We start from the raw sequence: 115343 nt of genomic DNA on the forward strand, positions 1-115343 counted from the left end.
GTTCGGGCGACCAGAAGGGTTCGTGCGGGTCGAAACATTCCAGATGGCAGAACCAGCCATCCTTGTCGGCGTTGGTGTCCAGAAACTCGAAGGCCGAGGCCATGCATTTGGCCAGTGGCATATCGGCCTCGGTCGGCTGATGGGCACGGCTGATCATGTAGGGGACGTATTTTTCGTCCATCCCGTCGATCTGCTGCGGATGATACATCTCGCGCCAGCGGTCCAGCGGCGGTTGCACCATGGCTTTCCAGCGATCCTTTTCCTGCCCGCGGATGAAGTCGAAACTGGAGTATTGCGTGTGATAGGTAGCCCCGCCCTCCATCCAGTAATGGGCATGATCGGTGATCATATGCGTCCAGATGCCCGAGGATTTCAGCTCGCGGATCATGGAATTGTCAAAAGGCTCTAGCGGTCCCCAACTGCGATGCATGAAGTTCAGCCGCCCGGTGTGCAGGTCGCGGCGTGCGGGCATGCAGGGCATCGAGCCGACATAGTGATTGTCAAACCGCACCGATTTTGCCGCGAAGCGGTCGAAATTAGGCGTGGCCATGCGGGTGCCGCCATAGGCCCCCAGCGCATTGCGGTTCAGACTGTCGAACAGGACAAAGAGAACTTTCATTGGACCCTCACTGTTATTTCAGACTGCCGGACAGCAGGCCGCGGATGATGTATTTCTGACCGACCAGAACAAAGACCAGCGCCGGAATGACTGAAAGGACTGAACCCGCCGCCATTTCGCCAAACCGGATGTCATATTCCTGCGCATAGCTTGAGATGGTGACCGGGATGGTTTGCGTTGCGCTTGAGGTCAGGTTCACGGCGACGATGAAATCGTTCCAGATGAAAATGAACACCAGCACCCCGGCCGCAATCATCGCCGGGCGCAACAGCGGCAGAACGATCTGGCGGAACAGGTCCGCATCGCGACACCCGTCCAGACGACCGGATTCCAGCAGTTCCTCGGGTACTTCGTGGATGAAGCTGAACATCAGCCACAGCGCCAGCGGCAGGTGCAGCACGGTTTCAGCCAGGATCAGCCCGGTCAGCGTGTCCAGCAGGCCCACGGACAGAAGCTGCACGAACCAGATGCCGATAAAGGTGATGGGCGGCAGGATGTGAAAGATCATCGCCCAGGTGAACAGGGCAAACCGCACCCAGCGCCCGACCTTCAGACGGAACAGTGTGAACACCGCCATGGTCGAGATCGCCAGCACAAGGGCGGTCGAGATCACCGACACGATGATCGAGTTCTTCAGGCTCGTCAGATATTGCGAGGATTTTCCAAACAGCAATTCATCGAAATTGGTCCAGACCGGGGTAAAGACAACCTGCCCCAACAGGATCGAGATCTGCGTTTTGAACGCAATGGTGACGATCCAGACGAACGGGATCAGCACCAGAATTCCGTAGATCACCACAAGGGCGAGTGCGGGCAGGCCAGAGGATCGGTGCGATTGCGGCATGGCTCAACCCTCGGTCTTTTGCACGAAACGACGCTGTAGCCACAGCGTCACCAGCGCCAGCGATGCAACGACGACCAGCGTGAACAGCGACATGACCGAGCCCAGCCCGATATCGTCCTGCGTGAAATAGGCGCGCTGGATCGACAGGCTGACCACCTCGGTCGAGGTGCCCGGCCCGCCGGATGTCAGCAGGTAAATTTCATCAAACACCTTGAAAGACAGGATCATGCGCAGGATCAGGGTTGAAATGATAACCGGCATCATCAGCGGCAGCGTGATATAGCGCAGCACCTGCCAGCGGCTGCGGGCGTCCAGTTCGGCGGCCTCGTAGACCTCTTCCGGCAAGCCCTCGCGCCCGGTCAGCATCAGCAGGAACACAAAAGGTGTCCAATGCCAAATGTCGACGATGATCACCGCCCAGAGCGCCGCCGATTGGCTGGCCAGCCAGTTCTGTTTCGGCAGCCCCAGCGTGGTCAGCGCCAGGTTGATCGCCCCGAAATCGGCGTTGTAAAGCAGGTTCCAGACCGCGCCGATTACGATGGGCGGCGTCACAACCGGCAGCAGCATCACAAAGATCGCCGCGACCCGCACCCAGCCCTTCATCCCCGACACCGCAAGCGCCAGCGACAAGCCGATGGCAAACTGGATCACCACAGCGAAAAAGGCGAAATACAGCGTGTTCCACAGGCCGGGCCAATAGAACAGATCGGCCTGAAACCGGCGAATATTGTCGAGGCCAACAAAGGTGGTCACGGCCTCGCCATCGACCCACTCAAGCTGATGAAACACCATCCAGACGATCTGCAGGATCGGCAGCATGGTAAACACCACCAGCAAGGTTGCCAACGGGCCCAGAGACAGCAGTTTCCAGCTTCGGTCGCCGATCATTTGATCCGTCCTTCAAGGGGATGACCCCGGCACGCGCGCGCCGGGGCCGCGCAGCTTATTGCAGGTCCGGTAGCTTGCCGGTGGCGTAGCCTTCCCGCTCCATCACGGCGTGGATTTCCGCTGCGGCTTTGTTCAGTGCCTCGGCTGCCGTCATGTCGCCGATCACCGCAAGGTTCAGATGCAGGTCGATGATCGAGTTGATCTCGTTCCGTTCGGGCACTGCCGCGTAGAACAGCGCGTTGCCCGCGTTCTGCGCAGTGGCGTCCAGGAACCGGTACTTCTCGGGGTCATCGAAATCTGCGGCCCCCAACCCGATGGAGACCGGAACCGAGCCGTTCTCGATCATCGCGCGCTGCCCTTCGGGCGTGTTGAGCCACTTCATGAACGCAAGCGCGGCCTGTTTCTTGTCATCGGGAATATTCTTGGGAATACCGCCAATGAAATGGCCGGTAGAACTATAGTTATCGCCGCCTTCGATTGATGGAATCTCGGCCACGCCGACCTTGCCCGCAACGATGGATTTGGCCGGGTCCTCCAACCCTGCCCAGGCCGCGTTGACCATGATCGTATGGGCGGAACGTCCGGTGGCCATGAACTGTATCATCTCGGCCTGACCGGTCGCGCCCGGATCGTCGGGGCCCACGTCATGCGCAAAACTCAGAAAGGTTTCCAGCGCGGCCAGCGCCTCGGGGCTGTTGAAGGTGACCGAGTAATCGCCACCGGCTTCGTCAGCAAAGATTGTTCCGCCGTGGCTGTAGATATAGGGCATCGCGTTCCAACCCACATTCTGACGTGAACCACGCACGGTGAACCCAACGCGCTCGGGCGGATTGTGCAGCGCCTTGGCATTGGCCATCAGGTCTGCCCATGTGGTCGGAACCTCCAGCCCGGCTTCCTCATAGAGGTCGGCGCGGTAATAGAGCAGTTGGATCACCCCAGCCATGGGCAGGGCCATCAGCTTGCCGCTGCCAATTGATTTGTTGGCCTCGTCCCAATAAACAGAGCCACCGAAATCCGAGATATCGTCACGCAGCTTGTAATCGGGGTCGATATCCGAGACCGCCTCAAGGAACCCACCCTCGTACATTTCGATTATGCCGAGCGCGTTGATGGTCAGCAGATCATAGATACCGTCATCCGCACGAACCGAGTTGCGGGATTTTTCCAGCAGCACCGGGAACGGCACCGCTTCGATATTTACCGTATTGCCGGAGGCTTCTTCATAAGCTTCGACCGTGGCTTCAAAGCCGGGGTACCAAGGTGACTGGTTGATAATCATCTGGATGTCGGCCTCGGCCCATGCCCCTGCGGGCAGCCCGGTCAGAAGCGCGGCGGCAGCCGTGTTTCTTAGTGTCTTCAGCATTGTCATCTCCTCCGCTGTCAGCCGTTCAGGCGCTGTCCTGTCTTGGCGCTGAACAGATGGAATTGCCCCGGTCGGGGCGTAATGGTGACGGGTGTATCCAGTGTCAGCGCCGCGTCTTGCGCGCGGTCGATCAAGGCGGCCACCCGCCCCAAAGCCCCATCACAATGAATGATCGTCTGATGCCCCAGCGACTCGGTCGCCACGACGGTCTCAGATCCGTCGCCACCGGGCGCAATATCCAGATGCTCGGGGCGGAACCCGCAAATCACGGGGTCCCGGGTCGGCGCGTCCAACGGGCCAAGCGCAACCTGACCGCCATGTTCAGGTTGCAGCATCAGACCTTCAGGCGTTTGCACCAACAGGCCTGGCACAAGGTTCATCTGTGGCGCACCGATGAATTCGGCCACAAACAAGTTCTCGGGTCGGTCATACAGGTCCGTCGGTTTGCCGACCTGCTGGATTATGCCGTCATTCATCAACACGATCCGGTCCGCCATCGTCATCGCCTCAACCTGATCATGCGTGACAAAGACCGAGGTCGCACCCAGGCGGCGGTGCAATTGCTCGATCTCCACCCGCATCCTGGCGCGCAGTTTGGCATCGAGGTTTGACAGCGGCTCATCGAACAGAAAGACTTTGGGATCACGCACAATCGCGCGCCCCATCGCCACGCGTTGCCGCTGACCGCCAGACAATGCCCGGGGTTTTCGCGCGAGCAGATCTTGCAGCCCCAGAATTTCTGCGGCCTCATCCACGCGCCGCGCAATCTCGGCCGCGTCGGTGTCGCGCATCTTCAGGGCAAAGCCCATATTCTCGGCCACACTCATATGCGGGTAGAGAGCATAGTTCTGAAATACCATCGCCACATCCCGGTCCCGCGCCGGGATATCGTTGACCACTGCACCGCCGATCAAGATGTCGCCGCCCGAGATTTCTTCGAGCCCGGCAATCATCCGCAGCAACGTTGACTTCCCGCAGCCTGACGGGCCTAGTAGCACGATGAACTCACCATCGCGGATCGCCAGCGACAGGTCCGAGATCACTTCGACCGCGCCATAACGTTTCTCGATACTTCTGAATTCCACCGAATTCACTGGGTTGGTCCTGACGTTGTTGGTCTTCCCATCTTGTTTTGTCCCCTGTCTCGCAGCTAGAATCAAATTCATAAAATTCAGCAGGGGATGAATATGAGGAATACACCTGACCTCCTGCCGCGCAAGCTGCGCGTCTTTGCTGCCGTCTACGACACAGCCAGCACCACTGCTGCCGCCGAGGCGATTGGCATCACTCAATCAGCCGTGTCCAAGAGCATTGCGCAGCTCGAGGCGGATTTCGGCGTGCAACTCTTCGACCGAACGCCGCAGGGCCTGCGCCCAATGCCAACTGCTGATGCACTGCGTAAACGCACCCGATGGCTGACCCGCGAAGTTGATTTTGCGAACTCCGAAATCCAGAACACGGCCTCGCTGGCGGATGTCGAGCTGCGCATCGGGTCAGGGCCAGTCTGGAACGTGAAGCTGCTGCCCGAGATTCTACCGGGCTTCTGCGCCGATCATCCACAAATCCGTCTGGATATTGCTACAGGGTCAGGGGACTATCTGGTGCCGCGGATGATCGACGGTCACTTTGACATTTACTTCGGCGTTTTGTCCGAGGATTTCGACGGACCAGGCGTTCACTGCGAACCCCTACTTGAAATGGAGCTGCAAGTCTTTGTAAGGCAGGGGCATCCTTTGCTTTCGGCGGGCACACCCCAAGCTGAGCTGTTGGCCGACTATCCCTGGATCGGTTTTTCCAGTGACGACCAACTTGAGGGAAACGTTCAAAACTGGGCGCAGCGCATGGCTGTCCTCTCGCGGCAATTCTCGCTCCGGATCATGTCGCTCACGGCGATGATGGCCGTTGCCCGCGCCAGCGACCATGTCGTCTTCGCCGTTGATGCGCTTGACCAGGAGCTTTCGAGAAACGGCTTGGTCAAACTGCATTTCTCCAAAAGGCCTGGACGTGTCATCAGCGGATATGCCGTCCGATCAAGTATATTGGAACTGCCACCAATCAGGGACTTGATCTCACGCGCGCGTTCTTGCTGCGCGGATAAGTAGCTGCGGATGTGACCCGCCCGACCTTGGTGGTCCAGCATGAATGTTAGGGTCAGGCTTCGCAAACAGTCGTTGACGGTTGCCGCGACAGCGATTGCCGAGAGAAAAACCTTTGGGCATCTGTCGAAACATGTCGCCAAATGCCTCCAATCCTTAAGCCAGCCAAACATGATCTCGATGTGGTTTCACCGCTTGTATCTTGGCTTGTCGAAGTTGACCCGCGTCTTGCGCTGCTTTCGGTCGGGAAGCATAAGCCGATCCCTTTTTCTTTCACTGCATCTTGAAACCAGTCGGCGTCATGTACCAGCCCTGCTCGCCATCCATCTCGGGTCGGTCCTGACATTCTTTCTACTGACGCCCAACCCAAAATGGCCCACGGGTTTTATCGGCTTGCAGTGTTTGTCATGGATGCGCAGCGTCAACTGGTCTGACATGCAGTTCTGACTGGGTATGCGCTGGCCGGGTTCTGCCGCAAAGTCTTAGGTGGCGGAAGAAAACACACCGGACTGATGGGCTAAGAAGCCAGTTCCGCGGATTGGTGAAACGGGCAGAATCTTGGCGCGAAGCAAATGCCGGAACTGGTTGTCCCGTCAATCTGAACCTACTGCCAGCGTCACAGCTCCAGTCTGTTTTCTCATTCGCCTCAAGTAAATCGGTATCTCCTACACACTAAGCGGGCATTCGAAATACGAAATTCTCCTACCGACCCTCGGCTCGGGAAAACCGCGGACAAGAAAGCCGGCACCTCAATGCCCCTGTCGATTGCTCAAAGTCTGAGCAAGTTCGCCCGACCCGTTTCGACAAAACATGAGTCTCAGGTTCGAAACTATTGACTCGTTGGGTCAAGTTATACATTCTCTATATCAATACAAATGTGCTGAAATACAGAACAACAGTGGAGTTGGAAAAATGCAAATCAAAGGTTTGGCGGCAGGTTTGGCTGTGGTGGCAGGGATGGCGCTTCCTGACCTGGCACTGGCGGAAAGCCCTACGATCAAGGCAATCCAGGAGCGTGGCACCATGTTGTGCTCGGGCCATAACGGGTCGTATTTCGGTTTTGTCGAAGTGAACGACAAGAACGAGTGGAAGGGGCTGGATATCGATCTCTGCCGCGCGATGACCACCGCGCTGCTCGGCGATCCGAGCAAAGCCCAGATCGTACCGCTGAGCTGGGCGCAGCGGTTCCCGGCGCTGCAATCGGGCGATGTCGATGTCATCATCAAGGCGACCGGCTGGACCATGGGCCGCGACACCGAACTGGGTCTGCAGTTTTCGATCCCCTACTTCTTCGGAGGCGCACAGTTCATGGCGCATGGCGACCTGGGCATCACCGAAGCGAAAGATCTGGAAGGCGGCACCATCTGCGTCGAGGCAGGTACCACCATTGAACGGATTGCCGCGAACTATCTGCAAAGCATTGCCGTCGAACACACCATGGTCAGCTATGAAAAGGCATCCGAACTGCGTGCCGCCTATCTGGCCAACCGGTGTGACAGCTTTGTGGCATGGGGCCCGTTCCTGGCCGTTCTGCGTGCCACTGAAATGGAAAACCCGGAAGCGCATGTCATCCTGAACGACCAACTGTCGAACGAACCGATCTCGGCTGCAATGCGTCAGGGGGATGAGGGCTTTGTCGATTTCACCAACTGGATGCTGGCCGCGCTTCTGATTGCCGAAGAAGAGGGTATCACGTCCGAGAATGTGGAAGACATGGCGGCCAACCCGCCCAACCCGAAAATCGCACGTCTGCTGGGCGCCGAACCGGGCATGGGTGAACGTCTGGGTCTGCGCGACACATGGGCGAAAGAGATGATCGCGGCTATGGGCAACTATGGTGAGATTTACCACCGCAATCTGGGCGACAACAGCCCGTACAAACTGGAACGCGGTTTGAACAACCTCTGGAGCCACGGCGGTGTTCTGTACGCTCCCCAGCTTGACTAAGAGCTAACTTAGACGCGGGGCCGCGTGGTATTGCGGCTCCGCATTCTCCCCAAAATCAGAAGATTAAAAGCCATGGACGCATCCGAGTTGAAGGCGCGCGCCAACAGGCGCAAATTGATCATCCAAAGCGCGCTGATCGTTTTTTCCGCGCTGATCGTTATCGGTGCCATCCAAAGTGCCAGGGTCAACCTGAGTGCTTTGGGTCTTGCCAGCGGCTTTGGGTTCCTCGAGCGGTCTACCGGCTGGTCCTACTCTTTCTCGCTGATCGACCGGGATATCAACGACAGCTATGCCCGGACCCTGACGATCGGGTTCATGAACACGGTTTTTCTGGGTTTCCTAACCATCGTGCTGTCCACTGTTTTCGGCTTTCTTATCGGGACGTTCCGTGACGCGCGCAACCCGGCGCTGAAAACCGCAGCCACCGTCTATATCCAGACGTTTCGGAACATTCCGCTGATCCTTCAGGGCATCTTCTGGTACGCCATCGTGATCCACCTGCCGGGACCCAGACAGGCGATGTCATTGGGTGAGGCGATCTTTCTTTCCAATCGCGGGCTGATGATCCCGTTGCTGAACGTGTCGCTGACTGTTGCGCTTATTATGGTGCTGGCCATGATCGCTGCGGCGTTCTTCATGGCGCGGATGAAAATCAGCGTTTTCAAGATTGCGCTTGCCCTGGTCGGTCTGGGGTTCTTCATGGTACTGATCGCAACCGGCCTGTCGGTTCCCGCGGGTGAGGGCGCGATCTCGTGGCCTGAACTCAAAGGTCTGCGCTTTTTCGGTGGTCTGACCATTTCTCCTGAACTGCTGGTCATGATCATTGCCATCACGCTCTATGGCTCGGCCTATATTGCCGAGGTTGTGCGCGGTGGCCTTGCCGAAGTGCCCAAGGGACTGATCGAGGCTGGCGAGGCGCTTGGGCTGACCCGGCGCGCGATCTGGGCGCGGATCAAGATGCCGATGGCACTGCGAACGATCATTCCGCCGCTTGGCAACCAGTGGATTTTCATCATGAAAGCCACAACCATCGGCGTCGCCATCGGGTTTTCGGACCTGTTCTACATCGTCTCAACCTCGATTACGCAATCCGGGCAGACGCTGGAGCTGATCGCCATCCTTATGGGCGCGTTTCTACTGGTCAACTTCTCGATTGCTCAATTGGTCAACTGGCTGAACGAAAGCCTCAAACTGAAGGCGCATTGATATGGCTGACGCAGTCCTCTCTGGGAAATTCGACTGGCAGCATTTCCGCCGCCGGTCTTTTGCCACGCCGATGGACTCGGTTATCACCGTTGTTGTCTTTGCCGGTCTCGCATGGTTGATCTGGCAGGCGTTGAACTGGGGTATCCTCAACGCGGTGTGGAGTGCTGATGACGTAGAGCAATGTGGCCATGGCGGAGCCTGCTGGTCCGTTATCGACGCACGACACCGTCTGATCCTGTTCGGCCTTTACCCTTATGAAGAACACTGGCGATCCACGCTGGCATGCCTGTCGATCATAGGCACCGTAGTGATTTCCTGTTTTCCGTGGACATGGACTGCCAAGCGTCTGTCGACCATCTGGATCGCCGGTTTCGCCATCTACTACCTTCTGATGGAAGGAAGCCTGCTGGGGCTGCCGCAGGTCACGACCGACCAGTGGGGCGGGCTGGCGCTGACGCTGTTCCTGTTTTCCAGCGTAGTGCTGATCGGGATGCCGATGGGGCTGGGTCTGGCATTGATGCGCCGCTCGGAAATGCCGGTGGTGCGTGGCTTTGCCTCGCTGGTGATCGACCTGATCCGGTCTTTGCCGCTGTTGACAACCCTGTTCACCGCGGCTGTTGTGATTCCGATCCTGCTGCCCAGCTGGCTGGAAGGGGACAAGATCTGGCGGGTGATCATTGCGTTTGGTCTGTTCTTCGCCTGCTATCAGGCCGAGGTTCTGCGCGGCGGGTTTCAGGCCATCCCCAAGGGCCAGTTCGAGGCCGGCAAAGCGCTGGGTCTGACCTATTGGCAAATCCTCGGACGTATCGTGCTGCCGCAGGTTTTCCGCCATGCGCTGCCAGCGACGGTCAACAATGTAGTTGTGACCTTCAAGGAAACCGCCATCGTCATCATCATCGGGTTCTTCGATATCCTCGCCTCGGCCAATGCGGCCTTCGGCACGGGCGAATGGGCACCCTATTACATCGAGGTTCTGGCCTTTGTCGCGGCAATCTACTGGGTCTTCCTGTTCGGGCTTGGCCAGTATGGTGAATACCTCAAACGGCGCATGAAAGTCGCAGAACGGTAATCTCACCAACTTCTCTGGGGGCCCCTGCGAAAGCAACCGCGCCGCCAGCAGAGGCGGTGTCGCGCATGACATGAGTGATCGTATTGGATACCCGACCACCCGGCTTTTAGCTCAGGTCGACCGAAGGGACCGTCATGCGGCCCCCCGTTTAATCCAGCGTTACAGTCCCGTTTGGGCTATCCAGAACAAATGACAGCGCGGCCGGACCCTCGGATATGTCGGCCAGATGCGAGATCTGCAATTTCGCAAACAGGTCCTTCAGGCGGTCAACATTCGGTGTCTGAACCTGAACTTTGGCTAAGGTGACACCCAGATTCTGCTGCCCCGTGGACGGGTGCGGACCCGGAGACCATTCAATGAACGCCGGAAGCAGCCCGTTTTCCGGCAGATGCCCGTCTTTGGGAACGGTCAGACGCCAGGTTCGATCGCCGCGCTGGAAATTGACGACCTCGCCCAGATCGACAGGGCTTGCAGCAATAACGCCGTCCAGATCGTCGGTATTCACAACCCAGCACAAAGCACGCGGGCGGTTTTTCAGGCGGGTCTGTGTGACGGGATCGTCCAGAGTAAACCACCGGACCCGGTCCGGATCAGGGGCCGTGGGGTCGATTGCGATCAGTTCAAAAAAGCTGTCATTCCCGGCTTGCATGACACAGTTATGCGTACCCATGGCGTCGTGTTTTGAGCCGTGAGGCACGTCAACGCCCAGGGCCTGCTTCATCGCTGCGACGCCTTGTTCAAGTGTGTCCGCCCCAATCGCGAAATGGTCAATTTTATTGAGCATTCTGGTTCCCTATTCGTCAAGCAAAGGAAGCGCCCGGGCGAGGTCCGATTTCAGGCTCTCAAGGTCCTCCAAGCCGATATTAAAGCGGACAAACTGGCCGGTTTCCGACCAGTCTGTTGCCGTGCGCACGGGCGTGACGGGCAAGGCAAGGCTTTCGTATCCTCCCCAGCTGACGCCAATTCCGAAATGGTGCAGTGCATCAACAAAGGCGTGAACGGCGCTTTCGCTGGTTGTGTGGAAGATGACGCCGAACAGACCCGCTGCCCCGGTAAAGTTACGCGCCCAGTTCTCGTGGCCCGGGCAGGAGGGCAGCGCGGGGTGCAGAACAGTTTTGACCTGCGGCTGCGCAGCAAACCAAAGCGCCATCTCGCGCCCGGCCTTGTCGAAATACTCCATCCGCAGCTTCAGGGTTCTGAGGCCACGCAGAGCCAGCAGTATCTCCTGGCCACCGGTTTTGTCACCGATCTGCATAACCGCTTTTCGAATAACCTGCGCATATGCCGCGTTGCTTGCAGTGATGCCCAGCATGCAATCCGAATGGCCCGAGATGTATTTGCTGCCGGAATACACCACAATGTCGACACCCCAGGACAGGGGTTGGCTGAAAACAGGCGTCCCCCATGTGTTGTCGAGGATGGTCGGCACATTTGCCGATTTTGCGGCCGCCGCAATGCCCCGGATATCGGGCATCTCGAACGTTCCCGAACCTGGGCTTTCAAACATGATTGCCGCTGTTTCCGAACGAATCAGATCGCCGATCTTGCTGCCAATCAGAGGATCGAAGTATTCGACCATTACCCCCTGTTGTGTCAGCAACCCGTCGCAAAAGGCCCGTGTATTGCCATATACGTTGTCGGCGACCAGAACATGGCCACCGGGCCGGGTCAGGGCCATCAGTGCGGTTGTGATGGCCGCCACGCCCGAAGAGGTCAGAGTGATCGCCTCCGCACCCTCAAGCTTTGCCAGCATCAGCTCCAGCTTGTGCGTTGCCGCGTTTCCGTAGCGCCCATAATAGAGCGTACCGCTCTCGTATCGGGCGTCGCGGGCGGCATCGAACGCTTCAAAGGTGTCAAACACCATTGTTGAGCCAAGCTCGATTGGCATATTCACGTGCCGGCCCTCTTCGCGATCGGGTCGACCATCCTGCACCAGGCAGTCTGCTAAACTGAATGGGGTGTCCTGCACTTTTGCGCCCTCTGAAGCCGTTCGGAATGATGACAGCCTGCCAATTTTGTGTCAATATTCAGAAAGACAGTTTATTATATCGGAACAGCAACGTGACCGAAGAAACCTCCCGGACCCTGACAGGGAACCACTGGGGTGCGGGTATCTCTGAAACCAGAAATGGCAAACTGGTGGCGGTGCATGCGCACCCGGATGATCCGAATCCCTCTGAGATCAACCGCAATATCGCTTCAAGTCTGAATGGCAAAGCGCGCGTTCTGCGCCCCGCGGTTCGTCGCGGCTGGCTGGACGGGAAGGGGGTGCGAGGACGCGACAGCTTTGTCGAGTTCAGTTGGGACGATGCGCTGGATCTGATTGCCACCGACCTGACCCGGGTGCGCAGCGCGCATGGCAATCAGGCGATTTTTGCCGGGTCCTATGGCTGGTCAAGCGCGGGGCGCTTTCACCATGCCCAAAGCCAGCTCAAGCGTTTCCTGAACGGGCAGGGCGGTTTTGTTCGCTCTGAGGGCAATTACAGCTACAACGCGGCCCTTGTGCTGATGCCTTATATTGCTGGCCCGTTCAGAGCGCATGTTGCGCAGGCCACCCGATGGCCGGTGATTGCCAAACACTCTGATCTGGTGGTGATGTTTGGCGGTATGGCCACACGCAACACACAGGTCAGCGATGGCGGCGTGGCGCGCCACAGAATGGTGGACAACCTGAAAGCCTGCGCTGCATCCGGCGTGAAATTCGTAAACTTCAGCCCGTTGAAAACGGATGCCGATGCCGGGATCGGGGCAGAGTGGGTGCCGCCCAAGCCCGGCACCGATACCGCCGTTATGATGGGGCTGGCGCACACGCTGCTGACAGAAGGCCTGCACGACGCGGAATTCCTTGACCGGTATACGGTCGGATTTAACAAGTTTGCCGCCTACCTTCTGGGCGATTCCGATGGGATCGCCAAATCCGCCCGGTGGGCGGCGTCGGTCTCGGGCGTTCCTGCGGATCGCATCGTTTCGCTGGCGCGGGAAATGGCGGCAGGCCGTACAATGATCACCTGCGCCGCTGCACTTCAGCGGGCCGACTATGGCGAGCAGCCGTTGTGGATGACGGTCACGCTGGCGGCGATGCTTGGGCAAATCGGGTTGCCCGGTGGCGGTTACACGATCGGCTACGGTGTGAACGCCAATATCGGCAATATCGAGCGTCCGTTCCGCTGGGGGACATTGCCGCAAGGCAAAAACCCGGTGTCTGACTTCATCCCGGTGGCAATGATATCGGACATGCTTCTCCACCCCGGCGGCAGCTACACCTACAAGGGCGAGGATCGGATTTTCCCGGATATTCGCCTGATCTGGTGGGCCGGAGGGAATCCGTTCCACCATCATCAGGACCTGCGGCGCCTGCACGCGGCCTTTCAGCGCCCGGAAACCATCATCGTGAACGAATTGAACTGGACCGCGACGGCGCGTCACGCCGATATCGTTCTGCCTGTTGCAGCCCCGCAAGAACGGACGGATTTTGGTGGGGGCAAGTCAGACAACGCTCTGGTCCCGATGCCCGCCAGCGCCGAACCGCGCGCAGAGGCGCGGGTCGAATTTGACATCTACACCGAACTTGCCAGGCGGATGGGCAATGCCGAGCTGTTCTCGGACGGGTTGGACTGCGACGGCTGGTTGCGTCGGATTTGGACCCAAACGCAAGACGCGGCGTTGGCAAGCGGTGAAAGCTTACCTGACTGGGATACCTTCATTCAGGGCGACATAGTCGAATTGCGCGATCCGTCTCCGGCTCAGGTGTTCATGGCAGAGTTCCGCCAGGACCCCGACGCCCATCCATTGCCGACGCCAAGCGGGCGCATTGAAATTTTCTCGGATCAGATATCGGGGTTTCAGTTGGGCGATTGCCCCGGCCATCCGACATGGTTTGAGCCGCGCGATGCCGCAGCAGGCACACGGCCGTTTTATCTGCTTTCAGGTCAACCAGGCACGCGTTTGCATTCGCAACTGGACAATGGCGACTATAGCCTCAGCCACAAAGTGCAGGGGCGGGAACCAGTTCTGATCCACCCGGACGACGCAGCGGCCAAAGGGATCGCGGATGGCGATGTCGTGGAGCTTCTTAGCGATCGCGGGCGGTGTCTGGCCGGGGCCCGCGTGACGCCTGACATTCTGAAAGGCTGCGTCTTCCTGTGGACCGGTGCCTGGTACGACCCAGACTATGATGCCCCCCAGGAACGGGATAGGCACGGCAATCCCAATGCCCTGACTCATGATCTGCGTACATCAAGCCTGACCCAAAGCCCGGCGTCACATTCGACCATGGTGGACATACGCCGTTTCGAAGGGGAAGTGCCTGACCTGACGGTTCATGATCAACCATCATTTGAAGCCGTTTCCCGTTCTGCTATACAGAACAGACTGCGCAGAAAGGACGAACAGTGAGTGAAGTACCCAAAGCTCCAAAGGTGGATTCGACCCTATCCAAAGGCCTTGCGATTCTGGAGAATCTCGCCGCGCATCAAGGCAGCAAAGGAGTGACCGAGCTGTCGCGCGAACTGGAATTGACGAAATCGAACACGTTTCGGCTGTTGCAGACCCTGATCACGCTTGGGTATGTGAAACACCTTGATGACAAGACTTATGCGGCCACGCTGAAGACATGGCAGGTCGGGCGCAGTTCGGTCGAAAACCTCAACCTGCGAGCTGCCGCAGCGCCTGAGATGGCCTATCTGAGTCAGGAAACCGGTGAGGCCATTTATCTGGCGGTGCCGGAAGGATTAAGTGTCATCTATATAGACAAGGTTGAAAGCCTGAAGCCGATCAGGTCCTGGAATCCCGTCGGTGGCAGCGCCCCAATTCATTGCGTAGGAACGGGCAAGGCCATTCTGTCGAGAAATTTTGATCAATTGCGCGACAAGCTCGACGGCCAGTTGGCGCGGTATACAGACAAAACCATGACGACACTGGAGCAAGTCGCCGAGGACATGCAGGAAACGCTAAAACGCGGTTATGCGTTTGACCGCGGAGAGTTCCGCGACCGCATCCTGAGCTTCGGAGCCCCCATCCTGTTGCCCGACGGCGAAGCAATCGCCGCGCTTGGCATCTCACTGCCTGATATAAACATGAGCGACGGCGGCGAGGACCGGTTAGGGATGTTGGTGCATCACGCCGCAGAAGGCGTGACCCAGAAACTGCGCCAACTCTGAGGCGCAGCTTCCGGTTGGGTTTAGTCGGCTTTCTCAACGGGGCCGCCGGATTTTTCCCAGGAACCGAATCCTTCCTTCAGATGTGCTGCTTCAAAGCCCATGTCTTGCAGGGTTGCGACCGTCAGGGCCGACCGCCAGCCCGAAGCACAGTGAAAGACATATTTCTTGCCTTCCTGCGCGAAAATATCCTTGTGATACGGGCTATCGGGATCGACCCAGAATTCGATCATGCCACGCGGCGCATGGAAGCTGCCCGGGATGAACCCGGTGCGCTGACGCTCGCGCACATCGCGGATGTCAACAATCACCACATTGGGATCATCGACCGCTTTGATCAGGTCTGCTGTTTCGATCTCTTCGATGCGATCGCGCGAGTCCTGCACCATCTGGGCTGCTGTTTTCTTGAGTCTAGTCATGGTTACTGTTCCGATATATAAAACACATTTTTCATATATTGACACAATGACAAGATCGTTGCAACGTAAGTTAACAGGAATCGCCTGACTGCCCAGCATGATCATAGATAAAAAAAGAGGGTCCGCTCGCATGAATACAGACAGCCCGATCTCTCTTTGGGATATGTCGGCAGAGGAGCCGGATTTTCGCAATCCGTTGGCTGGCGATGCGGAAGCGGATGTCGCAATTGTCGGCGGGGGGTTCACCGGTCTTTCAACGGCGCTTTATTGTGCAGAGCAGGGGCTGAGCGCGCATGTGCTTGAGGCCAGGCATATTGGTTTCGGTGGCTCGGGCCGCAATGTTGGTCTGGTCAACGCCGGTGTCTGGCATCCGCCCGCCGCCGTTCGGAAAAAGCTGGGCGACACCTATGGGCCGCGTTTTGTAAAACGGTTTGGTGAAGGTCCTTCGCAGGTTTTCGACCTGATCGAAAAACATCAGATCCGCTGTGAAGTCACCAAAACGGGAACCATTCACGCCGCCCACGCTCCTTCAGGTTTCGAGGATCTAAAGGCGCGCCATGCAGAGTGGACACGTCTGGGTGAACCGGTCGATCTTCTGTCGGCTGAAGACATGGTGGAAAAAACCGGAACAAGCGCTTTTCACGGGGGATTGTTGGATCACCGGGCCGGAACCATCAATCCGATGGGTTATTGCCGGGGTCTGGCGCGTGCAGCAAGGGGGGCAGGTGCCGAGATCAGCACGGGTGTGTGCGCAACCAATCTGCGGCGCGACGCCGGGAAATGGGTCGTGGAAACCGACAAGGGTACGGTCCGGGCCAAGTATGTTGTGCTGGGCACAAATGCCTACAGCGACACCCTGTGGCCAAACCTGAACCGCGTGTTCACCATGATCAACTACTTCCAGCTGGCCACACAGCCGCTACAGGCAGACATGTCGCATATTCTTCCGGGCCGCCAGGGTATCTGGGACACGGGGCAGATCATGTTCAGCATCCGGCGCGATGCCCATGATCGCCTTGTCATCGGCTCTATGGGAACTGTTGTCGGGTCCGTCGGTCGCGGGTTGTCGCATCGTTGGGCCAGGAAACAGCTTGCGCGCCTCTATCCGGAACTGGGCCCGGTTGAATTCGAAGAGGCATGGCATGGTCGGATCGCCATGACACCGGACCATCTGCCGCGTATCTACCAACTGGCCCCCAATCTGCTGACCCCGATCGGCTATAACGGGCGCGGCATCACAACCGGCACGATCTTTGGCGAGTGCATGGCCCAGCTGATCTCGGGCATGGATCCGGCTGATCTGCCGTTGCCGATGACGGAACTGTCAACTGTCCCGTCGGCCCCGATCATGTCCCGCTTGTATCAGACAGCCTTCACCGCCAACCAAGTCCTCAGGAGCCTTTGATATCCTCATGAGCAAGATTGATGTTCGCGTCGGCGTCGATATCGGTGGAACCTTTACGGATGTGGCGTTGCAGCACCCGAGCGGCTTGTCCACCTGCAAGGTACTGACCAACTATCATCAGCCGGAACAGGCCATTCTGGACGGAATAACCAAAGCCGCAGAACAGGCCGGGCTTGCCTTGGGCGATATTGGTCAGGTCATTCATGGAACGACGCTGGTCACCAACGCGCTGATCGAACGCCGCGGTGCCAGGACCGCCTTCATCACCACCGAAGGGTTTCGGGACGTGATCGAGATGCGCTCGGAAAACCGGTTTGAGCAATACGACCTGAACCTGAACCTGCCCAAGCCGTTGGTGCCGCGTCAGGACCGGTTCACCCTGAACGAACGCACGGGCCCTGACGGAGAGGTCCTGCTGGCGCTGGACCTGTCCGAGGTCAACGCCATGGTGGACACGATCAGGGCAGGCGGGTTCGAGGCCGTTGCCATCGGTCTGATGCACGCCTATGCCAATGACGCGCATGAGGTCGCGATGGGCGACGCGTTGCGCAAGGCAATGCCGGACCTGTCGATTTCGCTGTCTTCGGTAATCTCGCCGCAGATGCGTGAACTGCCCCGTTTCAACACCGTGATCGCCAACGCGTATGTGCAGCCGCAGGTCGCCGACTACCTTGGCCGTCTGGTGGGTCGCCTGCGAGAGATGGGTGTGGCCGCTCCGGTTTTCATGTTGCATTCCGGCGGCGGTCTGATTTCGGTCGAAACCGCGGCAGAACAGCCGGTGCGTCTGCTGGAATCCGGTCCGGCCGGTGGCGCGATTTTTGCGGCTGATTTTGCGCGGGCATATGGGCTGGACAAAGTGCTCAGCTTTGACATGGGCGGAACCACCGCCAAGATCTGCCTGATTGAAGACGGCGCGCCGAAGACCGCCAACACCTTCGAGGTTGCCCGGACTTATCGCTTCAAGAAGGGCTCGGGCATGACCGTGTCGACGCCCGTTGTCGAGATGGTTGAGATCGGAGCGGGGGGCGGCTCGATTGCCTCGGTCGACAGTATGGGACGGCTTCAGGTCGGGCCACGGTCGGCGGCATCGGAACCCGGACCTGCCTGCTACGGGCGCGGCGGCACCGAGCCAACCGTGACCGATGCCAACCTGTTGCTCGGGCGTCTTGACCCTGACAATTTCGCTGGCGGTGCGATCCCGTTGCAAACGGCAGAATCCGAAAAAGCGGTGACCAGGCTGAACCTGTCTGCCGGCGATGCCGCCTTTGGCATCACCGAACTGGTGGACGAGAATATGGCGAATGCGGCGCGGGTGCATACGGTCGAGAACGGGCGCGATATCGAACATTTCACCATGATCGCCTTTGGCGGGGGTGCGCCGCTGCACGCCTGCCGTCAGTGCGAAAAGCTTGGCATCAAGGCGCTGATCATTCCGCCGGGTGCGGGTGTCGGCTCGGCCATCGGGTTCCTCAAGGCACCGTTCAGCTTTGAGGCCACGCGCGGGCTGTTCCAGCGCATGGACGATTTTGATGCCGGTGCCGTGAATGCCGCCCTGATCGACATGGAGGCCGAGGCCCGCGCCTTTGTCGAAGAAGGGGCCAAAGGGGCAGATACCGAGATTCGCCTGACCGCGCAGATGCGCTATTCCGGGCAGGGTTGGGAAATCCCGGTGCCGCTGCCGCACAAACAGTTTGAAGACTGCGATGTATCGCTGATCCTCAAAGCGTTTGAACAGGCCTATCGCACGCTGTTTGGCCGGGTGATCGACGGGTTGGCCGTTGAGATCACGAACTGGCTATTGACCGTATCGACCGTGCTGCCGGACACCTATCCGGTGGTCGGTCATAGCAGCGGCACGGACGCGACCGTTTCATGGACGCGGCGGTTTTTCGACGCCGCCCTGCGCAAATCGGTCGAAGCGCGCGAGGTTGAACGGTCCGGCATGACCCCCGGAAAGGCCGTCGAAGGTCCTGCGATCATCGTGGAATCCGAGACCTCGACCGTCGTTACCTCGGGCTATCGCGCGGTGGGGCAGGGCGACGGCAGTTTGCTGTTGCTGGCGAAGGAGGCATAGGCCATGGCAACGTCAGATATTGATCATCAGATCATGTGGAACCGTCTGATCGCGGTTGTTGAGGAACAGGCCACAACGCTGATCCGCACGGCCTTTTCAACCTCGGTCCGCGAGGCGGGCGACCTGTCGGCGGGTCTTTTTGACCGCGAGGGGCGGATGATCGCCCAAGCCGTGACCGGCACCCCGGGTCACGTCAACGCGATGGCCGAAAGCGTCACGCATTTTGCCGCGCAGATCGGGCCGCAGAACACGTTTGATGGAGATGTGTTCATCACCAACGATCCCTGGCTGGGCACAGGGCACCTGCACGACATCACCGTTGTCACGCCCGTGTTCCGCAAGGGCGCGCATATCGGCTATTTCGCCTGCACCGCGCATGTGGTGGACATCGGCGGACGTGGCTTTGGTCCGGATGGCAACGAGGTTTACGAAGAGGGTCTGCTGATCCCGATCACCAAGTTTGCCGAGCGTGGTCAGGTGCAGCCCCTGCTGATCCAGATGATCCGCGCCAATGTGCGGACCCCGGATCAGACTGTGGGCGACATGTACTCGCTGGCCGCCTGTAACGAGGCGGGCGATCGCCGGCTGCAGGCGATGATGGATGAGTTCGGCATTGATGACCTGGAATCCCTGTCGGATTTCGTGATCGAGACCAGCCGCAAGGCGACGTTGGAGGCCATCGCCAAAGTGCCCTCGGGCACCTATCACGAGACCATGCAGGTCGATGGTTATGACGCCCCGGTGCATATGGAGGTGACGCTCAGCGTCGATGGCGATCAACTGCTGGCGGATTTCGCGGGCACATCAGGTATGAGCCGGTTCGGCGTGAACTGCCCCGAGGTCTATACCCGCGCCTATGCCTGCTACGCGCTGAAATGCGCGATTGCGCCGGACGTCCCAAACAACACAGGCTCGCTTGAACCGTTCCGGATCACCGCGCCCGAGGGCTGCATCCTCGCGGCCAAGCGTCCCGCACCGGTTTCGGTGCGCCATGTGATGGGTCATCTGGTGCCAGACGTGGTGCTGGGTGCGCTGCACAAGGCGCTGCCGGATACTGTTCCGGCCGAAGGGGCAAGTGCGCTCTGGAACATTCAGATTTCAGCGCGTGCATCCGACCCCGAAAGCGGCCTGCCGAACCGTGAGGTGTTGATGTTCAACTCGGGCGGCACCGGTGCGCGCCCCGCCTTTGACGGGCTAAGCGCCACGGCCTTCCCCTCGGGCGTGTCGACAATGAGCGTTGAGGCGACCGAGCATGTCGGGCCAATCACTGTCTGGCGCAAGGACCTGCGCGAAGGCTCTGGCGGGGCTGGTGCCCTGCGTGGCGGTCTGGGCCAGACCATCGAGATCGAACCGCGTGCGGGATATGATTTCTACTTCAACGCCATGTTCGACCGGGTGGAAAACCCCGCGCGCGGGCGCAATGGCGGGCTGGCCGGTGGCGCGGGTGCTGTCGAGTTGTCTGACGGGACAAAACTTCGCGCCAAGGGTCGCCAACTGGTCAGGAACGGCCAGCGGCTGAGGCTCAGCCTGCCGGGCGGCGGTGGTTATGGCGCGCCGGAACACAGGGATCGTGACGCCGTGGCCGGTGATCTGGCCGCCGGGTTCATCACCGCCGAACAGGCAAAGAATGACTATGGGTTCGAAGGGTAAAAGCAGATGGCTGACACTCCGATTGCAGTTGTGACAGGTGCTGCGCAGGGCATTGGACTGGCCTGCGCCGAGGCGCTGAGCGAGGATGGCTACAAGGTCATTCTAGTCGACATTCAGGACAGCGTGCACGAGGCCGCCGCCACCGTTGGGGGGATCGGAATGGTTTGTGACATGGGCGACGTGGATGCCATCGGCGCGATGTTTGACAGGGTTGAGGGTGATCACGGCCCGGTCTCGGCATTGGTAAACAATGCGGGCGTCGCGATGCCGGGGAATTTTCTGGACTATGATCTCGCCGCCTTTGATCGTGTGATGGACATCAATCTGCGGGGTGTCTTTGTGGCAATGCAGCGGGTGGCGGCCAGCATGGTGGACAACGGCATCGAAGGCGCGATCGTAAACATGTCTTCGGTTAACGCGCAGGTCGCAATCCCGGCGATCCCGGCTTATTGCGCCTCGAAAGGTGGGGTCATGCAACTGACCAAGGTTGCGGCACTGGCGCTGGCTCCGAAAAACATCCGTGTGAACGCGGTCGGCCCCGGCTCGATTGATACCGAGATGATGGCTGGCGTGAATGCCAACCCCGAAGCCTACAAGATGGCGATGTCACGCACTCCGATGGGCCGTGCAGGCACCGCGCGGGAAATCGGCGACGTGGTGGCGTTCCTGTGCTCGAAGAAGGCAAGTTATGTCACCGGTGAAACGATCTATGTCGATGGCGGCCGCCTTGGTCTGAACTACGTGATGTCATGAGCTACGCGGAGGCATACAAAAGCTGGCAAGCGGAGCCCGAGGCGTTCTGGGGCAAAGCCGCTGAACAGATAGACTGGTTCAAACCAGCCGATAAGGTGTTCGACCCTGAAATGGGGGTTTATGGCCGCTGGTTCGCGGGTGCCACATGCAACACCTGCTGGAACTGCGTCGACCGCCATGTCGAGGCCGGGCATGGCGACCGCACAGCGCTGATCTATGACAGCCCGGTCACTGAAACGGCCCAGACCTTCAGCTTTGCCGAATTACAGGCCGAAGTCGGCGCGCTTGCATCCGTCATGCGCGCGCATGGCGTTGGCAAGGGCGACCGCGTTGTCATCTACATGCCAATGGTGCCGCAGGCGGTGTTCGCGATGCTGGCCTGCGCTCGTTTGGGGGCGATCCATTCGGTTGTGTTTGGCGGTTTTGCGCCACATGAACTGGCAACGCGGATCAATGATGCCGAACCTCGGATGATCATCTCGGCCTCCTGCGGGATCGAACCGGGACGGATCGTACATTACAAACCCCTGCTGGATGCGGCCATCGAGGAAGCCACGTCCAAGCCCGAGCATTGCCTGATCCTGCAGCGCGACATGGAACTGGCCGAACTGATCCCGGGCCGCGATCTGGACTACGCCGAACTGATCGGTGCGGCAAAGGCGGCAGGAGAGACGACAGAATGCGTGCCGGTTGCGGCGACCGACCCGCTCTATATCCTCTACACCTCGGGCACCACCGGCCAGCCGAAAGGCGTTGTGCGCGACAATGGCGGGCACATGGTGGCGCTGAAATGGACGATGGAACATCATTACGCAATAAACCCCGGTGAGGTGTTCTGGGCCGCCTCCGATGTGGGCTGGGTCGTCGGGCATTCCTACATTTGCTACGGGCCGCTGCTGCATGGCTGCGCCACCGTGGTTTACGAGGGGAAACCGGTGGGCACCCCCGATGCAGGCGCTTTTTGGCGGGTTATTCAGGACCATCAGGTCGCGGCGCTTTTTACGGCCCCCACAGCGTTTCGCGCGATCAAGAAAGAAGACCCGAAGGGCCAGTTGATCGAACAGTATGACCTGTCGAAATTCCGCACGCTGTTTCTAGCCGGCGAACGCTCGGACCCGGCAACGATCCAATGGGCTGAGGAAAAGCTGCAGCGCCCGGTGATCGACCACTGGTGGCAGACCGAAACCGGATGGGCCATGTCCGGCAACCCGGTCGGGTTGGGACAGTTCCCGGTCAAATACGGCTCGCCGGGCAAACCGATGCCGGGATACGACATCCGCGTTCTGGACGACGAAGGGCATGAGATTGAACCCGGCACGCTGGGCAACATCGTTTGCAAGCTTCCGCTACCACCCTCGGGTTTCCCGACGCTCTGGAACGCGCCCGAGCGGTTCCTGACCTCGTATATGAATGAATTCCCCGGTCACTACGCCACCTCGGATGCCGGGATCATTGATGAGGATGGCTACGTCTTCATCATGGCCCGCACGGATGACATCATCAACGTGGCCGGTCACCGCCTGTCTACCGGCGCGATGGAGGAGGTGATCGGAGCGCATCCCGACATCGCGGAATGCGCGGTGGTCGGCGCGGCGGATGCGGTGAAAGGTCAAATGCCGCTGGGTTTTTACGTCACCAACGATGGCGCGAACCGCGAGGCGTCAGAGCTGGAAAAAGAGCTGATCGCGCTGATGCGAGAGCAAATCGGAGCCGTTGCCGCTTTCAAAACAGCCGTTCCGGTCAAACGCCTGCCCAAGACACGTTCGGGCAAGGTGCTACGCGGCACGATGCAGAAGATCGCTGATCGCGCCGAATTCAAGATGCCCGCTGCCATCGACGATCCGGCCATTTTGGACGAGATATCCGATGCGCTGAAGGACAGGGGGCTTCTGTCATGATAGAACGCCTGCATACCGGCACAAGGATGTCGAAGATCGTGAAACACAACGGTGTTGTTTACCTGTGTGGTCAGGTCGGAGCCGGTGACAGCGTCACCGCGCAGACGCAAGACTGCCTGTCGCGCATTGATGCCCTGCTGACTGAGGCGGGTTCTGACCGTGAGCATATTCTGCAGGCCATTGTCTGGCTGCGCGATATGGCGGATTTCGCCGAAATGAACGCCGTCTGGGATGCCTGGATCCCCGAGGGCCACGCACCCGCCCGCGCCTGTGGCGAAGCCCGGTTGGCGCGGGATGTTCTGAAAGTCGAGATCATCGTCACTGCCGCCATAAAAACCTGAAGGGGAGATCGCCCATGTCCGAAGTTCCGGCCGTCAGACTCAGCCACGTGGAAAAATACTACGGCAGTTTTCACGCTCTCAAGAACGTCAATCTGACCGTAGGCAAGGGTGAAAAGATCGTTGTCTGCGGCCCTTCGGGCTCTGGCAAGTCGACCATGATCCGCACGATCAACCAGCTCGAGGAACATCAATCCGGTCTGATTGAGATCAATGGCCACGCCATCAGCGCCGACGATCCCAATATCGACAAGCTGCGGCAGGATGTTGGCATGGTGTTTCAGCACTTCAATCTGTTTCCCCACATGACGATCCTTGAGAACTGCACCCTGGCCCCGATGCTGGCGCGCAAAATCTCTCAGGCTGAGGCGGAAGAGACCGCGATGACGTATCTGGAAAAGGTGCAGATCGCCAATCAGGCGCCGAAATACCCCGGTCAGCTTTCAGGCGGTCAACAACAGCGTGTCGCCATCGCGCGGGCGCTGTGCATGAAGCCCGATATTCTGCTGTTCGACGAGCCGACCTCGGCGCTGGACCCCGAGATGATCGGCGAGGTTCTGGATGTTATGGTGACGCTGGCCGAGGAAGGCATGACCATGATTTGCGTCACCCATGAGATGGGGTTTGCCCGCAAAGTGGCGGATCGGGTGATCTTCATGGACGCTGGTGAGATCATCGAAGAGGATGACCCGGAAAACTTCTTTGACAGCCCCAAGAGTGAGCGGACGCGGAATTTTTTGGAACAAGTTCTAACGCACTGAAAAGATCGGCCACCGCATGTTTGCCCCAAAGAAGTGAGAGAAATGTGCCCAGAACTTTTGAGAACCGTTTTTCAAAAGGAAGGCCACTCTCGGCGAACAAGTCCGGGCTTTCCAAACATAGATGTTGCGGGCGGCCTACGATAGTTATCTGGATTAGAAATGGTTGCTTCTTATTCAACCACTGCAGGGCTTCTTATTCCGTCTTACAGCGTGATGGATTTGGTCCCCTTCTGTTTACAAACTGAGTCCTTGCCGCATGTGAATTGCTTGTAAATTTCGGATCAGTTTGTGTCGTTTGTCGCAGTCGGTAGGTCTGACAGTCTATAGGTTCTGGCGTGAACTTTTCTGTCGGTAACATCATTGGAGTGGGTTGGCCGTTTTGTCCCGCCAGTCAGCCGAACGGTTGAAACGGCGAGGGTCCAAGCGTGAATTAGCCTTTGCTGATCACGAAGGCTTCTGAAAATCTACTCGGCTCCATTGAACTTTGATGCAAATCCGCAATAGCAGATTGAGGCACGCGTCGGCGTCTGCACTCTCAGAACCCGATAGTGTCATTGGCTGCGGCGCGGAGGGTCGGAAGCGTCCATTCCGCTTCGAAGAAACTGCGGCGGGCCCCCAAAAGAACCGCCGCAACGTTGTCGGTTACATGCGCTGACGCAGAGTAGCGCCCAGATAAGCGCCGTTGAATTCCTTTGCCTTGGACAGGAACGCGTCATAGCTTTCGCGCACTGTCGCAAAATCAGGGTTCGCCGCTGCGTTTTCGTCCATGACCTCGACTGCGGCAACTTTAAGGGCCTGGACAATGTCATCGGGGTATTCCGCAAAGATCACGCCATCGGCTTTCAGTTTTTCAAAGGCCTGAGAGTCGAAATAGTTGAACTGGCTTACCGTCTCGACCGACACCGCCTCGGCTGCGTTGGCGATGATCGCTTGCAGGTCCGCAGGCAGTTCGGCCCAGGCGTCTTTGTTCACCACGATCTCAAGCCCTGCGCTGGGTTCCTGGAACGAGGGGAAATAGCAGTAGTTGGCAACCTTGCTCAGCCCAAAGCCCTGATCCAGAAACGGGCCGACCCATTCCGCCGCATCCAGTGCGCCCGAGTTGAAGGCCGGGAAGATTTCGGGCGGTGGCATTAGTACGGCGTTCACGCCCAGTTTGCGCATCACCTCGCCGCCCATACCGCCGATGCGGAAGTTCAGGCCCGATAGGTCTTCGATGGACGTGACTGGCTTTTTGAACCAACCCGCGGACTGAACCCCCGAATTGCCCGAGAAGAAGGGCACCAGATTGCGTTGCCCGTAGAGGTCATTCCAAAGCTCCTGACCGCCGCCATAGCGGAGCCAGGCTGTTAGTTCGGTGCCGATCATGCCAAAGGGTATTGCTCCGAAGAAGTGGTTGGCCGAGTTTTTGGAGGCCGCATAAAACGGGGTCGAGTGGCCAATTTCTGCCGTTCCCTGCTGCACCGCGTCTTCGACGCCAAACGGGGGGACAAGTTCGCCGCTTGAGAAGATTTTGAACGTAAGCCGCCCCCCGGACATATCCGCGACCCGTTGGGCAAACGAGGCTGAATTGGTGCCGACGCCGGGCGCCTTGGCGGGAAACGAGGTTGGCAGTTTCCATTCGATATTCCCCTGAGCAACCGCTGGCGCGGCAAGTGCCGTGGCGGGCGCAGCAATGGCTGCCGCCTTGATAAAGCTCCGTCTTTTCATGGTGTTCTCCCTGTCGAGTGGTGGTTCTAGTTGAATAGTAACGCCGGCAGCCAGGTTGCGATGCCCGGAACAGCTATGACGATACCGATTGCGATAAGCTGTAGCAGCACAAACGGGGCAACTGAAAGATAGATGTCTGTCGTTGTGATACTGGGCGGTGCGACCGAGCGGAAGTAGAACAGCGAAAACCCAAACGGCGGCGTCAGGAATGAAGTCTGGATGTTCAGCGCAATCAGGATCGCGAACCATATCGGGTTGATGTCGGACTGAAACAGGATCGGCCCGACGATGGGGATCACGATAAAGATGATCTCGACGAATTCCAGAACAAAACCCAGCAGGAAGATCACCAGCATGGTCACGGCCAGCATCGTCCAGACCCCACCCGGAAGATCGGTGAAGAACGAATGAACATAGTCATCCCCTTCGAACGCCCGAAAGACCAGAGACAACATGCTGGCTGCGATGATGATGCCAAAGACCATCGCGGTGACTTCTACGGTCTTGGTTAGGGCCACACGTCCGATGCCAGACTTAAACAGCCAGTAGCAGAAATAGATCAGGCACAGGCAGACCACGGCCAATATGGCCGCAGCGATTAGTGAACCGGTATCGAACACTAGCTCGCCGCTGGTGAAATCAATCCGCGTCAGCCCGGCGCGTTGCATCAGGAAGAGGGCGAAGACCAAAACAACCGTGAGCAGGCAAAGCGGGGACAGATGGCGTGGTGCGTTTTCTAGGCTGCTGGCCGCAATCAGAATGGTCCCGGCGACACCGATTGCCGCGGATTCCGTGGGCGTGGCGACCCCGAACAGGATCGAGCCCAGAACGGCCACGATCAGAAGCAAAGGCGGCAGTGTGTTCACCAACAGTGCGGTAATGGACCCTTCGGCCCTAGGGGTCGGCGAGGTTGCGGGGGCATCGCTCGGGGATGCCGTGACATAAAGGACAACCAGCATGTACAGGCCGTACAGGCCGACCAGCAACAGACCCGGCAACAGTGCTCCGGCGAACAGATGGCCTACGCTGACCGGGTCCGGGGCAAAGTTGCCTATGGTTTGCTGGGCTTCGATATAGGCGTTGGAAATCTGATCGCCCAGCAGGATCAAAACGATCGAAGGCGGGATGATCTGCCCCAGTGTGCCGGCCGCACATAGAAGGCCGCTGGTCACGCGTTTCGATACACCCGCATTCAGCAAGGCGGGCAGGCTGATCAACCCTAGCATCACAATCGTCGCGCCGATTATACCGGTCGAGGCGGCCACCAGGGTGCTGACAAAAAGAACCGCCAGAACCAGGCTCGATTTGGTTTGCCCAAACAGCGCCGAGATATTCATCAGCATTTTTTCGGCCTGGCGCGATTGCTCGAGCAATATGCCCATCAGAACGAACAGTGGGATGGCGATCAGCAGGCTGTTGTTCATGATGCCGAACACACGCTGTGGGAACGCCGCGATAAACCCCAGGTCGAAATGCCCAAACAGCGCGGCAATCAGCGCCACGCACAGCGGAACCCCGGCCAGAACCCAGACAACGGCGATGCCCGACAAGATGCCCGCCATCAGACCGGCAACCATCACCAAAAGCCAAATTTGCGATACGTCCATCTAGTCGCTCTCTTTGCCGTGGATCAGCGTTCCATCCAGCAAAAGCGCCACGATCTGGACCATCAGCAGCACGCATACAACCGGAAGGCCCGTCATGATCAGGAAGTATCCGCCCAGCCCGCCGGTTTCGCGCGCGCCCTCTTTGATCGACCAGGAATAGCTCACCAGTGGCGCAGCGTAGTAGAGCGTCGCGATACAAAGCGGCAAAACCAGAACGACGAATGCGACCTGATCAACACGCCGCGCCAATCGCGTGTCTCCGGTTCTTCGGAAAATGTCGACGCGCACATGCTTGTCCAGCCTCAACGCAACAGGAAGGCCAAAGATCGACAGCCAGGCGAAGCAATATAGCACGAAGTCCTGAAGCTCGATAAAGCCGACGGCAAACAGATACCGCAGCACGACAACCGCCAGCTGGGTTGCAAACAAAACCGCCAAAAGCCCGATGCACAGCCAAAGAGACACCCGGTGAAGACGATCCGCCACGTGCAGGAAAACAGATGTGTAAGGGGCGATCGTCATGAGTGTTTTTTCTGGGCTCGTTTTGGTCATTTAAGCGAGGCCGAACCGGCTGAACAAGCCAATTTGTCACCGCAGTTCAACAGGACGGGCCGTTTTTGACATTCGCCCGATCATCACGCCAAGTGCGGTGGATATAACCAGGTATTGATTGGTGTTACACCGCACGATCCCGCATTGTATTGCGAATTGCCGGGCATGATCCGGCAGCGGGCGCGGCAAGTGAAGGTGAATGTGTGACACCGCTCAGAGTATCAGTTTTGGGATTTTGGCTGGCCGTTGTTTCGGTGTTGAACGCACAGCCTGCAGCGGCGCAGCCCGACGTTCTGATCTTGGGGGATAGCCAGATTTCCTTCGGTGCAGGCAAAGAATACCTGCGGTTCTTCGGTGAACTGGCCGAGCGGTGCAAGATGACGCCTCAACGCAAAAAGACACTGGGCAAGCTGGGCAACCGCGAGGCTGCCGCAATCGGCGTCCGCTCGACCTCGTTGCAATCCTGGACAACACCCAATGGGGCCGCAAAAGGCGCGATTTGCGATGTCGACAAGAAATTCGGGGTCAATGCCGGGGCCTATGGAATTGATGGCAACCCCGACCGGGTGTTCATTCAGATCGGCAAGGGCAACGCCTATCAGTTCTGCAAACCTAAACAGACCGCGTTTGAGGCGATGTTTGAAGGCGGGTATTACAGCCCCGAATTGCTGGTCCTGACCTTTCTGGGCAATTCAGCCGACCGCTGGGCCAATTCGCCCGAGTTGGCCCAACAGGATGCCCGCCGCACGCTGGACCAAATCCCGGACGATATTCCGTGCGTCTTCATCTCGAGCGTGCCGGTCTATCTGAAAAAGACCAACGACAAACGGATGAAGGCCCAGACCACAATCGCCCGCGCCTTGCGGCAGGCGGGCACGCAATGTGCCGTGGTCGAAGGGTTCAACCGCAAGACACGCGCCGCGATCGAAGGCAAACCTGCCTATTTCCGGCGCAACGATGCGGGCAAGGTCAAGGACCCGCATCATCCAAGCCGGGCTGCGGTTCGGGAATTCCTTGACATCAACACGGCCGAAATCTGCGACGCGGTATTTTCGGCTCTGAAGTAGACGCAATAACTGCAGGGGGGATATGCAGGTGTTCAAAAAGATGGTCGCAACTGTGTGCGCCTTGGCCTTCACCACTCCGGGGGCCAGCGCAGAGGAATTTACCTCGCCCGAGATTCTGATTATCGGGGACAGCCAGATATCCTTTGGGTCGGGCCCGGCTTTTCTGGAGTTTTTCAGCGATATCAAGGATCACTGCCACCCTGACGCTCGGCAGAAAAAGCACCTTGAACGCCTTGGGGAAATGCGGGTCGGGGTGATTGGTGTCCGGTCCAGCTCCATCGACTCGTGGACCGCGCGGTCCGGGCGGTCAAAGGACACGATCTGCAAGGTAGACCCGAAGTGGAACGTGAACGCGGGCACGTATGGATTCGTAAACACGACTGGCAACAAGTATGTGCAGATCGGCAAGGGGAAGGAATATCAGTTCTGCGCGGCGAAAACCTCACCGCTGGAAGAAATGCTGAGGGACGGGTACTATGATCCCAAACTGATCTTGATGTCCTTTCTTGGAAATTCGGCCAAGCGGTGGGCCAACAACCCCGAAGCCGCTATCCGGGATGTTGAGCGCTTGCAGGCGCAACTGCCCCCCGATCTGCCCTGCATTTTCATGACCACCGCACCTGCCTACAAGAAAAAGATCGTCGATCTGCGCCTGCGGGCACAAAAGAACCTGATGGACGCGTTCAAGGTCACGGGATTGCGGTGCACTTTCGTACCGGGTGCCACGCCTGAAACGGTTGCGGCCAACCAAGGCAACAAGCATTACTTCCGCGTGAACAAGAAGGGCATGGTCAAGGACCCCTACCATCCGAACGAGGCGGCTGCCAAAAACTTCTTTGCGCTGGAAATGGACCAGATATGTTCGGCCATTTTCGACCAGATCGAACCGACCGAGGAACAGAGCTAGCCCCCTGATAAACCTGCTCGCCTGCGCGGCAGGACGGCGGCCAGAATGACCGCCCACCCAAGGATGCCTTGGCCGTGGGCGCTCAGGTTCTGTTCATACGAGAATAACAGCATCTCCAGTGGTCTAAGTGGGTCGCGGGGCGGCCAGACCACCCATTGCAGAGGCAGGTCGGGAATGACCATCCGGTAGTACATGTAATAGATTTGCGGCGACAGCCACACAAACAGCCAGAACAGCGCCAGCGCCCCTGAAAACTGTGCCCAGAGCGGGAAACGGCGCAAGGCGCGCCGTGCCAGAAGTACCATCAGCAGAAACAGGACGGCGCTCAGCAACGCCAGCCCGACCTGTCCCCAACCTGACAGATCAAAGAAAGAATCCTGACGGTACAAATCTGCCCTCCTCACGTGCTGGGTAAAACGACGAAAACCGCCCACATCAGCGGGCGGTTTTCCAAAGTGTGTAAGCGGGCGCTTAACTCAGCGGGGCCACCGCCAGGATCACGGTGAACTTTTCGCAGTAGATATAAAGCTCGTTGTACTTGCTTGTGTCGATCCCGGCCGGGATTTTGAACGAGGCCTCGCCTTTCTTGACGGTCAGCTTGTCGTGAATCTTCGAGCCCTTGGCATAGGTCTCACCATTGCCGAAACCGATCTTGATGTCCGGCGGGTTCTTGCCGGGATCAAAGACGTAGTCGCTTTTGAGCGTGACGGTATCGCCAGTGACCGAGACCGTTCCCTTCACGTTATAACCGCGACGCCCGGACAGACTGCCGGTGCGTGCCTTGTCCCCGGCAAATGCAGCGGGTGCTCCGACCGAGAATGCGGCTACCGAAGCAAGCCCCAGCTTTACGAATTGGCGGCGTTTGATCATCATGGCGAATGTCCTATCCAAGTCTGAGATGGAAAGATGCTGAACAGACTATGGGCGCGCTGCCAACTCACATCGCGTCGAGGGAATTTGAGACTCTGAAACAAATTGGTTCTGTTACAAACTCTTCCACTATCCATCGGGTGGACCATGGCTTTGGTAGCTGCACGCGGGCCGATCTCGGTCGAATGCTCGCATTTTCCTAATGAAGTGATCCCGTACGCAGTCCGTTTCTACCTGAGGTATGGTGTTTCGCGCTGGTATCGGGAGGAAGTTAAGATCGGGCGCGACGTTGCCCCGGATCACGCGATATTGAACCGTTGGCCAAGCTGGTTTTGCGGCTAAAGCTGCGATGCTGCAGATCGCCGGTGGCGCAGGGTCGAGACCGATTTGAAAGGGAAGGGTTACCCTTCAACGCACCGTAGGTCGCGAGGTGTTTCAGTTCAGTTGGGGCCGCTCAATCCCTGCTACTTCAAAACTCTGGATCACTCGGGGACATCGCTGCAAGAGCGTCCAGAAGTGCGACACCGGTTGTGTTTCTGCCCAGGAAGCGAACCGGTTACCTGTCCGCCAGAACCAGATCGCTGGCCTTTTCTCCGATCATGATGGCGGGGGCGTTGGTGTTGCCGCTGACGATCTCGGGCATGATCGAGCAATCGGCCACCCGCAGGCCTGCGATGCCTTTGACCTTCAGCTGGGGGTCGACAACAGCGTTTTCCGCGTTCCCCATCGCACAGGTTCCGGTCGGGTGGTAGATCGACACAGAGTTGGACCGGGCCCAGTCCAATGTTCCGGCGTAGTCATCCGGTGACAGGGTCGCGTCTGGCCGGAACTCCTCGGATATCTTCGATGCCAAGGGGTTATGGCGGGCGATTTTGCGCGCGATGTTCACGCCGTCGACAAGGGTTCTGCAGTCGGTTTCCGTCGACAGGTAATTTGGCACGATGCTGACATATTGCGCCGGGTCGGGGCCGTTCAGGCGCAGTTCGCCGCGGCTTTCGGGGCGCAACTGGCAGACCGACATGGTGAACGCGGAAAACGGGTGCACGCCCTCGCCGGGGCTGTCGGCGGACCATGGCTGAACGTGGAACTGGATGTCGGGGGTCTGAACCTCGGGGCGGGTTTTCAGGAAACCGGTCGCAAGGCTGGCGGCCATTGTCATGGGGCCCGCGCGGAACAGGGCGTATTTCAGCGCGATGCGCGCCTGATTGAACAGGCTGCGCACCTCGTCATTCAGGGTTGGCTCGTTGCATTTGAAAACCAGTCTGGCCTGCAGATGATCCTGCAACCCCTTGCCGACACCCGGTAAAGCATGCAGGGGCGCAATGCCGTTTTCCGTCAGGTGATCGGGGTCGCCAATGCCCGACAGCATCAGAATTTGAGGCGAATTGATCGCGCCACCCGACAGAATGACCTCCCGCCGCACCGTGATCGTTTTCAGAGTGCCGGACCGGTCGCGGTATTCCAGCCCGGTGGCCTTTTTGCCATCCAGAGTGATGCGCGTGACCAGAGCGTGGGTGATGATGTTCAGATTGTCCCGGTTGCGGATCGGTTTGAGATAGGCAACCGCAGCGCTGCAGCGGCGGCCGTTGCGGGTGGTGAGTTGGAAATACCCCACGCCCTCCTGATCGGCCCCGTTATAGTCGGGGTTGAACGGGTAGCCCGCAGCCTGCGCGGCGGCGACCCAGGCGTCGCAGATCGGGCGCTGGATGCGCATGTTGGACACGGACAGAGGGCCGCCGGTGCCGTGGAATGCATCCTCACCCCGCTCCTGATCTTCGCTGCGCTTGAACAGCGGCAGCACGTCGTCCCAGCCCCAGCCGACATTGCCCATCTGACGCCAGCGGTCGTAATCCTCTTTCTGGCCGCGCACGTACAAAAGACCGTTCAGCGAGGATGACCCGCCCAGCACCTTGCCGCGCGGCCAGTCAATGGACCGCCCGTTCAGCCCCGGATCGGGCTCGGTCCGATAGCACCAGTCGATAGACGGGTTGTGCATGGTCTTGAAATACCCGACGGGGATGTGAATCCACGGATTAGTGTCCGGTCCCCCGGCCTCCAGAAGTGCGACTTTGGTGTTGGGATCAGCGCTCAGCCGATTGGCGATGACACAGCCCGAGGAACCGGCGCCGACGATCGCATAATCAACTTCCATAATCGCCTCCTCCCAAGGTCGCTGAAAAAAACTCTATGCAAGATGCAGGAATTAAGCTAGCATTTTTTGATACAAAATGTCTCAATAATTGCGATATGGGAGGATGGCAATGGAGATCGGTCGGAAGTTAAGTGGCATTTCGCGGAGGGATTTCTTCCGCGTGGCCGGACGGTATGGCATGAGTTCCACTCTGCTGGCTGCAGGAGGTTTTGGCGGCGCGATGAGCCTTGCCAACCTCGCGCAAGCGGCGGAATCAACATATGAAAAACGGTTCTCGAAAGAGCCCAAGCACACGCTGAAATTTGGCGCGGCGGGTTTCAACACCCGCAACCTGTTAATCGAACGCGCAGGTGCGATTGAATTCGCCCGCGATCTTGAAGAACGCACCGACGGAGAGATTCGTATCGAGTTCATCGGCGACAACCAGATCTGCGGTCAGCTGAGCTGTGTCGAGAAAACCCAGCAGGGGATCGTCGACATTTACGCCGCCTCGACCCAGAACTCGGCCGGTGGCGCGCCGTATCTGAACGTGCTGGACTATGCCTATATGTTCCCAAGCCGGGCGGCGCAGTATCATTTCTTCTACAGCCCGGCCAGCCAGCGCATTCTGCGCGAACCGCTGGAAAAACGGCATGGGCTGAAATTCCTGTTTACCCATTGCGAATTGCGCGGGCTGCAGATGGGCTCGACCTTTGCAGACAAGCCGACCGTCACCAAGCTGGAGGAACTGTTTGGCACCAAGAACCGTGTGACGGGCACCCAGCTGGGCCGGATAGCGATGCAGCTCTTGAACCTGAACCCGGTGCCTGTGGCGTGGGAAGAGACACTGGACGCGCTGAAAACCGGGCTGATTGACGGGGCCGAAACCTGGGCCTCGGCCGTGGCCTATGCCAATATGGCACCGGTGGTATCGCAGTCGGTGAACCTCAAGTTCTTCTGTGGGACCGAGCATACCTCGATGTCGGCCAAGGTCTTTGATGAGCTTGGCGGTGAACTACAGGACGCAGTGATGGAATCGTCCTACTTCACGCAGGCGCTGATTCAGGGCGCGAATGAGGCCGCTTTGCTCAACACCGTCGGTTTCTCGGACCCGCAACTGCCTGATACGATCTTTGCCGAAAACGGCGTGCGCCCGGCGTTCCTGGCCGACGATCAGATCAAACTGGCGGAAGAGATGTGTGCCCCCAACTACAACCCCGAACCCTGGGCGCAGTGGCGCGAGCGGCTGAACAAATGGGCCGGTGGCATCGACACCTATCAGGAGATCTACGATATCGCGCGCGAGATCCCGGCAGACACCCTGCCAGAGAATGTCGAGCCCCGCCGCTGGTGGATGGGCACCGCCTGACAAAACTTCGAACCGGCGCGATCATCGGGCCGGTTCCCTAATCACCGACTGGGAGGACGGGGTTCATGTCATTTTGGGCAGACATCGGCGCGATCTTCAGCGCGCTCGCCAGCCAGGATTCGTTCGAGATTCAATCGGCATTGCGATCCGACGCCGCCTGGACGGTCGGCGCGGTTGCCGCGGCACTTGGCGGGCTTTTGATCATGTTCATCTACCGCAAGGTGCCCTTTGTCGAACGTCACCTTGAACGCTCGGTGATGGTCTATTCCTATCTCGCGATTGCGCTGATCATCTTCTGGGGCGTCATCGACCGTTTCGTGTTCAACGACCAAGAGCCGTGGTCGACCACCATTCCCCCGCTTCTGTTCATGGTGATGGCGTGGTTCGGCGCGTCCTACAACGTCCGCCTGCGCACCCATCTGAGTTTCAGTGAGTTTCGCAGCGCAATGCCGCGGGGCGGGCAACTGGCCTGCCTGATACTGGATGCTGTGCTGTGGTTCATCTTCGCGGTGATCGTCATCGTGACAACCTCCCGTCTGGTGGCCCTGTCCGCGTCGAATTTTCAGATCGTGTTGGGTACGGACAACATCATGCAGTGGTGGTTCCTGCTGGCCGCGCCGCTGTCATTCTTCCTCATGGTCGGGCGGGTGTTTCAAAACCTGGCTGATGATTTTCACAACTGGAAAACAGGGCAGCCGCTGTTGCAGCAGGCTGTGATCGGGTCAGACTGATGGCGGACGGAACCTGGGTCACACTGATCTCGCTCGGCGTCACGTTTCTGTTCATGCTGGGCGTGCCGGTTCTGTTGGTGATCAGCTATTGGGTGATCGGCTGCTCGTTTGTGCTGGGGCTGACGCTGGACAATATGGGGGCCGAGCTTCTGAACGTCTTCAACAAGGGGTTCGCGCTGTTGGCGATGCCGCTGTTCATCCTGACCGGAGACCTGATCAACAAATCCGGCATCGCGCGACGTCTCAGCGATTTTGCCTATGCCTGTCTGGGCTGGATACGGGGCGGTCTGGCCATGGCCTCGCTTGGGGCCTGCGGGCTGTTCGCGGCGATCTCGGGGTCTAACTCGGCCACCACGGCGACGATCGGGTCCATGCTGCACCCCGAGATGGTCAAGGGCGGCTATGACGAACGTTTCAGCGCCGCCACCGCTGCGGCGGGCGGTACGGTCGGGATCATCATCCCGCCCTCGATCATCTTCATCGTCTACGGGTTCCTGATGAACCTGCCAATTTCCGAGCTGTTCGTGGCTGGTATTCTGCCGGGCGCGCTGATGGTCATGGGAATGCAACTGGCCTGCTGGATCATCTGCCGCCTCAACGGTTGGGGCCACCTGATCCCGCTGCAACTGAACCGCATCCTGAAAACCGCCTTTGGGGCGTGGCTGGGATTCTTTGCCATCGGCCTTGTTCTGTGGGGGATATACACGGGCAAGTTTTCCCCGACCGAAGCGGCGGGCGTTACCGTTGGCTTCTGCGTGATCGCCGGGCTGGTCAGCTATCCGATCAACCGCATCATGGGCGCCCGCAACAACATCCCCCCGACCGAAAAAACCTATGCCGAGATGTTGGTGGTTCAGGGCTTCACCATCCCGGAAATCCCCTCCATCGTGATAAGGTCGGCACAGATCACCGGCATTCTAGCCCCCTTGATCGCGGTATCGGTTGTGATGCAGCAAATCCTTTCGCTGTTGGGCGCGCAACAGACCATCGGTGACTTCGTGACGTCCATGGGTGGGTATTATGCGGTGCTGTTCACCTCGATGGTGATCGTGTTCTTTTCCGGCATGGTGCTGGAAAGCCTGCCGGTCACGATCATCCTTGCGCCGATTCTGGCCCCCATTGCGACTTCAGTCGGAGTTGATCCGATCCACTTTTCGGTGATCTTTCTGGTGGGCGCGTCCATCGGGTTCATCACCCCGCCTTACGGGCTGAATCTGTATGTGGCTTCCGGCGTGACCGGCGTGCCCTATTTCCGATTGCTGCGCTACACGGTGCCGTATCTGGCGGCGCTGCTGTCGGTGTGGATATTGGTGTCGCTGGTGCCTGATCTGGCCTTGATCCTGCTGCCAAACAACTAGAATGTAGCGGGATGGCCGACACAGATGCACCAGAAAGAGACACCCAGATACCGACAAACCTGCGCCTGCTGCTGATCCTGGAAGAGGTCGCCCGGCGCGGGGTCGCGGTAAAACCGTCGGATCTGATCGACACGCTGGGTCTGGCGAAACCCACGATCCACCGCCTGCTGCAAACCGCCGAGGCCGAGGGGTTTCTGCAGCGCGATCTGGATGGCCGCTCGTTCGGCCCCGGCCCGCGACTGCGTCAGCTGTCGGTCAATACGATGTCCTCGGAACATCTGCGCACCGCCCGTCTGGCGATTTTGCGCGGGGTTGCGGATGAAATCGGCGAAACCTGCAACCTCGCCGTGCCGGATCGCGAAGGGATGATCTATCTGGACCGGATCGAAACCAAATGGCCGCTGCGTATTCAGTTGCCAATCGGAACTCAGGTTCCGTTTCATTGTACCGCAAGCGGCAAGATGTATCTGTCCACGCTGCGCAGGAACACGCTGGATGGGTTTCTTACCGCCCGGAGCCTGAGTCAGAACACCGAAAAAACAATAGTAGACCCCGACGCGCTGCGCGATGAGATCAAACGCATTTCCCACGACGGATACTCGACGGATAATGAAGAGTTCATGCCGGGTATGGTTGCCGTCGCCGTTCCCGTGCTTGATGAAAATGCCAGACTCGTTGCGACTTTGTCCGTTCACGCCCCATCCCAACGGCATGATTTGGACAGCTTAACGCAGTTTCTGACCTTGCTTAAAGCGGGATCGGGTAAACTTTCGAACCTGCTGTCCTCTTGACCTCAGCAACGGTGAGCCTCGGTCAGCCAACCTAAACTTTGGCACGGAACCCTGCACAGACAATCACACACTGTGCGACTGAACTCTGGGCAACCAATCACCGAACTCTTTTTCCGCCGCGGCTATCGCTTCGATATTCAAAATCTGCGCGCGTATGGCCTTGGACACTGCCCTGACACGCTTGTTGATTGTAACATCGGTTCCCGCCAGCGGCAGATCGTTTACATCCAGCTTCTCGTAGATCGACAACAATCGGTTCTGCACCGTGCGCAACGCCAGTTTCCGTCGCTGCGCGATCGTTTTGTCCGACAGCCCCAAAGCCAGATCGGACAGGATGGCAAGTTCGACCTCGGTCAGGGCCTCTCCCGCGCGGTTCTGATCGCGCTGGATCTGATGTATTTCGCGGTCGACAACGATCTGGGCCTCGACCAAAACGGCGCGCAGGGCCAGATGCATGCGGGACGGGCTGGCGGTTTTTAGGACATAGCCATAGGCGGCCTCTTTCGGGACGATGCGGGTGATGCCGCGAAGATAGGCCTCGTCGGAGTAGTTGGACCAGAACAGAATGCGCGTGGCGGGCCGTTCCGCCCAAATCGTTCTGGCGGCCTCGATCCCATTGCGCTCTTTCATGCGCAGATCCATGACGACCGCTTCGACCGCGTCCTGGCGGGCCTGCACCTCGCCATCGCGCCCGTTGGTCGCCACGCTGACTTCGGTGGCTTCGGGCAGGGCTTCGGACACGATCTCCTTCAGGTAGGTCGCGTGCATAGCGTCATCTTCGACCAACAGAACTTTCATTCCACACCCTCAGAGTTTGCACATTCGGATACCGGCAAGCTGACTGCAATTTCGGTGCCGCTGGATTGGTCTATTGAAAACTGCGCCCCGATCAGTTGGGCCCGCGTCCGCATATGGGTGAGGCCGCCAGACACCCTTTGATCAATATCTCGGGTCGCACCGATTCCGTCATCCCTGATGCGCAGATACAGGCCGCCGTTACACTGGATTTCAACCGTGATCTCGCTCGCTTGCGCATGGCGGACGGCGTTGTTTATGGCCTCTTGCGTGATGCGGAACAGGGCAATGCGCCTGGCCTCGGACAGTCTATCTACTAGTCCGTCGGACAAATCCCGCACATCGATCTCGATCTGCTGGTCCGCGCCGACAGCGCGTTCCAAATGTGTCCGGACCGCGTGTTGAAACCCGAACAGTTCGAGCAGTGACGGGATCGACATGTCGATAATGCCGCGCAGATCCTGAATGCAGCTTTGCATGCTGGCCTGCAGGGCGTCGATATCCTGAAGCGACTTGCAGCGTTCCAGATCGCGACTGATCCGGGTCAGATCGGCAAGCGTCTGATCGTGCAGGTCCATTCCGATACGTTGACGTTCCAGTTCCAGAGCGTCGGTCAGGCTGGATGCGCCCTGCCGCAATCCCTCCTCGCGGGCCTGCACCTCGGCGCGCATGATGGCTTCGCGTTTGGCCTGTTCCGTGGCGCGCAGTGCGTAGAAATAAGGGGCCAGGATATCCGCGATGTTGCGCACCTGTTCAACCGCGTGTTCGTCATAGAAATCGGGCTTCTTGGAGGAACAGTTCAGCGCGCCAATCGTGCGCCCCAGCACTTTCATCGCCACATTGACCCGGCTGCGCATCTTGTGGCGAATGATCGGCCCGGCATCGGCCCCTTCAAACACGTATCTTGGGTCTTCCAACGCATTCCCGGTCAGCAGACTGTCGCATTTTCCCAGCAGAATGTCCCGCACCGGGGATACTGCAGCCGGGGCGCGGGTGCGGCTCCAGCTTGTGTGCAAGCCGACCTCGTAACTGGTGTTCAGGGCCCCGTTTTCGTCGATCAGGCAGACATCCAGATGATCCACTTCCAGAATTCGGTCGATCTCGGATTTGACCGAGCGCAGCGCGGATTTGATGTCCAGATTACCCGCCAGATGATTGGAAATCCGCAGGTAATAAGCAAGGTCTGCCATGTGCGCGCCCTTCTTGAAACCGGCCTCAGGCGTCCGGCACACGTGACTATATCGCCTGCCCGGGAACATGTCATGCGGACTTCCGCCGCGAATTTGCGGGAACCCGCAAGCTTTGCGCGTGTCTTACTCTTACGCAATCGGCGCGGGCGGTGAATCCTTTTGCTGCCGGCTGGAGGAGGCGGGCACAGTTTGCGCGGCGGTTGGGCCGCTCAGGGAGGATAAGATGACACTGAAGGCCATATTGCTCGGCGCGGTTGCCGGGACCACCTTAGTTGCTGCTGCATCCAGCGTTGCGGCGGATACGTCTGACAAACGCATTGCACTGTCGAACAACTATGCCGGAAACTCGTGGCGTCAGGCGATGCTGGAAAGCTGGAAAAAGAACGGGGACGCCGCTGTTGCCGAAGGCGTTGTCGCTGCAGCAGACGCGTTCACAACCTCGGAAAACCAGGCCACCGAGCAGGCGGCGCAGATTCAGAACATGATCCTGCAGGGCTATGACGCCATCGTCATCAACGCGGCCTCACCCACGGCAATTAACGGGGCGGTCAAGGCGGCCTGTGACGCGGGGATCACCGTTGTGTCCTTTGACGGTATCGTGCAGGAACCTTGCGCGTGGCGCATCGCGGTCGACTTTCAGCAGATGGGCCGCGAACAGGTGAAGTACCTCGCGGAACGCTATCCTGATGGCGGCAACCTGCTCGAAATTCGTGGTCTGGCTGGCGTGTTCGTCGATGACGAGATCAGCGCTGGCATTCATGACGAGGTTAAGAACTCCAACTTCGAAATTGTCGGTTCGGTGCATGGCGATTGGGCGCAGGACGTGGCGCAAAAGGCCGTTGCCGGTGTCCTTCCCAGCCTGCCCGAGATTGTGGGTGTCGTGACCCAGGGCGGTGATGGCTATGGCGCGGCGCAGGCGATTGGGGCCACGGATCGCCCGATGCCGACTATCGTCATGGGCAACCGTCAGGACGAGATGCAGTGGTGGGCCGATGAAAAGGCGGCAAACGGGTACGAGACGACCTCGCTGTCGATCGCTCCGGGTGTCAGCACGCTGGCCTTTTGGGTTGCGCAGCAGGTTCTGGATGGGGCGGATGTGCCCAAGGATCTGACCGTTCCCTTCCTGACCATCACGCAGGACGATTTGGAAGAAGCCCTGAAAACCACGCCCAAGGGCTCGGTCGCCAATGTTGAATACACATTGGATGAGGCTAAGGCTGTCATCGCCGACTCCAAGTAATCCATGACGGAAAACCAAAAGAGACCCGGCGCATCCGATGCGCCGGTTGTCACGCTGGAGGGGGCCGATATGTCCTTTGGCCCGGTCCACGCGCTGCGCGCCGCGTCGATCACCGTCGGCGCGGGCGAATGCGTTGGGCTTGTGGGCCATAACGGGGCCGGAAAGTCGACGCTGGCGAATGTGATCAACGGGCGGCTGACCCAGACCGGCGGGACCGTTCTGTATCGCGGCGGAGACGTGGCGCTGAGAAACAGCCAGAACGCGCAAAACGCCGGAGTGCGCAGCGTGTTTCAGGAACTGTCGCTATGTCCGAACCTGACCGTTCTCGAAAACCTGCGCATCCCCTACCGCAATATGCCCCGCAAGGGGTGGCGTCGTCTGGCGCAGCAGAAGATCACCGACGCGCTGGACCTTGTCTTTCCGGGCCATGGTATCCGCGCGCATGCGACCGTGGGCGATCTGACCATTGCCGAACGTCAGATGGTCGAGATCGCGATTGCCTTTGCCGAACGCGACCGCGCGGCCCGCCTTGTTATTCTGGATGAACCGACATCCTCGCTGGACGCGGCCATCGCCCAGCAATTGCTGGATCATATCAAACGATTCTGTGCCTCGGGCGGGGCAGTTCTGTTCATTTCGCACATGATGGGTGAGGTGTTCGAGGTTGCGACACGGATCGTCATCATGAAAGACGGCAAGATCGTCGATGACCAACCAGCCCAGTCCTTTACCCGCAGCAGCATCGTGGATGCGATGGGCCATGTCGCCCCCGACCATGAAGATGCGGAAGACGCAGGTTCAACCCGCGACCTCGGGGCCGAGGTGATCCGGTCCGAGAACGGTCTGAACGCCCGCAGGGGCGAGATTGTCGGGCTGGCCGGGCTGGCCGGGCACGGGCAGGCCGAGGCTTTGGCGCAAATCTTCTTCGACCATTCCTCAGTCTGGAAAACCCAGAAACGGCCCGAAGTGGTCTTTGTCGCGGGGGATCGGTCGCGCGACGGGGTGATGCCGCTCTGGTCGATCCTGCGCAACCTGTCCCTGACCACGCTGCCCGAATTCAGCCGCAAGATCATGGTGGATCGCGGGGCCGAGGCCACGCTGGTCCAAAGCTGGAAAGAGCGGATCGGCATTCGTACCGACAACCTGCTGAACCCGATCCTGTCGCTGTCGGGCGGCAATCAGCAAAAGGTTCTGTTTGCCCGTGCGCTGGCCTCGGGCGCGCCGATTGTGGTGATGGATGACCCGATGCGCGGCGTGGATGTGGGAACCAAGAAAGAAGTTTACCAGATGATTCAGGATGAGGCTGCCAAGGGCCGCAGCTTTCTTTGGTATTCGACCGAGACGGATGAAATCCTTGAATGCGACCGGGTCTTTGTATTCCGCGCAGGCGCAATCGCTGCGGAACTGAGCGGCGACGACATTTCCGAGGAAAACATCCTGCGCGCCTCGTTCGAAATGCAGGAGGCCGCGGAATGACCGCCGACCGCATGCGCCTGTTGCTGCCGGTTCTGTCCCTGGCCGTCCTGCTGGGGGCGGTGTTCTATCTGCAGCCCCGCGCGATGAGCTATTTTGGCCTGAACCTACTGTTCAATCTGGCTATCCCAGTGGCGCTGGCGACGATTGCTCAGATGATGATCATCATGGTCAACGATATCGACCTGTCGATTGGCACCTTCGTCAGTTTCTGCGCCTGCGTGACGGCGACCTTTGTGCATGACACGCCGCTGCTGGGATATGTCATTCTGGCGGCTGCCATTCTGGCCTATGCGGGGCTGGGTGCCCTGATCCAACTGCGTGGTCTGCCCGCCATTGTGGTGACGCTGGGTATGTCTTTCGTTTGGGGCGGGCTCGCGGTGTTGATCCTGCCCTCGCCCGGTGGGGCCGCGCCCCAGTGGCTGAAAACGCTGATGAGCCTCAAGACGCCGCTGGTGCCCATTGCCGTGATTGCGCCGCTGGTCATTGCCTTTGCGGTTCATCTGCTGATCAAGCGGTCGTGGGTCGGCGTCATCCTGCAAGGTGTCGGCGGTAATGAGCGCGCGATGGAGCGGGCAGGGTGGTCCGTGGTCAAGCTGCGTGCCGGGGCCTACGGGCTGGCCGGGTTGTTCGGCGTTCTGGCAGGGATGTGTCTGGTCGGGCTGACGACCGCCGCAGATGCCAATATCGCGCTGCGTTACACGCTGTTGTCGATTGCCGGAGTGATCCTTGGCGGTGGCGAGTTCGTGGGCGGCCGCATCTCGCCCTTCGGCGCGGTGATCGGAGCGCTGACGCTGACACTGGCCGCAAGTTTCCTGTCCTTTCTGCGACTGTCCCCGGATTGGCAGATCGGCGCGCAAGGCGCGATCCTGATCCTGGTACTGGCGGTGCGGCTTCTGTTCGTGCGCAGGGGGGCGACCGCATGACGGATGAGGCAACACCCATGGCCGCGCCCCGCAGCCCTTTGCGCAATCTGCTGCGTAAACCCTGGCTCTGGGCCTATGTGGCGGCTGCGCTGACCTTCGGCGCGACCAGCATGATTGCCGGATCGGGGGCGGGGTCGTTGCTGTATGCGGCGCTGACCTTTGCCTCATTCTCGGCCATTGTCGGGATCGGGCAGATGCTGGTGATCACGCTGGGCCCGGGAAATGTCGATTTGTCGATACCGGCCTCGATGACATTGGCTGCCACGCTTGCGCTCAAGTTCATGGACACGCAGACAGGGCTGATCTTGCCGGGATTGCTGGTCGCCATCGGCGTCGGCATCGGCTGCGGGGTTCTGAACTTCACGCTGATCCTGCTGCTGCGCATTCCGCCGATTATTGCCACCCTGTCGGCGTCTTTCCTCTATCAATCGCTGGCGATCTGGTCGAACCGGGGCCTGCGGATCAAACCGCCCGAGCCTCTGGCCGATTTCGCCACTGGCGGCACATTGGGCGTGCCCAACGTGGCGCTTGTGGGGATCGGGCTGGCGGCGTTCGTATGGCTTTTGCTGGAGCGCGCCATTGCCGGGCGCTGGATTTCCGCCATCGGCCAGAACCTGCGCGCCGCTCGGCTAAGTGGCGTTCCCGTCAACGCGGTGCGGTTCGCGGTCTATGTGAACTCCGCCGTTTGCGCGGCATTGGCCGGGTTTCTGCTGGCCAGCTTCTCGGGCGGTGCGAACCTGAACATGGGCACGGAATACATGCTGATGTCCATCGCCGTGGTCGTGATCGGAGGGTCCTCGATCGGCGGGGGCAATTCCAACGTGCCGGGCATCTGGGGTGCTGCTCTGTTCATGTTCCTCATCGTTTCGATGCTGAACTCTTATGGGTTGGGGGCCGGTATTCGGCTTGTTTTGACCGGTCTGGTGATCGTCGGCGTCGTCACTCTGGCCAATCGGAAAGGATATGACGCATGACCAGCACACAGCTATACGATGTCGTCCGTCCCGAATTCAGCGATCTGATCCATGCCAATCTGGCGCTGTCGCGCATATCGACCGGGCATACCTGGACCGAAGGACCGGTCTGGTTTCCCGCGCATAACACGTTGCTGTTCTCGGATATTCCCAATGAACGTATCCTGCGCTGGACGCCGGATGCGGGCACAAGCGTTTTTCGCACCGCATCCAACTATGCCAATGGCAACACCCGTGACCCGCAGGGCCGTCTGGTGACCTGCCAGCACGGGACCCGATCTGTCGTGCGCACCGAGCATGACGGCAGCAGGACCGTTCTGGCCGATGCGTATCAGGGCAAACGTCTGAATTCACCAAATGACGTGGTGGTGCATTCGGACGAGTCCATCTGGTTTTCCGATCCCACCTACGGAATCCTGTCCGATCTCGAGGGGCACAAAGCTGATCCCGAACAGGACGGAAACTATGTGTACCGGGTGGACCCCGAGGATTTCTCGCTAACGCCCGTCGCGGATGGATTTGTTCAACCCAACGGGCTGGCCTTTTCCAAGGATGAAACGCGGCTGTACATCGCCGAGTCCGGCAGCAGCCACGATGCCTCGGTCCCGTCGATCCTGAAAGCCTTTGATGTCTTGCCAGACGGCACTCTGACCAACGGGCGGCACTTTGCCGAGATCGACAACGGTCTGCCCGATGGGCTGCGGGTGGATCGCCATGACAACGTCTGGTGCTCTGCCGGGGATGGCGTGCATGTGTTTTCCCCGTCAGGAGACTTGCTGGGCAAGATTCTGGTGCCCGAACGGGTCGCCAACCTGACCTTTGGCGGTGAGCGCGGCAATGTGCTGTTCATCACCGCGACCACCTCGGTCTATTCGGTTTTTGTGAATACGGCGGAACGCTAGGGTTACTTGCCCCTGTCCAGACCGTTCATCTGCGCGATGAAATCCGCCAGCATCGGCAGGTACCGCTCACCCTGACCTGCGGCGTCCATCGCCGCAAACGCGTTCCGCACATCCGCCTGCACCGGGTTGAGGGCCCCAACGCTGTTGGCCAGGTTGGTCAGATACCGCATGTCCTTATGGGCATTGGTGACAGAAAACCGGTGCGCGTTTTCGTCCCGCTCCAACGTCCATTTCATGAAGGTCTCATAGAACCCGTTCGACAGACGGCCAGGTCGGATAATGGAATCCACCTGCTCAACAGTCAGGCCGGATTTCTCAGCAATCGCCAGCGCCTCGGAATAAAGCGCTGCATAGCCAAGTGAGATGAAGTTGTTGATCAGCTTCATCTTGTGCCCCAGACCAACCTCGCCCAGATGCACGGCCAATCCGGACCAGCAGTCCAGAACCGGTTTGATCTTTTCAAACGTCTCGGGCGTTGCGCCGACCATCGTGTCCAGCGTGCCCGCCTCGGCCTCGACCGGAGTTTTGGCCAAAGGGGCGTCGGCCATGTCCATACCTGCCGCGCGTAGTTCGGCTGCCAGTTGCAGGGTCGAGACAGGATCAGAGGTCGAGCAATCAACAACGATCAGGCCCTTTTTGCCCGAGGCCAAAATCCCCTCGGGGCCGCGCACGATCTGTTCTACTTGCGGGCTGCCGGAGACGCACAGGTGGATGATATCGCACCGATCGGCCATGTCTTTTGCGGTTTTGACCTCGGACGCGCCCCGCTGCAGCAGATCTTCGACAGGCGCTCGGTTGCGGTGGCCCATCACGACCAGCGGGTAGCCTTTCTCGACAATATTCTTGGCCATGCCGTGCCCCATCAGGCCGACGCCGATAAAACCAATAACAGGTTTGCTCATACTTAGTTCCTTATTCAAATCGGATTAAGCGTTAGAGGACTGCGACCACAGGTTGACCTCGCCATTGGCGGAATAAAGGTCAATCTCGGCCAGTTCATCGGATGTAAACTCGATGTTTTTCAGGGCCCCGACGCAATCGGTTATCTGCTCTGATCTGGATGCGCCGATCAGCGCCGTTGTGATCCCGCCATCGCGCAGCACCCAGGCCAGTGCCATCTGCGCCAGCGTCTGCCCCCGGCGTTTGGCGATGGCATCCAGGTTGCGTAGGTTTTTGATGGTCTTTTCGGTCAGCAGGCCGGGATTCAACGATTTGTCATCCGCCGCCCGGCTGTCTTGCGGAACGCCGCTCAAGTATTTCCCGGTCAGCATCCCCTGCGCCAGCGGCGTGAAGGCAATCGAGCCGATACCAAGCTCTTTCAGAGTATCCTTCAACCCGTCCGTCTCAACCCAGCGGTTGATCATGTTGTAGCTGGGCTGATGGATGATGCAGGGCGTGCCCAGATCTTTCAGGATGGCAGCAGCCTCGCGCGTGCGCTGCGAGTTGTAGGATGATATCCCGACATATAGCGCCTTACCGGACCGCACGATCTGATCCAACGCGCCCATGGTTTCTTCCAGCGGGGTGTCGGGATCGAACCGGTGCGAATAGAAGATATCGACATAGTCCAGCCCCATGCGTTTGAGACTCTGATCACAGGACGCGATCAGATACTTGCGGCTGCCCCATTCGCCATAAGGACCGGGCCACATGTCGTAGCCGGCCTTGGATGAGATGACCAACTCATCCCGATACCCGGCAAAATCCGTTTTCAGGATTTGCCCAAAGGCTTCCTCGGCACTGCCCGGAGGGGGGCCGTAATTGTTGGCCAGATCAAAATGTGTGATGCCGAGGTCAAAAGCCGTCCGGCACAAGGCTTGTTTAAGGCTATGTGGTCTGTCCGCGCCGAAATTGTGCCAAAGCCCCAGCGAAATTGCGGGCAGTTTCAAGCCGCTGTGCCCGCAGTGATTATAGATCATATCGTCGTATCGGCCCGCGCGGGGCACGTAGGAACTTCCTGCCATGGTATGCTGTCCTTTAAGATGAGCTGGCGAGGCATTGGCGAACCCCTGAATGGTGGGGCATGTCCCGCGTTGCCTGAAATCTATACTGCACTGGGGTGTCAAATTAACATCTTTCCCCGGTCGGATAACGATGTCTTGAACACCCGTCGACACCCGAATACCGCACTTGACCCATCGGCTAATTTGGCTCCTGTAATTTTGTCGCGGTGCTGACTTCTGTGAACTGTTCGGCTGCCGCACAGGTGATCGCTGCTGAAGTCACGGATGAAGAATTGTCCGCATTTGAAAAAGTCGATGGGGTCGCCTCGGGGCAGCGCAGTAAATCTGAAGCGCGGGGTTTGGGCGGCCATGTCCTCTGTTCCCCGTGCCCGCGCGGTTTTCTACAAAGAACGCGCATAGGGGTAATCCAGACCTGCGTTTTCCTGTTTGAACCGCTCAAGTCGTTCCTGTGTCTTTTGCGATGAGCTCTCCAGATGCCGGACCAGTGCTGACTGGGCCCCCTGCAGGTTCCCCGCAAGGGCTGCGGTAAACACCTCGGTATGTTCGTCCGCAAATAGGTGGCGCGAACTGTAGCGGGGGAAATAGAAGCTGTTGAAGACATGCACCAACCGACTGCGCCGTAAGACCGCCATCAGGAAGTCGTTGCCGCAGTAGGACAGCAGGTGATCATGCAGATCAGCCTCGAGCTGTTCCAGCCGTTGTGACGTCAGCGAAGCGCTTTGCTGGTTCGCGGATTCCAGGCGGGCAATGCAATCCTTTAGAAATCCCTGATCGATCCGGTCGAAGCCTTCGCTCAGCGCATGTGGTTCGAGTAGGATTCTGACCTGAAATTGCTCTGCGATGGCGCGCGCGTCAAAGCGGTTCAGCACCCATTTCTGCCCGTCCAGGCGCATAATGTTATCCTCGACCAACCGCACCTGAATGTCGCGCAATACGGTGCGGCTGATGTCATGGCATTCGGCCAGTTTTGACGGCACGATCCGGCGCTCTCCGGCGCTGGCAAGGGCCAGAAGTTCGAACTTGATAGCGTCGTAACGTTCGATCCATTTGATCGTAGGCGGTAGCTTTTCAATTCCCGCCAGTGGGTTACCGGCCCGGTCGGGGCTGTTAGGCGGCGTGTCTAGCGGCGCGGCGACGGTAAAGCCGCGTTTGCCTGCCCGGGCAATGATTTGCCCGTTGCCCTGCAACGTTTGCAACGCGTTGCGGGCGGTCTGGCGGCTGACTTCGAAGTGATCGGCAATGATGGATTCCGTCAGCACGGTGCCATCCGGCACAAGGCCGGTGCGGATCGCATCGCCAAGCCGATCGCTGATTTGCGCATACATCGGATGGGTGCGCCCGTCGCTCACTCCGCTGTCTCCTGTTCCGGTCGGTTGCCGCGTTGAATTCCGGTCTACAATCACACATCACGTCAAACTTGAAGAAACTACTTTTGTGTGCAAAAGTCAAAAAGCATTGGACATCGGTTGTCAAAACCGAGGCAGACCCAGGAGGTAAAAGATGAAACACACCGATATTAAGCGCATGATGGCCGCCGCCGCACTGAGCATTGGCATCGCAAGCCCCGCATTTGCCGAAGACATGACGATCATGTCCTCGATGCCGTCGCTGCAATTCCCGTTCTTTGTCCACATGCAAAGCAGCATCAATGACGAGGCCGAGAAGATCGGGAGCATCTCGGTGATCGAGGCGGATGGCCGCAATGAATCTCCCAAGCAGGTGGCCGATGTTGAAAATGCCATCGTGCAGGGTGTCGATGGCATCATCATCAGCCCCAATGACGTGAACGCGCTGGCGGGTGCGATCGAGGATGCGGTGAACGAAGGGATCCCGGTTGTGACGATCGACCGCCGTGTCGATGGTGTTGATGGCCTGCTTGCGCATGTCGGTGCGGATAACGTCGCCGGGGGCGAGGCACAGGGGCAATGGGTGGTCGAGCAGTTCCCGGATGGCGCAAGGGTCGTGAACCTTCAGGGTCAGCCCGGAGCTAGCCCCGCTATCGACCGCAATCAGGGCCTGCACAATGTGCTCGACCCGCTGAGTGACAAGTACGAAATCGTGGCCGAGCAGACCGCGAACTGGAGCCGCGATCAGGGGTTGAGCGTGACTAACGCCATCCTGACTGGTCTATCTGAGATGCCCGACGTGATCGTCGCCGCCAATGACGAAATGGGTCTGGGCGCGCTCGAGGCACTTCGGTCGCTGGGGGCCGAAGATCAGGTCAAGATCATTGCCTTTGACGCAGGTCCCGAGGCGCTGTTGGCTGTGCGCGAAGGTGGTCTGGCAGGCGCGGTCGATCAATTTCCGGGCCTGCAATCGCGCACCGCGGTGCAGATCGTCAACGCCTTTGTCACCAGCGGCGAACGGCCCAAGGAGGTTGTGAACCTGATCATCCCGCGCATGATCAGCGCTGACAATCTGGAAGAGGCTGAACGGTTCGGCGAAATCAAGTAAGATCGCGCCGGGATGCGGGCGTTTTGCCCGCATCATCCCGTAAGACATCCGGGGGCCGCACCGTGCACACGACTGCTTCACAGCCACTTCTGATGGTCCAAGGGTTGACCAAGACCTTCCCCGGCGTGGTTGCTCTGGACAAGGTCGATTTTGAGGTCGGCCCCGCGGAAGTCCACGCCCTGCTTGGTGAAAACGGGGCGGGAAAATCAACGCTTCTGAAAATCCTCAGCGGTGCGCAGCTTGCAGATCAGGGCACAATGTCCCTGAACGGCAGGCCGCTGAACGCCTCTACGCCGCTTGAAGCGCGGGAGGCAGGTGTTGTCACGATTTATCAGGAATTTAGCCTGATCCCGCCGCTTTCGGTGGCCGAGAACATCTTTCTGGGCCGCGAACCACGCGGCATGCTGGGAATCCGCCACAAGCAGATGCATCGCGAAGCCCGTGTCGCGCTTGATCGGATTGGCCTGGACATCTCACCCACACGGCTGGTCAGCAGCCTGAGCGTTGCCGAACAGCAAATGGTCGAAATCGCCCGGGCACTGTCGATTGATTCCAAGCTGATCATCATGGACGAACCCACCGCCGCACTCAGCGGGTCCGAGGTGGACCGGCTGCTCGAGATCGTGCGGGAGCTGAAACGGCAAGGCCTCAGCGTTGTCTATGTCACCCATCGCCTGCAAGAGGTGTTCCGCGTCTGCGACCGCTACTCGGTGCTGCGTGATGGCTGCATGGTGGGGTCGGGCGCAGTTGCGGATACCGACGAAGATGGCCTGATACATGCGATGGTCGGGCGCGAGTTTTCCCATATCTTCGCCCGGCGGGACACCGCCCAAACCGGTAAAACCGCGCTGGAAATTCGCGATTTTTGCAGCGTGCCCAACCTGCGCGATCCCAACGCCACAACCGTCCATAACGTGTCTTTCAAGGCCCAATTCGGAGAGGTTCTGGGCATTGCCGGTCTGGTCGGGGCCGGGCGGACGGAAACGGTGCGCATGATTTTCGGAGCTGATGACAGGCTGACCGGAGAGATTTTGATCGAAGGCAGACCCGCGCAAATCACCTCGCCCCGGCAGGCGATCAAGGCGGGCATCGGTTTGGTGACGGAAGATCGCAAGAAGCAGGGCTGCTTTCTGGATTTGCCGGTCAACCAGAACATCTCGATGGCCTCGCTCGAACAATTGTCGGGCCGTCTGGGCATATTGGACCTGGGGGCCGAAGCCCGCCTGTTCGAGGACAGCCGCGACAAGCTGGATATCAAGGTGGCCGGCGCGCGACAGGCCATTGGTAAGCTGTCGGGTGGCAATCAGCAAAAAGCGCTGATTGCGCGCTGGCTGGCGAAAGCGCCGAAAATCCTGATCGTGGATGAGCCGACGCGCGGGATCGATGTCCGCTCTAAGGCGCAGGTCCATGACATCCTGTTCAGCCTTGCCGATCAGGGCGCGGCGGTCATCGTGATCTCATCTGAACTGCCCGAAATCCTGACCGTCTCGGACCGCATCCTGACCATGTCCGAGGGCCGGATCACCGGCGAATTCACCCGAAAAATCGCATCCGAGGAATCTCTGATGCAAAGCATGACACCCGCCCAGACACAGGCAAGCCCCGCACCCGGCCTTGCAGAGGAACAGATATGAGCAGCGATGGAAAAAGTCCGGCCCGTGCAAGACCCCAAGGCAAGGACAGCCCCACAGGCCAGAGCTTTGACTGGGCCGGGATGCTGGCCAAGCTGGCCCCGTTGATCTTTCTGGTGCTGCTGGTGGTGGTCTTCACCTCGTATAACGAACGGTTCCTGTCGACCCGCAACATCTTCAACATCCTGACCGAAGTGTCGATCTTTGGCCTTTTGGCCATAGGCATGACCTTCGTGATCCTGACTGCCGGGATCGACCTGTCTGTCGGCTCGACCCTGGCGGCGGCGGGTATTGTCGGGGCGGCGATTGTGACCGGAGGGCAGACCGAGTCCTTCTCGCTGGGCGGCGGAGACAAGGAAACCGTCTGGTGGTTCTGGGCGCTTGTGGCCTCGATCACCGTCGGGACGCTTGCCGGGGCTTTGCAGGGCGTGACCACAACCGTGTTCAAGGTGCCGCCCTTTGTGGTGACGCTGGGCGGGATGTCGCTGTTCCGCGGCATCACCTTGCTGGTTGGTGATGGCGGCCCGATCAGCGGCTTTGACGCGGGCTACCGCTGGTGGGGCAGGGGCGACATTGCGGGCATTCCAGTACCAGTCTTCCTGTTCGTCACCGGCACTGCGCTGGCGTGGTATGTGCTGAACTACACCCGCTATGGCCGCAGCGTCTATGCCGTTGGCGCCAATCCTGAAGCAGCGCGCCTGTCGGGGATCAATGTCGGCTTTGTCGTCGCCAGCGTCTATACGATCACCGGTTTCTGCGCTGGCCTGGCGGGTTTTGTCCTGTCGGCGCGGTTGAACTCGGCCGAGGCGGTGGCCGGGGTCGGGTTCGAGCTGCGTGTAATCGCATCCGTTGTCATCGGTGGTACCAGCCTGTTCGGCGGCATCGGCTCGGTTCTGGGCACCGCGGCTGGCGCGCTGTTGATCGGGGTTCTGCTAAACGGTCTGGTCATGCTGAACGTCAAGCCGTTCTGGCAGCAGATCGTGATCGGCATCATCATCGTCGCAGCTGTGGCCTTCGACACCTACATCAAATCGCGCAGCCGCAGCGCGTGATCTGCTCTGCCCGGATCGGAGGCTGACATGAAATACAAGACCGACCTCGTGGGCGTTATCGGCCAGCCGGTCTGGGACAACCCCAGCGAGCCGATGGTGCAAGCCGCCTTTGACCATCACAACCTGCGCTGGCGCTACCTGACGCTAGAGGTCACGCCCGAAGGCCTGGAGGACGCTGTTCTAGGCTTGCGCGCGCTAGGATTTGCCGGGTTCAACTGCACGATGCCGCACAAGATCGCCGTCATGCAGCACCTGGACGAAATCGCCCCGTCAGCGGCCCTGATCGGCGCGGTAAACTGCGTTGTGCGGCGCGGCACCCGAATGATCGGAGAAAACACCGACGGGCGGGGTCTGGTCCGGGCGTTGCAAGATGTGACTTCGCCCCAGGGCCAGCGTGTTGTTCTTCTGGGCGCAGGTGGTGCTGCCCGCGCGATTGCGGTTGAACTGGCCTTGGCAGGTGTCAGCGAGATCACCGTGGTCAACCGGGATAAAAGCCGAGGCGAAGATCTGGCCGCGACCCTGCTGTCGGATGCGGTTCAGCAGCAGGCGGGCGGGCTGATCGCGCGCTTCATGTCGCTGGACGGGCAGGTTCGGTTGCCCGAGGGCACTGACATATTCATCAATGCGACCTCCATCGGTATGTACCCGGATGCAGACGCGATGGTGCCGCTGGATACCGGTACGTTGACGCCGTCTACTCTTGTGATTGATGTCATCCCCAACCCGCCGCTGACGCCGTTGCTGCAGCAGGCGCAAGGCGTCGGCTGCCAGATTATCGACGGGCTTGACATGCTGATCGAACAGGGACGGATCGGGGTCGAGCTTTGGACCGGGCAGAACCCGGACAAACACGCTATGCGCCGGGCACTGGAACGGGACTTTCTGGATTAGATTTCCGAAAGCCAACGTCAGGCAGTGTTGCCTCGCTTCAGTATGATCGCCGTAAAGCCGCCAATCTCTGGTTTGGACATCGGTACAGGTGGAGCTGTGGGTCTTTTGGCCGTTGGCTTCAAACGTTCAGGCGCAGAGCGTCAATTCTCAAAAACTTGCAACTGAACCTTCCGCAATTTTCAGCCCTCCATGCTGCGCCAACAAGCTGACAATCGCATCAACGCCTTTTCGGTGGCGTAGGGCCGAAAACACGAACGGGCGGCCCTTTCGCATCCGTGTGGCGTCGCGCTCCATCACGTCGAGCGATGCACCGACATGGGGGGCGAGGTCGGTTTTGTTGATGATCAGGATGTCCGATTTCGTGATCGCCGGGCCGCCCTTGCGTGGGATTTCCTCGCCTGCGGCGACGTCGATGACATATATCGTCAGGTCAGCCAGCTCGGGGCTGAACGTGGCCGACAGGTTGTCGCCGCCGCTTTCGATCAGCACCACATCCAGATCGGGGTGGCGGGCCTGCATCTCTGCCACGGCGGCCAGATTGATCGAGGCATCCTCGCGGATCGCCGTGTGCGGGCAGCCGCCGGTTTCGACGCCGATGATCCGGTCCTGCGGCAGGATCTGCATCCGCATCAGCGCCTCGGCGTCCTCTTGTGTGTAGATGTCGTTGGTGATGACACCCACGGAACAGACGTCGCGCAGCGCTTCCGAGAGGGCGGCGGTGAGGGTGGTCTTGCCTGCTCCGACCGGGCCGCCGATGCCCACGCGCAGGGGGCCGTTCATATTGCTCATGTTCGAAAGATCCTTGAATATTGTGTTTCATGCTGCATTGCAGCGATATCGGGCAGGAAGGCGGTCGAGCTCAACTCGTCCAGACCCGTCTGCTGCGCTGTTTCGGCGATATGGGCGCAAAGCGGCGTCAGGTCGCGGATCAACCGTTGCGCCTCGGTCTGACCCAGAGGCACAAGGCGGGTGGCGCAGGCGACCAGATTGCTGGTGAAGGCCTGCAGGAACATCTGTGTCACCAGCAGGCGGGGCAGGTTCTGCATCCGCGCGGCGCGGCCCACCGCGACCGGGTAGGTCAGGCGTTGCAGGTCCAGACCCCAGATATCTCCGGTCACGGACCCGAAGGCCTGACCCAGAAGCTCGGTTTCCATCAGCCGTTCGGACCCGGCGCAAAAGGCGCGGGCGGTGGCATCGATCTGAGTCAAAGCAGCCCTGTCATCGGCATCATAGGCGGCCACAAGAAACAGCGCGTCATTCCAGCCCGAGCCATGTTGCAGCACGGTCGCGACCCAGTCGCCTGTCTGGTCAACGCTGACGACCCGGCCCTGTTCGATGGCGGCCTCCAGCCCGTGGGAATAGGCGAAACCGCCCACCGGATAGGCCGGGGACAACCACTGCGTTAGCGTCAGGATGTCGGCGTTAATGGGTGTGTCCATGGGTCCTGCCATGACCATATGCGCCGCCTTCGGGGGTAAAGGGTTCGACGACCTCGCGGATGTTGGCCCCCAGCTTCGTCAGCATGTCGCGGATGACGTGATCGCGCTGGATTAGCAGCCTGCCCGCTTCGATCTGGCAGGGCGTGTGCCGGTTGCCGATATGCCATGCTAGGTGCAAAAGGTGGCCGCCGGTGATTTCCAGAAGGTCTTCGGGGGCGGCGATGATCTCGATTTCGCGCCCGTCTTCAAGCACCAGAACCCCGCCATGATCCAGCGATTTGGTCTGGGCCAGATCAACCAGAAAGGCCTCACCGTCATCGGTTGCCAGCATCTTGCGGCGCAGGAAGCGCCCGTCATAGTCCAGCGACACCTGTGCATAGGCCGGGGTGTGGGGGTGATCGTGATAGATACGGGCGGTCTTGATCGCGGTGGTCATCTTGGCCTTCTTCCTGTCTCAGAACATGAAATAGCGCTGCGCCATGGGCAGCACGTCGGCGGGTTGGCAGGTGAGCAATTCGCCGTCGGCGCGGACCTCATAGGTTTCGGGGTCGACGTCGATTTGCGGCATTGCATCGTTCAGCAGCAAATCCTGTTTGCCGATGTCGCGGGTATTGCGCACGGCGACGGTCTGTTTCGCCAGCCCGAGCGTATCGCCGATCCCATCGGCCTGTGCGGCGGCCGAGACAAAGGTGATCGCCGAGTGTTCCACCGACCGCCCATAGGCCCCGAACATCGGCCGGCTATAGACCGGCTGCGGTGTCGGGATCGAGGCATTCGGATCGCCCATCTGCGCGCAGGCGATCGTTCCGCCAAGCAGGACCATCTCGGGCTTTACGCCAAAGAACGCCGGGTTCCACAGGACCAGATCGGCGCGTTTGCCTTCTTCGATGCTGCCAATCTCATGGTTCAGGCCATGCGCAATCGCCGGGTTGATGGTGTATTTGGCGATATAGCGGCGGACGCGCAGGTTGTCGTTGTCGCCGGTTTCCTCGGGCAGGCGACCGCGTTGTTTCTTCATCTTGTCAGCGGTTTGCCATGTGCGGATCAGAACTTCTCCAACCCGGCCCATGGCCTGACTGTCCGAGGCGATGATGCTGAACGCGCCCATGTCGTGCAGGATGTCCTCGGCTGCGATGGTCTCGCGCCGGATGCGGCTTTCGGCAAAGGCCACGTCCTCGGGGATGGATTTGTCGAGGTGATGGCAGACCATCAGCATGTCCAGATGCTCTTCAACCGTATTCACGGTGAAGGGGCGCGTGGGGTTGGTCGAGGACGGCAGAACGTGGTTCTCACCACAGATCTTGATGATATCCGGGGCGTGGCCGCCGCCTGCGCCCTCGGTGTGGAAGGCATGGATCGTCCGGCCTTTCATGGCCGCCACGGTGTTTTCGACGAAACCGGATTCGTTCAACGTGTCGGTGTGGATCATCACCTGCACGTCCATCGCGTCGGCTACCGAGAGGCAGCAGTCGATGGCCGCAGGCGTGGTGCCCCAGTCTTCGTGCAGTTTCAACGCGCAAGCTCCGGCCTTGATCTGTTCCTCAAGTGCAGCGGGCAGCGAGGCGTTGCCCTTGCCCGCAAAGGCAAGATTCATCGGGAAGGCATCCGCCGCCTGCAGCATCCGCCCAATATGCCAGGGGCCCGGAGTGCAGGTTGTGGCCAGCGTGCCATGGGCGGGGCCGGTGCCGCCGCCCAGCATTGTGGTCAGGCCGGAATGCAGCGCGTCCTCGATCTGTTGCGGGCAGATGAAATGGATATGGCTGTCAAAGCCGCCTGCGGTCAGGATGCGCCCTTCGCCCGCGATGGCCTCGGTGCCGGGGCCGATGATGATGTCGACGCCGGGTTGCGTATCGGGGTTTCCGGCCTTTCCGATTTTGGCGATGCGCCCGTCCTTCAGGCCCACATCGGCCTTGTAGATGCCCGAGTGATCCACGATCAGCGCATTGGTGATGACCGTATCCACGGCCCCCTCGGCGCGCGTGACCTGAGATTGCCCCATCCCGTCGCGGATCACCTTGCCGCCGCCGAATTTGACCTCTTCACCGTAAAGCAGCGCATTGTCTCCGGTCCCGCCTGTCGCTGCGGCCCCAGCGCGTTCGGCTGTCAGGTCGCGTTCCACCTCGATCACCAGATCGGTATCGGCCAGCCGCAGCTTATCGCCGGTCGTGGGGCCGAACATGGCGGCGTAATCAGAGCGTTTGATTTGTGCTGGCATCAGAGCGGCCCCATGACCTTTTGATTGAACCCATAGACCTTGCGCGCACCGCTGATCGGGATCAGCGAAACCTCGCGTTCCTGTCCCGGTTCGAACCGCACAGCAGTACCGGGGGCGATGTCCAGCCGCAGGCCGTGTGCGGCCACACGGTCGAAATCCAGCGCCGGGTTGGTTTCGGCGAAATGGTAATGCGAGCCGACCTGAACCGGGCGGTCGCCGGTATTGGCCACCATCAGCGTCACCGGCTCAGCGCCCGGGTTGAGCGTGATTTCGCCCGCGGCAGGAAAAAGCTCGCCGGGGATCATTTGTTCAGCTTCACCATCAGGGCAACGGCGGCCAGCGCGACTACCGCCAGACCCACGGCCAGAGCGGCATAGTCCGTGCCATGTGCGTGGATATGCGTGCCGTTATGGGCGGCGGCGGGGCCGGCCAGGATCAGGGCAGGGAAGAGCATACGGGTCATATCAGTGTTCCTTTGTCAGCGAATGGGGTTGTGAACGGTCACCAGCTTGGTGCCGTCGGGGAAAGTGGCCTCGACCTGAACTTCGTGGATCATCTCAGGCACGCCTTCCATGCATTGTGCGCGGGTGATCACCTCGGCCCCGGCCTGCATCATGTCGGCAACCGACCGCCCGTCGCGAGCACCTTCGACCACGGCGTCAGTGATCAGGGCAATCGCCTCGGGGTGGTTCAGCTTGACGCCACGGGCCAGCCGCTTGCGGGCGACCTCGGCGGCCATGGCGACCAGAAGTTTATCTTTTTCTCGGGGCGTCAGGTTCATGTCAGAGCATCCAGCATCGGGGGAGGGTATTGCTGTTTAGCCGCTGCAATATCGGCATAAGTGCGCGGCGCAGGGCAAAGCTGTTTTCGGCAAGCAGCCGGATCACCAGAAGATCATCGTGCAGCAGGCTGGCCCCTCCGGCATCCGGCAGCAGGTCACGGACCGGCGTCAGCTGGCCCCCGGCGGTGTCCGAAGCAAATACGACCAGGGCCATCGCACCCGCGCCGTTGGCGATTGCAGGTTTGGCGAGTTGGGCGTTCAGATCGCCCGAAGTGTTCACGGCATCAAGGAATACGGGCATCCCTGCGCGGCGCAATTCGATCCGGTCCCGAAGCTGAATATCGGTCAGGACCTCGCCCATCGCAGGGCGTCCAAAAACCAGCGGCTCAACCATCAGCGCCGAGGCTTCTGGTGCTAGGTCGATCGTCAAACGCCGGTCAAGGGCGCTACCGTTAAACAGAATCGTTTCCTGCGGCAGCCAGTTCACGCGCGCCTGCGGGGCAACCGTCAAGGCATTCCTGACCGTGCCAATCTGTCCCGGTTGCGCCTTGTAGGCCCGCTCGCAGGCCTGCGTGGTCAGCGTCATCGTCGTGCCCGAGGCCACCTTGCCCGAGAACAGAAACCGGTCGCCCCCTGTCACGCCCCCTGCCGTATTCAGCAATACAGCATCCAGAGGGGTACCGGCGCCGCGCGGAAACAGGCATTTGAACGATCCGGACTGCCGGAACCCGTCAATAACACTGCGTTTCCCCAGAGGCTTGGAGCTAAGCGCGATTCTCCCCTCGGCACGTGGCGGTAAGGCCGCTTTTGCGGGCGTTATCGAGGACAGGTGTGTGATCGCAGCAACTTTCGGGTGTTCAACATCTGGCGCTTTTTTCACCGCTGCGATGTCGAATCTCTATGGCGCATTGCCGGTTTTGAACAATGCGCGGTCCCGTTAGTTCATTTTTTAATCACGCATCCAGCATGTAGGTTAAAAATTGGGCAGTGCGGGTGGGTCTGGCGAATTCCTGCGCCCCCGGATTTGCTTAATTCGCTGCGATGCAGAAACCGTATGGATGCCCATTACGGGGACAACCCCGAAGGGTGTGTGACGGCTGCGCGAATTGGACCTCGGACACAACCGCCACACGAAACGCAACAACAGTTGCGGGGATCAGGTAGAAGAGAAACGCGCATCTGCGCAAGCCCTCTCTCCCGGCCCCGCCCAGGAGGATTACATGAAATCTCTCAAATCCACGCTCGCCGGATCGGTTTTCTTTGCTGCCATGGCCACGACCGCGCTGTCGGCTGAAGACACGATTAAGGTCGGTGTATTGCATTCGCTGTCGGGGACTATGGCGATCTCGGAAACCACGTTGAAAGACACCATGCTGATGCTGATCGACCAGCAAAACGCCAAGGGCGGCCTGCTGGGTAAGCAGCTTGAGGCGGTTGTGGTCGACCCTGCATCCGACTGGCCGCTGTTTGCCGAAAAAGCGCGTGAGCTGCTGACCGTGCATGAGGTGGATGTGATCTTTGGCAACTGGACATCCGTCAGCCGCAAGTCGGTTCTTCCGGTGATCGAGGAACTGAACGGTCTGCTGTTCTATCCGGTTCAGTATGAGGGTGAAGAATCGTCGAAAAACGTCTTCTACACAGGTGCCGCGCCGAACCAGCAGGCGATCCCTGCGACTGACTATTTCCTCGACGAGCTGGGCGTTGAGAAATTCGCGCTGCTGGGCACCGACTATGTCTATCCCCGCACCACAAACAACATTCTGGAAAGCTATCTGAAGCAGAAGGGCATCGCGGACTCGGATATCTTTGTCAACTACACTCCGTTTGGCCATTCCGACTGGTCCAAGATCGTGGCAGACGTTGTTGCGCTGGGTGCGGATGGCAAGAAGGTCGGTGTGATCTCGACCATCAATGGCGACGCTAACATTGGTTTCTACAAGGAACTCGCTGCGGCGGGCGTCTCGGCAGACGATATTCCGGTCGTTGCCTTCTCGGTGGGTGAGGAAGAATTGTCGGGTCTGGATACCACCAACCTCGTAGGCCATCTGGCGGCATGGAACTATTTCCAGTCGGCCGATACCGATGCGAACGCCGAATTCGTTGAAACATGGAAAGCCACCATGGGCGATGAGCGCGTGACCAACGACCCGATGGAGGCGCACTACATCGGCTTCAACATGTGGGTGAACGCCGCGACCGCTGCCGGTTCGACCGAGGTCGACGATGTGCGCGCCGCGATGTACGGGCAGGAATTCCCGAACCTGACCGGCGGCACCGCGGTCATGCTGCCGAACCACCATTTGGCCAAGCCGGTGCTTATCGGTGAGATTCAGGAAGACGGCCAGTTCGACATCATCAGCGAAACCGACGTTGTGCCGGGCGACGCTTGGACCGACTTCCTGCCGGAATCGGCGGTTCTGATCTCGGATTGGAAAGAACTGGGTTGCGGTATGTACAACACCGAGACCAAGACCTGCGTTCAGACCCTGTCGAACTATTAAACGACACGCAAGGTGGGCGATCACGCCCGCCTTGCCCTCAAGACATCTCGGGTTTCACCAAATGTTACGACTTTTCCTTGCGGGCCTCGCAATCCTGTGCGCCTGCCTGACTGCCAACGCGCAAGAGGCCGGCCTGCAACCGATCCTGCAAGAGCATCAGGAGATCATCGCCAAAAGCTCTCGCAAGACCATCGGGCCTGCGATTGATGCGATTGCCAGCAGCGGGTTGCCGCAGGCGCAGGTGATGCTTGAGACATGGGCCGCCAAGAACGTGTGGATGCGCAAGTCGGATGGTCTGTTCTTTGCTGGCAAGAAGGGCGAAGGGCGGTCGTATGAGCTGACCGATTTCGACACCGGCGCGGTGGTCGGGACCTTTGAGAAATCCGACCTGAAACAGTTGAAACCCAACAGCGGCATCCGCGCGATGATCGGCACGGCGCTGGTGCAATTCCAACTGACCGACCCGGATCGCGGCAAACGACTGGCCGCTTTGACATCTATCCAACGTGATCCCGAGGGGGCCTTGCTGGAACCGCTGCGCGCGTCGATTGACGACGAACCCGACGCGGACTTAAAGGCGCAGAAACAGCGCTTGGAGCGGTTGCTGACGATTGGTTATGACGCGGACACCGCGGCCCGAGTGGCTGCGATTGAAGAGATGTCCGACGATCTGGGCGTCGATGTCCGCGCAGCGTTGAACCCGCTGGTCGTGACCAAACGCCAAGCCGCGATAGACCTGCCTTCAGAGGCGAATATCGCCACTGTGCTGCAGCCCGGCTCGGATGACCTGTCGCGGGATGCGGCTTATGACCTGCTGGTTGCCAACGATCTGGCCGCGCCGCGTGTTTCGGCAGCCGACATTCGCGCCGCGCTGGCCGCCAATATCGACGGAGGCCGCGTAGGTGGCGTTCCGGTTGCGCAACTGAATTCGGACGCCGCCCGCGCGCAGGCGTATGAGGCGTTGGCCGAGGCCGGGGCCGTTCCGGCCTTGATCACGCAGGCCGATATCGATGCAGCACTTGCCGCGCATGTTTTCTTTGATACCTACGCAGAGCCTTCGCCCGCTGTGACCGCGGCCGCCGAAAAGGCGTTGGAACAGATCGAGTTGAAGGTCGGCCTGAACCAGACCCTCGACCTGACGTTGGACGCGATTTCTCTGGCCTCGATCTATTTCCTCGCCGCTATCGGTCTGGCCATCACCTTTGGCGTTATGGGCGTGATCAACATGGCCCATGGAGAGTTCATCATGATGGGCGCCTATACTGGCTACGTGGTGCAGCAGTTCATCCCCGACCACACGCTGTCGATCATCGTCGCGATCCCGATGGCCTTCGCCGTCACCTTCGCCATGGGCGTCGCGATGGAGCGGCTGGTGATCCGCTGGCTGTATTCTCGCCCGTTAGAGACGCTGCTGGCGACCTTCGGTATCTCAATCGCCCTGCAGCAACTGGCCAAGAACATCTTCGGCACGCAGGCCCGGCCGCTGACCGCGCCCGGCTGGCTGGACGGAGCATGGGTGCTGAACGATGTGGTCTCGATCAGCTACATCCGCATCGCGATCTTCGTTCTGGCGATGATTTTTCTGGGGCTGTTTCTATACATCATGAAGCGCACCCGGTTGGGGCTTGAGATGCGCGCGGTGACGCTAAACCCGCGCATGGCGGGGTCAATGGGCATCAATCCGGGGCGGGTGAACATGCTGACCTTCGGCCTTGGTTCCGGCATCGCCGGGATTGCGGGCGTTGCGATTGGTCTGTTCGCCAAGGTCACGTCAGATCTGGGCAGCGATTACATCGTGCAAAGCTTCATGACCGTGGTTGTTGGCGGTGTCGGCAACATCTGGGGCGCGCTGGCGGGCGCAGGCATGATCGGTTTCCTGCAAAAAGGGATCGAGTGGATGAACCCGTCGAACACTCTGGCCGCGCAAACCTACATGATCATTTTCATCATCATTTTCATCCAGTTCCGGCCAAGGGGGATCATCGCCCTGCGCGGCCGCGCGGCGGGGGATTGAGCCATGGAACGAAGCTTTGTCGCCAAGAACCCATCCGTTTTGGTCTTTCTAGCCATCCTGTCTCTGTTCACTTTGGGTGTCACCGTCCTGTCCGAAGGGTTCGGGATCGGCGTGATCTCGACCAGTTTCGTCAAAACGCTGGGCAAGACCCTGTGCCTGTGCCTGATTGCCGTGGCGATGGATCTGGTCTGGGGCTTTACGGGCATCCTGTCGCTGGGTCATTTCGCATTCTTCGGGCTGGGCGGCTACATGATCGGCATGTGGCTGATGTATGAACGCATCCGCCTGATCGTCGTCGAGTCATTGTCCCAAGCCGATATCCCGCCAACCCCGTCCGAGGTCGTGGATGCCATCGGCACACAAATCTTCGGCGTCGTCGGATCGTCGGACTTCCCGCTGATCTGGGCCTTCTCGGACAGCCTGTTCCTGCAACTGGCACTGGTCGTACTGGTGCCGGGCCTTCTGGCGCTGATCTTCGGATGGCTGGCCTTCCGCAGCCGGGTCACGGGTGTTTACCTGTCGATCCTGACCCAAGCCATGACGCTGGCGCTGGCGTTGTACCTGTTCCAGAACGACAGCGGATTGCGCGGCAACAACGGCCTGTCGGGCCTGCAGAACCTGCCCGGAGTCACTGCCTCACAAGACGTGGTGTCGGTCTGGTTCCTCTGGGCCTCTGCCCTGGCCCTGGGGCTGGGGTACATGCTGGCCGCTTGGGTGGTGTCGGGCAAGTTCGGTTCGGTCATCCGCGGCATCCGAGACAACGAGGCACGGGTGCGGTTCCTCGGTTACTCGGTCGAGGTCTACAAGCTGGCCGTCTTCACCCTGACCGCCTGTATCGCCGCCATCGCGGGCGCGCTGTATTATCCGCAGGCGGGCATTATCAACCCCGAGGAGATGGCCCCCATCGCCTCGATCTATCTGGCCGTCTGGGTCGCCATCGGCGGGCGCGGTCGACTGTACGGGGCGGTCATCGGCGCGGCATTCGTCAGCCTGCTCAGCACATGGTTCACCGGCGGGCAGGCGCCAGACATCCCACTTGGGTTCTACACGATCAAATGGGTCGACTGGTGGCAGGTGCTGCTGGGCGTCTCCTTCGTGCTGGTCACACTGTTTGCTCCGCAGGGGATCGGAGGGCTGTTCGACCTCTGGACCAACCGCCGCGCGCCGCAGCGCCACGGTGCGGCTCTTGGGCCTGATGACGGCGCGTTGCGCGAAAAGGAGGCCACGGAATGAGCACTCTGCTAGAAGTCAGCGGCGTCTCGGTCACGTTTGACGGGTTCCGCGCCATCAACAACCTGTCGTTCCAGATCGGTAACGCCGAGCTGCGGGCCGTGATCGGGCCAAACGGGGCAGGTAAAACGACCTTCATGGATATCGTCACCGGCAAGACTCGCCCCGACGAAGGCCGCGTGATCTGGGGTGAGAAATCTGTCTCTCTGCTACGCATGAGCGAGGCCAAGATCGCGCAGGCCGGTATTGGGCGGAAGTTCCAGAAACCGACTGTGTTCGAGGATCAGACCGTGCAGGAAAACCTGCTGATGGCGTTGAAGAACAAGCGCGGCTGGATGGGCGTGCTGTTCTATCGCCCCTCGGCAGATGATCTGGAAAAGGTCGAGGAACTGGCCGCCGAGATCGGTCTGAAAGACGAGTTGACCCGCAAATCCGGCGAACTCAGCCACGGGCAAAAGCAATGGCTTGAGATCGGAATGCTGCTGGCACAGGAACCGCGTCTGCTGCTTGTCGACGAACCCGCCGCCGGCATGACCCCGCAAGAGCGCGAACACACGACCGACCTGCTGGTACAGGCCGCTAAGACCCGCGCCGTGGTGGTGGTGGAACATGATATGGAATTCGTCCGCCGCCTGAATTGCCGGGTCACGGTGCTCCACGAGGGCTCGGTTCTGGCCGAGGGCTCGCTGGATCATGTGACATCAAATCAGGACGTCATCGACGTCTATCTGGGACGCTAGGCAATGCTGAAACTGACCGATTTGACCCTGCATTACGGGCATTCGCAAATCCTCAACGGTATCTCGTTAGAGGCCGCGCGGGGCGAAGTCACCTGCGTGATGGGCACCAATGGCGTGGGCAAAACCAGCCTGATCAAGGCGATCTCTGGCACGCATCCGCGCTCGAGCGGCGATCTGATGCTGAATGGCGAGGCCCTGCCACCTCTGCCAGCCCATCGCATGGCGTGGAAAGGCGTGGCTTATGTGCCGCAAGGGCGCGAGATTTTCCCGCTGCTGACCGTGCGCGAAAATCTGGAAACCGGGTTTGCCTGCCTGCCAACAAGCGAACATTTTGTTCCGGACGAGGTATTCGATCTGTTCCCGGTACTGAAGAAAATGCAAAGCCGCCGCGGGGGCGATCTGTCGGGTGGCCAGCAACAGCAACTTGCCATCGCCAGGGCGCTCATCACCAAGCCTCAGCTTTTGCTATTGGACGAACCGACCGAAGGCATCCAGCCCAACATCATCCAGCAGATCGGAGAAGTCGTCCGCCATCTGAGAACCAGAGGCGAGATGGCGATCATTCTGGTCGAGCAGTATTTCGATTTCGCCTATGATCTTGCCGACAAGTTCATCGTCCTGCGGCGCGGTGCCGTCCTGATGCAAGGCACGCGGGACGAGTTGTCGCGCGAACAGGTTCTGCGGGGGGTCACGGTTTGAAGCGGAACAGCAAAAAACTCAGATCGCCTGATACCACGGCGTGCGGGGCAGGGGCATATGTGTCGCAATGCTCTCTTGCAATTGCAGGGCCGTGGTGCGCAGCGCGTTGATCACAAGCTCGCGCCGATTGTCGATAAGGACATTCGCCAGATGGGGGATGGTCAGCGCGGCGATCACCATCTTTCCCGGGACATGGCGAATGGGGGCCGATACCTCGTTGATCGCCTGACTTTCCGGGCTGCCAAGCGAGATATAGCCTTGTTGCGCGCAGTCCGCGGCGTGGTCCGAGAAGGCCTGAAGGTCGCTCTGGCTCTGCTTGGGGGCGATCGTGCCCAGCAGTTTAATCCGGTCCGCTTCAACATCCAGTTCGGACAGAAAACAGGCCCCCACCGAGGTCGCAAAGACCGGGGTTCTGTATCCCACCTGCACGGTCACGCCGTAGTTTTGCGATGACGAGACGCTGTTGATGACAATCAGGTCACCTGTGTCGCTGGGCACCCAGAGGTGGTTGGACAGCTCGGTTTCTTCCGCAAGGCGCTCCATATAGGGCCCCGCCAGTTCGGCCAGCTTGCTGTTGTCGGTTCTGTCCCCGCCCAGCAGGGCGAGTTTGCCGGTCAGTTTGTACAGATCACCGTCCTGCCGGACGATATAGCCGCGTTCTTCGAGCACGATCATCATGCGGAAGATTTCGTTCTTGGACCGACCGATGCCGCTGGCCAGTTGCGACAGGCTGGGGGTGACATCCGACAAAGACAGAAACTCCAGAATATCCAGACCCTTCTCAAGCGCGGGGGCCGAGTATTTCTGTAGTTTGGTCTTGGTTTCGGACATTCACTGAACCTTTGCTGAGTGTTGTCTTAAGAAAAAGCAGCAGGGGCGCAAGCCCCTGTCTGCTCTGCCGGCGCTTCTGCGGGAGAAGGAGGAATGCCGGCGGGGAGAGGCGTTACAGCCCGTTTTTCTTGAGGATCTCACCTGCGTTTTCCGGTGTGATCGCCTCGGTGCCCAGAACCACCGATTTCTCGACCTCTTCGCCTTTGAGGTGCTTCAGCGCCTGACGCAACCCTTCGGCCCCCGGCGTGGGATAGAGGAAGGTCGCGGCCAGTTCACCATTGGCAACCCAGGTCACACCTTCGCCCGGCAGACCATCGACACCGATAAAGATGATGTCATCCGCGCGGCCTGCATCTTTGGCGGCCAGATAGGCGCCATAGGCCATCGGGTCGTTGTGGCCATAGACCATTGTGATGTCTTCATAGTTGCGCAGGGCGGTCGACATGATGTCATAGGCCTGATCCTGCTTCCAGTCGCCGGATTGCTTGTCCAGCAGGAAGGTCACGCCTTCTTCGCCTTCAAACGCGGCGTGGAATGGGTCCGACCGGTCAAAGGTGGCCTGTACGCCAAGCCCGCCATAAATCTCGACGATATTGCCTTTGGCGTTGCCCTTGCCGCCCAGCAGTTCCAGCGCGTATTCACCGGCGGCCTCGCCGATCAGAACGTTGTCACCGCCAACCCACTGCACGAACTTGTCGGTGTCTACGTTGCGGTCCAGAACAAAGACCGGAATGCCCGCATCGGTGGCTTGCTCAACCACACCGGTCAGACCGGCGGATTCCTTGGGCGAGATCAGGATGGCGTCAACCTCCTGACGGATGAAGTTCTCGACATCCGCGACCTGCTTATCGGTACGGTCATTGGCGTCGGAAATCAGCAGTTCGACATTGTCGTGCAGATCAGCCTCGGCGCGCAGGTCCTTGTTGAACTGAACCCGCCATGGCTCGACCGTTGTTACCTGAGAAAAGCCGATCACATATTTGTCTTCGGCCCATGCCGCGCTGGCTGTCAAAGCCATCGACATGGCGGTGGCCGTCAGCAGGCCCTTGCCAAATGTTCTTCTTTTCATAGTCTACTCCTTGGTCATGATGCGGGTTATTTCGATGTCCCGCGTTCTGATTGCGCTCTGACCTTGGTCCGCCAAGATTTAAGGTCAGAGCCTCCTCCCTCTGCCCAGGCGTTCTTTTGCCATGACAAAGATCTCTTCAAATCGCCCTTCCTGAAGCAGGACGGCGACCACGATGATGATGCCCTTGAGGATCAGCTGCGTGTTGCTGTCGATGTTGTTGAGTTGCAGGATGTTGCTGAGGAAGCCGAAGATCAGCACGCCCACAAATGTCCCCATGATCGCGCCACGCCCGCCCATCAGGCTGGTACCGCCGATGACCACGGCTGCGATGGCGTCCAGTTCCAGACCCAGACCCGCATCCGGTTTACCCTGCCGGAATTGCGCCACATAAAGCACACCGGCCAGCGCGGACAGGCCACCGGCCAGCGCATAGGTGATGATCTTGTTGCGGCCCACATTGATGCCCGCCAGACGCGCGGCCTCTTCATTGCCACCGATGGCCATCAGGTAGCTGCCGAATGTGGTGAAGCGGGTGATCAGGAAGAACAGCAGCAGCACGGCGAGGAAAAACAGGCCCGGCACCGGCAGGACGCCCCACAGCAGCTCGCGCAGAACCTCGAAGTTCTCGGTCGCGTTGCTGCCGGTATAGACGGGATAGACCGCCGTATCCTGCCCGGCGACGACGCGGGCCAGACCCAGAGCGCCGACCATCATGGCCAGCGTCACGATGAAGGGCTGCAACCGTCCATAGACGATCAGCGCGCCGTTCACTGTGCCCATGACAGCGCCGATGCAGGGCACGACGATCAGCACCGCCAGCACGCCGAATTTCGGCATCACCTGACCGGCCAGCCAGATCATGACGCCAATGGCGATGGCCGCCGCAACCAGACGGCTGAGCAACCGTGAGGGCGCACTGGCTGTCGGATTATCCGAGCTGCGGTTCAGGTTGCTTTGCACGAAATAGATCAGCGCTGCGATACAGACGAACAGCACCACACCCGTCGCGGGTACACCAAAATAACTGGCGGCGGTCCAACCTTCCTGCGTCAGCAGCATGGCGCAGATCACCGTGCCCAAGGCCATGACTGACCCCACCGACAGATCGATCCCGGCGATGAAAATCACCATCGTCATCCCCACCGCCACAATGCCCGTGACCGAGACCTGACGCAGGATGTCCGTCAGATTACCCAGCGACAGAAAGATATTGTTGCCCTTGGACGACAGCGGCGAAGTCAGCGCCCCGAACAGGATCAGCGCGAACAGCCCCCAGTAAAGTTTGGTCTTGTTCAAAAGCCGCATGAACATCGCGGTGCCGGGATGTTCCTGTTTCACTGTCTGGCTGTTGGGTTCCATAACGGTCATATCTTTTCTCATGTTGGGGTCGCGGCGGTCAGCGGAACTGCATCGCCAGAGCCTTGATCGAATCCACGGTCATTTCTTCGCGCGAAAGCTCTCCGGCCAGTTGCCCTTCGCACAGCACGATCATGCGGTCGCAGACGGCCATGAATTCCGACAATTCCGAACTGGCAAACAGGACCGAGATGCTCTGATCCGCCAGCCGTCCGACCAGATCGTAAATCTCGTCCTTGGCACCGATATCGATGCCGCGGGTGGGTTCATCCAGCAGCAGAACGCGCGGCTGGGTCGCCAGCCATTTGCCCAGAACCACCTTTTGCTGATTGCCGCCGCTCAGATTGCCGACGGCGTGCTCGGGCCCGGTGGCCGCGACCTTGAGCGTCTCGATGGCTTTCAGCGCCTGCTTACGCTGCTCGGCCTCGGAATATCGGCCAAAACGCGATTGCAACGGCATCAGCGGCAGGGCGACATTCGAGGCGATCGACCGATCCAGGATCAACCCGTTGCCTTTGCGATCCTCGGTGATCAGCGCCAGCCCGTTGCGCACCCCATCCTGCGGTTTGACCGGGCGCAGGGGCTTGCCCTCCAGCGTGATGTCACCCCGATAGGATTCACCGCGCGCGCCAAAAAGCGTTTCAAGCAACTCGGTACGGCCAGCGCCCAGCAAGCCGCCGATGCCCAGCACCTCTCCGCGTTTCAGATCGAACGAGACATCGTCCAGCACCTTGCGATGACCCGCCCAGGCCGACAGGTTTTCGACCTGCAACACGACCTCATCCGAGGCCGGGGTCTGGCGGTCAACCGCGTTGATCTCAACCGTGCGTCCGACCATCATGCGGATCAGTTCTGCCGGAGTGGTCTCGGAGGCCAGCCGTGTGCCGATCAGGTTGCCATCGCGCAGAACGGTGACGCGGTCCGAGATCTCGAACACCTCATCCATCCGGTGCGAGATATAGACGACCGCGACGCCCTGAAGGGCCAGATCGCGCACGACCTCCATCAGAATATCCGCCTCGGCCTGCGACAGGGCCGAGGTCGGCTCATCCATGATCAGCAACCGTGCATTCATCAGCAAGGCGCGGGCGATCTCGACCAGCTGTTGCTCGCCTACACGCAGATCCTTGACCGGGGTATCGATATCCAGCGTGAAGCCAAAGCGCGACAGCGCTTGGCGCGCCTTGTTTCGCAGCGCTTTGCGATCAATGAAAGTGCCGAATTTTCGCGGCTCATGCCCCAGCAGAACATTTTCGGCCACCGTCATCTCGGGGATCAGGCTCAGTTCCTGATGCATGATGACGATGCCGTGGTTTTCCGCATCGCGCGGCGAGTCGAACGTCACCGTTTCCCCGTCGATCTGGAAGGTGCCGAATGTTGGTTTCTGCACGCCGCTGATGATCTTGACCAGCGTGCTTTTGCCCGCGCCGTTCTCCCCCATCAGCGTGTGAATTTCACCGCCATCAAAGCTCAGGTTCACATCGCGCAGCACCGAAATGCCTGAAAATGACATACCGATCCCGTTCAGAGACAGAGTGATCTGGCTTTCCGTTCCGCGCTGCGCGCGCAATGCCGATTGCAGTTTCGTCATGACAGCGCCTCCCTTCGCCGCTCTTCACGAGTCGTTTGAAACCGTTTCATATACGAAACCATGCGTGCTGGTGAAGCGTCAAGGGTTTTTTTCGCCACGCGTTCAGGCCACCAGCTCTGGCGTGCGCGCGGGCAGTTTTGGACCCCAAAAAAAGGCTCAGGCCTGAAGGCCGAACTTCTTGATTTTGTTGTAAAGCGTCCGCGTGGTCATGCCCAATTCCTCGGCGGTTTGCGCGCGTCGGAAGCCGTTTCGCGCCAGCGCCTCGGCAATCCAGTCGCGCTCGGACACGGCGACTCGGGCCGGGGTTTCATCCGTCTGGACCTTCGGGACACTCGCCGGTTTTCGGCGCAGAAAGTCGATCGCCTTGAGGTCAATCGTTCCGCCGCCCGACCGGCGCACCGCGCGCTGGACGGCGTGGTGCAGCTCTCGCACATTGCCGGGCCAGTCATGTTCCAGCATCAACCGCAACGCCGCGTTCGAGAACTTCGGGGGCTCGCCGCTGACCTGTCGGCCCAGATACAGGGCCAGTTCAGGGATATCGTCAACACGGTCGCGCAATGGCGGCAGGGTGATTTCGTGGCCCGAGATCCGATAATACAGATCCGGCCGAAACGCGTCCCTTTCAGTCTGGTCAAGCAGATCCTGCGTTGTGGTCGAGATGATCCGCGCATCCGCCCGCCGGAGCGTATGGTCCCCGATCCGCTGCACCGTTTTTTCATCGGTGAATTTCAGAATCTTGCCCTGATGCTCGGGCTGCAATGCGGTGATTTCGTCAAAGATGATGGTGCTGCCCGACGCCTGTTCCAACGCGCCGCGCTGCGTGCCCGTGCTGCCCAACGCGCCGGGCGCTTTGCCCAGCAGATGCACGCCGCCTTCCTCTCCGCCCAGGGCCGGGCAATCCACGACCACGGGTTGCCGCCGGGCTGCAGGGCCTGCCTCGTGCAGCCTGAGGGCCGCGCGGCTTTTGCCCGTCCCGGTCTCGCCGATCAACAGAACGGGGATGTCTTCATAGGCCAGATCGTCCAATTCTTCGCGGATCGTCTGCATGGCATAAGACGAGCCCACCAGATCATTTTCGGTGTTCGACGGGGCCTGTTTAATGCGTGACAGGCTGGGGATCGCGGTAAAGCCTTTGGTGACCTCGCTGAGAGTCTGTTCAACCGGGAGCCGGTCAAGTGTCGAGCCGGCAACAAACCCCTGTACACCGCAGATACGGGTAATCGCCAGCGCCTCTTCGGGCGAGGTGATGGGGCCGCCGTGGCACAGTTTGTCGACCGAGGCCGGTACGCCTTCGAGAACGCGTTCGATCTGCGCCGCTGCGGTTTCCAACGTCAGATGTGTACTGACCCCCGTCGCGCCGCTGGTAAAGCCCACATTGACACAGATGGCCGTCGCACCCGCATCGACCATCCTGCGGGCCTGCGCGTTGGTGTGGACATAAACGAAAGTGCCCAGACCGGCCGCCGTCGCCTCTTGCACCAGCGCGATTTCGCGGTCGAATCCCAACTCCTCGCGCTCCATCAATGCGCCCAACCGTCCGTCGATCAGCGTCGTTGAAGGGAAATTGCAGACGCCCGAGAAGCCAAGCGCTTTGGTTTTTTGCACCAGCGCGCCAATGTCCAGATCGGGGTCACTGACGGAAAACCCCGCATAGATCGGTGCCGAGCAACGGCCCAGCATCTCGCGTTCGGCAAATTCGATGACCCAGTCATTGGCAGCCCGGACCGGCAGAAAGCTGGTCAGGGATGATGCCCCTTGTACCCGGAAACGTCCCGCGTTTAACGCCAGCAGGTAGTCGGCCCCGGCCTTGTCCGCCGCCTTTGCGGTCAGGCCCGACCCGACGACTGCAGCAAACAGAAAGTTCTTGTCGCGATTTGTCATGCCGCGCCCTCGCACCAGATCAGACCATCCACATCAAGCGTGCTGAGCGGAACCATGTGTTCGTGCCATGCCGAGGTATAGGCAAACACACTGACCTGTTCCGCTTCGTCCCGGATCGTCTCAATTACCCTTTGCAATGAGCCAAGAACAAGTGCGCCGCTGTCAGCGCTGTCCACATCCAGTAGGCCGGGATGCAAGGCAAGGTGCTCCAGCCCGGCCTTCACCGCGGCGCGGGCCTGCGCCAGCGAGATGAAGAAGGCCAGCGTTTGAAACCCGGCGGCCTTGGCGCGCGCCAGAAACGCGTATTCGAACTCGGGCGAGGCGGGGATTGTCGACATCGACTGACGCAAACTGCCATCCAGCAGGATCGACGAGGGCCAGTTCACCACACCGCGATACCCTTTCTCGTAAAGCTGCGAGAGCATGGTCGCCTCGGACCCGAACGGATCGCTGGCCAGTATTGCGGCCCAGTCGCCCTGTTTCGGCGCCTCGCGCAGCGCGCGGTTGTGGTCAAGCCGGGGCATCACAAAGGCCAAATCTGCCTGTGAAACAGTCAGACCGCCCAAAGCGGGGCAGTAAATGCGGTCGATCTGGCCCGGATCGGCTGAGGGTGTGCCGGTCAGTGTCAGGTTTTGCATGACTCTGTATAGGAAGAGATTTCCGCATTTGAGAAGAGAATTCTTATTGTTTCTTGTTCTTCAAAAGACCCCTCAACCGCATGAGGAGATAACCAATGGAAAAATAATGATATTTTTCTTCGCCAGAAATCGGCTCAACGCTGTGCCGATTTCTGAAATTCGAACATTGTCGTCTCAACGGGAGGAATCATGACCTTATTTCTGATCGTCACCCTGAACGGGCTGACGCTAGCAGCACTCTACTTTTTGGCCGCCAGCGGCTTCAGCCTGATCTTTGGGCTGATGCGGACGGTGAACATGGCCCATGGGGCGCTGCTGCTGCTCGGCGGCTATGTCGGGTACAGCATTGTCGAAGTAACCGGATCTTGGGGTCTGGGCGTGTTGGGCGGTGGATTGGCGGCGGCCTTGGCCGGTGCCATCGTGCAGGCCGGCATTCTGGGCTGGATGCAGGGGGATGAACTGCGCCAGACCCTTGCCTCGATTGCGATCTCGATCATCATGGCCGATCTGATGTTGTGGTACTGGGGCGGGCTGACCTATCAGGTCGAGTTGCCGGATGCCTTGGCCGGGGGGCAGCGCCTGCCGGTTCTGGGCGTGGGGTACGCCAATATCCGTCTGGCGCTGATGGGCTTTGCGCTGGTGGTCGGAATTGGCCTGTGGTTCCTGATCCAACGCACGCGGTTTGGCGCGGTGATCCGTGCGGGCGTGGATGATCAGGATATGCTGCGCGCGCTGGGATACCCGATCAACCGCATCTTTGTTCTTGTCTTTGCCCTGGGCGGCATGCTGGCCGGAATGGCCGGAGTCGTCGCCGCCAGCGCGCTGTCGATTGCGCCGGGGACGGACCTGCAATTCCTTTTGTCCTCGCTGGTAGTGGTGATCGTCGGCGGCATGGGCTCGATCGGAGGGGCTGCCTTGGGCGCGCTGCTGGTTGGTCTGGCCGAGCAATACGGGCTGGCCTACGCGCCCACCTACGGCGTGGTGTTCACCTTTGCGATCATGGTTCTGGTGCTGGCGGTGCGTCCGCAAGGCCTGCTGGGAAAGGCCGAGCAATGAAACAGGCGCTGATCCTTGTTCCGCTGCTGATCCTGCCCTTGGTGCTGAACGATTTCTGGCTGACGCAGGTGGCCACGCGGTCGCTGATCCTTGGCATCATGGCGCTGAGCCTCAGCTTTCTGGCCACCTATCTGGGCGTCGTCTCGTTCGCGCAGGCCACCATGGCCGGGATCGCGGGCTACACTATCGCGTTTTTCGGCCCCAATACGGTAGGGATCGGAGTTCCGCTGCCGTTCTGGGTCTCGATCCCGCTGGCGCTGATATTGGCGACCGTTTCGGGCGCGCTGGTTGGCCTGATCGCACGCCGGTCGCGCGGGATTTACGCCATCATGATCACGCTGGCGATTGGGGTGGCGTTTTTCTACTTCACCCGCCAGAACTATACGTTCTTTAACGGCTGGACCGGCTTTTCCGGCGTCCGCGCGCCGCAGATCGGGGGCGTCAGCCTGCGTGATCCGCTGCCCTTGTACCTGTTGTCTCTTGGCATGGCCGCACTAGCGCTGGCACTGGTCGGCGGCTTTGTCCGCTCACCGCTGGGTTTGACCATTCAGGCCGTGCGCGACGCGCCGGGGCGGGTGCTGGCGCTGGGGATTTCCGTCACCACGCCCATCGTTGCCGCCTTTGCCTTTTCGGGCCTGCTGGCCGGGGCAGGCGGCATCCTGAACGTCTGGTATCAGGAACGCATCTCATCCTTTTCGGTCGGGCTTGGGCCCATCATCGACATCCTCATCATCTCGGTCATCGGCGGTCTGCGCCATCCGGGCGGAGCCTTTGTCGGCGCGGTGGTCTTTGTCCTGCTGGACACCTTCGCCGTCGATCTGATCGACCGCGAGCGGTTCAACACGCTGATCGGCGTTGTGCTGCTGCTGATCGTGATCGTGGCCCCCGGTGGGCTGCAACAACTGGCAAGCGACTGGATGGCGCGGCTGCGCCGTCAGGAAATCAAAGAAGAATCAACTGTCTGAGCACACTTATTGGGAGGAACCTGAAAAATGAATAAGCTCAAAATGGCCGCATCGGCGCTGGCGCTCTGCGCAATGGCGGTGCCTGCATCTGCCGAAGACGTTAAGATCGGCGTGATCTCGATCCTCGAAGGCGCGTTTGCCGCGCTGGGTCAGGACGGCATCCGCGGCGCGGAACTGGCGGTTCTGGAAACCGGTGGCGAGGTTGACGGCAACAAGATCGAAGTCATCACCATATCCTCGGACGCCAGCCCGGACAGCGCAGTAAATGCAGCCCGCAAGCTGATCGAACAGGACGGTGTGGACATGATCGTCGGCCCGCTCTCTGGCTCCGAAGGTCTGGCGTTGCGCGACCTATCGAAATCCTACCCTGCCGTGACCTTCATCAACGGCTCGTCAGCGGCACAGGACACCACGCTGCGCGACAGCTCGGACAATTTCTTCCGTTTTGGCGGCGATGGTGCCCAGTGGATGGTCGGCGTTGGCGATTATGCCTATAACGACATGGGCTACAAATCCGTGGCCGTGATCGCCGAAGACTATTCTTTCCCCTACACGCAGGTTCTGGGCTTCATGTCCGAGTTCTGCTCGGCTGGTGGCAAGGTGCCCGAGAAGTTCTGGACGCCCATCGGCAACAAGGACTACTCCTCGGTTGTCTACTCGATCCCGCAGGATGTCGACGCGATTTTCGTGGCCCTGGGTGGTGCGGATGCGGTCAACTTCCTGACCCAGTACAGCCAGGCGGGCGGTGACAAGCCTATCATCGGCGGCTCGATCACCATCGACCAGTCGATCCTGGACAGCAAAGGCCCCTTCAAGAAGCTTCTGGTGGGCGCGCCTGCGGGCACCCCGACCGTCAGCGACTATGACGGTGCCGAGTGGAAAGAGTTCTCGGCCAGCTACACTGACGCCTTCCCGGATGGTTTCTCGGCCCCCTCGATCTTTGCCCATCACTATTACATGGCAGCAAAGGCAGGTCTGCTGGCGCTGGATGAAGTCGATGGCGATCTGTCCAATGATCAGGCCGCCTTCCGCGAAGCGCTGACCAACCTGACCTTTGTGACCCCGACCGGCGGCACCATGCGGCTGGACAAGAACCGCAACGGCGTCGTCGACAACTTTGTGACCGAAGTGTTTGAACGCGAAGACGGCACTCTGGGCAACCGCGTAGTCAAGGTTGTGCGCGATGTTGATCAGCTTCTGGGTCAGGACGAGGCCACTTTCCTCGCGGCAGGTCCAGTCAGCCGGGACAACCCTTCGTGCCCGTAAACCACTCACATAACACAGCCAATGCCCTGGAGGTCCGGGGCATTGGCAAACGCTTCGGCGGGTTCTGGGCGGTGCAGGATATCGACCTTACCGTCCGCCCCGGTGAGCGGCGCGCGATCCTTGGTCCGAACGGGGCGGGCAAGACCAGCCTGTTCAACGTGTTGACCGGGGATACAAGCGCCACGACCGGCCAGATCACCCTGTTTGGCGACAGCGTGACGCGTGAGCCGATCAACAAGAGAATTCAACGCGGGCTGCGCCGGACCTATCAGCACGCCCACCTGTTCAACGGCCTGACCGTGCGCGACACGCTGTTTCTGGCCGTGGCCGGGGTGCGCGGCGGCTGGCGGCAGGTGCTGCCCTTGCGGGTCAGCGATGACCGGCTGGCCGAGGCTGAACGACTGGCCGAGGTGGCTGGTGTGACCGATGTGCTGGATCGCGAAACCTCGGAACTCAGCCACGGGCAGCGGCGGCAGTTGGAGATCGGGATTGCGCTGGCTGAAAACCCGAAGATTCTGCTGCTGGACGAACCGGCGGCGGGGCTGTCGCCTGCTGAACGTCCGAAGCTGAGCGCGCTTCTGATGTCTTTGCCCAAGGATGTGACCGTCGTGCTGATCGAGCACGATATGGATATCGCCCTGCAGACCTCGGAAAGCGTTTCGGTTCTGTATAACGGGCGGATGCTGGCCGAGGGCTCGCCCGACGACATCATGCGCAACGAAGACGTGCATCGCGTCTATATCGGAGGTGCGCATGGCCACTGACTTGCTGGATATTCGCGGGCTGGACCTGCGCTATGGCTCAAGCCACGTGCTGCACGGCGTCGACCTGACGGTTGGCACCCGTCCACTGGGCATTCTGGGCCGCAACGGCATGGGCAAAACCAGCCTGTGCAACGCCATCATGGGTCTGCACCCGCATTCGGCAGGGGAAATCCGGTTCGATGGCACCGACATGACCGGCCTGCCGCCCGAAAAGCGCGCGCAGATGGGAATTGGCTATGTGCCGCAGGGACGGCGGGTGTTCAGGTCTTTGACCGTGGAAGAGCACCTGAAGATCGTCGAACGCAAGGGCGGCGCGTGGTCTGTTGACCGAGTGTACGAGACCTTTCCGCGTCTCAAGGAACGTCGCCGCAATCTGGGCAACCGCCTGTCGGGCGGAGAGCAACAGATGCTGGCGATTGGCCGCGCCTTGTTGCTGAACCCGCGCCTGATGGTTCTGGACGAGCCGACCGAAGGGCTGGCCCCGGCCATTGTCTCGGACGTGATCGATCTGATCGAACTGATCGCAAGCGAGGGCATCGCGGTTCTGCTGGTCGAACAGAACATGCACGCGGCGCTGGCCGCCGTGAAGGACGTGGCCATCATGGTTGGCGGAGAAGTGGTCGAGCGGATGACGGCAGAGGCCCTTGAAAACGATACGGCGATGCAAAAGCGCCATCTGGGGCTGGAACCCGGGCAGTCGGGCTAACGGGAGGGAGAGAGGATGACAAAAAGAGCTTACGTGATCGGCACCGCCGACACCAAAGGGCCGGAACTGCGCTATGTGCGCGACCTGATCGATGCGGCAGGGATGGAAACCGTACTGGTCAATGTCGGCACCAAAGGCGGCGAGGCTGGCGTGGATGTAACAGCCACCAGCGTCGCCGCCTGCCATCCCGATGGCCCGGCCTCGGTGTTCGTGAACGACCGCGGGCAAGCCGTGACCGAGATGTCGCGGGCGCTGACCGCCTTTGTGCTGGGCCGGGACGATCTGGGCGGCATCATCGGGCTGGGCGGCTCGGGCGGCTCGGGGATCATTGCTCCGGCCATGCAGGCCTTGCCGATCGGGGTGCCCAAAGTGCTGGTCTCGACTTTGGCCTCGGGCGATGTTTCGGCCTATGTAGGCGCGTCGGATGTGAATATGTTCCACCCGGTGACGGATGTCTCGGGCCTGAACCGTGTGTCGCGCAAATTGCTGGGCAACGCGGCCCATGCGCTGGCGGGTATGATGGCCAATGAGGTGCCCGAGGCCACCGATGACCGCCCCGCGCTGGTTCTGTCGATGTTCGGCGTCACCACACCTGCCGTGCAGGCCATCACCGAAGGGCTGGCCGGCGATTACGATTGCCTTGTCTTCCACGCCACCGGCAGCGGAGGCCGCTCGATGGAGCAACTGGTCGATCAGGGCGACGTAGAGGGCGTGCTGGACATCACCACTACCGAGATCTGCGACCTGATCGTGGGCGGGATGTTGAGTGCGGGCGAAGAACGGCTGGACAGTATCGCGCGCAGCAAGCTGCCTTATGTGGGCTCGTGCGGCGCGCTGGACATGGCGAATTTCTGGGCGCCCGAGTCGGTGCCTGCACAGTTCAAAGATCGCAATTTCTATCACCACAATGCACAGGTCACGCTGATGCGCTCGACCCCCGAAGAATGCGCGCAGATCGGCACATGGATCGGCAACAAGCTGAACGCCTGCGACGGGCCGGTGCGCTTTCTGCTGCCCCTGCGCGGTGTCTCGGCGCTGGATATCGAAGGCGGGGCTTTCCACGATCCGGCGGCCAACGAGGCGCTGTTCCAGGCGCTGCGCGACACGGTGGTCCAGACCCCCGACCGGCAACTGGTCGAACTGGACCTGCACATCAACGATCCCGCCTTTGCCGAGGCAGCGATCAGCAATTTCAACGAAATCTATACAAAGAAGGATACCTGAGATGGCAGTCACGGGACGCACAAAAATCCTCGGCCGCTTGCGGGCCAAAATCGCGGCAGACAAGGTGATCGTCGGCGGCGGCGCGGGCACCGGCCTGTCGGCCAAATGCGAAGAGGCAGGCGGCATCGACCTGATCGTCATCTACAACTCGGGCCGCTATCGCATGGCCGGGCGCGGGTCGCTGGCGGGGTATATGTCTTATGGCAACGCCAATGAGATCGTTGTCGACATGGGCCGCGAAGTGCTGCCCGTTGTCAAAAACGTACCCGTTCTGGCCGGTGTGAACGCCACCGATCCGTTCTGTATCATGGACAAGTTTCTGGACGATCTGGCCGCCATGGGGTTTGCCGGGGTGCAAAATTTCCCCACCGTCGGCATCATCGACGGCCGTTTCCGGCGCGAGCTTGAGGCAACCGGCATGTCTTATGACATGGAGGTCGAGATGATCGCCAAGGCCCGCGAACGCGACCTGCTGACCACGCCCTATGTGTTCAGTGCCGACAACGCTGCCGAAATGGCCAAGGCGGGTGCGGATGTGATCGTGGCGCATTTCGGACTGACCACCGGCGGGTCCATCGGGGCAGGCGACAGCGCGCCGGATATCGCCGAATGCGCACGGCTTTACGATGAATGGGCGGCGGCAGCGCGCGCCTATCGCGATGACCTGATCTTTATCTGCCACGGCGGCCCGCTGGCCGAACCGGAGGATGCGCAGAAATTCCTTGACCTCTGCCCCGATTGCCATGGCTTTTATGGCGCATCATCGATAGAGCGTCTGCCCACCGAACGGGCGATCACAGCCCAGACTGCCGAGTTCGGCAAACTGCGGCGTGGTGTGCGCGTCACAGAAGGAGTGTCACAATGATCAAAGCCTATGCCTCAACCCTCATCGCGGTTCCGGTCGACCAAGTCTGGGAACGCGTCCGCGACTTCAACGGCCTGCCCAACTGGCACCCCGCGGCCACGGACAGCCAGATCGAAGAGGGCCACGCCAATGGTGAGGTCGGATGCGTCCGCAATTTCGCCCTGACAGATGGCTCGGGCCGCATCCGCGAGACCTTGTTGTCGCTGTCCCATCCGGACCGTGAGCTGTCATATGACATGCTACCCAACGGTCCGCTGCCCTTCGTGAACTATGTCGCGAGGATGAAGTTTTCACCGATCACCGACCGCAATGAAACCTTCGCCGAATGGTGGGCCGAGTTCGTGGCCGGAGACGGGCAAACCGAACACTGGCATAAGTTCGTCGAAAACGATGTGTTTTTGGGAGGTTTCCGGGCTTTGGAGGCGAGTTTTTCGTCTCAGTAACTAAGTAGCGCGACGACGCGGCATGCTACTGATCACCCCCCAAGCATTGCGCCCGTCGGTAGACGACGGGCGCAAAGGAACGCAACAGATCCGTTGCGAGATGGAAGCGATCGTTTTGGATGCGCTACGCCGCGACCTCTTCCAGCGGTAGTTTATGAGGGTATGGGTCACCGCGCTTGTAGGAACCCGCAGCGGTGAACAGAACGTCGGTGGACGAATTCAGTCCGGTTTCTGCGGAATCCTGCAAGACGCCCACGATGAAGCCGATGCTCACGACCTGCATCGCGGTTGCGTTGTCGATGCCGAACAGGCTGGCCGCCATCGGGATCAGCAAGAGCGAGCCACCCGCCACACCGGACGCCCCGGTCGCGGCGATGGCTGCGATCACGCTCAGCAGCAGGGCGGACAGGAAGTCGGCCTCGATCCCGACGGTGTGCACGGCTGCCAGCGTCATCACTGTGATGGTGATGGCGGCCCCGGCCATGTTGATCGTGGCCCCGATCGGGATGGTGACGGAATAGGTTTCCTCATCCAGATTCATCCGCCGGCAAAGCTCCATATTGACCGGAATATTGGCGGCGGAACTGCGCATGAAGAACGCCGTGATGCCGGATTCCTTCAGGCAGGTGAAGACCAGCGGATAGGGGTTCTGACCAATGCGCAGGAACACAATCAGCGGGTTCACGACAAGCGCCATCACCGCCATGCAACCCAGAAGAAGCGCCAGCAGGTTGGCGTAGCTGACCAGCGTGGCAAAACCCGTCTCCGCAATGGTTGCGGCGACGATGCCGAAAATGCCGATCGGGGCAACGCGGATGATGGCCGCGACGATTTTGGTGATCGCGCCGTCCAGATCGGACATCAGCGCCTTGGTCGTGTCGCTGGCATGGCGAAACACCAGCCCCAGACCGATGGCCCAGGCCAGAATGCCGATATAGTTGGCCTGCGCGATGGCGTTGACCGGGTTATCGACGATCTTCAGCAGAATGTTCTTGACCACGTCGCCCAGGCCATCCGGGGCGGCCATGGCCTCGGCCGTTCCGGTCAGGTGCAGCGTGACCGGGAACAGGAAGCTGGCCGCAACGGCAAGCAGGGCGGCGGCAAAGGTGCCGATGATGTACAGCATGACAACCGGACCCATCCGGGCCTCGCTGTCCTTTTTGTGGTTGGTGATCGCGGCGCAGACCAGGATCAGCACCAGAACCGGGGCGACGGCCTTCAGCGCGTCGACAAAGAAATCACCCAGCAGACCGACGGCCATTCCGGCCTGAGGCCACAGCGTTGCAAGCAAAACGCCTGCGACAAGGCCGACAATGATCTGGGTTACCAGACTTCCCTTCAGTATGAAATTCATCGGAGTCACCTTTGTGGATTGGGGTCCGAGGCTGCTTGATGGTACAGCCCGCGGAGTAGAGTTGACGTGAAATCCGCCTGTTATTTGGGCGACATGCCTAAATTTTCAACACTGTTGGTAAAATGAACTGTGACCGGTGTGGAACAAAACGGGGGCAGAGCGCCCGACCTCGATCAGTGAGTATGGCCGATTACACCCCAAATCTTAACGGTCTTTAAGGTTCGGGAAACCCGGACGTCATCCCGGCTTGCCATCTCAGGTTCAACGAAATCGGATTTTCACCGAACGGACGAGGGTGCGAAATGTATGACGAAGCTCTGAACCAGATTGCGGACCCGGCCCGCTTTTCCAGAAATGACCTGATCGACGCCGGGTTGAAGGCCGCAAACCTCGGGCTGCGCGAACAGGTGAAACTGTGGGAGTGTCACACCGATGAGAAAGCCGACGTCGCGCGTGACCTGATGCGTGGGGTCAAAGCGCTGCTGCGCGAGCGCGCGCCGGATCAACGGCTCCGAACACTCTCGATCGGATCAAGCGAGGAACCGCAGTTCCAGCTGTTGCATGCGCTGTCCGATGGCGGGCTGTGGCTGTACGATTGTGACCCCGCGGCTTTGGGGGCCCTGAAAACGCGCGTTGAGCGGACCTTGTTGAACGATGTGCATCTGGTACAGGGCGACTACCTTCAGGATTTTCGAACGGATCGGGCCGCAGAGGCAACCTTGCAGGACCGGCTGGACGGGGTGCCCTTCGATCTGGTGACCCTTCATCACGCGCTGTATTACTCCCGGCCCGAGGACTGGCCGGATCTGCTGCGCGCCCTGTGCAGTCAGGTTCTCAGCGCGCCGGGCAGGATGCATCTGGCGCTGATGTCTTCTTCGACCAGGCGTCCTTACTCGACCACCTGGCTGTACAACCGGTTCGCCGAAAAGTTCTGCGGAACCCGCAACACACAGAACCTGCTGGACCTGCCCGCGCGGGTCAAGGCGCGGCCCGAGGGCGGGGATTTGTATTTCTCAGCCCGCAGCAGCGCGGTCAGATGCCGCCCCGAGCGTTTTGAGGACCTGATGGCCGTTGTCTGGATGATCATGCTGTACCCGCAGGTTCATGATTTCAGCACCGATCAACGGGTCGAGATCACCGAGTGTGTGCTGGATGAGTTCTGGCTGCCCGGGCGCGATCTGGTGCAGGTGCAGGATTATGTGACCATCACCAAATCCCCGGCCACCAAACACTCGGGGGTGGGTTGAACGGGTTGCAGCTTGCGTTGCGCGCGCCGGGGTCCGAGGTTTGGCTGGATAGGAAAGCCCAACCCGGATATGCTGTGCGTAACATTTGATCAGCAAAGGCAATTTCACCCTGCGTAACCGCAGCGACCCATTCCTCGGACCAAAGCAGTGACCCATGGCCGATCAGCCAATAAAAACAAAACCCGGCCTGCTGAGCCTGACGCGCGCTGAACTGCCCACCGCGTTGATCATCGTGACGCTGGGCATATTCCAGTTCGGCGCGGATGGCTTGTTCTACGATCTGCAGAACCTTTGGCTGGCCGGGCTGTTGTTTGTCGTGATCTTCACAGTGATGATGTGGGCCTGTTTCGCCGTTGTCCGCCACGCGGATGCTCTGGCCGAGTTGCTGGGGGAACCCTTTGGCACCTTGATTCTGACGCTGGCAGTGATCGGGATCGAGGTGTCGCTGATTGCGGCCATCATGCTGACCGGTGAGGCCGCGCCGACGCTGGCGCGCGACACCATGTTTGCGGTGCTGATGATCGTGCTGAACGGTCTGGTCGGGCTGGCCCTGCTGATCGGCGCGTTGCGCCATCGCGAGCAGGACTACAATCTGCAAGGCGCGCGCGCGTTCATGGCCGTGCTGCTGCCGCTTGCGGTGCTTAGCCTGATCCTGCCGAAATTTACCGTTTCGACCGATGACCCGACATTTTCTGTGCCGCAGGCGGTGTTCTTCGGGATTATCATCGTCCTGCTTTATGCCGCGTTCCTGACCGTTCAGACCATGCGGCATCAGGGCTACTTCCTGCAGCCCGCGCGCGCGGATGAGGCCGCGCAGACCGAGGATCACGGGCACGGCCCGGTCTATTCGGTCGGCTACCACACGCTGTTGCTGCTTCTGACGCTGATCCCGATTGTTCTGCTGTCCAAGCGGATGGCCAAGCTCGTGGATATCGGGATCGTTCAGGCCGGGGCCCCGCTTGCCCTTGGCGGGGTGGTCATCGCCCTTCTGGTTCTGACGCCCGAGGGGCTGGCCGCACTGGCCGCCGCCCGCGCCAATCACTTGCAGCGGTCGGTCAACCTGCTGCTGGGCTCAGCACTGGCGACGATCGGGCTGACGGTGCCTTGCGTACTTGCCATTAGCCTGTTGACGGGCACCAATACGGTTCTGGGCCTGAGCGACAGTTCCATGGTTCTGCTGCTTCTGACGCTGGTGATGAGCGTCATGACCTTCGGCGGGGTGCGCACAAACGTGCTGAACGGGGCCGTGCATTGCGTGTTGTTCATCGTCTTTCTGGTGCTGATCTTCAGCCCCTGAACGTGCCGTGCGTCGAAGTTGGATCGAGCGACGGCCAGGGGCAACTGGCGGTTCAGTTCGCCCTCGCCGCCAACTGATACCCCGGCTTCGCGATAGCTCGAACCATGGTGATCGGGGCCCCGTTGATCCATGTGGTGCGCTCCATGACAAACAGGGCTTCGCCGACATCCGAGGCCAACAACTCGGCCTCTTGCTGCGTGGCGTTCTTGGCCAGAAACCGCACCTCGCAATCGCTGTAGGGACGGTTCAATACAAGCCATTCATTGGCGCTTTGGCGGCTCAGATCGACGTCCAGGATTTCTGGTGTCGTTGCGTGGACGATCCACCGGTCTTCGAAGAAATAGGGCTGTTTGTCCGCCATGTGCAGCGCCTCGACATGCAGCATCTCGGTCGGTTCGGCCAGACCAAAGGCCGACGCGATGCGCGGCGGAGAGACGCGGATTTCGCGCGAGACCAGAAAGTAGCTGTAGTCCTTTCCGGCGGCCTCGATTTCAAGTCGGGTGATGGGGATGTCAAACGTGGTCCGCGTGATCGGGTGCAGCGTGATGGTCGTGCCGCCCTTTCGGCGGCGATCGACGGTGCCGCTTTGGGCCAGATCCAGCATGGCGCGCTGCACGGTGGTTCTGGAGCACGCGAATTCCTCGGCCAGGTCCTGATCATTGGGAAGTTTCGCGCCCGGAAGCAATTCTCGATCCAGCACCCGGCGCTTGATCTCATCCCGTATGTCCATCCAGTTGCTGCTCATCGTCCGTGGTTCCGGTTCGCTCTTAATAGGTTTAACCGCTGTCAATCGTCGGGGCGGTTAAATTTAAATTGACTCAATTATTATGTGCATGCTTAAAAGTTTTTAGCAATGATTTAATAATTTCAAAAACCGGGAGGATACAATGAAACGCAGAGACTTTGTGACCGCAGGTGTTCTGGGCGCTGCCGCCACCTCGCTTGCGGCCCCAGCCGTGGCGCAGGACATTCGCCAATGGAACATGGTCACGGCCTGGCCCAAAAACCTACCCGGACCTGGTGTTGCGGCGCAGATGCTGGCTGATCGGATCACCACCCTGTCGGGCGGCCGGTTGGAGATCAAGCTCCATGCGGCAGGGGAACTGGTGCCGGGGCGCGGTGTGTTTGATGCGGTGTCCGAAGGCACGGCCGAGCTGTATCACGCGGTGCCCGCCTATTGGGGGTCAAAGTCGAAAGGCATTCTGTTGTTCGGCTCGCAACCCTTTGGCCTGCGCGCGGATGAGCAGTTTGGTTGGCTCTATCATGGGGGCGGGCAGGCGCTGTATGATGAGATTTACGCCCGCTTCAACCTCAAGCCGTTCCTGTGCGGCAACTCGGGCCCGCAATGGCAGGGCTGGTTCCGGGATGAGATCCAGTCGCTGGACGATCTGAAGGGCCTCAAGTTCCGTACCACCGGGCTTGCATCTGAGATGTGTTCGAAAATCGGGATGGCAGTGCAGGCGATGGGGCCGCGCGACATGTTCCAGGGGCTGCAGACCGGCGCGCTGGACGCGGGTGAGTTCATCGGCCCGTGGACCGACAGCGCCGTGGGTTTCCAGCAGGTTGCCAAGAACTACTACTGGCCCGGTGTGGGTGAGCCGTCCTCGGCCGAGGAATGCGCCGTCAATGCCACCGCCTATGCCGAGCTGCCCGATGATCTGAAGCAGGCGGTCAGCTTTGCCTGCGAGAGCCTCTATAATCCGGTCTGGACGGAATACACTACCAAACACGCGCAGGCCCTTACCCGGCTGGTGGCCGAAGAGGGCGTGCAGGTGCGCGAGTTGCCCGACGATGTCATTCAGGCCATGGGCGTCGCTGCGATCGAGATCATGGAGGAGCTGTCGCAGGACGATGACGAGCTGGTGCGCCGGATCACCGACAGCTTCCTGACCTATCGCGACTCGGTCGGATCGTACATGAGCTACGCCGATAACGGTCAAATGAACGCCCGCGCAGGTGTTCTGAACTACTGAGACCTGGCCCGGAGGGCGGCCTCGCCCTCCGGGAAACCCTCGAGGCAAGCGTGCAGCACATCATCAAAACTCTGGACGGCTTCAGTCAGGCGGTCGGGTCGGTCATCCGCTGGCTGGCGCTGGCGATGGTGCTGGTCCAGTTCGCCATCGTTGTCGCCCGCTATGTGTTCGGGTTGAGCGATGTGGCGGTGAACGAATCCGTTCTGTATATGCATTCGACCCTGTTCATGCTGGGTGCCGGGTACACGCTGCTGGTCAATGGCCATGTGCGGGTGGATATCTTCTACAACCGCTTCGGTGAAACCGGGCAGCGCCGGATTGATCTGTTCGGGCACCTGTTCCTGCTGATGCCGACAATGGTCACGGTTCTCTACTGGTCGTGGCCCGCCGTAGTGAATTCGTGGAGCATTCTGGAAGGCCCGATTTCCGTTGGCGGGATCAAGGCGGTGTTCTTCCTGAAAACGCTGATCCCGGCCTTCTGCGTCCTGCTTTTGCTGCAATCCGCGTCCGAGGTGATGCGCATCCTGATCGGAGAAAAACCGCGTGGTTGAATACCTCGATCTGCTGATGTTCGCGGCCCTGATGGTGGCGGTTCTGTCTGGCTTTCCGGTGGCGTTCAGCATCGCCGGAACCGCCATCCTGTTTGCCTTTCTGGGCTGGGGACTGGGGGCGATGAACATCGCGCTGCTCGGGGCGATGTCGCAACGGATCTTCGGGCTTTTGACCAACGGGGTGCTGATTGCTATTCCGCTGTTCGTCCTGATGGGGGCGGTGCTTGAGAAAAGCCGGATTGCCGAGGAAATGTTGGAAACCATGGGCCGGTCTTTCGGCAGCTTGCGCGGGGGGCTGGGCATCTCGGTGGTTCTGGTTGGCATGCTGCTGGCGGCCTCGACTGGGATTGTCGGGGCGACCGTGATCGCCATGGGCCTGATCGCCCTGCCAACCATGTTGCGCGCAGGCTATGATCCGCGGTTGGCGGCGGGCATCGTCTGTGCCTCGGGCACGTTGGGGCAGATCATTCCACCCTCGACGTTGCTGATCATCCTGTCCGATGTGGTCTCGAACGCTTATCAGCAGGCGCAGTATGAGCAGGGGAAGTTCGCCATCGACACCATCTCGGTCGGCCAGATTTTCGCCGCCGCGCTGTTGCCGGGCCTGACCATGGTGGTGCTGTATATCGTCTACATCCTGATCCGCGGCCTGATCCGCCCCGCAGATGTGCCGGTTCTGGCCGAGACGGGCGAACGCCTGCCGCTATCCAAGATCCTCTCGGCCATTCTGCCCGCCATTCTTCTGATCCTCGCCGTGCTGGGCGCGATCCTGAGCGGTGTTGCCTCGCCGACCGAGGCGGCCTCGGTCGGGGGCCTCGGAGCGATCCTTATGGCGGCGATCAAAACCGGGGCATCGCGCAAAACTCTGCTGTTAGGCACGGCCAGCCTTGTGCTGTTGGCCGTTGGTGCGGGTCTGTATCCTGTTCGCCTGCAGCGCAGCGATCTTGGAGTTCAGGATTATGTGATGGGCGGCGGGTACATGCTGCTGACCCTGCTCGGGGCGATTGCCATAGGGGTTGCGGTCAAATCGCTGATCGCCCGGAAAACCTTGCAACCGGCGCTGAATTCGACGCTGACCATGACCTCGATGATCTTTGCCACCATTCTGGCGGCGGGGATCTTCTCGCTGGTCTTCATCGGCTTGGGCGGCGAAGAGCGGGTACATGACCTGCTGACCGACCTGCCCGGCGGGCCGACCGGCGCATTGCTGTTTTGTATGCTGTTCGTCTTTGTGTTGGGGTTTTTCCTGGATTTCGTCGAGATCACGGTGATCGTCCTGCCGCTGATCATGCCCGCGCTGATCCTGATGGGGCACGATCCAGTCTGGCTGTCGGTACTGATTGCGATCAACCTGCAAACCTCTTTCCTCACGCCACCCTTCGGGTTTTCCCTGTTCTACCTGCGCGGGGTCGCCCCGGCCGAGATCAGCACCGGGCAAATCTACGCCGGGGTCGCGCCGTTCATTCTGATCCAGATCCTCGCCGTGGTCGTCATCTGGTTCCTGCCCGGGATCGCGACCTATCTGCCGACGGTTCTTTTTTAGGCCGCTTTTGAATTCTGCGCACAGACCACGGAAAGCCACTCCAAGAAGGTTTTGACTTGATCAGACAGGTGGCCTTTGCGGTAAAGGGCGTAGTAACAGGCGGTCCAGTCATGGGGAAAGCTCACCTGTTGCAGACTGCCGTTCAGCAGGTGCTTTCTGACCGTCACTTCGGGGCTGACATGTAGCCCATAGCCCTGGAGCGTGGCTTCGAGTTCGAATTTCGCACCTCCCGGATCGACCAGTGTCAGGTCTTCCAGGGAAAACCCTGCATCGCTGACCATACCTGCGAAGACCGGTCCGCCGATGCTTTGATCCTGAATCCAGGGCAATTCCGCCAGATTGTTGGCGCTCGCCAACAGGTCGGGCGTGCCGCACAGCACAAAGGGCGAGGTGAGCAGTGAAAGTTGGTTGGCGTTGCTCCAGATTTGATTGGGTGCGCCGCCGCGTACCACGATGTCAAACGCATCAAAGTCCGGCTCCTGCGCGTTTTCTTCGGGGGTGAAAGAGACCTGAATGCCCGGGTTCTCGGTCCAAAAGTCACTGAGCTGCGGCATGATGATTGCATCAACAAACCGGACGGTGGTTGATACGCGCACGCCACGCGCCGCCTCCTGCGTGGTCACGTCATCAATGCCCCTGGCGATTTGTGCGAAGGCATCATTCAGTATTGCTGCCAGTTTTTCACCCATAGGCGTCAGGGTAAGCCCGCGCCCTTCGCGACGAACCAGAGCAACGCCCAGATCTGCTTCCAGCCTTCGCACCTGCTGGGCAATTGCAGCAGTGGTCACATTCAGCGACCGCGCTGCCGCCGAATAACCCCCCAGACGTCCCGTCGCCTCAAACGCACGTAGGGTTGTCAGTGCGGGCAGTTTATGCCAGTCGATCAAACTCATTCAGTAGTTTTTCTTAATAATGTGAAAACATCCATGACTCGCATTCCTGCTTATCTAAAGGCATTTTGAGAGTACACAGCCGGTTTGCAGAATACAAATCAGTGTTGTGGCTATCTGAAAGAGCGGTTGCGTTGCCTTTGGCAGCAAGCGTCAGCCAAACGCCGGATTGCAGAGCGGACGGCCGTCGCCAACCGTTGCACATGACGGAGGGAAGGATGAACAAAGGGATCACTCAGTTTGCTGCGCTTGCCGGTTTGGTCGTTGCGACACAGGCACTCTCGGACGCAGGGCCGGACACTGCGCTGGCGGCGAAGGCGGCGTACCTCGCTGCGATCAATTCGAACGATGCGGCGCGGTTTCTGGAGACCGTCACCGAGGATATCGTTTTCATCGCCCCCGGCACGCCGATGATGGAAGGCAAGGCCGAGGTCGCGCCCTGGGTGAGCGGCTACTTTGAGGCAATGCAAACTTTCTGGAGCAAGCAATCGCTGGAATTTGTCGTGGCCGATGAATGGGCGTTCGAGCGCTATGTGTTTACCGCCACCGACACACCTTACGGCTGGGGCACGACCACTGTCTCAAAGGGATATGGTATCAACGTTTACCATCGCGACCCGGACGGCATCTGGCGGGTGGCGCGGGATATCTGGTCGCACGCGGACCCCGACGATGTGCATGCAAGCCTGTCGCCTGCCCTGACCTGTGGCGACCTCAACGGGCCGTGCTGATGTCTGAAGGCCTTTCGTAGGACGCATCGGTAACTATTAGCGGCGTCCCCTCAGACTGCTGTGCTGCGAACAACTACACCTTTGATGTGCCCCAGACTATCTATCGGGCTGCCGATGATGGCGGGGCTGTGCAGCCTCATCATTTCGAAGGCGTTTGACGTTGCCATAGGCACGGCGTCTTTTGCCGGTATCCCGATCCGGGTGATCACCCGCGTCAGCGTGTCTGCCAGGGAAGTATGCGCTCCGGCCAACGACCCTTGAGCATTGACGAGCCGTCCATTGTCGACCCGGATGACCTCTCCATACAGTTCGAAGTGGTCCGGTCCGCCGACGGTGGACATCGCGTCCGACACAAGGACCATACGGTTTGGCATCGGCCGGGCGCGGGTGGCCAGTGCCACCATGTCGTCGCTGACATGATGCCCGTCGGCGATGATGCCGCACCAGACCTCGCTGTTGATTGCAGCTCCGGTGATCATCGGGGCGCGTGAGGTCATCTGGGGCATGCCGTTGAACAGATGTGTGAAGCAGCGCAGCCCTTCCGACAGCGCCCGGCGGGTTTCATCCGCCGTTGCCGCGCTGTGCCCGGCCGAGACAACCACGCCCATACCGGTCAAACGGGCGATCAGGCCCGGTTCGGCGGTTTCAGGGGCCAGCGTCAGAAGAACCGGGACCTTCCGGTTCCGCAGACCTTCCAGCACCGACATAGTCTGATCATCGAAAGGCCGGATATGGGCCGGGTTGTGCGTGCCTTTGTGGGCCAGGCTGATATGCGGCCCTTCGATATGAATCCCCAGAACGCCGTTTTGCCCCAACTCGTCGGCAACCGCCTGAGCGGCGCGTTCCGTGATTTCGGGGCGGTCGGTGATCACCGTCGGCAGCAGAAACGCGGTGCCATAGGCGTTGTGGGCCTGCGCGATCTGGCGCACACCGTCTCTGGTTGGTCTGTTGTTCAGCATCACTCCGCCGCCGCCATTGACCTGCACATCGAACAGGCCCGGCGTGATCAGAGCGTCGATCCGCTCGGTCTGAGCGTCCGGAGGCAGGGCGGCAATCGGCAGGATATCCGCCACAATCCTGCCCTCGCAGGCGAGTACTGTGTCGGTCCGAAGATATTGCCCGTCAAACAGGGCGGTGGGCAGGAGGTAGCGCATGAAAGACCCCTCAGAAGAAATAGGGGCGCAGCGCCTGCTGAATTTGCGCCAGAATAAGCCCGTCTGCCCAGTCTTCACCTGAGATCCACAGTGCTTCTGCGGTTTCGATGACCGAGGGCGCGAAACACTGCGCCAGCACGGGGTCGGGCGGGCAATCCGGACCGAGTGCCGAGAACAGTGCCGATACGGCCTGCTGCGCTTTGGTGTCGGGCCAGTAGTACCGGATGCGGTCTGCATAGCCGAAATGGCGTTGCAGGCGCAGTTCATCGGCGTTGCCCACATAGTGTTTTTGCCAATGACTGGGGTGATCCAGCATGATCCGGTCCATCTGCTGCATCAGGTTAGGGCCGTCTTTGCCCAGTAGCACGCGCAGGTGATCAAGCGCATAAAGCGCCTGCCGGTAGGCGAACGTCAGCGCCGGACCAACCTTGAGAACGCTAAAATGCCGGGCGGCCAGCGCGGGATAGACGGCGGAGTTCTGGTAGTCGGTCGAATGAGCCTCGAAGCAGATATGCGGTACGTCCGTCAGGGCCTGGGACAGGTGATCGGGTGCGCTGCAGTCGAAATGGTCGATATGGGTCGGCGCAAACTCCAACCCCGGCTGGACGACCAGTCCGATCACGCGGGGCCAGGATGGCGCGACGCCTGCGGCCTCGAAAGCGGCCTGATGGATCTGCAGGGTCTTGCGGGCATGGGCGGGATCTGTTGGGGTGACGCCCTGACCCTCTTCATCAGCGCGCGCGCCACCGGGCGGGGGAACCTCGGTGCCGATCACATAGCTCAGGCGGTCGGGATGGGACGCGGCGGCCTCGCATACGGCCGCCAGACGCGCGGCGCGGTCGGCCGAGGTCTGGTCGTCGACCTGCGCGGGCTCACCCGCGAAGCCTTCGGAACAGTCTAGGTGGATCTTGGTGAACCCGGCCTGCACATAGGCGCGCATCAGATCCTCGGCTTTGGCCATCGCGCTGTCGGCGGGTTCGCTGCGCCAGACCTGCGGGCCAAGGTGATCGCCACCGAAATGGATCAGGGCGGGGTCGGTCCCGGTTTCTTGCGCAATGCCGTTTACAAAGGCGATGAAATCGGCAGGCTGCATCCCCGTATAGCCGCCGAACTGGTTGACCTGATTGCTGGTCGCCTCGATCAGAATGGGGCGCTGCATATCTTGCGCCATCAGCAGCGAGGCTCGCAAAACGTCCGGCTGTGCCGAACAGACCGAGGCAATGGCAACCGGCGTTCCGGCCCGGTTGCGCGCATTCAGGTCCGAGAAAAAGCTCATAGGGTCAGGTCCTTCCGGGCACTGGGCAGACCAGCAGAGCCGCCCCGCGGGTGCCGCTGCTGTCGCCGAATTTGGGTTTGCGGATGTCTGGTGCGCGCAGGCCCGGCAACGCCGAGGCCGCCAGCGCCCGAGATAGTTTGCGGTCCAGCCCGTCGATCTTGCTGAGCCCGCCGCCCAGCACGATGCAATCGGGGTCGATATGCAGTTGCAGGCTGTGCAGGAGCTCTCCGGCGATATGCAGCCAGACCTCAAAGACCCGCTGCGCGTCGGCGTCGTTTTGCAGGGTGGCGGCGACAATCTGGGGGGCGGTGCGGCGCTGGCCCGTGAGTGTGTCAGACAGCCGCTCCATGCCCGCGCCGGACAAGTAGGTTTCGAAACACCCTTGTCGCCCGCAGCCGCAAGGCAGGAGTGGTAAGCTGTATTGCGCCACCAGCGGGGCGGGCAGGGATGCGTGGCCGATCTCGCCCGCCAGCGCGTTCGGGCCGGGCAGCAACCTGCCGTCAATCACGACGCCTCCGCCGAGACCGGTGCCGAGGATCAGGCCAAAGACCGTGTGGTGGCCGTCTCCGGCACCGCCGATCGCCTCGGACAAGGCGAAGCACTTGCAATCATTGGCCAGCCGGATCGTGCCGCCGCTGCGGGCCTTCAGGTCAGCCCCCAGAGGCTTACCGTTGGCGGGCAGGTTGGCCGTGACTGAATGGCCTGTGACCGGGTCGATCAGACCCGGAATGCCGACACCCACCGGAAGGTCGGCGTCCTGCGCTTCGGATCGCAGCCACGCGACCTCGGTGCCAAGCGCGTCGAGCAGATCGGCGTAACTGTCCCGGGGCGTGGCGACACGGCGCGAGGCAAGGGGGGTCAGGTCGCCATCAAACAGCTTCGCCTCGATCTTGGTGCCGCCAAGATCAATGCCGCCGCAGACCGCGTCAGACATAGAGGCGGACATGGCTGACCACCCGGCTGAGGTTGCCACCTTCGAACGGGTTATCCACGTTCAGACCCAGCGACTTGGACCACGCGACCGACAGCATCTGCGCCACCAGCACATAAAGTGCGGTGTTCCAGACATCCGGCAGGCTTGTGGACAGGCTCAGGTCCGGGACGACTCCGTGAGTGGGGTCGCCGATGCTGAGGGTGCGTGTGGCAGGGAACTGGCTGCGCAGTTCGGCCACGATGTCGTCGTCATATTTGCGGGTCAGCGGGTCCGACGACAGGAACACGAACACGGTCGTTTCGTCATCGGTGATCGCCTTGGGGCCGTGGCGGAAGCCCAGCGTGCTGTCCCAGGCCGTCACCACCTGACCCGCCGCCAGTTCCAGAACCTTCAGCGCAGATTCCCGCGCGGTGCCCAGATAAGGCCCCGAGCCCAGAAACACCGCACGCGCCGGGCGCGGCAGGTCCGGCGCGTCTTGCAGCAAACCGCGCGCGGCGTCGGCAAGGATGGTGAGGTTGGTGGAAATCACGGTCTCCTCGGTGCCCGACAAACAGGCCAGCGCGGTCAGCAACATCGTGGTATAGCTGGAGGTCATCGCAAAACCCTGATCGTGGCAGGCGTCGGGCAGCACGATTACCTTTTGCTCACCCGGTCCCGGATGTCCGCGCGTGGCCAGCGCGCTGTCGGCGTTGCACGTGATGTTCAGCCGGTCCGCCGCCGGGCAGTCCCGGTCCAGCAGGTCCAGCGTGCCCAAGGTCTCGGAACTGTTGCCGGACCGGCCAAAGGACACGACCAGTGGGCGAAGCCCCGGTTTCAGGTAATCCGCTGGACGCGCCACCAGGTCGGTCGAGGGGACGGCGCGGACCGGGATGCCCAGCAGCCCGTCCAGATAGACGCTCAGCGCATCTCCGATAAAGGCTGAGGTTCCCGCCCCCGTCAGCCAGATCACATCTGGCTTGCGCGCGGCGATCCAGCCCGAAATATCCGCCGCGATACCGGGCAGAATGTGCGACCAGGCCAGCCAGATATCCGGCTGTGCGGCAATTTCCGTTTCGGTTGCCCAGATATTAACGCTCATGAATTACGTCCGTTCTTTTGATGGTGTTGCCGCAGCTTCTGGAATGTCGGCGAGGTAGAGCCTGACATTCCTGCTGCGCAGGTCCTGTTGCATGTCAGCCGGCATCGAGCTGTCCGAGACGATGGCGTCCACCTTGGACAGATCGCAGATGCGATGCAGTTTGGTGGGGCCGAACTTGCTGGCGTCGGCCAGTACGATCACCCGGCGGCTGGCGCGGATCATGGCGCGGTTCAGATGCGCCTCGTCCTCGCTGAAGGTCGACAGGCCGAAGGCGGGATCGATCCGGTCGGCCCCCATCAGCACTGTGTCGAAAGACATCGTCTCAAGCGTGGTTTCAACCAGCCGCCCGCTGAGCGACATGGCGTTCTGGCGCAACACGCCGCCGGTCAGCATCAACTGGTGCTGCGGGCAATCGTGCAGCGCCAGCATCAGGTTCAGTCCGGTGGTCATCAGGGTCTTGGAGGGCGCGCGCCGCAGATGCTCGCCGAGGAATTGTACGGTCGATCCGGAATCGAGCAGGATCGACTGGTCGTCCGAAATCAACTCGGCCGCCAGGGCGGCCACGGCGCGTTTTGCCCGTTTGTTGACCACTTCCTTGTCTTGGATCGTGGGTTCGATCTCGGCGCTGCTGCCGCTGTCCTGCGCGGCCAGCGCCATGGCGACGGCAATGCGCAGATCGGGTAGGCCCTTGAAGCCGTAGCGGCGGCCAAACCGGATCAGGCTGGGTTCGCTCACACCAATGGTTTCGGACAGCTCTCGCAGAGGCTGGCGGATGAACTGGGTGGGATTGGCCAGCAGGAACTCGGCCACATTGCGCAGGGCGCGCGACAATTCCGGCATGTCGCGTTCGATCTGGTTCAGAATGTCAGCCCTGTCTGCCAAATGCGTGCCCTTCTTGTCTTGCGATATATCAGCAAAACTACATTACTGGAACTCAGAAAGAAAACAACTCCCAATCTTGGGCCAGAAAAGTAGGCAAAATTCAAGAAATATTGCAAAACTACATTTCGGGCCATAAGGTTCGATTCGAAATCGCCGTCTCTGGCGCAACCTTGAGGGAGGAATTCTTGTGTCTCACATCAAACTTTCAGGCTTGAGCCTGATCGCCAGCCTGACCGCCAGCGTGGCGTTTGCGGAAACCGAAATCACCTATTGGTCGTTCTGGAATGAGCCCGAGCCGCAAGCGCAGGTTCTGAAGGCGCTGATGGATGAGTATAGCGCAGCCAATCCGGATGTGACCTTCAATGTTGTCTGGAACGGACGCCAGAACCAGACGACCGTGCGGAGCGCGCTGGCCGGTGGCACAAGCATTGACCTGATGGATGCGGACATGGATGGCCTGAACGGTGGTCTGGTCGGGCAGGGCGCGGCGGTTGCGCTGGACGGTCTGGTCGCGGCAGAATCCTCCGATGGCGGCACCGTAGGCGCGGCGATCTACCCCGCGTTGCTGGCTAATGCCGAGCTGAACGGCTCGGTCGGGCAGATGCCTTACGCTTTCTATACCTACCAGATTTTCTACAACGCTGCCCAATTGCGCGACGCCGGTGTGACCGAGACCCCCTCTACCTGGGCGCAATATGTGGACGCCATGAAGGCGGTTCAGGCCAGCGGCGTGAACGCGATAGCAGTGGAAAGCGACATCGCGTTCTACAACATTAACTGGTTCAACTACCTGCTGGCACGCATCGCAGACCCCGATTTCGTACTGAAAGCGGCCGAGGACAAAACCGGCGAAACATGGCGCGACCCCGCTGTCCGTCAGGCGCTGGAGCTTGAGGCCGCCCTGTGGGCCGACGGTCTGATCCCCGAGGAAAGCAAAGGCTATCAGTGGCCCGCGGGTCAGCAGACTCTGGCGTTCGGCGAAACTGCGACCGAGCTGGTTGGCTCGTGGCTGCCCATTGAACTGGCCGATCAGGTGGAAGAGGGGTTCGAATGGGGTGCGATGAACTTCCCCATGGTCGAAGGCGGCAAGGGTGATGTGAACGACACCATCATCTACGCGGTCAGCTTTGCCATCCCCGAAGGTGCCGAAGATGCCGAGGCCGCGCAGGACTTCATCAAATTCGCGCTCAGCAAATCTGCGCAACAGACGATGGCGGACGATGCGCTGATCGGTGTGGCCAATGCCTCGGTCGAATGGGCCGACGTGATCGCAGACAGCCGCGAGGCGGTGGCCAACGCCACAAGCCTGCTGTCCGAGAATCTGGGTCTCAAGGTTGCGTATGCGGATTATTCCAGCAACATCTATGAGGCGATGCACAACAAGGTGTTCCTGGGTCAGATCACCGTTGATGAGTTCATCGATGGCATGGTCGAGCAGACCAAAGGCTATTGGGAAAACCGCTGATTTCAGCATCTGACCGGCCCTGACACCGGGGCCGGTCAATCAAAGGACAGGGTGGAGCACATGATCGGCAAGAGACTTATCGGGTTCTTCGTAGCGCCCGCTCTGATCGTTTATCTTTGCTTTTTCCTGATCCCCACCGGTTTCACTTTTTACTTCAGCCTGTTCGAATGGTCGGGTTTCGGGACCGAGGCCAAGTTCATCGGCCTTGGCAACTATCGCCGCCTCTGGAACGATCCGACCTTCTGGCTGAGCTTCCGCAATACGCTGGCCTTGCTGTTTGTTGGCGGGTTCTTCGTCTTCTTTCTGGCCTTCCTTTACACCATCCTGATCAACTCGGGCATCTGGGGCAAAAAGCTGTTTCGGCTGGTGTTCTTTCTGCCCAACGTAGTCTCGGTTGTCGCTCTGTCAGCCATGTGGGCCTATATCTACAACCCGCGCTATGGGTTGCTGAACACCTCGCTCAAGGCCGTAGGTCTGGATGAGATGGGCCGCACACTCTGGACGTCGCCCGACAATATCTTCTGGGCCATGCTAGCGGCCCTTGTCTGGGTGTTTACCGGGTTTTTCCTGATCCTGCTGCTGGCAGGCATCGATAAAATCCCGCCTGACATGTACGAGGCCGCCGATCTGGAGGGCGCAAGCCTGTGGCACAAGTTCTGGTACATCACCGTGCCGATGATCTGGGACGTGATGACCATTTCCTTTGTCATCTGGATCATCAACGCGGTGAAGATGTTCGAGTTTCCCTTTGCGTTCGGCTTTCTACAGGTGCCGCAGCAGCTTTATACGCTGGGGATTTACCTATACATCATGGGCTTTGGACAGCGCGACCCGATCTATCAGCTGGGCTATGCCACCGCGATCGGCGTGGTGATGCTGGTGCTGGCGTTTTCGCTGATTGTCCTTGTCCGCCGCCTGATGCGCCGCGATCAGTTGGAGTTTTAGGCCATGACCCTGCTGCGCCGCCTGCCTGCATACATCGCCATCTGGGCCTGGGTCGCCTTCACTGTCGCCGCGATCCTTTGGGTGGTGATGAGCGCGTTCAAATCCAAGCGCGAGGTGCTGCGATCCGGCCTCAAACCTCCCGCCGAATTGCGCTGGGAAAACTTCGAGACCGCGTGGAATGTCGGACGGCTGGGTGAATTCTTTTCGAACTCGGTCGTCATCGTCTGCCTGTCGGTGCTGCTGATCCTCGTTGTTTCAACCCCGGCGGCTTATGTGCTCAGCCGGGCAAAGTTTCGGGGCCGCGAGGCGCTCACCAACCTGTTCGTCATCGGTATGGGTATCCCGATCCCGATGCTGTTCATCCCGATTTTCGGCATCCTTGCATGGCTGCGCCTGTCCGACAGTCTAACTGGCCTGACCATTGTGTTCGTGGCGATCTCGATCCCCTTCACCGTCTATCTGTTGACCGGGTTCTTTGCCTCGCTCCCGTCCGAGCTTGAGGCCGCATCGCTGTTGGACGGGTGCAGCGATTTTCAGACCTTCCGCTATGTGATGCTGCCGATGGCAATGCCGGGTGTGGCAACGGCGGCGATCCTGAATTTCATCTGGCTGTGGAACGAATACCAATTGTCGCTGGTGATCCTGAACAGCCCGGAAAACCGGACCCTTCCGCTGGGCCTTTATTCGCTGCAGAACGCGATGCAATACACCAGCGACTGGCCCGGCCTGTTTGCCGGTGTGACCATCGTGATCATCCCCACCATCCTTGTCTATGCTATCCTGTCCGAGAAGATGATCGCGGGCATGACCATGGGCGCCGTGAAGTAAGGATCGACCCAAGTGACTGCTTTCGAAGCTATTTCTCTGGATAAGCACTATGGTGACTTCCACGCGCTGAAGGACATCAACCTGAGCGTTGAACCGGGCGAGTTCATCGTGCTGGTCGGCCCGTCAGGCTGTGGCAAATCCACCCTGATGCGCACGATTGCGGGGCTGGAAAAAGTCACCTCGGGCGATCTGAAAATCGATGGGCGGTCGGTCACCGGCCTGCTGCCCAAGGAACGCGACGTGGCGATGGTGTTCCAGTCCTATGCGCTCTATCCGCATATGACGGTGGCCGAGAATATCGGTTTTGGCATGAAGATCGCCAAACGCCCCAAGGCCGAGATCAAGAAAAAGGTTCTGGCCGCCGCCAAGGTTCTGAAGATTGAAAGCTATCTGAACCGCAAGCCCAAAGCCCTGTCCGGTGGTCAGCGGCAGCGCGTCGCCATCGGCCGTGCCATCGTGCGCGATCCCAAGATTTTCCTGTTTGATGAGCCGCTGTCCAATCTGGACGCGGCGCTGCGGGTTGAGATGCGTGTCGAACTGGCACGGCTGCACAACCAGCTGGATGCCACGATGATCTACGTCACCCATGATCAGGTTGAGGCGATGACGCTGGCCGACCGCATCGTGGTGATGAACGAGGGCGTCATTGAACAGATCGGCAGCCCGCTCGATCTGTTCAACCGTCCGCGCAACAAGTTCGTGGCCGGGTTTCTGGGGCAGCCGCCCGCGATCTTCGTGCGGCTCGACGGGTATCAGAGCGATGCGCGGGGGCTGACGGTACAGTTCTCGGACACATCCGTGGCTTTGCCGCTGCCAGAAAGCGCGGGCAACGCCCCGGTCGAGATTGGCCTGCGCCCTGATTTCTTTGAACTCGACCCAGACAACCCAAGCCTGTCCCCCAAGGTCGAGGTGGTGGAACAGCTTGGCGACACGACGCTGCTCTATACCCGTTTGCCGGACGGGCAATCGGCCACGGTGCAACTGTCCGGGCAGGTCAAGGCCAAGCCGGGCGATCAGGTGCCGCTGCGGGTCAACTGCAAATCTCCGCTGCTTTTTGATGAGGCGGGGCTGAACCTCTACGCCTGAGCGTGAATTATCTATGCCCTTGTAACAGATAGCATTTTTGTTTCGAAAATAATGTCGGACAAAATACTTGTTTTTGTCCGACATTATATGCAACGCTGATCCTACCTTCGGAATCAGAGCAAACGGTCAGTGCCACAGTCCCCCGATATCTCACAGCCCGTGACAAAGCTCAGCACAGGCTTGCAGAAACTGCCGCGCGGCAGCACCAGCAAGGATGTCATCGACGCCCTGTCGCAAATGATCGAAACCAACGGGCTGACCATCGGGGACAAACTGCCGACCGAGGTCGAGATTGCGCAGCAACTGGGCATCAGCCGCGCCAAGGTGCGCGAGGCGCTGACCTCATGGCAGAACATGGGCATCGTAGTGCGCAACAAGAAAGCGGGTACGCGTCTGGCGGCTGAGGTCGTATCGAACTCGATCCATTTGCCCGTTTCGGTCAAGCTTGAGGCCGAAAGCCTGCTGCGGACTCACGCGGTGCGCCGCCCGCTTGAGATTGAAACCGTGCGTCTGGCCGCCCGTCTGGCGGATGCGCAACAAAAGCGGGTGATCATGGCTCGCGCGATGGAGCTTATGGCCTCGTACGAGGCCGGAGAGGATTGGCGTGACGCGGATCGCAGGTTCCACGACACGCTGCACGAAGCATCCGGAAACCCGTTGTTCCGGCAATTGATCCTGCAGATCCAGCAGGGGTTCAACGAAGTCTACGAAGCGCCGTTCGGGCAACCTCATCTGGGGCAGAGCAGCATCCCTTTGCACCTGCCAATGGCCGAGGCGGTTATCGCCGGGAACGCCGAAGAAGCGGCACGTTTGATGGAGGACATTCTGGCCCTGGTCGAAACCGAAATTCGCCGGGTGATGGAGCATCAGAATGTCTGACACCCGCGACCTCGCCACGCTTCTGGCCGCTGTAGCCGATGAGACAATGGGGGCCGTCGCGCCGCCGATCGTGCAGACTTCACTATTCACCTTTGACAACTACAAAGCCTTTGAAGATCGCATGGCCGGTCTGTCAGACACAGCGCTTTATACCCGAGTGCAAAACCCGACCGTTGCCGCCTTTGAGCAACTGATGGCGCAGGCCGAGGGCGGAGAGGCCGCCGTTGGTTTCGCCTCGGGCATGGCGGCGATTTCGTCGGCGCTACTGGCGTTCATCAAGCCCGGCGACCGGATCGTCTGCGTCGAACATGTCTACCCCGACACTTACCGGTTCATGGAACGCATGCTGCGACCGATGGGGGTTCAGATCGACTACTACCCGGTGGATCGGTTCGAGAATGATGGTGATCTGCTGGAAGGTGCGACACTGGCATATCTGGAAAGCCCAAGCTCGGTGATTTTCACCCCGATGGACCTACGCCGCGTCAGCAGCCATGCCCGGCGGCATGGGGTGTTGACCATGATCGACAATTCCTGGGCCAGCCCGGTCTTTCAGAACCCGATCCCGCTGGGGGTCGATATCGTGATCCACTCAGCCTCGAAATATATCTCGGGGCACTCTGACACGGTTGCGGGCGTTGTTGTTTCCTCCCTGACCAACATCGCCCGCATCCGTGATCTGACCCTGCCGCTGCTGGGGGCCAAGCTGGCCCCGTTCGAGGCGTTTTTGCTGACCCGCGGGCTGCGAACCCTGACCGCCCGGATGCGCCAGCATGAGGCGACGGCGAATACATTTGTGGACCGGCTGTCCGCCGTACCGCAGGTCACCGCCATCCACTCGCCCGGAGCCAATACGGTGCCCGGCCTGAAAGGGCGCTCGGGCCTGATGTCACTGGAATTTGACGACAGCGTCGATATCCCGGCCTTTGCTGACGCGCTGTCGATCTTTCGGCTTGGTGTCAGCTGGGGTGGGTATGAAAGCCTGATCCTGCCTGCGCGCGTTGGGCTGGCGCAGGCAGGAGAAGAGAACTCAATGCAGAAATTCGGCGTGTCGCCGAACCTTGTGCGCCTCAGTCTCGGGCTGGAGGACGCTGACGATCTTTGGGCAGATTTCGAGCAAGCACTTTCAAAAAGCACCGTCTGAACGGGCAAACAAAACAGATCTTTCACGGAGGGAAACAGAGAATGAAACGCATACTGACAGGGCTAACTCTGGCGGCGACGCTGATGGGATCGGCGGCCTATGCTGAGACCAAGCTGAAACTGGTCGAGGTGATTACCAGCCCGGAACGGACCGAGGTTCTGCAAGGCCTTGTGGACAATTTCGAAGCCGCAAATGAAGGCGTCACGGTTGAGATCGTGTCTCTGCCCTGGGGCAGCGCGTTTGAAAAGCTGGCCACGATGGTTGCCGGTGGCGACATCCCTGATGTGGTGGAAATGCCCGACACATGGCAGGCGCTTTATGCCGGTTCGGATCAGTTGGTCAGTCTGAAAGACTATGTGGCCAATTGGGAACATGGCGGCACGCTGACCGACAAAACCGTCGCGATGGGGTCGCAGGCCGGGGACCTCTATATGATTCCCTACGGCTTTTACCTGCGGGCCATGTTCTACAACAAGAAACTTCTTTCCGAGGCGGGCGTCGACAGCCCTCCGGGCACGATGGAAGAGTTCATGGCAGCGTCGGCCGCAGTGTCCGAGCTTGATGGCAAATACGGCTATTGCCTGCGCGGTGGGCCGGGCGGCACCAACGGCTGGATCATGTTTAGCGCGGTGATGAACGGCACCAACGAGTTCTTCACCGAAGACGGCAAAAGCCGCATCAACGAGCCGGGCTCGGTCGAGGGGCTGCAGTTCATGATCGACCTGTACCAAAAGGGCTATGCCCCCAAGGACAGCGTCAGCTGGGGCTTCAACGAGATCGTCGCCGGGTTCTATTCTGGCACCTGCGCTTTCCTCGATCAGGACCCCGACGCCTTGATCGCAATCGCTGAACGGATGCCTGCCGAGGATTTTGCCGTGATCCCGATGCCCGTCGGCCCCTCGGGCAAGGCGTTCCCGACCATCGGTTTCGCAGGCTGGTCGGTGTTCAAAGCCACCGAGCATGAGAAAGAAGCGTTTGATCTGGTCGCAGCCCTGTCCTCACCCGATGCCAACGCCACCTGGGCCAAACGCGTGGGTGTGATTCCGATCCACAAAGGCGCGGATCAGGACCCGCATTTCAAGACAGAACAGTTCAAAGGCTGGTTCGAGGAACTGAACGGTGCGCAATACGAACCCACAACCATGCCCACCTATCTGGAGCAATGGGGCTATTTCGCCAGCACCGTTCTGCTGGAATCCTCTCAGGAGGCCTTGCTGGGTCAACGCACCGCACAGGACGTTGCGGATGAGTGGGCTGAGATGCTGACCGACGAGTATGCGAAGTGGAAAGCCGGTCAATGACCGCGCGTCTGCAAAAAAATGTTGTGCCCGGGAAAGCCCGGGCGCGACGCTCGCTCTACCTGCAATATCTGGTCGAGCCGTTTTTCTACCTGTCCCCGGCGCTGATCCTGATCGGAGCCGTTATGATGGTGCCGCTGATCATTGGCATTTCATATTCGTTCCAATCCATCGAATTGCTGAACCCGTTCAAAACCGGCTGGGTCGGGTTTGAAAACTATTTCGACCTCTGGGGAGATCGCAAATTCTGGATCGCGCTGGAGAACACGTTTTTCTGGACCTTCTGGTCCATCACCTTTCAGTTCCTGCTGGGCCTTGGTCTGGCCATGCTGCTGAACACCGAATTCTTCGGCAAACGCCTGTTTCAAGCACTGGTCTTCCTGCCCTGGGCCGTGCCCACCTTCCTGTCGGCGCTGACTTGGGCCTGGCTGTTCAACCCCGTCATTGGCCCGTTGCCGCACTGGCTGGCCGCGTTGGGCGTCTTGTCAGAGCCGTTCAACATCCTCGGCGATCCGAACCTTGCCATGTGGGGGCCGATCACGGCAAATATCTGGTTCGGGGTGCCCTTCTTCGCCATCACCCTGCTGGCCGCGCTGCAATCCATCCCGTCCGAACTCTATGAGGCGGCCGAGATCGATGGTGCTTCGCCCTGGCAGATTTTCACCAAGATCACCCTGCCTTTTCTGGCCCCGATGATCGCCATCACAGTGATGCTACGCACCATCTGGATCGCCAACTTTGCCGATCTGATCTTTGTCATGACCGGCGGAGGCCCGGCCAATTCGACGCAAATCCTGTCGACCTACATCTTCACAACCGCCTTCCGAAAGCTGGACTTCGGCTATGCCTCGACCATTGCCGTGGCGCTGTTGTTCATCTTGCTGATCTATGCGGTGATTCTGCTGTGGTTGCGAAAAAAGTTGGTGAAAATCTGATGTCATCTGTCGTGTCTCGCAACCCGGCATTGGTCGTTGGCAAATACGCTGCCCTTGCTTTTTATCTGCTGTTCGCGCTGTTCCCGCTCTATTGGCTGGTCAAGATCGCGATCACTCCGGACGCGCTGATCTTTTCCGAAGGCACGCGCATGTTTCCAAGCGCTGCGACCTTCGAGAACTTCTCGACCGTTCTGTTCCAGACCGACTTTCTGGCCTATTTCCGCAACTCGCTGATCGTCTCGCTGGGCACCGCCTTTGTCACGACCCTGATCGCGGCAGGGGCCGGATATGCCTTCTCGCGCTTTGTGTTTGCGGGCAAGCGGATCATTATCGCGGTGATGCTGATCACCCAGATGTTCCCGCTGCTAATGATCATCGCACCGATCTACAAGATCGTGGCCGATCTTGGCCTGCTCAATTCGCTGACCAGCCTGATCATCGTCTACACGGCCTTCAACATCCCCTTCGCGACCTTCCTGATGCAATCTTTCTTTGACGGCATCCCGACCGATCTTGAGGACGCGGCGATGATGGATGGCTGTTCACGCTTTCAGGCGCTGAGGCTGGTGGTGTTCCCGCTGACCCTGCCGGGACTGGGGGCGACGTTGGGTTTTGTGTTTACCGCTGCGTGGTCGGAACTGCTGTTCGCGCTCATGCTGATCTCGAAGAATGACGCGATGACCTTCCCAGTCGGGCTGCTGACCTTCGTGTCCAAATTCTCGGTCGATTGGGGGCAGATGATGGCTGCCGGAGTGCTTGCACTCATCCCCAGCTGTTTGTTTTTCATCTTCATTCAACGCTATCTCGTGCAGGGGCTCACCTCTGGCGCGGTCAAGGGGTAGGAGGCCGCAATGGCACGTATCGAACTGCGTGATGTCAGGAAGAATTACGGTTCGGTCCAGGTGCTGCGCGAAATCAATCTGGACATTCAGGATGGCGAGTTCGTGGTGCTGGTCGGTCCGTCGGGCTGCGGCAAGTCCACCCTGTTGCGGATGATCGCGGGATTAGAGCCAATCACCGGCGGCGAATTCCTGATCGACAGCGAGCGCATGAACGACGTGCGTCCCCGCGACCGGGACATCGCCATGGTGTTCCAGTCCTATGCGCTCTACCCCCATATGGATGTTGAGCGGAACATGGGGTTTTCGATGGAAATCCGCCGTGACCCGAAAGAGGAACGCACTTCGAAAGTCGCGAAGGCGGCCGAGACGCTGGGTCTGAAACACCTGACCGACCGTCTTCCCAAGGCCTTGTCCGGTGGTCAGCGGCAACGCGTTGCCATGGGCCGCGCCATTGTCCGCCAACCCCGCGCGTTTCTGTTCGACGAGCCGCTGTCAAACCTTGATGCTGCCCTGCGGGTCGAGATGCGTCTGGAAATCGCGCATCTGCACCAACGCCTTGGCGCGACGATGATCTACGTCACCCATGATCAGGTCGAGGCGCTGACACTGGCTGACCGGATTGTCGTGTTGAACAGCGGCGTCATCCAGCAGGTCGGCAGCCCGTTGGAGCTTTACGAAAAACCGGCCAACAAGTTCGTCGCGCAGTTCATTGGCTCTCCGACGATGAACGTGATCCCGATTTCCCAAACTGAAACCGGTGTGATGATGCAGAGCGGTATCGAACTGGATTTACCGCATGCAAGTGCGCTAGCAGGAGTAGCTGAGTTGGGCATCCGGCCCGAACATTTGGACGTGGTCGCACCCGGTGCCGGAGATATCGACGTCGTTGCGGATGTGGTCGAACATCTGGGGTCGGACACAAATATCTACGTGAACGCGGTTGGTATCGGACCGCTTATGGTTCGCAAGCACGGTAATATTCCGGCCAAACCTGGTGACCTGCTCGGGCTGAACATCTTGCGTGACAACATCCATGTTTTTGATGGCAAAGGTGCATCTCTGAGCAATTTCTGACGCGCACTTAAATGCTCGTGCGAAAACTGCGTCTGATAATGCATATTGATTAGGTGCGCATTTGCCAAACGGCAGCACGCTGTTCGTAAACGGCGGGTCTTATGCTAATGTTGCGGTTCTCAGGGCTCATCTTTGAGTGGTTACGCATGTTTCTTATGTTTGTCCGGCGATTCAGCCTTCCGCATCTGCTTTTTGTTTTGTTCTTGGCGACCGCCACCAATTTAGCCTGGGCCAAGGAAAAGAACATCGCTCTGGTGATCGGTAACTCTGCTTACCAACATGTCTCTAACCTGCGAAACCCGTCGAACGACGCCGAGGATTTATCCAAGTCTCTGAAACGGATCGGGTTCGATGTCACGGAAGGGCTGAATCTCGACTATAACGGCATGCGTATCGCGTTGCGTGACTTCGCCGAGGCTGCGGCCACCGCCGATGTCGCTTTGATCTACTTTGCCGGGCACGGCATCGAAATCGAAAACACGAACTATCTGATACCCGTTAATGCGACGCTCAAAAGTGATCGTGACGTTGATTTTGAAGCAATTCGGTTGGACGCGATTGTCAATTCGATCTCGAACTCTCCGGGTCTCAAAATCGTCCTGGTTGATGCCTGCCGGAACAACCCGTTTTTGGCTCAGATGGCGCGCGTGTCGGATACGCGATCCATCGGACGCGGTCTGGCGGCGGTAGAGCCGGGGGGTGTTGTCGTTGGCTATGCTGCCCGGGGCGGGACCCTGGCGCAGGACGGGGACGGGCGAAACAGCCCCTACGCGCAGGCACTGTTGGAACATATCGAGCAGCCTGGTCTGGAACTGGGCAAGATGTTCCGCAGGGTCAGAGATCGTGTATATGACCTGACCGAGGGGTTTCAGGAGCCTTTCATCTACGGCTCGCTTCCCGGAGAGGACATTTATCTGGTGCCCAAGGTTGAGCCGGTCGCGTTGCAGGTGCCGCTAAGTCAGGGTGCTGCCGGTCCGGGTCCGCAGCCGACGCCGGTAACGCGCCAGGACGTCATAACGGCTGCCATGAAAACCAACACAATGCGTGGTTGGAGCCTGGTGGCACAGAAATACCGCGCTGCCTCTATTACCGAGCCTGATGCCCTGAAACGAATGGCCGAAATCACGCCGAAATGGCTGGCAAAGAGTGGGAATTTGAAAAGCCTGGAAAATACTTTGCTGCCGGATCGCGAGGGCAGAAAGCGCGTTCAGGAAAGTCTCAACACTGCCGGGTTTGACGTTGGCACGGCCGATGGAGCGTTTGGACCCAAAACCCGCTCCGGCCTCAGGGCACTGCAAGCCGCCAACGGGCTTGACGAGACCGGTTATGTCGACCCCGCCATATTGGCCATATTGAGGCTGGGATCGCAGCACGAGGACAACGAGACCTTCATTAGCAATCCGTTCGCGGTACGCCAGAATGCAAAAGAACTGGAAGTGCTGGGCGAATCCGAAGATATAACAGAAGTTCTGAAATGCCTGGGGCTACGACAAAGCGTTTACGGCAAATTTCGCGGCCACTTATACATCGTAATGAAGTATTCGGGCCAGCTTCGAACTGCGCGCAGTGAAGCACAGAAATGCGGGGTTGATCTTGCGTCGATCACATCGGCTGAAGAGAACGCGTTCATCGTCAGAATGATGGCAAACGACCCCTCGTTCTTTGAAATCGGATACGATAGCCGAACGAACTACAGCTACAAAGCAGGACCCTATTTTGGGTTTAGGAAGGACCCAAAAGAAGGCAGCGCTGTCATTGGTTGGCGCTGGTATAGCGGGGAACCGGTGGACTATACGAACTGGTTGCCCTCTAAGCCCAACACGAAGCATGGACCCGGCAAAAAGGCATTCGCGCAGTTCCAGTATCAAACGCGCGGGCGTCGTGACCTGACCAATGTGGTGCCGACAGAATGGTTTGACGGTTCCGGCAACAATGCGCGCTCAGTTGTGCTTGAAGGTAGTTTGAACTGATGAGTGGGAACGACTTTTGCGCTACCTGCTGACCGAAATGGTGCATTTCGACCAGTCCGAGCCACTAAATTTGTTTGGAACGTCCGAAGGCTCGAAGAAATAGGATTGTCGGCTGCCATTTGTCGTCACATGCGTGAGTGAGAGCACACGATCCGACAGCCGCGCGCCGATTGCTCGCTTGAAAGCACCGTTTTCGTAAGCCAGCCTGCCGGAATAGACCCCATTGCCATCGTGTTTAAGCTGTATCCGCCTGAGGTTGAAACCTTTGGCCTCACCGGGACATGTGACTGTTCGAACCTTCCAGATGCCCTCCAGAAGTTTGGGTTCTTTGACAGCCCGCTTGAGGAACGAGCACTCGGCAGTTGGTTGCGCGCGCAGAACGTTCAGTGTCTGCGTATCGTCCAGCGCGGCTCCTTTTTTGAGATCCGACAGCAATGAGGCGGCCAGAGCATAGGCATTCCGCGTTTGGCCACCTATCACGCCATCTGGGTCACCCGCTCCACAGCTCATACGATTGAGCTCTTCCTGAACCGAGCGGACCACCAGGGCCGTTGGCATTGCGGCGTCGTCAAACTCGACCAGCGCGATCTTTCTCAGCTTGTAGGATTGTGCGATGCAAACCGGGTCGCTGCCGCATTCATCCCGCGACAGGCGCCAATTCCGCTGTTCAACAAGGGCCTGTCCCCGAGCGGCACCGCTTCGGACAAAATCAAGGCGTCTTTGAAACAGTTCTGAAACTTCGCTGTCTTGTTTGAGAAGATCAGGATCGCGGCATATCAGGGACTGCGCCTCGTTCTTGGGGTTTTTGCACCATTTGGGCAGGTCCGCAGGCGGTAAGGTCTGAGCGGTGTTTTTTCGATACCGATCTGCAATCGACAACGCCAGCGCGGCATAGGCTGTGTCGGGATAGGTCTTGGCAAAAGCCTCGAGCGCATCGGGCGACGTGCTGTCGCGGAAATCGTCCCAGGCTGCCTCGGCTTCTTTGTCCGGAGACCGGGGGGTGAGTGCGGCCTGTTCGATAGCAATTGCAGGCTGCGGGGCGGGTGGGGACACGAGATAGATGTCATGCCCCGGCAAGGATCCATAGGTGAATGGCTCCTGATAGCCATCGGTCAGGTCAAACACCGTGTCCCGGACCTTGCGGAACATCTTGCCCAGTTCCAGACCGGGTTCCTCGATATGGCTTAGAAGCGCCTGCGCATAGGGGCTGTTTCGCCCATCCCCGTCCAGCGCCAGGGTGCCGCTGCGCGCGGCATAGCCCACCAAAACACCGCTTGGGTCTATCCGCGCAAGCCCATGGCCAACAGACCGGGTGGACGAGGTGCGCGCCATGTTCGGCACGAACGGGTTGTTACGGCATGCATCGATAAGGATGATTTTCAGCCCATCGCCACCGGAAACCGAGCCAATCAGCGTGTCTAGCCGGATCGCCTCGAGTTCTATGTCCCGGTCACTTTGCAACTCGGCGTCGATTGGAATGAGGTAGTTGGTGTTGTCGATTTCAATACCGTGGCCTGCGAAGTAGACCACGACCACCTTGGCGTCAGCCGCAGCCTCGGCAAAGTCGCGGATCGCGATACGCATGTCTCGGAAGTTCAGGTCCAGACCACGGGTGACTTCGAAACCTATGCGCTCTAACGCGTCAGCCAGATCGCGGCTGTCATTCTTTGTATTGGGTAAACTGGAAACACTATCGTAGCCGGAATTGCCGATCACCAGCGCAACGCGCGCGTCCTCGGCCAATGACACCGCCGGAACAGCTAAGAAACACGCCAAAACAAAAGCCCGAAGAAGCAGAATGATGTTCTGAAAACCTAAATTCATACAAGAGAACCCGAGCCAGCACCGTCAAACATCGCGTACCGTACCACATCTTACCGCTCTTTTCGATACGCGGACGACGGGGCCCGGAAACTGGACTCAATCCAGAATCCGACCTAAGCTAATGTCACAAAGGGTCTTCTGTTAATCAGTTTGTTTCGCGAGGCATTGTGTGTCGTGCATTAATCTTTCCAAAAACGCCCTGTTTGCTTTTTTGATCCTGGTGGCAATTCCGGGCGGCAAGCTGGTTGCCGCCGATGAAAGTGACGCAGCCGACGGCACCGACGAGATCGTGTTCGTCCCCCCTAAAATCGGAACACCAAAAGATCGAATGGGCGCGGGCACGCGGGGCTCTGCTGCAGAAGGTGAAGAAGGCGCGCTTTTGCTATTGGCACCCGAAGACGGGGGCCTGACAACCCTGCCGTCTCCGCCCTTGGTCTGGCATCTAAAGTCCGGGCACCGAGGGGATCTGGTGTTCGCCCTGAACCCTGTTGGCGTGCCCGGAGGTGAACTGCTGCTCAACGGGCCCTTCCCGCCGGGATATTACGGGGTGGATTTGGGTCGGCTGCAGCAAAACCTGGAAACCGGCAAGATTTATGAATGGCAGATTCTGCTTTTGGACAGCAAAACAAGCACGGTCAGCGACCGGTCGATGCGTCTTATTGAACGCGTTCCCGGGGAAATGAACTCTGGAAACCCGTCGGCCGACGGGCTGTGGTTTGACGCGCTGTCCCCGTTGGTTGACATCAGCCTCAGCGGGCGCGTTCGACCTGTGAACCCTGACCAATTCGAGCAGCTCTTGCGGTCTGCCGGGGTGGTTGATTGATATTCAAGGGCCGAAAGCAAGCTGGTCTTCTGGCCACGCCGCTTTTGCCGATGTGGCAGCGATGGGTTCTGGTCGTATCGATTACCTTGATCGTAGGCAGTTCGATCGCAGTGCTGCGCAACAATGGGGCATTGGAGCCGCTTGAGCTTGCGCAATACGATTGGACCACCTCCGCTATTTCGGAAAAAACGCAGACGGAAGATGTCTATCTTGTTGCGATATCCGATCAGGATCTGAGCACATGGGGTTGGCCCGTGCCTGACGCCCAACTGGCCCAACTTGTCGAGAATTTGCTGGAGGCTGGTGCAGCAGCCGTCGGGGTGGACATCTACAGGGATGTGTCAGCCGGTTCTGGCCGCGAAGACCTGCTTGACGTTCTGCGTGACCCCAGAGTTGTTGTGATCTCGAAACTGCCGGATGAAAGCGGTGCGGGCATTGCCGCCCCGCCGGGTGTAAGAACCGGGTTTGCGGATATACCCATCGACCCTGATGGCGTGGCCCGACGCGCGTTGCTGCTGGTCAGCGATGCGCAAGGATTGTCACTGTCGCTGCCCATGCAATTGGCAGCCGAGTTTTCGCGTCGTCCAGCGGTGCAAGCGGATCCCGAAAACCCGAGCCAACTGATGTTCGGCAGCACGGTGGCACCTCCGTTGACGGTCGGGTCCAATCTGTTTCGAAATGCCGACACGTCCGGCTACCAAATCATCATCGACTACAAAAACGCGTTGCCAATTGCGCAGCGGATTCCTGCTGCGGATGTCCTGGCCGGGCGGGACATGCAGCGCATCAAGGGCAAAGTCGCGATCATAGGGCTGACCAGCCAATCCGTTAAGGATTACTTTCAAACCCCGCTCAAACGCTCGACCGGCGCGAGTTTTGCGTACGGGGCCGAAATACACGCGGCCATATTTCAGCAATTGGTCGACTATACGAACGCCAGTCTGTTGCCGTTGCATTCCTTAAGCAATTCATCTGCTGTGTTGATGATCTTCGTCTGCGTCTTCGCGGGCTCGTGTATTGCCATGTTTGTCCGGGTCACTGGCCCTTCCGTAGCGATTGCGGTTTCCGGAGGCGTGGGCCTGCTGATTGCCCTGTCATTAATCCAGAAAAACGCCGTGCTGATGCCCGTTGTCCCGTCCGCGTTGGGTTGGCTTTTGGGGTTCTTGATTGCGTTTGCGGTCATCGCGGGTATTTCGCGCAACCAAAGGCATGCAATCGTTCAGATTTTCTCGTCTCACTTGTCTGATGAGTTGTCTGCTGAGATATGGCAGCAGAGAAAAAGCCTGCTGTCTGGCGGCAAGCCAAAGTCGCGAAGACTGGTTGTGACCGCGCTTCTTGCCGACATCGAAGGCTCGACGCGCATTGGCAATTCAATGGATGCCGAAGACTTCATGACCTGGGTGTCGCGCATTCTGGACAAGATGGGGGAAGTTGCGCGCCAGCATGGCGGGTTTGTCGAGAAATACACCGGCGACGGCATACTCGTGATCTTCGGCGCGCCGATACCCAGCGACACGCAAGAGCAAAGGCAGAACGACGCCCTTTCCGCCCTGCGCTGCGCAAGGGATATGCGCGCAGCGGCGGTGGAGTTGAACCAAAAAGCGGACGGACACCCAAGCTACCGGCTGCGCATTGCACTGAACAGCGGGAAAGCCCTTGGGGGGACGTTGGGCGTAAGCGGCTCCCTGCGATACAACGTGATCGGTGACACGATAAACGTAACCGCTCGGCTGGAGAACTGGATAAAAACGTTGGACCCGGACGCCGATGGTATGCGCCCTGTCTGCATGTCGATGGAGACGGCAAAGATCATAGATCCTTCAAAAAACTGGCCAGTCTATTCCAGTTTTGTCCATGATGACGGCGTGACCAGGATCGAGGTCGTCAAAGTCGACTAGGCGTCAGGGCTTTCAAGTTGGCTGCTGGGTGATGAGCCTTGGATTGGGTGCGCGGATCCTCCACGTGTCGCTTGACCAGAATAGATCAGCCATGTTCTCCGCTCGTTTTCGTGCCGTGAGTTATGCCACCTCGCTAAAACCATTTGTGCTGATCAGACCGGATTTCAGGACGCGCCTTTGCCGCTCAAGATAGCGCCCGCAAAAACAGGCCGCGTTCGTACGGTTGGTGCCAATTTCAAAGGTGTACGGCAATCGTTTCAAATTGCGTAACAATTACCACTTTTGGACATAATTCTGTCCAAAAACGAAGGGTATCTGTAACCCCGAATTCATCTATGTGGCATGATCATGAAACTTGTCGTTCAAATACCGGCGCTTAACGAAGAGGAAACGCTCGCAGAAGCGATCGCGGCGATCCCGCGATCCGTTCCTGGCTTCGACAGAGTTGAAGTGTTGGTCATCGACGATGGCTCCACCGACCGCACCGTTGATGTCGCGTGGGAAGCCAAGGCCGATTACGTTTTGGAGATGAGCAGCCATGTTGGTCTGGCCCGCGCGTTCAGCGCCGGCATCGAATATGCTTTATCTCTGGGTGCGGATGTGATCGTCAATACCGACGCCGACAACCAGTATTGTGCGGATGACATTCCGGCCTTGGTTGCTCCGATCCTGAACCGTCAGGCGCAGATCGTGGTCGGGGCCCGCCCGATCACCGAGATTGAAAGTTTCTCTCCGTTGAAGAAAATCCTGCAACGGTTGGGCAGTTGGGTCGTGCGCCTTGCCAGCAAGTCGGAAATTCCCGATGCGCCTAGCGGGTTTCGTGCCTATTCCCGGGATGCCGCCGCCCGGCTTTGTGTGGTCAACACCTACACCTACACGCTTGAAACCATCATTCAGGCTGGCCGCAAACACATCCCGATGACCTCGGTGCCGGTCCGGGTCAACAAGGTGACACGCCCGTCGCGTCTGTTCAGGGGTATCCGGGAATATGTCACCCGCTCGGCGCAAACGATTTTGCGGGTCTTCGTGATCTACGCGCCACTGCGGTTTTTCTTTACGCTTGCGGCAGTCTTTGCCCTGCCGGGCCTGATCGGTGTGGGTCGGTTTCTTTACTATTACGCGACAGATGGCGGGGCAGGGCATGTGCAGTCGCTGGTTCTGTCCGGTGTGCTGTTGGCCATGGCCACGATCCTGTTCGCCGTTGGTATCCTGGCCGATCTCATCGCGGCCAATCGCAGTCTGCTGGAAGACATCCGTGCCCGCGAGTTGCTGCGCGTGTCCCGCAAACCCACCGAGGTGATCCCCCTCGGCCCGGTCAGGGTAGTGGAGAATGGATAACGCCACCATTGGAGGTCAGAAAACTGCTGATCTAGAAGGGGTTATCACCCTTGAACGTGTGGTGCGTATCGGCATCGTCGCCGTCTTCGCACTGCTTCTGGTGTTGACGAACACCCACAATGTGAACTGGGACGAGTTCTATTTTCTGTCTCATGTCCACGCCTTTATTGATGGTCGGCTGGACCGTCCGATGCAGACCTTCTTTGTCCGTGGTTTCGTCTGGCTCGATGGGCTGCCGGGGCACGAGATGGAACAGATATTTGCCGCTCGGATTGTCATGGTTGCATGTTTCGGACTGACCACGTTTTCGGTTCATCGCATCGCCCAGCATTTCACCGACCGGCGTTTTGCCGATATCGCGGCTCTGGGTTTCGTGACCTCGAGTTTCGCTCTGGCCCACGGTGCCAGCTTCCGAGCGGACCCAATTGCAGCGGCGCTGGTGACATCTTCGATTGCGATTTTGCTAACCACCCGCCTGTCCGTTTGGCAGATAATTGCAGCAGCGCTTCTGAGCGCCCTGGCGGTTCTGGTCACAATCAAATCCGTTCTCTACCTGCCCGCATTTCTGGCTGTCCTGTTATGGAGGATCGAGGATCGCGCAGTGGCCCTGCGCATCATCGTGGCGGGTCTGCTGGCGGGTGGCATATGCATCTCGCTATACCTCTGGCACGCGTCCGGAATACGTGTCGCCGAAGGCAACGAGACTGCGAATAACGCAAAGGACGCGCTGAACACCACGCTTTTGAAGAGCGGGGTGTTCCCGCGCGGCACAGAACTTCTCAGCTGGGCGATGTTAAGCCTGCCGCAGATCATTCTCGCAGGGATCGGGCTGAGCGCCGGACGGAGCGCCCGGCGGACTATTTTGTTGCTGCTTTTCTGTGCGCCGCTTCTTTCGGTGGTGATCTATCGCAACGCCTTTGTTTATTTCTTTCCCTTCGCTGCGCCGCTTCTGATGGTCGCTGTCGCGATTGGGGCACAGCGGTTGGAGTCATCTCGTCGTCTGATGCAGCTTGTTGTGGTGATGCTGGCGGGGGCTGGTATTCAGGCAGCCCAGACCCTGTCTGATCGCGTGGACGCCCAGCACGCCACCATTGCAGAGGTGCATCGCCTTTTTCCTGAACCGGTGCCCTATATCGACGATAGCCACATGATCTCGACCTTCCCGAATTTCGGGTTCTTCATGTCCGGTTGGGGCGTCGCGCGCTATCGGGCGGCGGGTCAGCCCGTTTTTGCCGAGATCATAGCCGAGCATCGGCCGCCCCTGCTTATCGCCGGTAAAATCGCGCTGTCGCGAACGATGGATCCAACACTGCCAGACGGCAGCGCGCCGGTTTTGCTGCCCGAAGATCACGCCATATTGCGCGAGTCATACCTGCATTATTCGGGACCTATTTGGCTTGCCGGGCGGGCGGTCACGCTGACCGGAGGACCGACCCAGTTGGCGCTGCCATTCCCCGGAAACTATCGGGTAGAAACCAGCCAGCCAGTACAAATAGACGCAAATGTTGTCGCGCCTGACGCCGTGCTCAGCGTTGGGACGGAACCAGTGACAATATTCGGGCCGAAAGGCGTTACCGTCAGGTTGATCTGGGATACCGGGGTGGCTCCGGTGGCGCCGGGCAGCCTGGACCCCAATATCTATGTCGGCTTTCGGATGCTGTCCCTATGAACACCGATATGTCTCTCACTCCGCCAGCGGCAATCACGGGTCCAGGGGCGTCTGAACCCTTTGATAAAAGGGTGGTCTTCTGGGGCACGTATGACCTTAGCAAACCGCGCACCCGGATTCTGCGCGCGGGGATGCAAGAGCTTGGAGTGGAAGTGATCGAAATCCACGCCGAAATCTGGCCAAAGCATGCGGACAAAAGCCAGATGAGCTTGGTCGTGATGATCAAGGTGTTGCTGCGCGCCATTCTGGCCTATCCGCTTCTGATCCTGCGCTATATGCGTGCACCCCGGCATGATGCCGTGCTTGTGCCATATGTTGGGGCACTTGATACGTTGGCGCTTTGGCCTTTTGCTCGGTTGCGACGCCGACAGATCACCTGGGACATGTTCCTTTCGCTCTACGACACCGTCGTCAATGATCGGCGCATGTTTGCGACTAGATCACCGGCGGCATGGTTGCTCTGGTTCACCGAATGGCTGGCCTGTCATGCCGCGCACCGCGTTTTGCTCGATACAAGGGCGCATGCTGGTCACATTGCCAGGATTTTCAATTTGCCCGAGCGTAGGTTGGGTGCCGTGCCGGTTGGAAGTGAGCCGGGGTCTTTCCATCGTTTGCCCGCTCCCGCGCTTCATGACGGCCCCGCGCGGGTCCTGTTTTATGGTCAACTCATCCCGCTGCACGGGCTTGAAACGATACTGGCTGCGGCGACCTCGGACCGAGGCCGCGCGATCGACTGGCACCTGATCGGCACCGGACAGGAACACCAACTGCTCGCCACAAAACTTGCGGATGCCAATCATGATCACATCGTCTGGCAGGACTGGGTGCCGTATGAAAAACTGACCGAAGCTATCTCGCGCGCAGATATTTGCCTTGGCATCTTTGGTGCCTCTGGCAAGGCTGCGTCAGTTGTGCCGAACAAGGTATACCAGGCGCTGATGTCCGGGCGTTCGGTAATCACCCGCCAGTCACCTGCTATGACAGAAACCTTCGGCACCGACGCTCCTGGGTTGAAACTGATCCCCCATTCCGACCCCGACGCGCTGCTGGATGCTATCGCTGACTTGCAGGCC

The 115343-nt window shown here is 59.7% G+C and carries 105 protein-coding genes and 1 pseudogene (2 of these 106 only partly in view); 63 read left to right on the top strand and 43 right to left on the bottom strand.

All coding sequences use genetic code 11. The features are described from left to right. The 5 genes in view from ACR0NJ_RS06715 to ACR0NJ_RS06735 are tightly spaced (at most 55 nt apart) and all read right to left on the bottom strand, a layout consistent with a single transcriptional unit that may run on beyond the window. On the bottom strand, positions 1 to 619 hold the beginning of the coding sequence (locus ACR0NJ_RS06715) for a sulfatase (RefSeq protein ID WP_480816356.1). The gene continues 905 nt to the left of window position 1, outside the view; only the first 619 of its 1524 coding nucleotides appear in the window; it begins with the start codon at positions 617 to 619; its stop codon lies beyond the left edge, outside the window. 13 nt (positions 620 to 632) lie between these two features. Then, positions 633 to 1463 carry a carbohydrate ABC transporter permease gene (locus ACR0NJ_RS06720; protein ID WP_480816357.1) on the bottom strand — a complete coding sequence of 277 codons (831 nt, stop codon included), beginning with the start codon at positions 1461 to 1463 and terminating at the stop codon, positions 633 to 635. 3 nt (positions 1464 to 1466) lie between these two features. Beyond that, complete coding sequence (locus ACR0NJ_RS06725) at positions 1467 to 2351, bottom strand: carbohydrate ABC transporter permease (protein ID WP_480816358.1); 885 nt, start codon at positions 2349 to 2351, stop codon at positions 1467 to 1469. Positions 2352 to 2406: 55 nt separating this feature from the next. After that, on the bottom strand, positions 2407 to 3714 hold the full coding sequence (locus ACR0NJ_RS06730; protein ID WP_480816359.1) for an ABC transporter substrate-binding protein: 1308 nt from the start codon (positions 3712 to 3714) through the stop codon (positions 2407 to 2409). Between the two features lie 17 nt (positions 3715 to 3731). Further along, on the bottom strand, positions 3732 to 4808 hold the full coding sequence (locus ACR0NJ_RS06735) for an ABC transporter ATP-binding protein (RefSeq protein ID WP_480816360.1): 1077 nt from the start codon (positions 4806 to 4808) through the stop codon (positions 3732 to 3734). A 93-nt stretch (positions 4809 to 4901) separates the two neighbouring features. Between ACR0NJ_RS06735 and ACR0NJ_RS06740 the strand changes: the two genes are divergently transcribed. Next, positions 4902 to 5816 carry a LysR family transcriptional regulator gene (locus ACR0NJ_RS06740; RefSeq protein ID WP_480816361.1) on the top strand — a complete coding sequence of 305 codons (915 nt, stop codon included), beginning with the start codon at positions 4902 to 4904 and terminating at the stop codon, positions 5814 to 5816. A gap of 71 nt (positions 5817 to 5887) precedes the next feature. On the opposite strand, the pseudogene ACR0NJ_RS06745 reads toward ACR0NJ_RS06740, so the two are convergent. Further along, a pseudogene (locus ACR0NJ_RS06745) lies at positions 5888 to 6114 on the bottom strand (transposase); the annotation flags it as partial. Positions 6115 to 6767: 653 nt separating this feature from the next. Between ACR0NJ_RS06745 and ACR0NJ_RS06750 the strand changes: the two are divergent. The 3 genes from ACR0NJ_RS06750 to ACR0NJ_RS06760 all read left to right on the top strand — a co-directional run bounded on the left by ACR0NJ_RS06750 (position 6768) and on the right by ACR0NJ_RS06760 (position 10032). Next, the gene (locus ACR0NJ_RS06750) at positions 6768 to 7757 is read left to right on the top strand and encodes a transporter substrate-binding domain-containing protein (RefSeq protein WP_480816362.1); all 990 of its coding nucleotides are present in this window, start codon (positions 6768 to 6770) and stop codon (positions 7755 to 7757) included. 72 nt (positions 7758 to 7829) lie between these two features. Beyond that, positions 7830 to 8963, top strand: coding sequence for an ABC transporter permease subunit (locus ACR0NJ_RS06755; RefSeq protein WP_480816363.1), 1134 nt, complete (start codon positions 7830 to 7832; stop codon positions 8961 to 8963). 1 nt (position 8964) lies between these two features. Further along, positions 8965 to 10032, top strand: coding sequence for an amino acid ABC transporter permease (locus tag ACR0NJ_RS06760; RefSeq protein WP_480816364.1), 1068 nt, complete (start codon positions 8965 to 8967; stop codon positions 10030 to 10032). Between the two features lie 148 nt (positions 10033 to 10180). Here ACR0NJ_RS06760 and ACR0NJ_RS06765 read toward each other — a convergent pair whose 3' ends face one another. Both ACR0NJ_RS06765 and metC read right to left on the bottom strand, forming a co-directional pair. After that, positions 10181 to 10816, bottom strand: a complete 636-nt coding sequence (locus ACR0NJ_RS06765; protein ID WP_480816365.1) for a VOC family protein — start codon at positions 10814 to 10816, stop codon at positions 10181 to 10183. 9 nt (positions 10817 to 10825) lie between these two features. Next, positions 10826 to 12001, bottom strand: a complete 1176-nt coding sequence (gene metC, locus ACR0NJ_RS06770; protein WP_480816366.1) for a cystathionine beta-lyase — start codon at positions 11999 to 12001, stop codon at positions 10826 to 10828. Between the two features lie 92 nt (positions 12002 to 12093). Between metC and ACR0NJ_RS06775 the strand changes: the two genes are divergently transcribed. Both ACR0NJ_RS06775 and ACR0NJ_RS06780 read left to right on the top strand, forming a co-directional pair. Further along, a complete protein-coding gene (locus ACR0NJ_RS06775) occupies positions 12094 to 14427 on the top strand; it encodes a molybdopterin-dependent oxidoreductase (RefSeq protein ID WP_480816367.1) in 2334 nt (777 codons plus the stop codon). Then, complete coding sequence (locus tag ACR0NJ_RS06780; RefSeq protein WP_480816368.1) at positions 14424 to 15191, top strand: IclR family transcriptional regulator; 768 nt, start codon at positions 14424 to 14426, stop codon at positions 15189 to 15191. Before ACR0NJ_RS06775 ends, ACR0NJ_RS06780 begins: the two co-directional genes overlap by 4 nt. Positions 15192 to 15211: 20 nt before the next feature. Here ACR0NJ_RS06780 and ACR0NJ_RS06785 read toward each other — a convergent pair whose 3' ends face one another. Then, positions 15212 to 15607, bottom strand: coding sequence for a rhodanese-like domain-containing protein (locus tag ACR0NJ_RS06785; RefSeq protein ID WP_480816369.1), 396 nt, complete (start codon positions 15605 to 15607; stop codon positions 15212 to 15214). 130 nt (positions 15608 to 15737) lie between these two features. Between ACR0NJ_RS06785 and ACR0NJ_RS06790 the strand changes: the two genes are divergently transcribed. The 7 genes from ACR0NJ_RS06790 to ACR0NJ_RS06820 are packed head-to-tail and all read left to right on the top strand — an operon-like array spanning position 15738 to position 24486. Then, entirely contained in the window at positions 15738 to 17012 is a 1275-nt protein-coding gene (locus ACR0NJ_RS06790; protein ID WP_480816370.1) for an NAD(P)/FAD-dependent oxidoreductase, read from the top strand. Between the two features lie 7 nt (positions 17013 to 17019). Further along, on the top strand, positions 17020 to 19086 hold the full coding sequence (locus tag ACR0NJ_RS06795) for a hydantoinase/oxoprolinase family protein (protein ID WP_480816371.1): 2067 nt from the start codon (positions 17020 to 17022) through the stop codon (positions 19084 to 19086). A gap of 3 nt (positions 19087 to 19089) precedes the next feature. Beyond that, positions 19090 to 20736, top strand: coding sequence for a hydantoinase B/oxoprolinase family protein (locus tag ACR0NJ_RS06800; RefSeq protein ID WP_480816372.1), 1647 nt, complete (start codon positions 19090 to 19092; stop codon positions 20734 to 20736). Between the two features lie 6 nt (positions 20737 to 20742). Next, complete coding sequence (locus ACR0NJ_RS06805) at positions 20743 to 21489, top strand: SDR family NAD(P)-dependent oxidoreductase (protein WP_480816373.1); 747 nt, start codon at positions 20743 to 20745, stop codon at positions 21487 to 21489. Then, positions 21486 to 23387, top strand: a complete 1902-nt coding sequence (locus ACR0NJ_RS06810; RefSeq protein ID WP_480816374.1) for a propionyl-CoA synthetase — start codon at positions 21486 to 21488, stop codon at positions 23385 to 23387. The genes ACR0NJ_RS06805 and ACR0NJ_RS06810 overlap by 4 nt, the downstream gene beginning before the upstream one ends. After that, on the top strand, positions 23384 to 23728 hold the full coding sequence (locus tag ACR0NJ_RS06815; RefSeq protein ID WP_480816375.1) for a RidA family protein: 345 nt from the start codon (positions 23384 to 23386) through the stop codon (positions 23726 to 23728). The genes ACR0NJ_RS06810 and ACR0NJ_RS06815 overlap by 4 nt, the downstream gene beginning before the upstream one ends. A 14-nt stretch (positions 23729 to 23742) precedes the next feature. Further along, positions 23743 to 24486 (top strand): amino acid ABC transporter ATP-binding protein, encoded by a 744-nt coding sequence (locus ACR0NJ_RS06820; RefSeq protein WP_480816376.1) that lies wholly within the window; start codon positions 23743 to 23745, stop codon positions 24484 to 24486. A 642-nt stretch (positions 24487 to 25128) separates the two neighbouring features. On the opposite strand, the gene ACR0NJ_RS06825 is transcribed toward ACR0NJ_RS06820, so the two are convergent. Genes ACR0NJ_RS06825 through ACR0NJ_RS06835 form a run of 3 tightly spaced genes read right to left on the bottom strand, consistent with a single transcriptional unit; the run spans position 25129 to position 28322 of the window. Then, positions 25129 to 26193: a TRAP transporter substrate-binding protein gene (locus ACR0NJ_RS06825; RefSeq protein ID WP_480816377.1), complete on the bottom strand. Its 1065-nt coding sequence runs from the start codon at positions 26191 to 26193 to the stop codon at positions 25129 to 25131. A 26-nt stretch (positions 26194 to 26219) separates the two neighbouring features. Continuing rightward, on the bottom strand, positions 26220 to 27800 hold the full coding sequence (locus ACR0NJ_RS06830) for a TRAP transporter large permease (protein ID WP_480816378.1): 1581 nt from the start codon (positions 27798 to 27800) through the stop codon (positions 26220 to 26222). Continuing rightward, positions 27801 to 28322, bottom strand: coding sequence for a TRAP transporter small permease subunit (locus tag ACR0NJ_RS06835; RefSeq protein ID WP_480816379.1), 522 nt, complete (start codon positions 28320 to 28322; stop codon positions 27801 to 27803). A 257-nt stretch (positions 28323 to 28579) separates the two neighbouring features. On the opposite strand from ACR0NJ_RS06835, the gene ACR0NJ_RS06840 reads away from it, so the two are divergent. Both ACR0NJ_RS06840 and ACR0NJ_RS06845 read left to right on the top strand, forming a co-directional pair. Further along, positions 28580 to 29419 carry an SGNH/GDSL hydrolase family protein gene (locus ACR0NJ_RS06840; RefSeq protein ID WP_480816380.1) on the top strand — a complete coding sequence of 280 codons (840 nt, stop codon included), beginning with the start codon at positions 28580 to 28582 and terminating at the stop codon, positions 29417 to 29419. Positions 29420 to 29441: 22 nt separating this feature from the next. Continuing rightward, positions 29442 to 30326 carry an SGNH/GDSL hydrolase family protein gene (locus ACR0NJ_RS06845; RefSeq protein ID WP_480816381.1) on the top strand — a complete coding sequence of 295 codons (885 nt, stop codon included), beginning with the start codon at positions 29442 to 29444 and terminating at the stop codon, positions 30324 to 30326. Here ACR0NJ_RS06845 and ACR0NJ_RS06850 read toward each other — a convergent pair. The 3 genes from ACR0NJ_RS06850 to ACR0NJ_RS06860 all read right to left on the bottom strand — a co-directional run bounded on the left by ACR0NJ_RS06850 (position 30323) and on the right by ACR0NJ_RS06860 (position 33348). Further along, entirely contained in the window at positions 30323 to 30715 is a 393-nt protein-coding gene (locus tag ACR0NJ_RS06850; RefSeq protein WP_480816382.1) for a hypothetical protein, read from the bottom strand. The two genes, ACR0NJ_RS06845 and ACR0NJ_RS06850, sit on opposite strands and share 4 nt — an antisense overlap. 82 nt (positions 30716 to 30797) lie before the next feature. Next, a complete protein-coding gene (locus tag ACR0NJ_RS06855) occupies positions 30798 to 31199 on the bottom strand; it encodes a DM13 domain-containing protein (RefSeq protein ID WP_480816383.1) in 402 nt (133 codons plus the stop codon). Positions 31200 to 31752: 553 nt separating this feature from the next. Continuing rightward, complete coding sequence (locus ACR0NJ_RS06860; RefSeq protein WP_480816384.1) at positions 31753 to 33348, bottom strand: GMC family oxidoreductase; 1596 nt, start codon at positions 33346 to 33348, stop codon at positions 31753 to 31755. A 109-nt stretch (positions 33349 to 33457) separates the two neighbouring features. On the opposite strand from ACR0NJ_RS06860, the gene ACR0NJ_RS06865 reads away from it, so the two are divergent. From ACR0NJ_RS06865 to ACR0NJ_RS06880, 4 genes are all read left to right on the top strand, one after another. Continuing rightward, the gene (locus ACR0NJ_RS06865) at positions 33458 to 34696 is read left to right on the top strand and encodes a TRAP transporter substrate-binding protein (protein ID WP_480816385.1); all 1239 of its coding nucleotides are present in this window, start codon (positions 33458 to 33460) and stop codon (positions 34694 to 34696) included. Positions 34697 to 34761: 65 nt separating this feature from the next. Further along, entirely contained in the window at positions 34762 to 35427 is a 666-nt protein-coding gene (locus tag ACR0NJ_RS06870; protein WP_480816386.1) for a TRAP transporter small permease, read from the top strand. Beyond that, a complete protein-coding gene (locus ACR0NJ_RS06875; RefSeq protein ID WP_480816387.1) occupies positions 35427 to 36785 on the top strand; it encodes a TRAP transporter large permease in 1359 nt (452 codons plus the stop codon). The genes ACR0NJ_RS06870 and ACR0NJ_RS06875 overlap by 1 nt, the downstream gene beginning before the upstream one ends. Before the next feature lie 11 nt (positions 36786 to 36796). Beyond that, positions 36797 to 37576 carry an IclR family transcriptional regulator gene (locus tag ACR0NJ_RS06880; RefSeq protein ID WP_480816388.1) on the top strand — a complete coding sequence of 260 codons (780 nt, stop codon included), beginning with the start codon at positions 36797 to 36799 and terminating at the stop codon, positions 37574 to 37576. Between the two features lie 63 nt (positions 37577 to 37639). Here the strand turns inward: ACR0NJ_RS06880 and ACR0NJ_RS06885 are convergent, their stop codons facing one another. Together ACR0NJ_RS06885 and ACR0NJ_RS06890 are read right to left on the bottom strand one after the other, a co-directional pair. Then, positions 37640 to 38374: a response regulator transcription factor gene (locus ACR0NJ_RS06885; RefSeq protein WP_480816389.1), complete on the bottom strand. Its 735-nt coding sequence runs from the start codon at positions 38372 to 38374 to the stop codon at positions 37640 to 37642. After that, the gene (locus ACR0NJ_RS06890; protein WP_480816390.1) at positions 38371 to 39561 is read right to left on the bottom strand and encodes a GAF domain-containing sensor histidine kinase; all 1191 of its coding nucleotides are present in this window, start codon (positions 39559 to 39561) and stop codon (positions 38371 to 38373) included. Before ACR0NJ_RS06890 ends, ACR0NJ_RS06885 begins: the two co-directional genes overlap by 4 nt. 223 nt (positions 39562 to 39784) lie before the next feature. On the opposite strand from ACR0NJ_RS06890, the gene ACR0NJ_RS06895 reads away from it, so the two are divergent. From ACR0NJ_RS06895 to ACR0NJ_RS06915, 5 genes are read left to right on the top strand one after another with little or no spacing between them, the layout of a single operon-like run. Then, positions 39785 to 40801, top strand: coding sequence for a substrate-binding domain-containing protein (locus tag ACR0NJ_RS06895; protein WP_480816391.1), 1017 nt, complete (start codon positions 39785 to 39787; stop codon positions 40799 to 40801). Positions 40802 to 40804: 3 nt separating this feature from the next. Then, a complete protein-coding gene (locus ACR0NJ_RS06900) occupies positions 40805 to 42277 on the top strand; it encodes a sugar ABC transporter ATP-binding protein (protein ID WP_480816392.1) in 1473 nt (490 codons plus the stop codon). Beyond that, positions 42274 to 43200, top strand: a complete 927-nt coding sequence (locus tag ACR0NJ_RS06905) for an ABC transporter permease (protein WP_480816393.1) — start codon at positions 42274 to 42276, stop codon at positions 43198 to 43200. Before ACR0NJ_RS06900 ends, ACR0NJ_RS06905 begins: the two co-directional genes overlap by 4 nt. Continuing rightward, positions 43197 to 44174, top strand: a complete 978-nt coding sequence (locus ACR0NJ_RS06910; protein WP_480816394.1) for an ABC transporter permease — start codon at positions 43197 to 43199, stop codon at positions 44172 to 44174. Before ACR0NJ_RS06905 ends, ACR0NJ_RS06910 begins: the two co-directional genes overlap by 4 nt. After that, positions 44171 to 45076, top strand: coding sequence for an SMP-30/gluconolactonase/LRE family protein (locus ACR0NJ_RS06915; RefSeq protein ID WP_480816395.1), 906 nt, complete (start codon positions 44171 to 44173; stop codon positions 45074 to 45076). Before ACR0NJ_RS06910 ends, ACR0NJ_RS06915 begins: the two co-directional genes overlap by 4 nt. Before the next feature lie 2 nt (positions 45077 to 45078). Here the strand turns inward: ACR0NJ_RS06915 and ACR0NJ_RS06920 are convergent, their stop codons facing one another. The 3 genes from ACR0NJ_RS06920 to ACR0NJ_RS06930 all read right to left on the bottom strand — a co-directional run bounded on the left by ACR0NJ_RS06920 (position 45079) and on the right by ACR0NJ_RS06930 (position 48389). Beyond that, positions 45079 to 45978, bottom strand: coding sequence for an NAD(P)-dependent oxidoreductase (locus ACR0NJ_RS06920; protein ID WP_480816396.1), 900 nt, complete (start codon positions 45976 to 45978; stop codon positions 45079 to 45081). Between the two features lie 24 nt (positions 45979 to 46002). Continuing rightward, positions 46003 to 47040, bottom strand: a complete 1038-nt coding sequence (gene mgrA, locus ACR0NJ_RS06925) for an L-glyceraldehyde 3-phosphate reductase (RefSeq protein ID WP_480816397.1) — start codon at positions 47038 to 47040, stop codon at positions 46003 to 46005. A gap of 380 nt (positions 47041 to 47420) precedes the next feature. After that, positions 47421 to 48389 carry a GntR family transcriptional regulator gene (locus ACR0NJ_RS06930; RefSeq protein ID WP_480816398.1) on the bottom strand — a complete coding sequence of 323 codons (969 nt, stop codon included), beginning with the start codon at positions 48387 to 48389 and terminating at the stop codon, positions 47421 to 47423. A 151-nt stretch (positions 48390 to 48540) separates the two neighbouring features. Here ACR0NJ_RS06930 and ACR0NJ_RS06935 point away from each other — a divergent pair, with 151 nt between their 5' ends. The 4 genes from ACR0NJ_RS06935 (at position 48541) to aroE (ending at position 53068) form a co-directional block, all read left to right on the top strand. Continuing rightward, positions 48541 to 49494 carry a substrate-binding domain-containing protein gene (locus ACR0NJ_RS06935; RefSeq protein ID WP_480816399.1) on the top strand — a complete coding sequence of 318 codons (954 nt, stop codon included), beginning with the start codon at positions 48541 to 48543 and terminating at the stop codon, positions 49492 to 49494. A gap of 104 nt (positions 49495 to 49598) precedes the next feature. After that, positions 49599 to 51128 (top strand): sugar ABC transporter ATP-binding protein, encoded by a 1530-nt coding sequence (locus tag ACR0NJ_RS06940; protein ID WP_480816400.1) that lies wholly within the window; start codon positions 49599 to 49601, stop codon positions 51126 to 51128. Then, complete coding sequence (locus ACR0NJ_RS06945) at positions 51125 to 52177, top strand: ABC transporter permease (RefSeq protein WP_480816401.1); 1053 nt, start codon at positions 51125 to 51127, stop codon at positions 52175 to 52177. Before ACR0NJ_RS06940 ends, ACR0NJ_RS06945 begins: the two co-directional genes overlap by 4 nt. Positions 52178 to 52204: 27 nt before the next feature. Continuing rightward, complete coding sequence (aroE, locus tag ACR0NJ_RS06950) at positions 52205 to 53068, top strand: shikimate dehydrogenase (protein ID WP_480816402.1); 864 nt, start codon at positions 52205 to 52207, stop codon at positions 53066 to 53068. A gap of 147 nt (positions 53069 to 53215) precedes the next feature. Here the strand turns inward: aroE and ureG are convergent, their stop codons facing one another. The 8 genes from ureG to ACR0NJ_RS06990 are packed head-to-tail and all read right to left on the bottom strand — an operon-like array spanning position 53216 to position 58164. Next, positions 53216 to 53857: an urease accessory protein UreG gene (ureG, locus tag ACR0NJ_RS06955; protein ID WP_480816403.1), complete on the bottom strand. Its 642-nt coding sequence runs from the start codon at positions 53855 to 53857 to the stop codon at positions 53216 to 53218. Then, a complete protein-coding gene (locus tag ACR0NJ_RS06960; RefSeq protein ID WP_480816404.1) occupies positions 53854 to 54507 on the bottom strand; it encodes an urease accessory protein UreF in 654 nt (217 codons plus the stop codon). Before ACR0NJ_RS06960 ends, ureG begins: the two co-directional genes overlap by 4 nt. Beyond that, a complete protein-coding gene (gene ureE, locus ACR0NJ_RS06965; protein WP_480816405.1) occupies positions 54491 to 54943 on the bottom strand; it encodes an urease accessory protein UreE in 453 nt (150 codons plus the stop codon). Before ureE ends, ACR0NJ_RS06960 begins: the two co-directional genes overlap by 17 nt. Before the next feature lie 18 nt (positions 54944 to 54961). Next, the gene (ureC, locus tag ACR0NJ_RS06970; RefSeq protein ID WP_480816406.1) at positions 54962 to 56722 is read right to left on the bottom strand and encodes an urease subunit alpha; all 1761 of its coding nucleotides are present in this window, start codon (positions 56720 to 56722) and stop codon (positions 54962 to 54964) included. Next, positions 56722 to 57027, bottom strand: a complete 306-nt coding sequence (locus ACR0NJ_RS06975; protein WP_480816407.1) for an urease subunit beta — start codon at positions 57025 to 57027, stop codon at positions 56722 to 56724. The genes ureC and ACR0NJ_RS06975 overlap by 1 nt, the downstream gene beginning before the upstream one ends. Next, positions 57024 to 57185: a peptidase M23 gene (locus ACR0NJ_RS06980; protein WP_152460018.1), complete on the bottom strand. Its 162-nt coding sequence runs from the start codon at positions 57183 to 57185 to the stop codon at positions 57024 to 57026. The genes ACR0NJ_RS06975 and ACR0NJ_RS06980 overlap by 4 nt, the downstream gene beginning before the upstream one ends. Before the next feature lie 15 nt (positions 57186 to 57200). Then, positions 57201 to 57503 (bottom strand): urease subunit gamma, encoded by a 303-nt coding sequence (locus ACR0NJ_RS06985; RefSeq protein WP_152460019.1) that lies wholly within the window; start codon positions 57501 to 57503, stop codon positions 57201 to 57203. A 1-nt stretch (position 57504) separates the two neighbouring features. Continuing rightward, positions 57505 to 58164 (bottom strand): urease accessory protein UreD, encoded by a 660-nt coding sequence (locus ACR0NJ_RS06990; RefSeq protein ID WP_480816408.1) that lies wholly within the window; start codon positions 58162 to 58164, stop codon positions 57505 to 57507. Positions 58165 to 58723: 559 nt separating this feature from the next. Here ACR0NJ_RS06990 and urtA point away from each other — a divergent pair. The 5 genes from urtA (at position 58724) to urtE (ending at position 64687) form a co-directional block, all read left to right on the top strand. Beyond that, positions 58724 to 60004: an urea ABC transporter substrate-binding protein gene (gene urtA, locus ACR0NJ_RS06995; protein WP_480816409.1), complete on the top strand. Its 1281-nt coding sequence runs from the start codon at positions 58724 to 58726 to the stop codon at positions 60002 to 60004. A gap of 61 nt (positions 60005 to 60065) precedes the next feature. Then, positions 60066 to 62018: an urea ABC transporter permease subunit UrtB gene (urtB, locus tag ACR0NJ_RS07000; protein WP_480816410.1), complete on the top strand. Its 1953-nt coding sequence runs from the start codon at positions 60066 to 60068 to the stop codon at positions 62016 to 62018. Between the two features lie 3 nt (positions 62019 to 62021). Further along, positions 62022 to 63251, top strand: a complete 1230-nt coding sequence (urtC, locus tag ACR0NJ_RS07005) for an urea ABC transporter permease subunit UrtC (RefSeq protein ID WP_480816411.1) — start codon at positions 62022 to 62024, stop codon at positions 63249 to 63251. After that, positions 63248 to 63988 (top strand): urea ABC transporter ATP-binding protein UrtD, encoded by a 741-nt coding sequence (urtD, locus tag ACR0NJ_RS07010; protein ID WP_480816412.1) that lies wholly within the window; start codon positions 63248 to 63250, stop codon positions 63986 to 63988. The genes urtC and urtD overlap by 4 nt, the downstream gene beginning before the upstream one ends. A 3-nt stretch (positions 63989 to 63991) precedes the next feature. After that, positions 63992 to 64687, top strand: coding sequence for an urea ABC transporter ATP-binding subunit UrtE (gene urtE / locus ACR0NJ_RS07015; RefSeq protein WP_480816413.1), 696 nt, complete (start codon positions 63992 to 63994; stop codon positions 64685 to 64687). Between the two features lie 18 nt (positions 64688 to 64705). On the opposite strand, the gene ACR0NJ_RS07020 is transcribed toward urtE, so the two are convergent. The 6 genes from ACR0NJ_RS07020 to ACR0NJ_RS07045 form a co-directional block, all read right to left on the bottom strand. Continuing rightward, positions 64706 to 65518, bottom strand: a complete 813-nt coding sequence (locus ACR0NJ_RS07020; protein ID WP_480816414.1) for an IclR family transcriptional regulator — start codon at positions 65516 to 65518, stop codon at positions 64706 to 64708. A gap of 112 nt (positions 65519 to 65630) precedes the next feature. After that, positions 65631 to 66587: a substrate-binding domain-containing protein gene (locus ACR0NJ_RS07025; RefSeq protein WP_480534397.1), complete on the bottom strand. Its 957-nt coding sequence runs from the start codon at positions 66585 to 66587 to the stop codon at positions 65631 to 65633. Positions 66588 to 66671: 84 nt separating this feature from the next. Further along, entirely contained in the window at positions 66672 to 67955 is a 1284-nt protein-coding gene (locus ACR0NJ_RS07030) for an ABC transporter permease (protein WP_480816415.1), read from the bottom strand. A gap of 28 nt (positions 67956 to 67983) precedes the next feature. Beyond that, the gene (locus tag ACR0NJ_RS07035; protein ID WP_480816416.1) at positions 67984 to 69534 is read right to left on the bottom strand and encodes a sugar ABC transporter ATP-binding protein; all 1551 of its coding nucleotides are present in this window, start codon (positions 69532 to 69534) and stop codon (positions 67984 to 67986) included. A gap of 156 nt (positions 69535 to 69690) precedes the next feature. Then, positions 69691 to 71415: a phosphoenolpyruvate hydrolase family protein gene (locus tag ACR0NJ_RS07040; protein WP_480816417.1), complete on the bottom strand. Its 1725-nt coding sequence runs from the start codon at positions 71413 to 71415 to the stop codon at positions 69691 to 69693. Continuing rightward, positions 71412 to 72053, bottom strand: coding sequence for a phosphoenolpyruvate hydrolase family protein (locus tag ACR0NJ_RS07045; protein WP_480816418.1), 642 nt, complete (start codon positions 72051 to 72053; stop codon positions 71412 to 71414). Before ACR0NJ_RS07045 ends, ACR0NJ_RS07040 begins: the two co-directional genes overlap by 4 nt. Positions 72054 to 72242: 189 nt before the next feature. On the opposite strand from ACR0NJ_RS07045, the gene ACR0NJ_RS07050 reads away from it, so the two are divergent. From ACR0NJ_RS07050 to ACR0NJ_RS07085, 8 genes are read left to right on the top strand one after another with little or no spacing between them, the layout of a single operon-like run. Continuing rightward, on the top strand, positions 72243 to 73109 hold the full coding sequence (locus ACR0NJ_RS07050) for a branched-chain amino acid ABC transporter permease (RefSeq protein WP_480816419.1): 867 nt from the start codon (positions 72243 to 72245) through the stop codon (positions 73107 to 73109). Beyond that, complete coding sequence (locus tag ACR0NJ_RS07055; RefSeq protein ID WP_480816420.1) at positions 73106 to 74074, top strand: branched-chain amino acid ABC transporter permease; 969 nt, start codon at positions 73106 to 73108, stop codon at positions 74072 to 74074. Before ACR0NJ_RS07050 ends, ACR0NJ_RS07055 begins: the two co-directional genes overlap by 4 nt. Positions 74075 to 74101: 27 nt before the next feature. Further along, the gene (locus ACR0NJ_RS07060; protein WP_480816421.1) at positions 74102 to 75340 is read left to right on the top strand and encodes an ABC transporter substrate-binding protein; all 1239 of its coding nucleotides are present in this window, start codon (positions 74102 to 74104) and stop codon (positions 75338 to 75340) included. Further along, positions 75331 to 76104, top strand: coding sequence for an ABC transporter ATP-binding protein (locus tag ACR0NJ_RS07065; RefSeq protein ID WP_480816422.1), 774 nt, complete (start codon positions 75331 to 75333; stop codon positions 76102 to 76104). Before ACR0NJ_RS07060 ends, ACR0NJ_RS07065 begins: the two co-directional genes overlap by 10 nt. Next, entirely contained in the window at positions 76094 to 76810 is a 717-nt protein-coding gene (locus tag ACR0NJ_RS07070; protein ID WP_480816423.1) for an ABC transporter ATP-binding protein, read from the top strand. Before ACR0NJ_RS07065 ends, ACR0NJ_RS07070 begins: the two co-directional genes overlap by 11 nt. Before the next feature lie 15 nt (positions 76811 to 76825). Continuing rightward, positions 76826 to 78034, top strand: coding sequence for a Tm-1-like ATP-binding domain-containing protein (locus ACR0NJ_RS07075; protein ID WP_480816424.1), 1209 nt, complete (start codon positions 76826 to 76828; stop codon positions 78032 to 78034). 1 nt (position 78035) lies between these two features. Continuing rightward, positions 78036 to 78899: a phosphoenolpyruvate hydrolase family protein gene (locus ACR0NJ_RS07080; RefSeq protein ID WP_480816425.1), complete on the top strand. Its 864-nt coding sequence runs from the start codon at positions 78036 to 78038 to the stop codon at positions 78897 to 78899. Further along, positions 78896 to 79342, top strand: coding sequence for an SRPBCC family protein (locus ACR0NJ_RS07085; protein ID WP_480816426.1), 447 nt, complete (start codon positions 78896 to 78898; stop codon positions 79340 to 79342). Before ACR0NJ_RS07080 ends, ACR0NJ_RS07085 begins: the two co-directional genes overlap by 4 nt. A 124-nt stretch (positions 79343 to 79466) precedes the next feature. Here the strand turns inward: ACR0NJ_RS07085 and sstT are convergent, their stop codons facing one another. Beyond that, complete coding sequence (sstT, locus tag ACR0NJ_RS07090) at positions 79467 to 80696, bottom strand: serine/threonine transporter SstT (RefSeq protein ID WP_480816427.1); 1230 nt, start codon at positions 80694 to 80696, stop codon at positions 79467 to 79469. A gap of 302 nt (positions 80697 to 80998) precedes the next feature. On the opposite strand from sstT, the gene ACR0NJ_RS07095 reads away from it, so the two are divergent. Together ACR0NJ_RS07095 and ACR0NJ_RS07100 are read left to right on the top strand one after the other, a co-directional pair. After that, complete coding sequence (locus ACR0NJ_RS07095; RefSeq protein ID WP_480816428.1) at positions 80999 to 81943, top strand: class I SAM-dependent methyltransferase; 945 nt, start codon at positions 80999 to 81001, stop codon at positions 81941 to 81943. A 154-nt stretch (positions 81944 to 82097) separates the two neighbouring features. Continuing rightward, positions 82098 to 83240, top strand: a complete 1143-nt coding sequence (locus ACR0NJ_RS07100; protein WP_480816429.1) for a calcium:cation antiporter — start codon at positions 82098 to 82100, stop codon at positions 83238 to 83240. Between the two features lie 52 nt (positions 83241 to 83292). Here ACR0NJ_RS07100 and ACR0NJ_RS07105 read toward each other — a convergent pair whose 3' ends face one another. Beyond that, on the bottom strand, positions 83293 to 83985 hold the full coding sequence (locus tag ACR0NJ_RS07105) for a GntR family transcriptional regulator (RefSeq protein WP_480816430.1): 693 nt from the start codon (positions 83983 to 83985) through the stop codon (positions 83293 to 83295). A 142-nt stretch (positions 83986 to 84127) separates the two neighbouring features. On the opposite strand from ACR0NJ_RS07105, the gene ACR0NJ_RS07110 reads away from it, so the two are divergent. The 3 genes from ACR0NJ_RS07110 to ACR0NJ_RS07120 are packed head-to-tail and all read left to right on the top strand — an operon-like array spanning position 84128 to position 87307. Next, positions 84128 to 85213, top strand: coding sequence for a TRAP transporter substrate-binding protein (locus ACR0NJ_RS07110; protein WP_480816431.1), 1086 nt, complete (start codon positions 84128 to 84130; stop codon positions 85211 to 85213). Positions 85214 to 85263: 50 nt separating this feature from the next. Next, a complete protein-coding gene (locus ACR0NJ_RS07115; protein ID WP_480816432.1) occupies positions 85264 to 85764 on the top strand; it encodes a TRAP transporter small permease subunit in 501 nt (166 codons plus the stop codon). Then, on the top strand, positions 85757 to 87307 hold the full coding sequence (locus tag ACR0NJ_RS07120) for a TRAP transporter large permease (protein WP_480816433.1): 1551 nt from the start codon (positions 85757 to 85759) through the stop codon (positions 87305 to 87307). The genes ACR0NJ_RS07115 and ACR0NJ_RS07120 overlap by 8 nt, the downstream gene beginning before the upstream one ends. Here the strand turns inward: ACR0NJ_RS07120 and ACR0NJ_RS07125 are convergent. Next, entirely contained in the window at positions 87304 to 88200 is an 897-nt protein-coding gene (locus tag ACR0NJ_RS07125; RefSeq protein ID WP_480816434.1) for a LysR family transcriptional regulator, read from the bottom strand. The two genes, ACR0NJ_RS07120 and ACR0NJ_RS07125, sit on opposite strands and share 4 nt — an antisense overlap. A 215-nt stretch (positions 88201 to 88415) precedes the next feature. Between ACR0NJ_RS07125 and ACR0NJ_RS07130 the strand changes: the two genes are divergently transcribed. Then, positions 88416 to 88928: a YybH family protein gene (locus tag ACR0NJ_RS07130; protein ID WP_480816435.1), complete on the top strand. Its 513-nt coding sequence runs from the start codon at positions 88416 to 88418 to the stop codon at positions 88926 to 88928. Positions 88929 to 88978: 50 nt separating this feature from the next. Here the strand turns inward: ACR0NJ_RS07130 and ACR0NJ_RS07135 are convergent, their stop codons facing one another. Genes ACR0NJ_RS07135 through ACR0NJ_RS07155 form a run of 5 tightly spaced genes read right to left on the bottom strand, consistent with a single transcriptional unit; the run spans position 88979 to position 94252 of the window. After that, on the bottom strand, positions 88979 to 90082 hold the full coding sequence (locus ACR0NJ_RS07135; protein WP_480816436.1) for an N-acetylglucosamine-6-phosphate deacetylase: 1104 nt from the start codon (positions 90080 to 90082) through the stop codon (positions 88979 to 88981). Positions 90083 to 90092: 10 nt separating this feature from the next. Continuing rightward, the gene (locus ACR0NJ_RS07140; RefSeq protein WP_480816437.1) at positions 90093 to 91358 is read right to left on the bottom strand and encodes a class II D-tagatose-bisphosphate aldolase non-catalytic subunit; all 1266 of its coding nucleotides are present in this window, start codon (positions 91356 to 91358) and stop codon (positions 90093 to 90095) included. A gap of 4 nt (positions 91359 to 91362) precedes the next feature. Beyond that, entirely contained in the window at positions 91363 to 92304 is a 942-nt protein-coding gene (locus ACR0NJ_RS07145) for an ROK family protein (protein WP_480816438.1), read from the bottom strand. After that, positions 92285 to 93370: an SIS domain-containing protein gene (locus tag ACR0NJ_RS07150; protein ID WP_480816439.1), complete on the bottom strand. Its 1086-nt coding sequence runs from the start codon at positions 93368 to 93370 to the stop codon at positions 92285 to 92287. Before ACR0NJ_RS07150 ends, ACR0NJ_RS07145 begins: the two co-directional genes overlap by 20 nt. Before the next feature lie 3 nt (positions 93371 to 93373). Continuing rightward, positions 93374 to 94252 carry a DeoR/GlpR family DNA-binding transcription regulator gene (locus ACR0NJ_RS07155; protein ID WP_480816440.1) on the bottom strand — a complete coding sequence of 293 codons (879 nt, stop codon included), beginning with the start codon at positions 94250 to 94252 and terminating at the stop codon, positions 93374 to 93376. 187 nt (positions 94253 to 94439) lie between these two features. Between ACR0NJ_RS07155 and ACR0NJ_RS07160 the strand changes: the two genes are divergently transcribed. The 11 genes from ACR0NJ_RS07160 to ACR0NJ_RS07210 all read left to right on the top strand — a co-directional run bounded on the left by ACR0NJ_RS07160 (position 94440) and on the right by ACR0NJ_RS07210 (position 106718). Further along, positions 94440 to 95717, top strand: coding sequence for an ABC transporter substrate-binding protein (locus tag ACR0NJ_RS07160; protein WP_480816441.1), 1278 nt, complete (start codon positions 94440 to 94442; stop codon positions 95715 to 95717). Positions 95718 to 95777: 60 nt separating this feature from the next. Next, positions 95778 to 96662, top strand: coding sequence for a carbohydrate ABC transporter permease (locus tag ACR0NJ_RS07165; protein WP_480816442.1), 885 nt, complete (start codon positions 95778 to 95780; stop codon positions 96660 to 96662). Positions 96663 to 96665: 3 nt separating this feature from the next. Continuing rightward, a complete protein-coding gene (locus ACR0NJ_RS07170) occupies positions 96666 to 97490 on the top strand; it encodes a carbohydrate ABC transporter permease (RefSeq protein WP_480532131.1) in 825 nt (274 codons plus the stop codon). A gap of 12 nt (positions 97491 to 97502) precedes the next feature. Continuing rightward, entirely contained in the window at positions 97503 to 98576 is a 1074-nt protein-coding gene (locus tag ACR0NJ_RS07175) for an ABC transporter ATP-binding protein (protein ID WP_480816443.1), read from the top strand. Positions 98577 to 98705: 129 nt separating this feature from the next. Continuing rightward, positions 98706 to 99455 carry a FadR/GntR family transcriptional regulator gene (locus ACR0NJ_RS07180; RefSeq protein WP_480816444.1) on the top strand — a complete coding sequence of 250 codons (750 nt, stop codon included), beginning with the start codon at positions 98706 to 98708 and terminating at the stop codon, positions 99453 to 99455. Further along, positions 99448 to 100599, top strand: coding sequence for an aminotransferase class I/II-fold pyridoxal phosphate-dependent enzyme (locus ACR0NJ_RS07185; RefSeq protein ID WP_480816445.1), 1152 nt, complete (start codon positions 99448 to 99450; stop codon positions 100597 to 100599). Before ACR0NJ_RS07180 ends, ACR0NJ_RS07185 begins: the two co-directional genes overlap by 8 nt. Before the next feature lie 41 nt (positions 100600 to 100640). Beyond that, positions 100641 to 101900 (top strand): ABC transporter substrate-binding protein, encoded by a 1260-nt coding sequence (locus tag ACR0NJ_RS07190; RefSeq protein WP_480816446.1) that lies wholly within the window; start codon positions 100641 to 100643, stop codon positions 101898 to 101900. A gap of 23 nt (positions 101901 to 101923) precedes the next feature. Continuing rightward, entirely contained in the window at positions 101924 to 102832 is a 909-nt protein-coding gene (locus ACR0NJ_RS07195) for a carbohydrate ABC transporter permease (protein WP_480816447.1), read from the top strand. After that, positions 102832 to 103674 (top strand): carbohydrate ABC transporter permease, encoded by an 843-nt coding sequence (locus tag ACR0NJ_RS07200; protein WP_480816448.1) that lies wholly within the window; start codon positions 102832 to 102834, stop codon positions 103672 to 103674. The genes ACR0NJ_RS07195 and ACR0NJ_RS07200 overlap by 1 nt, the downstream gene beginning before the upstream one ends. 9 nt (positions 103675 to 103683) lie before the next feature. Further along, the gene (locus ACR0NJ_RS07205; protein WP_480816449.1) at positions 103684 to 104748 is read left to right on the top strand and encodes an ABC transporter ATP-binding protein; all 1065 of its coding nucleotides are present in this window, start codon (positions 103684 to 103686) and stop codon (positions 104746 to 104748) included. Positions 104749 to 104894: 146 nt separating this feature from the next. Further along, positions 104895 to 106718: a caspase family protein gene (locus ACR0NJ_RS07210; protein WP_480816450.1), complete on the top strand. Its 1824-nt coding sequence runs from the start codon at positions 104895 to 104897 to the stop codon at positions 106716 to 106718. A 21-nt stretch (positions 106719 to 106739) separates the two neighbouring features. On the opposite strand, the gene ACR0NJ_RS07215 is transcribed toward ACR0NJ_RS07210, so the two are convergent. Next, positions 106740 to 108542 (bottom strand): caspase family protein, encoded by a 1803-nt coding sequence (locus tag ACR0NJ_RS07215; protein WP_480816451.1) that lies wholly within the window; start codon positions 108540 to 108542, stop codon positions 106740 to 106742. 211 nt (positions 108543 to 108753) lie between these two features. Between ACR0NJ_RS07215 and ACR0NJ_RS07220 the strand changes: the two genes are divergently transcribed. The 5 genes from ACR0NJ_RS07220 to ACR0NJ_RS07240 all read left to right on the top strand — a co-directional run. Beyond that, on the top strand, positions 108754 to 109365 hold the full coding sequence (locus ACR0NJ_RS07220; protein ID WP_480816452.1) for a hypothetical protein: 612 nt from the start codon (positions 108754 to 108756) through the stop codon (positions 109363 to 109365). After that, positions 109362 to 111263, top strand: coding sequence for a CHASE2 domain-containing protein (locus ACR0NJ_RS07225; RefSeq protein WP_480816453.1), 1902 nt, complete (start codon positions 109362 to 109364; stop codon positions 111261 to 111263). Before ACR0NJ_RS07220 ends, ACR0NJ_RS07225 begins: the two co-directional genes overlap by 4 nt. Positions 111264 to 111611: 348 nt before the next feature. Continuing rightward, positions 111612 to 112601: a glycosyltransferase family 2 protein gene (locus ACR0NJ_RS07230; protein ID WP_480816454.1), complete on the top strand. Its 990-nt coding sequence runs from the start codon at positions 111612 to 111614 to the stop codon at positions 112599 to 112601. Next, entirely contained in the window at positions 112594 to 114270 is a 1677-nt protein-coding gene (locus ACR0NJ_RS07235) for a hypothetical protein (RefSeq protein ID WP_480816455.1), read from the top strand. Before ACR0NJ_RS07230 ends, ACR0NJ_RS07235 begins: the two co-directional genes overlap by 8 nt. A gap of 146 nt (positions 114271 to 114416) precedes the next feature. Further along, positions 114417 to 115343: the 5' portion of a glycosyltransferase gene (locus ACR0NJ_RS07240; RefSeq protein WP_480816456.1), read on the top strand. Its footprint extends 108 nt past the window's final position; 927 of the gene's 1035 nt are visible here — the first part of the coding sequence; the start codon lies at positions 114417 to 114419; the stop codon falls past the right edge of the window.

Source organism: Ruegeria sp. F11 (genome assembly GCF_056533855.1).

Coding starts and splice junctions, on each gene's coding strand:
- ACR0NJ_RS06720 (WP_480816357.1), bottom strand. CDS start 1,463: ATGCCGCAATCGCACCGATCCTCTGGCCTGCCCGCACTCGCCCTTGTG.
- ACR0NJ_RS06725 (WP_480816358.1), bottom strand. CDS start 2,351: ATGATCGGCGACCGAAGCTGGAAACTGCTGTCTCTGGGCCCGTTGGCA.
- ACR0NJ_RS06730 (WP_480816359.1), bottom strand. CDS start 3,714: ATGCTGAAGACACTAAGAAACACGGCTGCCGCCGCGCTTCTGACCGGG.
- ACR0NJ_RS06740 (WP_480816361.1), top strand. CDS start 4,902: ATGAGGAATACACCTGACCTCCTGCCGCGCAAGCTGCGCGTCTTTGCT.
- ACR0NJ_RS06750 (WP_480816362.1), top strand. CDS start 6,768: ATGGCGCTTCCTGACCTGGCACTGGCGGAAAGCCCTACGATCAAGGCA.
- ACR0NJ_RS06755 (WP_480816363.1), top strand. CDS start 7,830: ATGGACGCATCCGAGTTGAAGGCGCGCGCCAACAGGCGCAAATTGATC.
- ACR0NJ_RS06760 (WP_480816364.1), top strand. CDS start 8,965: ATGGCTGACGCAGTCCTCTCTGGGAAATTCGACTGGCAGCATTTCCGC.
- ACR0NJ_RS06765 (WP_480816365.1), bottom strand. CDS start 10,816: ATGCTCAATAAAATTGACCATTTCGCGATTGGGGCGGACACACTTGAA.
- ACR0NJ_RS06785 (WP_480816369.1), bottom strand. CDS start 15,607: ATGACTAGACTCAAGAAAACAGCAGCCCAGATGGTGCAGGACTCGCGC.
- ACR0NJ_RS06790 (WP_480816370.1), top strand. CDS start 15,738: ATGAATACAGACAGCCCGATCTCTCTTTGGGATATGTCGGCAGAGGAG.
- ACR0NJ_RS06795 (WP_480816371.1), top strand. CDS start 17,020: ATGAGCAAGATTGATGTTCGCGTCGGCGTCGATATCGGTGGAACCTTT.
- ACR0NJ_RS06800 (WP_480816372.1), top strand. CDS start 19,090: ATGGCAACGTCAGATATTGATCATCAGATCATGTGGAACCGTCTGATC.
- ACR0NJ_RS06805 (WP_480816373.1), top strand. CDS start 20,743: ATGGCTGACACTCCGATTGCAGTTGTGACAGGTGCTGCGCAGGGCATT.
- ACR0NJ_RS06810 (WP_480816374.1), top strand. CDS start 21,486: ATGAGCTACGCGGAGGCATACAAAAGCTGGCAAGCGGAGCCCGAGGCG.
- ACR0NJ_RS06815 (WP_480816375.1), top strand. CDS start 23,384: ATGATAGAACGCCTGCATACCGGCACAAGGATGTCGAAGATCGTGAAA.
- ACR0NJ_RS06820 (WP_480816376.1), top strand. CDS start 23,743: ATGTCCGAAGTTCCGGCCGTCAGACTCAGCCACGTGGAAAAATACTAC.
- ACR0NJ_RS06825 (WP_480816377.1), bottom strand. CDS start 26,193: ATGAAAAGACGGAGCTTTATCAAGGCGGCAGCCATTGCTGCGCCCGCC.
- ACR0NJ_RS06830 (WP_480816378.1), bottom strand. CDS start 27,800: ATGGACGTATCGCAAATTTGGCTTTTGGTGATGGTTGCCGGTCTGATG.
- ACR0NJ_RS06835 (WP_480816379.1), bottom strand. CDS start 28,322: ATGACGATCGCCCCTTACACATCTGTTTTCCTGCACGTGGCGGATCGT.
- ACR0NJ_RS06845 (WP_480816381.1), top strand. CDS start 29,442: ATGCAGGTGTTCAAAAAGATGGTCGCAACTGTGTGCGCCTTGGCCTTC.
- ACR0NJ_RS06855 (WP_480816383.1), bottom strand. CDS start 31,199: ATGATGATCAAACGCCGCCAATTCGTAAAGCTGGGGCTTGCTTCGGTA.
- ACR0NJ_RS06860 (WP_480816384.1), bottom strand. CDS start 33,348: ATGGAAGTTGATTATGCGATCGTCGGCGCCGGTTCCTCGGGCTGTGTC.
- ACR0NJ_RS06865 (WP_480816385.1), top strand. CDS start 33,458: ATGGAGATCGGTCGGAAGTTAAGTGGCATTTCGCGGAGGGATTTCTTC.
- ACR0NJ_RS06870 (WP_480816386.1), top strand. CDS start 34,762: ATGTCATTTTGGGCAGACATCGGCGCGATCTTCAGCGCGCTCGCCAGC.
- ACR0NJ_RS06875 (WP_480816387.1), top strand. CDS start 35,427: ATGGCGGACGGAACCTGGGTCACACTGATCTCGCTCGGCGTCACGTTT.
- ACR0NJ_RS06880 (WP_480816388.1), top strand. CDS start 36,797: ATGGCCGACACAGATGCACCAGAAAGAGACACCCAGATACCGACAAAC.
- ACR0NJ_RS06885 (WP_480816389.1), bottom strand. CDS start 38,374: ATGAAAGTTCTGTTGGTCGAAGATGACGCTATGCACGCGACCTACCTG.
- ACR0NJ_RS06890 (WP_480816390.1), bottom strand. CDS start 39,561: ATGGCAGACCTTGCTTATTACCTGCGGATTTCCAATCATCTGGCGGGT.
- ACR0NJ_RS06895 (WP_480816391.1), top strand. CDS start 39,785: ATGACACTGAAGGCCATATTGCTCGGCGCGGTTGCCGGGACCACCTTA.
- ACR0NJ_RS06900 (WP_480816392.1), top strand. CDS start 40,805: ATGACGGAAAACCAAAAGAGACCCGGCGCATCCGATGCGCCGGTTGTC.
- ACR0NJ_RS06905 (WP_480816393.1), top strand. CDS start 42,274: ATGACCGCCGACCGCATGCGCCTGTTGCTGCCGGTTCTGTCCCTGGCC.
- ACR0NJ_RS06910 (WP_480816394.1), top strand. CDS start 43,197: ATGACGGATGAGGCAACACCCATGGCCGCGCCCCGCAGCCCTTTGCGC.
- ACR0NJ_RS06915 (WP_480816395.1), top strand. CDS start 44,171: ATGACCAGCACACAGCTATACGATGTCGTCCGTCCCGAATTCAGCGAT.
- ACR0NJ_RS06920 (WP_480816396.1), bottom strand. CDS start 45,978: ATGAGCAAACCTGTTATTGGTTTTATCGGCGTCGGCCTGATGGGGCAC.
- mgrA (WP_480816397.1), bottom strand. CDS start 47,040: ATGGCAGGAAGTTCCTACGTGCCCCGCGCGGGCCGATACGACGATATG.
- ACR0NJ_RS06935 (WP_480816399.1), top strand. CDS start 48,541: ATGAAACACACCGATATTAAGCGCATGATGGCCGCCGCCGCACTGAGC.
- ACR0NJ_RS06945 (WP_480816401.1), top strand. CDS start 51,125: ATGAGCAGCGATGGAAAAAGTCCGGCCCGTGCAAGACCCCAAGGCAAG.
- aroE (WP_480816402.1), top strand. CDS start 52,205: ATGAAATACAAGACCGACCTCGTGGGCGTTATCGGCCAGCCGGTCTGG.
- ureG (WP_480816403.1), bottom strand. CDS start 53,857: ATGAGCAATATGAACGGCCCCCTGCGCGTGGGCATCGGCGGCCCGGTC.
- ACR0NJ_RS06960 (WP_480816404.1), bottom strand. CDS start 54,507: ATGGACACACCCATTAACGCCGACATCCTGACGCTAACGCAGTGGTTG.
- ureE (WP_480816405.1), bottom strand. CDS start 54,943: ATGACCACCGCGATCAAGACCGCCCGTATCTATCACGATCACCCCCAC.
- ureC (WP_480816406.1), bottom strand. CDS start 56,722: ATGCCAGCACAAATCAAACGCTCTGATTACGCCGCCATGTTCGGCCCC.
- ACR0NJ_RS06975 (WP_480816407.1), bottom strand. CDS start 57,027: ATGATCCCCGGCGAGCTTTTTCCTGCCGCGGGCGAAATCACGCTCAAC.
- ACR0NJ_RS06980 (WP_152460018.1), bottom strand. CDS start 57,185: ATGACCCGTATGCTCTTCCCTGCCCTGATCCTGGCCGGCCCCGCCGCC.
- ACR0NJ_RS06985 (WP_152460019.1), bottom strand. CDS start 57,503: ATGAACCTGACGCCCCGAGAAAAAGATAAACTTCTGGTCGCCATGGCC.
- urtA (WP_480816409.1), top strand. CDS start 58,724: ATGAAATCTCTCAAATCCACGCTCGCCGGATCGGTTTTCTTTGCTGCC.
- urtB (WP_480816410.1), top strand. CDS start 60,066: ATGTTACGACTTTTCCTTGCGGGCCTCGCAATCCTGTGCGCCTGCCTG.
- urtC (WP_480816411.1), top strand. CDS start 62,022: ATGGAACGAAGCTTTGTCGCCAAGAACCCATCCGTTTTGGTCTTTCTA.
- urtD (WP_480816412.1), top strand. CDS start 63,248: ATGAGCACTCTGCTAGAAGTCAGCGGCGTCTCGGTCACGTTTGACGGG.
- urtE (WP_480816413.1), top strand. CDS start 63,992: ATGCTGAAACTGACCGATTTGACCCTGCATTACGGGCATTCGCAAATC.
- ACR0NJ_RS07020 (WP_480816414.1), bottom strand. CDS start 65,518: ATGTCCGAAACCAAGACCAAACTACAGAAATACTCGGCCCCCGCGCTT.
- ACR0NJ_RS07025 (WP_480534397.1), bottom strand. CDS start 66,587: ATGAAAAGAAGAACATTTGGCAAGGGCCTGCTGACGGCCACCGCCATG.
- ACR0NJ_RS07030 (WP_480816415.1), bottom strand. CDS start 67,955: ATGACCGTTATGGAACCCAACAGCCAGACAGTGAAACAGGAACATCCC.
- ACR0NJ_RS07035 (WP_480816416.1), bottom strand. CDS start 69,534: ATGACGAAACTGCAATCGGCATTGCGCGCGCAGCGCGGAACGGAAAGC.
- ACR0NJ_RS07040 (WP_480816417.1), bottom strand. CDS start 71,415: ATGACAAATCGCGACAAGAACTTTCTGTTTGCTGCAGTCGTCGGGTCG.
- ACR0NJ_RS07045 (WP_480816418.1), bottom strand. CDS start 72,053: ATGCAAAACCTGACACTGACCGGCACACCCTCAGCCGATCCGGGCCAG.
- ACR0NJ_RS07050 (WP_480816419.1), top strand. CDS start 72,243: ATGACCTTATTTCTGATCGTCACCCTGAACGGGCTGACGCTAGCAGCA.
- ACR0NJ_RS07055 (WP_480816420.1), top strand. CDS start 73,106: ATGAAACAGGCGCTGATCCTTGTTCCGCTGCTGATCCTGCCCTTGGTG.
- ACR0NJ_RS07060 (WP_480816421.1), top strand. CDS start 74,102: ATGAATAAGCTCAAAATGGCCGCATCGGCGCTGGCGCTCTGCGCAATG.
- ACR0NJ_RS07070 (WP_480816423.1), top strand. CDS start 76,094: ATGGCCACTGACTTGCTGGATATTCGCGGGCTGGACCTGCGCTATGGC.
- ACR0NJ_RS07075 (WP_480816424.1), top strand. CDS start 76,826: ATGACAAAAAGAGCTTACGTGATCGGCACCGCCGACACCAAAGGGCCG.
- ACR0NJ_RS07080 (WP_480816425.1), top strand. CDS start 78,036: ATGGCAGTCACGGGACGCACAAAAATCCTCGGCCGCTTGCGGGCCAAA.
- ACR0NJ_RS07085 (WP_480816426.1), top strand. CDS start 78,896: ATGATCAAAGCCTATGCCTCAACCCTCATCGCGGTTCCGGTCGACCAA.
- sstT (WP_480816427.1), bottom strand. CDS start 80,696: ATGAATTTCATACTGAAGGGAAGTCTGGTAACCCAGATCATTGTCGGC.
- ACR0NJ_RS07095 (WP_480816428.1), top strand. CDS start 80,999: ATGTATGACGAAGCTCTGAACCAGATTGCGGACCCGGCCCGCTTTTCC.
- ACR0NJ_RS07100 (WP_480816429.1), top strand. CDS start 82,098: ATGGCCGATCAGCCAATAAAAACAAAACCCGGCCTGCTGAGCCTGACG.
- ACR0NJ_RS07105 (WP_480816430.1), bottom strand. CDS start 83,985: ATGAGCAGCAACTGGATGGACATACGGGATGAGATCAAGCGCCGGGTG.
- ACR0NJ_RS07110 (WP_480816431.1), top strand. CDS start 84,128: ATGAAACGCAGAGACTTTGTGACCGCAGGTGTTCTGGGCGCTGCCGCC.
- ACR0NJ_RS07125 (WP_480816434.1), bottom strand. CDS start 88,200: ATGAGTTTGATCGACTGGCATAAACTGCCCGCACTGACAACCCTACGT.
- ACR0NJ_RS07130 (WP_480816435.1), top strand. CDS start 88,416: ATGAACAAAGGGATCACTCAGTTTGCTGCGCTTGCCGGTTTGGTCGTT.
- ACR0NJ_RS07135 (WP_480816436.1), bottom strand. CDS start 90,082: ATGCGCTACCTCCTGCCCACCGCCCTGTTTGACGGGCAATATCTTCGG.
- ACR0NJ_RS07140 (WP_480816437.1), bottom strand. CDS start 91,358: ATGAGCTTTTTCTCGGACCTGAATGCGCGCAACCGGGCCGGAACGCCG.
- ACR0NJ_RS07145 (WP_480816438.1), bottom strand. CDS start 92,304: ATGTCCGCCTCTATGTCTGACGCGGTCTGCGGCGGCATTGATCTTGGC.
- ACR0NJ_RS07150 (WP_480816439.1), bottom strand. CDS start 93,370: ATGAGCGTTAATATCTGGGCAACCGAAACGGAAATTGCCGCACAGCCG.
- ACR0NJ_RS07165 (WP_480816442.1), top strand. CDS start 95,778: ATGATCGGCAAGAGACTTATCGGGTTCTTCGTAGCGCCCGCTCTGATC.
- ACR0NJ_RS07170 (WP_480532131.1), top strand. CDS start 96,666: ATGACCCTGCTGCGCCGCCTGCCTGCATACATCGCCATCTGGGCCTGG.
- ACR0NJ_RS07185 (WP_480816445.1), top strand. CDS start 99,448: ATGTCTGACACCCGCGACCTCGCCACGCTTCTGGCCGCTGTAGCCGAT.
- ACR0NJ_RS07190 (WP_480816446.1), top strand. CDS start 100,641: ATGAAACGCATACTGACAGGGCTAACTCTGGCGGCGACGCTGATGGGA.
- ACR0NJ_RS07200 (WP_480816448.1), top strand. CDS start 102,832: ATGTCATCTGTCGTGTCTCGCAACCCGGCATTGGTCGTTGGCAAATAC.
- ACR0NJ_RS07205 (WP_480816449.1), top strand. CDS start 103,684: ATGGCACGTATCGAACTGCGTGATGTCAGGAAGAATTACGGTTCGGTC.
- ACR0NJ_RS07210 (WP_480816450.1), top strand. CDS start 104,895: ATGTTTCTTATGTTTGTCCGGCGATTCAGCCTTCCGCATCTGCTTTTT.
- ACR0NJ_RS07215 (WP_480816451.1), bottom strand. CDS start 108,542: ATGAATTTAGGTTTTCAGAACATCATTCTGCTTCTTCGGGCTTTTGTT.
- ACR0NJ_RS07230 (WP_480816454.1), top strand. CDS start 111,612: ATGAAACTTGTCGTTCAAATACCGGCGCTTAACGAAGAGGAAACGCTC.
- ACR0NJ_RS07235 (WP_480816455.1), top strand. CDS start 112,594: ATGGATAACGCCACCATTGGAGGTCAGAAAACTGCTGATCTAGAAGGG.